Genomic DNA, 112,658 nt, shown 5'->3' with positions numbered 1-112,658 from the left:
CGTGCGCGTGCAGCCAGGACATATTGGGCGCGCCGCGCTCCGGGCGCGGGCCCCAGCTGTGGTCCATGGTCGACACGCAGTCGATCGGGATCTGTTCGCCGCGCAGCACCACCTGGCCTTCGAAGTGCCCGCTCTGGTCGAAGTGGCCGTTGTAGGCCGTGCCCCAGGCGAACTTGCCGGCCGCACTGGCGGCGGCCACCATCGGATCCTGCTCCGGATCGTGGATGTCGAAGGGCGGCATGATCGCGCGGTAGGTCACGTCGATCTTCAGCTGATCGGCATCGTCGAAGCGGATGTGCCAGGCCATGTTGGGCTCCAGCGTCTTCACCCGCAGGCCGTTGGGCAGGCTGTAGTCGAGCAGGTCGCAGTCGGCCGGCATCGGGATCGAGGCCTGCCAGTCCACATAGTCGGCTTCCCACGGCGTCACCGCGAAGCGGCTGCTCACGCAGATCGAGGAATTGACCGTACGCAGCTGGGTGCGGAACAGCGCGTAGACGCCGATGTTGATCCCACGCTGCGCATTGTAGAAACCGAAGTAATTGGTCTCGGCCCACAGCGGCTTGTCGGCGTCGGGGGCGTGGAAGCGGGCGTCTTCGGGCTTGATCATGGGGCAGGCTGGGGTACGGTTGCGGCGTGGGATCAGGCTATGGGTTGCTTGCGCGGCTGCACATGGCTGGTGGGGACAAAAACGCGCGCGTGGCTTGCCGTGGTGGATTGTGCTGTGCAGCGTGGGATTGCCTTCTCGCATCGGGAGACGGCGCGGGATGTCCCTCTCCCACCAAAAGGCGGCGCTGGATTTGCGTTGGCGCATCGGGATGGCGGCATGGGGGCTTTCCTCGCCATCGAGAACTGGCGGCAGATGTCCCTTCTCCCATCGGGAGAAGGTGCCCCGAAGGGGCGGGTGAGGGTCCGGGCGAAGCCCGCCCCTTCTTCGACCGCATGAGGCTTCACCCGCGTCCTCACCCCTCTCCCAACGGGAGAAGGGCGCAAAGCTCACAGCGCCAGGTCGTAATGCGCGGTGGTGCGCTCGCGCACGTCCTGGGCGCTGACGTCCGGCGCAAGCTCGATCAGCGCGAAGCGGCCGCCGCGCTCGCGCGCGAACACGCACAGGTCGGTGACGATCATGTCCACCACGTCCTGGCCGGTCAGCGGCAGCGTGCATTGGGTCAGGAACTTGGGATCGCCGTTGCGCGCGGTGTGCTCCATCACCACCACGATGCGCTTGACCCCGGCGACCAGGTCCATCGCGCCGCCCATGCCCTTGACCATCTTGCCGGGGATCATCCAGTTGGCGATGTCGCCGGTCTCGGAGACTTCCATCGCGCCGAGTACGGCCAGGTCGATATGGCCGCCGCGGATCATGGCGAAGCTGTCGGAGGAGGAGAAATAGCTGCTCGACGGCAGCTGGCTCACGGTCTGCTTGCCGGCGTTGATCAGGTCGGCATCCACCTCCTCCGGATACGGGAACGGGCCGATGCCGAGCATGCCGTTTTCCGACTGCAGGGTGACCTCGATGCCGGCGGGCACGAAGTTGGCCACCAGCGTGGGAATGCCGATGCCCAGGTTGACGTAATCGCCATCGCGCAGCTCGCGCGCGGCGCGCGCGGCCATCTGCTCGCGGGTCCAGGCCATGCTCAGTCCTCCCTGGCGCGGGTGGTGACGAATTCGATCTGCTTCTCGTAAGGCGCACCCACGATCAGGCGTTCGACGTAGAGGCCGGGCAGGTGGATCGCATCCGGGTCCAGCGTGCCGACCGGCACCAGTTCCTCGACCTCGACCACGGTGTGATGGCTGGCCGTGGCCACCGGCGGATTGAAGTTGCGCGCGGTCTTGCGGAACACCAGGTTGCCGGCGGTGTCGGCCTTCCATGCCTTGACCAGCGACAGGTCGGCGCGGATGCCGCGCTCCATCACATAGCGCTTGCCGTCGAACTCGCGGACCTCCTTGCCCTGGGCCACCTGCGTGCCGACGCCGGTGGCGGTGTAGAAGGCGGGAATGCCCGCACCGCCGGCGCGCAGGCGCTCGGCCAGCGTGCCCTGCGGGCAGAACTCCACCTCCAGCTCGCCGGACAGGTACTGGCGCTCGAATTCCTTGTTCTCGCCCACGTAGGAGGCGACCATCTTGCGTACCTGGCGCGTGCGCAGCAGCTTGCCCAGGCCCTGGCCGTCGATGCCGGCGTTGTTGGACACGCAGGTCAGGCCCTGCACGCCGGTGTCGCGCAGCGCGTCGATCAGGCGCTCGGGGATGCCGCACAGGCCGAAGCCGCCGGCCGCGACGGTCATGCCGTCGAACACCAAGCCCTGCAGCGCCGCCGCGGCGCTGTCGTAGACCTTGCCCATCAACCCTCTCCTGCCTGCGCGAGGAGGCGCCGAGCCTGCTTGAGATGCGGCGCATCGACCATGCGCCCGTCGACCTGCAATGCGCCGGCGCCGGGCGCGGCGGCGAACGCGGCGACGATGCGGCGCGCGTGCGCCACGGCCTGCGCATCGGGGGTGAAGGCGCGATTGATGATCGGCACCTGCGCCGGATGCAAGGCCAGCATGCCGGTGAAGCCGTCGCGCGCCGCGCGCGCGGCGTAGGCGGCCAGGCCGGCCTCGTCCTGCAGCGCCGGATACACCGTGTCGATGGCCGGCACGCCGGCGGCATGCGCGGCGAACAGCGCCAGCGCGCGCACGGTCTGGTAGGGCGGCGTGTACTGGCCGTCGGCCTCGCGGCTGGTGGCCGCGCCGATGGCCGCCGGCAGATCCTCGGCGCCCCAGGTCAGCCCGAACAGGCGTTCGGCGACCTGCGCATAGCTGCCCAGCTGGAAGATGGCGGCCGGTGTCTCGGTGGCGATGGGCAGGATCGGCACGGGCGCATCGCCCAGATGCGCGGCCAGCGCGCGCACCGTGGCCGCGCCCTCGGCCTTGGGTAGCACCAGCGCATCGGCGCCGTGCGCGGCGGCCAGATCGCGCGCCAGGGCGTCGCCGTCGATGGGATTGATCCGCACCAGCACCGTGCCGCCCTGCGCGGTCGCGCGCGCCTGCAGGAACGCGGCCACCGCCGCGCGCGCGGCGTCCTTGTTCTCTGGCGCGACGGCGTCTTCCAGGTCCAGGATGATCGCGTCGGCGCCGCTGGCCTGCGCCTTGGCGAAGCGCTCCGGGCGGTCGCCGGGCACGAACAGCAGCGAGCGCAGCCTCATGCCGGCGCCTGGCCCGAGCGCGTCAGCAGCGCGGTGCGCAGGCATTCGCACACCACCTCGTCGCGCTGGTTGAGCATGCGGTGGCGGAAGGTCACCAGCCCCGCCTCGGGCCGCGAGCGGCTGGGCCGCAGGTCCACCACTTCGGTCTGCGCGCGCAGCGTGTCGCCGATGAACACCGGCTTGGGCATCACCACCTTGTCGTAGCCCAGGTTGGCCACCAGCGTGCCCAGCGTGGTGTCGCCCACCGACAGCCCGATCATCAGCGCGAAGGTGAAGGTGCCATTGACCAGAATCTGTCCGAACTCGCTGGCGCGCGCCGCCTCGGCGTCCAGGTGCAGCGGCTGCGGGTTGTGGGTCATGGTGGAGAACAGCAGGTTGTCGGTCTCGGTGACCGTCCTGCGCATCACGTGGTCGATGCGATCGCCGATCGCCCACTGCTCAAAGTGCCGTCCGCCGCTCACGCCGCCTGCTCCTGTTCGATCACCAGCAACACCTTGCCCTCGCTCACCTGCGCGCCGACCTGCACGCTCAATTCGCGCACCGTGCCGGCGAAGGGCGCCTGCAGGGTCTGCTCCATCTTCATCGCCTCCAGCACCACCAGCGCCTGTCCGCGCGTCACCTGCTCGCCCTGCGCCACCTGTACCGCGACGATGCGTCCGGGCATCGGCGCCAGCAGCGCGCCGTCGCCGGTCTCGCCCGCCGCGCCAGCCTCGCCCAGCGTCGGCACCGCCACCGGCCAGGCCTGGCCGGCGTTGAACAGCAGCTGCGTGCCCTCCACCGTCACCAGCGCCGGCGCGGGACCGGCGTGCCACTGCGCCAGGTGGATCGCCTCGCCTACGCGCACCGCGGCGCGATGCTCGAGCGGCGCGTTGGCGCGGAAGCCGCGCAGCGCCGTCCACGGGCTGCCGTCCGGCGCCGGCAGCAGCGCACTGGCGGCCTGGTCCAGCAGCGCCGGCGGCGGCACGGCCGGCGGCAGCAGCGCGTCCAGATGCCGCGCGATGAAGCCGGTATCGACCTGCCCCGCCACGAACTGCGGATGCGCCGCCGTGCGCGCCAGGAACGCCGCATTGGTGCGCACCGGCCACACCTGCACCTGGGCGCAGGCCTGCGCCAGGCGGCGTGCGGCCTGCGCGCGCGTGGGCGCATGGGCGATGAGCTTGGCGATCATCGGGTCGTAGAACGGGCTGACCTCGCCGCCCTCCTCCACGCCGCTGTCCACACGGATGTCCTCGGGCAGACGCAGGCGCTCGAGCGGACCGATCGACGGCAGGAAGCCGTTGGACGGGTTCTCCGCGTACAGCCGCGCCTCCATCGCCCAGCCATCGATCGCCAGCTGGTCCTGCGCCAGCGGCAGCGCCTCGCCCGAGGCCACGCGCAGCTGCCACTCCACCAGGTCCTGCCCGGTGATCGACTCGGTCACCGGATGCTCCACCTGCAGCCGGGTATTCATTTCCATGAACCAGATCGCGTCGGCGCGCAGGCCCTGCGAGCCATCGGCGATGAACTCGATGGTGCCGGCGCCCACGTAATCCACCGCGCGCGCGGCCTTCACCGCCGCCGCGCACAGCGCCTGGCGCGTGGCCGCGTCCATGCCGGGCGCGGGCGCTTCCTCGATCACCTTCTGGTGGCGGCGCTGCAGCGAGCAGTCGCGTTCGAACAGATGCACCACGTTGCCGTGCGTGTCGCCGAACACCTGCACCTCGATGTGGCGCGGGTTGCTGACGTACTTCTCCAGCAGCACGCGGTCGTCGCCGAAGGCCGCGGCGGCCTCGCGCCGGCAGCTGTCCAGCGCGGCGGCGAAGTCGGCCGCGGCATCGACCTTGCGCATGCCCTTGCCGCCGCCGCCGGACACGGCCTTGATCAGCACCGGATAGCCGATGGCATCGGCCTCGCGCTGCAGGCGCGGCGTCGACTGGTCCTCGCCCAGATAGCCCGGCGTGACCGGCACGCCGGCCGCCTGCATGCGCGCCTTGGCCGCGTCCTTGCGCCCCATCGCGCGGATCGACGCCGGCGGCGCGCCCACCCAGACCAGCCCGGCGGCGATCACCGCGTCGGCGAATTCGGCGTTCTCCGACAGGAAGCCGTAGCCGGGATGGATCGCGGCCGCGCCGGTCTGGCGCGCCGCGGCGAGCAGCTTGTCGGCGGACAGATAGCTCTCGCGCGCCGGCGCCGGGCCGATGCACACGGCCTGGTCGGCCTCGCGCACGAATGGCAGGCCGGCATCGGCCTCGGAGTACACGGCGATGGTGCGCACGCCCAGGCGCTGGGCGGTGCGGAGAATGCGGCGGGCGATCTCGCCGCGGTTGGCGATCAGCAGGCTCTCGATCATGGGACTCTCCTGGCGATCACATGCGGAACACGCCGAAGCGTGCGGCCTGCGGAATGGGTGCGTTCAAGGTGGCCGAGAACGCCAGCCCCAGCACGTCGCGGGTCTGCGCCGGGTCGATGATGCCGTCGTCCCACAGGCGCGCGGTGGCGAAGTAAGGATTGCCCTCGCGCTCGTAGACCTCGCGGATGGGCGTCTTGAAGGCCTCCAGCTGCTCGGGCGTCCAGCTGGCCGCGTCGCGGTGCACGGTGGCCAGCACCGAGGCGGCCTGCTCGCCGCCCATCACCGAGATGCGCGCGTTGGGCCAGGTGAACAAAAAGCGCGGGCTGTAGGCGCGCCCGCACATGCCGTAGTTGCCCGCGCCGAAGCTGCCGCCAATCAGCACGGTGATCTTGGGCACGCTGGCGGTGGCCACCGCGGTGACCAGCTTGGCGCCGTGCTTGGCGATGCCCTCGGCCTCGTACTTGCCGCCGACCATGAAGCCGGAGATGTTCTGCAGGAACAGCAGCGGCACCCGGCGCTGGCAGGCCAGTTCGATGAAGTGCGCGCCCTTCTGCGCGCTTTCGGAGAACAGCACGCCGTTGTTGGCCAGGATCGCCACCGGGATGCCCCAGATGCGCGCGAAGCCGCACACCAGCGTGGTGCCGTACAGCGGCTTGAACTCGTGCAGCTCCGAACCATCGACCAGGCGCGCGATCACCTCGTGCACGTCGTAGGGCGCGCGCACGTCCTGCGGAATGATCGAGTACAGGTCCTCGGCCGGCAGGCGCGGCGGCCGCGGCGGCTGCAGGTCGATGTCCACCGTCTTGGGATGGTTGAGCGTGGCCACGATCTGGCGCACCAGCAGCAGCGCGTGTTCGTCGTCCTCGGCCACGTGGTCGACCACGCCCGAGCGCCGGCCATGGGTGTCGGCCCCGCCCAGCTCCTCGGCCGAGATCTCCTCGCCGGTGGCCGCCTTCACCAGCGGCGGGCCGGCCAGGAAGATCGTGCCCTGGCCGCGCACGATGATGGTCTCATCGCTCATCGCCGGCACGTAAGCACCGCCGGCGGTGCAGCTGCCCATCACGCAGGCGATCTGGGCGATGCCCTTGGACGACATCTGCGCCTGGTTGTAGAAGATGCGGCCGAAGTGCTCGCGGTCGGGGAACACCTCGGACTGGTGCGGCAGGTTGGCGCCGCCCGAATCGACCAGGTAGATGCACGGCAGGTGGTTCTCCAGCGCGATCTCCTGCGCGCGCAGGTGCTTCTTGACCGTCATCGGGAAGTAGGCGCCGCCCTTCACCGTCGAATCGTTGGCCAGGATCATCACCTCGCGCCCGCTGACCCGGCCGATGCCGCCGATCACCCCGGCGCCGGGCGCGCTGTCCTCGTACATGCCGTTGGCCGCCAGCGCGCCGATCTCCAGGAAGGGCGAGCCCGGGTCGAGCAGGCGGTTGACCCGTTCGCGCGGCAGCAGCTTGCCGCGGGCCAGATGGCGCTCGCGCGCCTGCGCCGAGCCGCCCAGGGCGGCGCTGGCCACGCGCTCCCGCAGCTGCTGGGCCAGGGCGCGGTTGTGCTGGGCATTGGCTTGGCTGGAGGCGGCGTCCAGGTCGATCAGGCTGGTGAGGACAGTCACATCGGGTCTCGTGTTGCAAAACGTGCGGGCACACGCAGGGTGGCAGCGGCGCGAGGCAAGACGCATCGCGCACTGCACAACGAACGCATCGATGCCCGGCCTGGCGGCGCCGGGCGTGGCCGCCCTCAGGCGGCCTTGCGCCCTGCGTCGCTGGCCTGCGCGCGATTGATGGCCAGGGTCTGCACCGCAGTGTATTCGGCCAGGCCTTCCAGCGCGTTCTCGATGCCGATGCCGGACTGCTTGCGCCCGCCGAAGGCCACGTGCGGGGAGAAGGTGTGGATCTCGTTGATCCACACCGTGCCGGCGTCGATGCGCTCGGCCACCTGGCGCGCGGCCTCCACGTCGCGCGACCAGACCGAGGCGGCCAGGCCGTATTCGGTGTCGTTGGCGCGCGCGACCACCTCGTCCACGTCCTTGAACTTCAGCAGCGGCAACACCGGGCCGAAGGCCTCCTCGCGCACCACGCGGCTGTCGTCGGGCGGGTTGTCGATCAGGGTGATCGGCACCAGGTAGCCCGGCTGGTCGGGGATGTCGCCGCCGAGCAGGAAGCGCAGCTTGTTGGCCTTGGCGTCGGCCAGCAGGTTCTTGAGCTTTTCGAACTGCATGCGGTTCTGGATCGGGCCCAGCTGGGTCTGCGGCAACGCGCCGTCGCCGACCTGCACCGTCTTGGCGTAGGCCACCAGCGCCTTGGCCAGGTCGTCGTAGATGTCCTCGTGCACGTACAGGCGCTTGGCCGCCACGCAGAACTGCGCGCTGTTCTGGAAGCTCGCCCAGAACAGCTTCTCGGCCACCTCCTCCACGTCCACGTCCGGCAGCACGATGGCCGGGTCGTTGCCGCCCAGTTCCAGGGTGATGCGCTTGAGGTTGCCCGAGGCCGATTCCATGATCTTGCGCCCGGTCGCGGTCGAACCGGTGAAGCTGACCTTGGCGATGTCCGGGTGCGCGGTGATCCACGCACCCAGCGCGTTGCCGCCGGAGACGATGTTGAGCACGCCGTCGGGCAACACGCCGCGCAGCAGCTCGCCCAGCTTGAGCGTGGTCAGCGGGGTGTACGGCGAGGGCTTGAGCACCATGGTGTTGCCGGCCACCAGCGCCGGGGCGATCTTCCAGATCGCCAGCAGCACCGGGAAGTTCCACGGGGTGATGCCGCCGACCACGCCCAGCGGCACGCGGCGCGTCTCCACCCGGCGCGTGCCGGTGTCCTCGACCACGTGCAGCGGCAGCTCCTGCTTGGCGATCTCGTGGCACCAGATCGCCGCGCCGCCGATCTCCCATTCGGCGCCCTGGCGCGCCTTGCCCTGCTCCAGGGTGAGCAGCTTCATGAAGTCCTCGGCGTGGCGCTCGATCGCATCGCCGATGCGCGCGACATAGCGCTGGCGCTCGGCCAGCGGCAGCGCGCTCCACGCGGGGAAGGCGCGCTTGGCCACGGCCACCGCGGCATCGAGCTGGTCGCGGCTGGCGTCGGGCACGCGCGCGATCACCTGCTCGTTGGCCGGGTTGATCACCTCCAGCGTCGCGGCCGAGGTCGCGGCCTGGCCGTCGATGGTCAGGGTGTAGTCCTTGAAGAAGTCGATGGGCATGTCAGGTCACCTCATGCGGGTAGTGGTGCGGAACGGGAAGGAGCGCGTCAGGCGATGTCGGCCAGCGCACGGCGCATCAGCTTGCCGGTGCTGGTCTTGGGCAGGTCGTGGACGAAGCGCACCGAGCGCGGCACCTTGTAGGCGGCCAGGTGGCGGCGGCAGTGGCTCAGCAGCGTGGCCTCGTCCAGGGCCGCGCCCTGACGGCGCACGACGAAGGCCACGGCGATCTCGCCCTTCTCCTCGTCGGGAAAGCCGGCCACGGCGGTCATCACCACGTCCGGGTGCATGGCCACCACCTGCTCCAGCTCGGCCGGGTACACGTTGTAGCCGGCGGTGATGATCATGTCCTTCTTGCGGTCGACCACGAACAGATAGCCGTCCGCGTCGGCGTAGGCGATGTCGCCGGTGGCCAGCCAGCCCTGCGCGTCCAGCGCCTGCGCGGTGGCGGCCGGGTTGTTGTAGTAGCCGGTGGTGACCAGCGGGCCGCGCACCAGCAGCTCGCCGGGCGTGCCGGGCGCGGCATCGCGGCCGGGTTCGTCCAGGTCGGCGATGCGCGCCTGCATGCCGGGAAACGGCAGCCCGATCGAGCCGGGCCGCGGCGCCCAGTACGGCGAATGGCTGGTAGCCGGCCCGGCCAGCTCGGTCATGCCCCACAGCTCCAGCAGCGGGCAGCCGAACCTGCGCACCACCGCCTCGAGCTTGGCCACCGGCATGGTCTGCCCGCCCACCGTGCAGCGGGTCAGGCTGGACAGATCGGCGCGGCCGATGTCCGCGTGCGCCAGCAGCTGGTAGTACATGGTCGGCACGCCTTCGAACAGCGTCACCCGCTCGCTGGCGATCAGCGCCAGCGCCGTGCCGGGGTCGAACTTCGGCGTGGCCACCAGCCGCGTGCCGGCCAGGAACATCGCGTTCATCACGATGTTGCCGTACACGTGCGGGAAGGGCAGGCAGGACAGCACCACATCGTGCTCGTGGCGCACATGCACGGTGGCCGTGCCGGACAGGCTGGCGAACAGGCAGCGATGGGTCAGCATCGCGCCCTTGGGCTTGCCGGTGGTGCCGGAGGTGTAGCCGATGGTGAACAGGTCCTCGGGGTCGCGTTCCACCGGCAACCGGTAGACGCCATCCAGGACCTCGTCAAAGGAATGCGCGCCCTCGGCCCGGCCCAGCGCGATGCGGAGCACCGCCGCGTCCAGGCTCACCGCCGCGTTGCGCTCGGCCGGCAGGATCACCGCCACCGCCTGCGCATCGCTGGCCATGTAGGACACCTCCTGCGCGCTGAGCAGGATGTTGGCGGGCACCACCACCGCGCCGAGCCGCGCGATGGCGTGGTAGGCGGCGATCCACTGCCAGCCATTGGGCAGATACAGCACCACCCGATCGCCGGCACCGACGCCCAGCGCCGCCAGCCCCCCGGCGAAGCGCCCGGCCAGGTCATCGAGCTGGCCGTAGGTGTACTGGCCCTCGCCGGGCAGGGTCAGCGCCACGCGCTGGCCGAAACGTTCGGCCGCCGCGCGCACCAGATGGGTCATGGTCGGCCGCAGCATGGCCTTCAGGCTCCCGCGCCCTCGGGGATCAGCACCGCCTTGAGCACCTCACCGGATTCGGAGGCGTGTGCGGCCGCGTCGATCTGCGACAGCGGGTACTTGCGGATCAGCCGGTCGAACGGGAAGCGGCCCTGCTTCCAAAGATCCACCAGCTGCGGGATGAACACGTCCGGCACGCTGTCGCCCTCGATGATGCCGCGCACCGTGCGGCCGAACAGCAGGCCGTTGATGTCCAGCGACACCTCGGTGCCCAGCGGCGCCACGCCGATGATCCCGCACACGCCGGTCAGGCGCAGGCTGTCCACCGCCTGGCGCAGCACCTTGGGCAGGCCGGTGCATTCGAGCGAGTACTGCACGCCCTCGCCGGTGATGGCCTGGATCGCGGCGACCGCGTCCTCGCGGCCGTTGATCGCATGCGTGGCGCCCAGTTCCCTGGCCAGGGCCAGGCGACCTTCGTTGAGGTCCACCGCGATGATCGTGGTGCAGCCCACCACCTTGGCCGCCATCACCGCGGCCAGGCCGACCGAGCCGGCACCGAAGATCGCGATCGAGGTGCCCGCGCCGGGCTTGAGCGCATTGATCACCGCGCCGGCGCCGGTCTGGATGCCGCAGCCCAGCGGACCCATGATCTCCACCGGCACATCGTCGGGGATCTTCACCACGTTGCGTTCGGTCGCCAGGGCGTACTCGCCGAAGGAGGACTGGGCGAAGAAGTAGGCGCTCACGCGCTGGCCGTGCGCATCGCAGCACGGGCTGGAGCCATCCGGACGGCCGCCGCTGAAGTTGCGCCCGTACAGGTCCGGGCAGTAGCCGTACAGGCCCTTCTGGCAGTTCGCGCAGACCCCGCAGCTGGCGTAGCTGAGCACCACGTGGTCGCCCGGCTTGACCTTGGTCACCCCCGCGCCGACCTGTTCGACCACGCCCGCACCCTCGTGCCCGAGCACGGCCGGCAGCGGCGTAGGGAAGTACTGGTCGCGCACCACCAGATCGGTGTGGCACATGCCCACGCCCAGGATCCGCACCAGCACCTCGGTCTCGCGCGGCGCCTCCAGCTGGATCTGCTCGATGGCGAAGCTGCCGCCCTGCTCCCGCACCACTGCCGCCTTCATCGTGACCATCGATCAAGCTCCGTCGAGATGGCCGGGCAGCGCCCGACCGTGGCAGGCACGCTACAAAGAAGGCCCGCCGCCCGACACGGCCGGCGGGGACAAAGAACCGCGGCCGGCCTATCCACCGTGCTGGCGCGGCGCAACAAAGATCCGCGCTCGGTCGTCTGCGCGTCGCACGCGCCTTCTACAATCCCCCGATGCTCGACGCCCTCGCCACGCTGTGGCACGACATCGCGGACATCCCGCACCTGAAGACCTACCTCACCACCGCCTGGGTGGTGTACCTGCTGGTGCTGGCCGGCTGGATCATCCTGCAGAAGCGCGAGCCAGCGGCCACGCTCAGCTGGCTGCTGTCGCTGGCCGCCCTGCCCTACATCGGCTTCCTGATCTACTTCGCGCTGGGCCCGCAGAAGATCAAGCGCCAGCGCCTGCGCCGCCACCGCTCGCGCGACGGCATGGACGCGCACGAGGCGATCTGCCCGCCCGACCAGCTGTGCACCGAGCTGGCCCTGCTCGGCCAGGCGGTGACCGGCCTGCCGCCCTCCTCGGCCACGCGCGCGGACCTGCTGGTCGATGGCGCGGCCACCTACGAGGCGCTGCTGGCGGCCATCGCCGCCGCCACCAACCACGTGCACCTGGAGTACTACATCTTCGAGCGCGACCGCACCGGCACGCGCGTGCGCGATGCGCTGATCGAACGCGCCCGCGCCGGCGTGCGCGTGCGCCTGCTGCTCGACGCGGTCGGCGCCGGCAAGGCCAACCGGCGCTTCCTCAAGCCGCTGCTGGACGCCGGCGGCGAGCAGTGCTGGTTCCATCCGACCCAGTTCAAGCCCTTCAGCCGGCCCTGGGTCAACCTGCGCACGCACCGCAAGATCGTGGTGATCGACGGCACCGTCGGCTTCGCCGGCGGCATCAACATCACCGACGAGGAGAACGACGCCCTGCGCGCCGACGCCTACCGCGACCTGCACCTGCGCGTGGAGGGCGAAGTCGTGCGCGGCCTGCAGCAGGTGTTCGTCGAGGACTGGATCTACGCCAGCGGCCAGGGCCGCGCCGACTTCGCCGGCACCGTGCTGTGGGCGCCGAAGGAGGACGCGCCACCGGGCGAGATTCCCGTGCAGGTGCTGACCTCCGGGCCGGACTCGGACTGGGAGGCCATCCACCGCCTGCAGGTCGGCGCGATCCACGACGCCGACGAGCGCGTCTGGCTGGTGACGCCCTACTTCGTGCCCGGCGAGGCGGCGATGATGGCGCTGACCTCGGCCGCGCTGGCCGGCCTGGACGTGCGCCTGCTGGTGCCCAAGCTCAGCGACTCGCGCTTCGTCACCTATGCGGCGCGCTCCTACTTCGACGAGCTGCTGGCCGCCGGGGTCAAGGTCTACGAATACGGCCCGCGCATGCTGCATACCAAGGCCCTGCTGTGCGACGAGCGCCTGGCCGTGCTGGGCAGCGCCAACTTCGACCATCGCAGCTTCCGGCTGAACTTCGAGGTCGGCCTGCTGTTCCGCGACGAGGGCTTCGGCCGCCGCCTGGCCACGCTGCTGGAAGGCGAGTTCGCCAGCGCTACGCCCGTGCACAACGCCCGCAACCGCTCGCTGTGGCGCAACCGCCTGCCCGAGGCCCTGGCCCGCCTGGCCTCGCCCCTGCTCTAACGCGGCCGCAGCGCCCGCCGCGCGCACGGGACGGTAGAATCCAGGCCGTCCTCCCGGCCTGCGCGGTATCCCATGTACTGGCTCTTTCTGCTGCTTTCGCTGGGCGCGATGGGCGTGGCCCTGCGCACCACGTCGATGGCGCTGATGGTGGTGATGCTGCTGGCCGCGCTCGGCCTGCTGGTGGCCTGGGCACTGGGCTGGTACGCCGCCCGCGCCGGCAACGGCAGCGCCGATGGCCGCGGCATGATCGACCCGGTCGAACTGCACCGCCTGCGCGAGCAGGCCAAGGCGCGCAAGGCCGCCGAACACGCCCCCACCGCGGACCCGCGCAATGGCCCCTGAGCCGCGCACCGCCCTGAGCGTCAACGTCAACAAGATCGCCGTGCTGCGCAACTCGCGCGGCGGCGAGGAGCCCGACGTGCTGCGCGCCGCGCGCACCTGCCTGTCGGCCGGCGCCCAGGGCATCACCGTGCATCCGCGCCCCGACCGGCGCCACATCACCGCCGAGGACGTCATCGCCCTGGCCGCGCTGAGCGCGCAGTTCCAGGTCGAGTTCAACGTCGAGGGCAATCCCTTCGCACCCCCCAGGCCCGGCTATCCCGGCCTGGTCGCGCTGTGCGAACAGGTTCGTCCGGCCCAGGTCACCGTGGTGCCCGACGCCGACGGCCAGCTCACCTCCGACCACGGCTTCGATTTCGCCCGGGACGGCGCGCGCCTGGCGCCGCTGGTGGCCCAGTTCAAGGCACTGGGCTGCCGGGTCAGCCTGTTCGTCGACGCCGGCTGCCGCGAACTGGCGCAGGCCGCCACAATGGGCGCCGACCGCATCGAGCTCTACACCGGCCCCTACGCCGAGGCCTGCGCCGCAGGCACGCCGCAACCGGCGCTCGACGCCTTCGCCGCCACCGCCCGCGCCGCCCAGGTACTGGGCCTGGGCGTCAACGCCGGCCACGACCTGAGCCAGGACAACCTGGGCCTGTTCCTGGACACCGTGCCCCACGTGCAGGAAGTCTCCATCGGCCACGCCCTGATCTCCGAAGCCCTCTACGACGGCCTGGACACCACCGTGCGCCGCTACCTCGCCATCACCGGCGCCGCGGCGCAGTCCTGACACCGCCAAGCACGCACGCGCCAATGGATCGAGGCTTCGTCGCACCGAATTCCCCTGACGTAACGCGCGCGGCAGCGGGCCTGCGGGCGGTGGCCGCGACGAGCGAGGCAGGAAGCCGAGCGCCCGAATCAGGGCAGGATGCCCTGATTGAGGGATAAGCGGACGCCGCCCGCCGGCCCGCTGCCCCCACCGAAGCCAGCACGCACCCGCGCCGTGATCATCGATCGCGAGAAGCGCCCGAGGTAGCACCGACCAGACACGCCGATCGTCGCGGCACAGCCGCCGCGCGATGTCGAACAGACGAAAGAGAAATCCACTGAGCTCAGCAGCACGACAGCCTGCTGCACCAGCCGCCGCCTCCCACAAGGCGACGACTGGTGCAGCCCTTCCCCAACCCAAGGGGCGCGTCACGTGGATCGCAACTCCAGTAAACCCTGAGGCATGCGCCACGACAAATTCCGAGCACGCATGAGCTCATGGCAAACCGCGCGACTCAGTCGAGCCTGACCATCCGCTTGCCGAGGCTCTTCCCGTCCAGCAGATCCGCCAGCGCCAGACTCATGCGATCGGGCGCAAGATCCGCGCTTTCGATCCGCTGCCGCGGGTTTCGCTGCACGCTTATTCCATCACCTCGATAGGCCGGCACCCTTCAGAACGCCGGCAGCACCGCGCCCTTGTACTTGGACTCGATGAAGGCGCGCACCTCCGGCCCGGTCAGCGCCTTGGCGAGCTTCTGCACGCGCGGATCGTCCTTGGCGGCGGGCAGGCCGACCAGGAAATTGACGTAGGGCGAATCGCGGCTTTCGATGGCCAGCGCATCGCGCGTGGGGTCCAGGCCCGCGTCCAGCGCGTAGTTGGTGTTGATCAGCGCCAGGTCCACCTGGTCCAGCACGCGCGGCAGCATCGCCGAGTCCAGCTCGCGGAACTTGAGCTGCTTGGGGTTGGCCACGATGTCGCGCAGCGTGGACAGTGGATTGCCCGGATCCTTGAGTTTGATCACGCCGAACTTGTCCAGCAGGATCAGCGCCCGGCTGTTGTTGCTGGGGTCGTTGGGGATCACGACATCGGCGCCGTTGGGAAGCGCGTCGAGCGACTTGAAGCGCCGCGAATAGGCGCCGAACGGCTCGATATGCACGCCGACGATGGTCTGCAGATCGGTGCCGCGATCCTTGTTGTAGGCCGCCAGATACGACTCGGTCTGGAAGTAGTTCACGTCGATGTGCCCCTGCACGACCTGGTCGTTGGGCTGGACGTAGTCGTTGAAGACCTTGATGTCCAACGCCACGCCTTCCTTGGCCAGGATTGGCTTGACGACCTCCAGGATCTCCGCGTGCGGCACCGCCGTGGCGGCGACGGTGAGCGGCGCGCTGTGCGCAGCGTCGGTGGAAGGCGTGCCGTTGCCGCAGCCGGCCAGCGCCAGGGTGGTCAGCACGCCAAGGAGTCGCAGGAGATTCATGGAGATTCCAGGGTTGAGGGAGAAGATCTCAGCGATGGTTGAAGCGCGCGGCCAGGCGCTCACCGGCGACCTGGACCAGCTGCACCATCGCCACCAGCAGCACGACGGTGACCACGGCCACGTCGGTGTGCGAGCGCAGATAGCCCTCGCGATAAGCCAGGTCGCCCAGACCGCCCGAGCCGATCGCACCGCCCATCGCGGTGAAGCCGATCAGCGCGATCGCGGTGACGGTGGCGCCGGCGATCAGGCCCGGCAGCGCCTCGGGCAGCAGCACGCGCAGGATCAGCTGGCGCGTGGTCGCGCCCATGGCCTGGCTGGCCTCCAGCACGCCGCGGTCCACTTCGCTCAAGGCCGATTCCACCAGGCGCGCGTAGAACGGCGCGGCGCCCACCACCAGCGGCAGGATGGCGCCCTTGACGCCCAGCGACGTACCGGCCACCCACAGCGTGATGGGGATCAGGCAGATCATCAGCAGGATGAAGGGCACCGAGCGCAGCACGTTGACCACGAAGGCGACGATGGCGTTGAGCACGGGCCGGGCGCCTGGCTGCTGGCGCCCGGTCAGGAACAGCACCAGCCCCAGCGGGATGCCCACAGCCAGCGTCAGCGGGAACGCGAGCCCGAGCATCACCAGCGTGTCCTTCAGCGCAATGGCGATCTCGCCGCACTTCTGCGCATCCAGATGCGAGAACCAGCCGGCCGGCAGCAGTCCGATCACGGTGTCACCGCCTGGGCGTGGACGCCCTGCTCGGCCAGCCGCTGCACGACCGCGTCGCTCAGCTGCGCGTCCACCGACAGCGTGACCTGGCCATACGGCAGGTGCTTGAGCGTATCGACGCGGCCGGAGGTGATGAAGTACTCGGCGCCCAGCGCGCGCAGGGTCGCGCCCAGCACCGGGGAATGGACCTGCTCGCCCACCAGGGTCACCCGCAGCAACTGCTGCCCCTCGCCAGCGCGGATGCGCTCGACCCCGGCCGCATCGTCGTTCAGGAAGGTCCGCGTCGTCGGATGCTGTGGATGCAGGAACACCTCGCTGACCGCACCCTCCTCCACCACGCGGCCGCCATCCAGCACGACCACGCGGTCGCAGATGCGGCGCACCACTTCCATCTCGTGGGTGATCAGCACGATGGTGAGCCCGAGCTCGCGATTGAGGTCGGACAGCAGGTCCAGCACCGAGGCGGTGGTCTGCGGATCCAGCGCACTGGTCGCCTCGTCGCACAGCAGGATCGAAGGGCCCGTCGCCAGCGCACGCGCGATGCCGACCCGCTGCTTCTGCCCGCCGGACAGCTGCGCCGGATACGCCGTGGCCTGCTGCTCCAGCCCGACCCGCGCCAGCAGCTCGCGCACCCGCGCCTCGACCTGGGCCTGCGGCAGGCCCGCCAGGCGCAGCGGAAACGCGACATTGCCCGCGGCGGTCTGCGCGCTGAGCAGGTTGAAGTGCTGGAAGATCATCCCGATCCGGCGCCGCAGCGCGATCAGCGCGGCCTTGGCCTTCGGGTCCACGGCCTGCCCTTCGACCCGCACCGCGCCCGAGGTCGGCGTTTCCAGACCGTTGATCAGGCGCAGCAGCGACGACTTGCCGGCGCCCGAGTGGCCGATCACGCCCAGCACCCTCGCCACGGTGGACTTCCAGATCGATGCCGCGCAGGGCGTGGATCTCGCGGCCGCCGCTGCGGTAGGACTTGCTGACGTGCTGGAAGGAAATCACGGGCTGCGCAGGCGTAAGGGCCGGAAAGTAGAAGGGCGAAATTTCATTCTGGCAAATGGTCCGTGGTGATGTGCTGATATCCCGGCCACGCTCGACGCCGATGCATCGCATCGCGTCTGTTGGCGAGAAGAGATCCGAGGGGGCAACTTCTTGCGCGCGCCGCACAAACGACGACGCCGCCCCTTGCGGAGCGGCGTCGAAGCGAACTGGCTAACGAAGCCGATCGATTACTGCTGCATGAAACCGATCTTCATCATCTGCGCGTTCTTGGCGGCGGCGAGCACCTGGGCCATCGTCTCGTACTGGGAGTCCGGGTTGGCGTCGATGCGCAGCTGCGGCTGGTTGGTCGGATCCTTCTGGACCTCGTTCTCCATCATGCTCTGCAACGCGCTCACGGCCACCGGATTGTTGTTCCAGTAGATCGTGTTGGACGCGTCGATCCGCAGGTCGATCGGCGGCGGCGGCTCTGTCGTCGGCGGCGGGGTCTGCGACCGCTGCGGCAGGGCGACGTCGATCGGGTAGGTCATGATCGGCGCGGTCACGATGAAGATGATCAACAGCACCAGCATGACGTCGATCAACGGCGTCACGTTGATCTCGGCCATGGCGCCCTTGCCACTTCCACTACTAAAGGCCATGGATCAGCCCCCCTTCTTCGGCTTCGTGGAAACGAACCCGACATCCAACATGCCCTGACCCTGCGCGATGCGGGTGATCTCGTTGATCGTGGACATCTTGGTGGTCTTGTCGCCACGCAGGTTGATCGACGGCTGCGGCGTCTGCTGGGCCGCCGAGGAGAAGCGCGACTCGAGCACGTCCTTGGTGACCGGCTCGTCGTTCCAGTAGATCGAGCCGTCCTCGGTGACCGCGATGTTCACTGGCGGCGCACGCTTGGCCAGTTCGTCCGGGTTCGGCAGGAAGGTGGTCTCGGGCAACTGCACCTTGACCTTCTGCTGCATCAGCGGCGTGGTGATGATGAAGATGATCAGCAGCACCAGCATGACGTCCACCAGGGGCGTCACGTTGATGTCTACCATGGGGCCGCCACTGCCGCCCCCGCTACTGAATGCCATGTGGCCTCCGGATACCTGTCGGTAAGTTCGTGTCTAGGCCGGATCAGCGCACGCGGGCGCCGGTGGCGAAGAAGTCGTGCAGGTCGTGCGCGAACGTGTCGAACTTGGCGATGGTGGTCGCGTTGAGCTTGCTGAAGAAGTTGTAGGCGAACACGGCCGGGATCGCGACGAACAGACCGATGGCGGTCATGATCAGCGCCTCACCCACCGGGCCGGCCACCGCGTCGATGCCGGCGTTGCCGGTGGCGCCGATGCGGATCAGGGCGCCGTAGATGCCCCACACCGTACCCAGCAGACCCACGAACGGGGCGGTCGCGCCGACGGTCGCCAGCCAGATCATGCCGCTCTGGATCTTGGTGCTCTCGCGGGTGACGGCCTGGCGCAGGGCGCGGTCGACGAATTCCGAACGGCTCAGCGTCTCACCGGCACCGGTGGACTCGGCGCGCTGGTGGTGCGCGGCGGCCTGGGCGGCGTCCAGGGCGATCTTGGAGAACGGCTCGTTACGCGGCTGCTCTTCCATCACGCGGATCGCGTCCTGCGCGTTGGGGGTTTCCCAGAACGCGGTGGTCACGCGGTCGGCCTGCGAACGCAGGCGCACGGCCTTGATGATGTTGACGATGGTCCAGTACCAGGAACCGGCCGACATGAAGACCAGCGTCAGCAGCACCACCCACGACACCACGAAGGCGCCCGGGTTGGAGGTCATTTCGTGGATCAGGTGGGAGAAGCCCATCTGGTTCAGGGCAGCAGCGGCGTTGTTGCCCCCCGAAGCGGCGGCGATCAGAGTTTCCTGCAGCATGACGCTTACCTTTGTTGAAAATTGAATGGAGAGGTGGTGGTGACGCTAAATGGGTGAAACGGGTCCGGCTCAGCCGCCCATGCTGAAGTCGACCGGGACGCGGACGCGACCGGCCACCTTCTGGCCATTGGACTGGCCGGCGTTGAAGCGCCACTTGCGTGCTGCTTCCATCGCGGCGCGGTCGAGATCGCGGTTGCGACTGGACTTCTCGACCGAGACGTTGGTGACGTTGCCACTGGCATCGACATCAATGATCAGCACCACGGTGCCCTCGATGCCCGAACGTGCGGCCGACGGCGGGTAGCGCGGCGGATTCATGTTCTTGGACGAGATGTCCACGCTGGCGCCGATGTCAGGCGACGGGGCCGGCGGAGCGGGCGGGGCAGGCGGGGTGTAGGTATCCACCGGACGCGGATCGGGCACTTCCACGGGCGGGGCTTCCGGCGGCGGCGGGACCGGCGTCGGCTTGGGCGGGGACAGCTCCTTGACCGGCGGCGGCGGCGTGTCCTGCTTCGGCGGCGGCGGCGGCGGGAGGGGGCGGCGGCGGCGGCGGATCGACGATCTGCACCAGCATCTTCTGCTCCTCCTCCTTCTGGGCCGGCGGTGCGACGGCGGGAATCAGCAGCAGCAGGAAGACCGCGACATGCAGGGCGATGACGAAGGCATAGCCGATGATGCGCGACCAGTTCAGACCGGAGTCTTCTTCCTGATCCTTGTAACGGTTGATGACAAGTTGTTCAGCCATGCGCCAGTGGACTCGATGGAAACGGGGTGTGCGCCGCGACGCACACCGATGTCGGTTCGTAGGATTCCACCGCGAGAAAACGCAGGGGAATCGTGAGCTTAACCCAATCCTTCACCGCTTTCATAGCAGTTATCCACTGCTTTGTAAGCGCTTCCAAGCGATCACTTGGAGCCGATGATCGCCTTCGCGTCCTGCGGTTTTTTGACCCCCTTGTCCAGCGCCGACTGAGCGGCCTTCTTGGCCTCGGCGGGACGATTCTCCTGCATCAGGACACGCGCGAGATTGAGATAAGTCTCGCCGGTGGTGTCCAGAGGTGCCGCCTTCTGCCAGGCGTCGATAGCCTGAGCGATCTGGGGCGGTTCCGAATAGTAGTACGACTGGGCCAGGATCTGATACACCTCGAGGTTCGGCTTGAGGATGCCCTTGGCCAGGCCGTCGTTGATGACCTCGATGGTGTCCTTCTCGTGCTTGTCCATGTTGGAGAAGGTCGCGTACAGCTGGCGGTATTCCTTGTCCGTGGTCAGCTGGCCGGAGGCGCGCAGCTTGTTGAGGATCTCGGCGGCCTTTTCCGGCTGGTCGTTCTGCGAGTAGACCACCGCCAGGTTCATCTGCGCGGTCTTGTCGTTGGGCGCCTTGGCGGCCATGTCCTGGGCGAGCTTGAGCGCCTCGCCGGACTGGTTGCTGGCCTCGTAGCTGGCCATCAGCACCTGGCTCCACTGCGGCTTGGGATCCGACGAGGTGGCGATGGCCTGCTTGAGCGGCTCGATCGCCTCGGCGTAGCGCTCGGCCTGGTACAGGGCCTGGCCCTTGAGCGCCAGGTCCTCGGGCTTCTTGGACTTGGTCTCGGCCAGGTACTTGTCCAGCGTGGCCAGGCCGTCGGCGTACTGCTCGTCCTGCAGCTGCAGCTGGGCCAGCATGAACATGGCCTGGTAGTGGCCGTTGTTGTCCAGCGCGTTGAGGTCGATGGCCTGCTTGAGATAGGCCTTGGCGGCGGCCTCGTCATCGGTGCTGTAGGCGGCCTGCGAGGCGATCTGCGCGGCCAGGGCCTTGTCGTAGTCGTTGGAATCGGGGCTGGCGATCAGCGCATCGGCGTCGGCACGCGCCTTGGCCCAGTCCTGATCGTTGTAGGCCTTGATCATCTTCTCGGCCATCGGGCCGCCCTTGCGCGAATTCTTGCCTTCCGGCGCGACGCGGGTCGCATCCGGATAGAGCACCTGCTGCTTGGCGTCGTCGCCCTTGTTGCGGCCGGCGCGCTCACGCGTCTGCTGGGCCGAGGCTTGGACGGACACCGTGCCGGCCAGCAGGCCGATGACGGCCAGGGACAGCAGGGCACGCTTGGGGGTGCGCAACAACATGGATCACCTCGTGTGGATCGGTCTTGCGTGAGTGCGGGGGGCTGAACAGCAGGCCAACAAGTGACCGGGTCGGCGAAACTAGCAGAATCGCCAGCGCAATGTGTGCGGATTTCGTTGTGCCGGGCCTACAAATGGCCGGTTTCGCTGTTCAACCGCAGCGGGGCTTGCGGCCGGCGGCGCGCGCGGCCTCGTAATCGGGCACCAGCGTGTCGGCGCGCGTGGACAGTTCGCGGATGCGCGACTGCGGATCGGGATGGGTGGAGAGCCACTGCGGCGGGCGGGCGCCGCCGGCGGAGAGCATGTTCTGCCACAGGTTCACCGCCTGGCGCGGGTCGAAGCCGGCCTGCGCCATCAGCCGCTGGCCGACCACGTCGGCCTCGCTTTCCTGGCGGCGCGAGTTAGGCAGCAGGAAGCCGGCGTTGGCCGCCATGCCGCCGCCTTCGGTCACCAGCTGGCCGTAGTCGCCGGCCAGCGCGCCGAGGATGGCCAGCGCCTGCGAGGTGCGGACCTGATTGGTGATGCGCTCGTCGAAGTGATGTTCCACGACGTGGCCGATCTCGTGGCCGATCACCGCCGCCAGCTGGTCCTGGTTCTTGGCCACGGTGAAGATGCCGGTGTTGACGCCGACCTTGCCGCCGGGCAGGGCGAAGGCGTTGGGCTCCTTGTCCTCGAACACCGCCGTTTCCCAGGCGATGCCGCGCTCGCTGGCCGGAAGCTGGGCGACCAGGGCGTTGACCACGCAGCGCACGTAGGCGATCTGCTTGGGGTCTTTGCTCAGCGGCTGCTTCTGCTTGGCCTCGGCGAAGGCCTGGGCGCCAAGCTGGTCCAACTCGGCTTGGGAGACGGCGCCGACATTCTGCCGGCGGCCGGTCGAGGAGGTCGTGGTGGCGCAGGCCGCCAGCAGCGCGGCCATCAGGCCGGCACAGAGCGGGGCGAGCAGGGCGCGGGGACGGCGGGTCATGGGGCGGGAGTCTTGCCGGCGTCGGGTGACGCCCTTGTCAAGCGCGGCACACTCAGGCATCGATCCCGAACAGCAGCAGCATGCCGATGGCGAAGGCGTTGTTGAGCGCATGCGCGAGCACCGCGGCCCACAGCGAGCCGGTGCGCCGGTAAACCCAGGCGAACGCGATGCCCATGCCGGTGTAGACCAGCCACAGCGGCGCGGCGGCGATCAGCGGCTTGCCGCCCAGGATCGGCGGCTCATGCATCAGGGCGAACAGCACGCCGCTGAGCACCATACCCAGGCGCGGCCAGCCGTCGCGCCACAGGCGCCGGAACAGCACCCGCCGGAACAGCACTTCCTCGTACAGCGGCGCCAGCACCACCGCGAACAGCACCAGCAGCAGCGGATGGCGGCCCACGGTGCCGCGCACCAGCTCCAGATTGCTCGGCTGCAGGGTCTCCTGGAAGGCGGCGGCGAGCTGGGCCCCGACGATGCTGCAGGTGATCGTGGCCGCGGCGGTGAACAGCACCAGCAGCCAGGTCGGGACCCGGCGCAGGGCGGCGGCGGCGGCCTGGCGCTCGCCCTTGCGCGCCGGCGCGCGCCAAGCCATCGCCAGCAGCGCCGTGCCGCCGACGGACAGCACGCTCATGGCCATCACCGCCAGCGGGCCGGGCCGGCCGATGGCCTGCATCATCGCCGCCGCATCGGCCGGCGCCGTGCCGTGGATGGCCAGCATCAGCCCGCGCCAGAAGCCCCAGGCGACCGCGCCGACCAGCGAGAGCAGGGCGAACAGCACGCCCATGATCAGCACTTCCAGCCCGAACCGGCGCAGCGCGGACGCCAGGGGCAGGGGAGCCGGGACCGCCGCCGCGGGCAGCGGCGGTGGGGCGCCGGGCAGGGCGGGCGCCTCCGTGCGCGCGTTCGTCACGGCGTCAGATGTCGAGATTGGTGACCTTGAGGGCGTTGGCGTCGATGAATTCGCGCCGCGGCTCGACCACATCGCCCATCAGGGTGCTGAAGATCTCGTCGGCGGCGACCGCGTCCTCGATCCGCACCTGCAGCATGCGGCGCGTGTCCGGGTTCACCGTGGTATCCCACAGCTGCTCGGGGTTCATTTCGCCCAGGCCCTTGAAGCGCTGGATCTGGCGGCCCTTCTTGGCTTCCTCCAGCAGCCAGGCCTGGGCCTGGGCGAAGCTGGAGACTTCCTGGCTGCGGGTGCCGCGCTGGATCTGCGCGCCCTCGCGCACCAGGCCGTACAGCTGGGCTGCGACATCGCGCACCGCGCGCAGTTCACCGGTCTCGAACGAGGACAGCGGCAGCACCTGGGTCAGCTCTTCGCCCATGTGGCGGCGATGCGAGAGCAGGGCCGCAGGACGCTGGTCGTTGGCCGGCTGCAGTTCCAGAGTGTAACGAGGACTACCGATGCTACTGCTGTTGAGGGCCGCTTCCAGCTTGCCCAGTTCGCTGCGCAGGGCATCGTCGGCCAGGCCGACCAGCGCATCGACCGGCGCGGCGTCGATCAGCGCCTCAAGCAGCGTGGTGTCGAAGCGATGGGCGTTGCGGCCGATCGCCTCGCGCGCGTTGGCATAGAGGATCAGCAGCCGCTCCAGCACTTCGCCGGAGATCGGCGGCTCGCCGGTGGCCGGAATCAACGAGGCGCCCTCGACCGCGCTGTTGGCGAGGTACGCGTTGAGCGCCGCGTCGTCCTTCAGGTACAGCTCCTGCTTGCCCTGCTTGAGCTTGTACAGCGGCGGCAGGCCGATATAGACGTGGCCGCGCTCGATCAGCTCGGGCATCTGCCGGTAGAAGAAGGTCAGCAGCAGGGTGCGGATGTGCGCGCCGTCCACGTCCGCGTCGGTCATGATGATGATGCGGTGGTAGCGCAGCTTGTCCGGGTTGTACTCGTCCTTGCCGATGCCGGTGCCCAGCGCGGTGATCAGCGTGCCGACCTGATCGGAGGAGAGCATGCGGTCGAAGCGCGCGCGTTCGACGTTGAGGATCTTGCCGCGCAGCGGCAGCACCGCCTGGTTCTTGCGGTTGCGGCCCTGCTTGGCCGAGCCGCCGGCCGAGTCGCCCTCGACGATGAACAGCTCGGACAGCGCCGGATCCTTCTCCTGGCAGTCGGCCAGCTTGCCGGGCAGGCCGGCGATGTCCAGCGCGCCCTTGCGGCGGGTCAGGTCGCGCGCCTTGCGCGCGGCCTCGCGGGCGCGGGCGGCATCGACGATCTTGCCGGCGATGGCCTTGGCCTCGTTCGGGTTCTCCTGCAGGAACTCCTCCAGGCGCGCGCCGAAGGCGTTCTCGACAGCCGGGCGCACGTCCGAGCTGACCAGCTTTTCCTTGGTCTGGCTGGAGAAGCTGGGGTCGGGCACCTTCACCGACAGCACCGCGATCATGCCTTCGCGCATGTCGTCGCCGGTCAGATTGATCTTGGCCTGCTTGGCGATGCCGTTCTGCTCGATGTAGGTATTGAGCACGCGGGTCAGCGCGCCCGCGGAAGCCGGCCAGGTGGGTGCCGCCGTCCTTCTGCGGGATGTTGTTGGTGAAGCAGTACATCGTCTCCTGGTAGGAGTCGGTCCACTGCAGCGCCACCTCCACGGTGATGCCGTTGTGCTCGCCGGTCACCGAGATCACGTTGGGGTGCAGCGGGGTCTTCAGCTGGGCCAGGTGCTCGACGAAGCTACGGATGCCGCCCTCGTAGTGGAAATCGTCGCGGCGGCCTTCGCCGCGCTCGTCGGCGAGGACGATCTTGACGCCGGAATTGAGGAAGGACAGCTCGCGCAGGCGCCGGGCCAGGATGTCGTAGTGGAATTCCACGTTGTTGTGGAAGGCCACGACCGAGGGCCAGAAGCGCACGGTGGTGCCGCGCTTGGTGGTCTCGCCCAGCTGCTGCAGCGGGGCCACCGCCGCGCCGTTGCTGAATTCCTGCTGGTAGTGGGCACCGTTCTGGAACACGTCCAGCAGCAGCTTTTCCGACAGCGCGTTGACCACACTGACACCCACGCCGTGCAGGCCGCCGGAGACCTTGTAGCTGTTGTCGTCGAACTTGCCGCCGGCGTGCAGCACGGTCATCACCACCTCCGCGGCGGAGACCTCGCGGCCCAGCTTGGCGCTCATCTGCGCGTGCTTGCCGACCGGGATGCCACGCCCGTTATCGGACACCGACACCGAGCCGTCGGCGTGGATGGTCACCGCGACATGGTCGGCGTGGCCGGCCAGGGCCTCGTCGATGGAGTTGTCGACGACCTCGAAGACCATGTGGTGCAGGCCGGTGCCGTCGTGCACGTCGCCGATGTACATGCCGGGGCGCTTGCGCACGGCCTCCAGGCCTTCCAGGGCCGTAATGCTGTTGGCGTCGTAGTTGCCGTTCTGGCCGGGAGTGGTCGGCGGGTTCTGCTCGGTCATTCGCGTGTCGATTGCCTGCACGGCCGGTCCGCCACGCAGCATGCGCAGGCGCGACCGGCACTGGGAAAGGACGCGAATTATAGCATTGGCCGGGGTTGGCCCCCTGATGGCTCCTGTCCTAGCGAGGCGCGACCGCGCCGTGTTCCACGTGGAACCAGGCCCCGGGCGTGCGTTCTCCGAGCCCGGCCGGCGGCTCGGTCCCGGTCAGGAAGATCTGGGCGCCGCTGCCGAGCAGCCGGTCCAGCACGCGCTGCTGGTGGCGGCGGTCCAGCTCCGAGGCGAGGTCGTCCAGCGCGATCACCGGCCATTCCCCGCGCTGGACGGCGTAGTCCTGCGCCTGGGCCAGCAGGCAGGACAGGGCGGTGAGCTTGGCCTGGCCGCGCGACAGGGTCTCGCGCTGGGGCAGGGCGGCGTAGTCGACGCGCCAGTCGGCGCGATGCGGCCCCACGCCGGTATGGCCGAACTGCCGGTCGCGATCGCGCGTCACCAGCAGCGCGTCGGCCAACGACAGCTCCTGGCGCTTCCAGCCGGGCGCAAAAGCCAGCTGTGCACGCCCCAGCATGGGCACCAGCGCGTCCGCGGCCTCCGAGAGCTGCGTCTGCAGACGGTCGAGGTAGGCCAGGCGGTGCGCGGTCACCGCTTCCCCGGCATCGGCCAGCTCCGCATCCCAGGCGTCCAGCTGGGCCAGGCTGCCGCCGGACTTCAGCAGGGCGTTGCGCTGCTTGAGGGCGCGGTTGTAGCGCCGCCAGGTCGGCAGAAAGTCCTGTTCCACGTGGAACAAGCCCCAATCCAGGAAGCGCCGTCGTGGCTCGCCGCTGCCGGTCACCAGGGCATGGCTGCCCGGTTCGAAGCTCACCACGGCCAGCGCGGCGCACAGATCGCCGAGCTGGGCCACGTTGTTGCCGTCCAGGCGCCCCTGCCACTCCTGACCGCTGTGGCGCAGGCCGGCCTTGCGCAGCCGCTCGTTGCCGGCCTCAGTCCATTCGACGAAGACTTCGACCGCGTCACTGCCGGTCCGGATCAGCCCGTCGCGCACGCGGCCCCGGAAGCTGCGCCCCCAAGCCATGAGGTGCAGGGCTTCGAGCAGGCTGGTCTTGCCGGCGCCGTTGTCGCCGGTGATGAGGTTCAGGCCTTGGGCAGGCGCCAGCTCAACCCGTTCGAACCGGCGCAGCCCGCCCACGACCAGCCGCGTCACGTCCAAGGTCGAACGCTCCCAAACGGCGACGCCCGGAAAACTCCGGGCGTCGCATCGTGTTTCACGTGGAACAGCACTGCGTCAGAGGCGCAGCGGCATGACGACGTGGCGCGAACGCTGGCTGCCGGCCTCGCGCACCAGCGCCGAGGAGTTCGCATCGCGCAGCTGGATCACGATGTGCTCGTCGCGCAGGGCCGAGAGGGCATCGAGCAGGTAGTTGACGTTGAAGCCGATCGCCAGCGATTCGACCTTGGTGTCGGCCTCGATCTCTTCCTGCGCCTCTTCCTGCTCGGGATTGTGCGCGCTGACCTTGAGCTGGCCGGGCGAGAGTTCCACGCGGACGCCGCGGTACTTCTCGTTGGACAGGATCGCGGCGCGCTGCAGGGCGGCGCGCAGGACCTCGCGGTCCAGCTTGACCTCGATATCGGCGCCGATCGGGATCACCGCCTCGTAGTCGGGGAAGCGGCCGTCGATCAGCTTGGAAGTGAAGGTGACATCGTCGCGCTTGACGCGGATGTGGCTGCGGCCGACTTCCAGCTCCAGCACGCGGTCGCCGCCTTCCAGCAGGCGTTGCAGCTCGGTCACACCCTTCCGCGGGACGATGATCTGACGCTTGGTCAGGCTACCGCCGGTTTCCAGGCCCGATTCGCACAGCGCCAGGCGGTGGCCGTCGGTGGCCACGCAGCGCAGCGAGGTATCGCGCAGGTCGAACAGCAGGCCATTGAGGTAATAGCGCACATCCTGCTGGGCCATGGCGAAGGCGGTGCGCTCGATCAGCTCCTTCAGCGCCGCTTCCGGCACGGTGACGCGCTCGGTGGCCTCGACCTCGTCGACCGACGGGAAATCGTTGGCCGGCAGCGTGGCCAGGGTGAAGCGGCTGCGCCCTGCGGCGACGCTGACCTTGTCGCCGGTCTGGCTGACGGTTATGCGGCTGCCATCGGGCAGGGCGCGCACGATTTCGAACAGCTTGCGCGCCGGGATCGTGGTTTCGCCATCCTGGGCGTCCTCGACCGCGCTGCGCGCAATCATTTCGACCTCCAGGTCGGTGCCGGTCAGCGAGAGCTGGCCGTTGTTCACCTGCACCAGGAAATTGGCCAGCACGGGCAGGGTCTGACGACGCTCCACCACATTGACCACTTGCGCCAGGGGTTTGAGGAAAGCTTCTCGCTGCAGGCTGAAACGCATCGTGGGTGTCCCGGTGCTCTAGGTTTTTAGAAGTGTATAAATCTTAAAAGCTGATGGTGATGGTTGCCGCGGATTTCCGGGAAAACCGATCTAACCTATTGATCAGCCTCGTTTTTATTCGATTGAAACCCGGTGGATGGCGTGTCGGTTTGCTGCGGGAAAAACTGTGGACAACTTTCATCGTCAAATCGATCCACGCCTTATCCACAGCTTCGACCCCCTACCGCCCACCGGATATTCCATGAATGCGGCGACCCGCACAGCATAGCCACCGCGGGGCCCGCCCGCTCACTCGCTGAGCTTGCGGATCAACTTGTCCCAGTCTTCCTTGAGCTTGCCGTCGGACTCCATCAGCGTGCGGATCTGCCGGCAGGCGTGCAGCACGGTGGTGTGGTCGCGTCCGGCGAAGGCATCGCCGATCTCGGGCAGGCTGTGTTCGGTCAGCTCCTTGGTCAGGGCCATGGCCACCTGGCGCGGGCGCGCCAGCGAGCGGGTGCGGCGCTTGGACAGCAGATCCTTGATCTGCAGGCCGTAGTAGTCGGCCACGGTCTTCTGGATGTTGGGGATGCCGATGGCCTGCTGCTGGGCGCGCAGCAGGTCACGCAGGGTTTCCTGTGCGAACTCCGGCGTGATCGCCCGGCCCAGGAAGTTGGCGCGCGCGGCCAGCGTGTTGAGCGCCCCTTCCAGGTCGCGCACGTTGGAGCGCATCTTCTTGGCCAGCAGGAAGGCCACATCGTCGGGGATGTGGGTGCCGCGCTCGGCCGCCTTGGACAGCACGATGGCCGCGCGGGTCTCGAAGTCGGGCGGGTCGATGGCCACCGACAGGCCCCAGGCCAGGCGCGACTTCAGCCGTGGCTCCAGGCCCTCCACCTCGCGCGGGTAGCGGTCGCAGGTCAGGATGATCTGCTGGCGACCGTCGAACAGCGCGTTGAAGGTGTGGAAGAACTCTTCCTGGGTGCGGTCCTTGCCGGCGAAGAACTGGATATCGTCGATCAGCAGCGCGTCGACCTGCTGGAAGCGGCGCTTGAACTGATCCATGGTCCGCTCGATCAGCGCCTTGGTCATGGCGCTGAAGAACTGCTCCGAGCGCAGGTACAGCACGCGCGCGGCCGGGTTCTGCCGGCGCATCTCGTTGCCGGCCGCGAACATCAGATGCGTCTTGCCAAGCCCGGTGCCGCCGTACAGCAGCAGCGGGTTGTGGGCGCGATCGCCAGGCTTCTGCGCGGCCTGCCAGGCAGCGGCGCGGCCGAGCTGGTTGCTGCGCCCTTCGACGAAGTTGTCGAAGGTGTAGTGGGTATCGAGGTTGCCGGCGAAGGGCTCGACCGGCGCGGTGGCCGCGGTGGTCAGCGAGGCGCTCGCGCCGTTGCCCGAGGCGGCGGCCGGCTCGGCCGCCTTGGCCCGCGAGCCCACCGCCAGCGAGACCTGGTCGAAGCCGGCGTAATGGTCGATCAGCTCACGGATGCGCGGCAGGTAGCGCTCGCGCACCTGGTCGACGATGAAGGCGTTGGGCGCATAGAGCACGACCGCGTCGGGACGCTGTTCGGCCTGCAGCGGCTTGAGCCAGGTGTGGACATCTTCGGCCGGCAGTTCGGCTTCCAGGCGTTCTAGGCAGCGGGGCCAGGCATCCATCTTTAAGAGATCGGTCATCCAGCGCCGGGCCAGCTCGCGCAGCCCGACGGCACGTGGAAAAGAGGGTCGGGCAGGGTACCACGTCGTCCGCTTTGCCCACCGTCCGACCACCGCTCATCCACAGTTCCATCCACAGGCCGGGCACACGCAAGCTTGACGTGCGCTTTGGCCGCCCCGTAGAATTTCCGGTTCTTTCCACCCCTTATCGCCTGAGAGTGCCCCATGGCCACCAAGCGCACCTACCAGCCCAGCAACCTCAAGCGCAAGCGCGACCACGGCTTCCGTGCCCGCATGAAGACCGCTGACGGTCGCAAGATCCTCGCCCGTCGCCGCGCGAAGGGCCGCAAGACGCTCTGCGCCTGATGTCTCGCGCCGCGCCTGGCGCGCGGCCGGTCATCACAGCATGCGTTTGCACACCAAGCCCGCGCCGCGCAACGGCGCGGGCTTTGTCGTGCCATGAGTCCTGACGTTTCGTCCAAGACCTTTCCCCGCCGGGCGCGCGTGCGCACCTCGGCCGAGTACACCCGGGTCTTCGGCCTCGCCCGCCGCCACGCCACGCCGCTGATCGCCCTGCACCTGGCGGCCGGTGGCGAACAGGCGCGCCTGGGCCTGGCGGTCTCGCGCAAGGTCGACAAGCGCGCGGTCGGACGCAACCGCATCAAGCGCGTGCTGCGCGACCACTTCCGTGCGCTGCGCCTGGCGCTGCCGGCCGGCGACTACGTGCTGGTGGCACGCCCGGCGGCCGCGCAGGCCTCGGCCGCGCAGCTGCGCGCGGCCTTCGATCAGCTGCTGCAGCGCGCCGGCGCGTTGCCCGCCCCGGATGCGGGCGGCACAATGCGCCCCGCGCCAGCGCGCCCCTCCTCTTCCCTTTCCACGCCGGACGCTGCAACCGGCTGAGACTGCCTGCTTCCATGAACCAGACCCGTGTTTTCCTGATCTTCGCCTGGCTGATGGTGGCGACCCTGTTGTGGATGGAGTGGGGCAAGTGGAAGACCGCCCAGGACCATCCGGCCACCCCGGTGGCGGCCGCCACGACGACGCCCGCGGCCGATGCCGGCGGCAGCGGCGTGCCCAGCACCGAGGGGCTGGCGACCACGCCGTCGCCCGGCACCGCCGCGTCCACGACCGCACCGGCCAATTCCGCCGCCGCCGCGCCGGCCGCGGCTTCGACCCAGGTCACCGTCACCACCGACACGCTCAAGCTGGTCATCGACGGCAGCAAGGTGCTGCGCGCGCAGCTGCTGCAGTACCCGCAGAGCCGCGATCCCGGCGCGCCGCCGGTGGAACTGTTCAACCAGAACCCCGCCCAGCTCTACACCGCCGGCCTGGCCTGGACCAGCCAGGGCAGCGCCGCGCCGGGCCCGGGCGCGGTGTTCCGCCCCGAGCAGCCGCAGCGTGACTACGTGTTGGCCAGCGGCCAGGACAGCTTGCGCATTCCCTTCGTCTGGGAAGGCAACGGCGTGCGCATCGTGCGCACCTTCACCATCACCCGCGGCTCTTACTTGATCGGCGTCTCCGACCAGGTCACCAACACCGGCAGCGCGCCGTGGACGGCGGTGATCTATCGCCAGCTCGAGCGCACGCCGCCGCCGCCGGTCAAGGGCGGCATCACCAACCCGCACGCCTTCAGCCTGGTCGGCGCCGCCTGGCGCACCGCCAGCGGGGCCTACGAGCGCCGCAAGTTCGGCGACGACTACCTGGAAGACGGCAAGCTCAACCAGGACATGAAGGGCGGCTGGATCGCGATGCTGGAGCATCACTTCCTCAGCGCCTGGGTGCCCGATCCGCAGCAGCCGGCGCTGGTGTCGCTGGATGAGCGCACCGTCGGCGGCGTGCGCCGCTACCTGGTCAGCGAGACCGGCCCCAGCCTGACCGTGGCGCCGGGCCAGACCGGCACCACCGATGCGCGGCTGTGGGTCGGCCCGAAGCTGGTCAAGGCGATCAAGGCCTCCGGCATCCCCGGCCTAGACAGCGCGGTGGACTACAGCCGCTTCGCGCCGCTGGCGGTGATCGGCTCGGGCCTGTTCTGGATCCTGAGCCATCTGCACGATCTGCTCGGCAACTGGGGCTGGTCGATCATCGGCCTGGTGGTGGTGGTCAAGCTGGTGCTGTTCCCGCTGTCCTCGGCCCAGTACAAGTCGATGGCCAAGATGCGCAAGTTCCAGCCGCGCATGCAGCAGCTCAAGGAGCGCTACGGCGAGGATCGGGCCAAGCTGCAGCAGGCCATGATGGAGCTGTACAAGAAGGAGAAGATCAACCCGATGGGCGGCTGTCTGCCGATCCTGGTGCAGATGCCGATCTTCCTGTGCCTGTACTGGGTGCTCAACGAGTCGGTCGAGCTGCGCCAGGCTCCGTGGATCCTGTGGATCCACGACCTCACCGCGCGCGATCCCTACTTCATCCTGCCGGTGCTCAACGTGCTGGTGATGTGGCTGACGCAGAAGCTCTCGCCGACCACGGGCATGGACCCGACCCAGGCCAAGATGATGCAGTTCATGCCGCTGATCTTCGGCGCGACCATGGCCTTCTTCCCCTCTGGCCTGGTGCTGTACTGGGTGACCAACGGCAGCCTGGGCCTGCTGCAGCAGTGGTGGATGGGCCGCGTCCACGGCCAGCCCTCGCTGGGCAAGCCGGAAAGCGACAAGCCGGACAAGACGGTCCGCAAGTAAGTCGCTCGACGCTTCACCACAAAAGCCCGCCGTCTTCGGCGGGCTTTTGTTTTGTCTCTCTCACGGTGATGGATCGCGGCGTGCGGGCGTTGCGGCTTCGGATGGGCAGGGGCGACTCGCGTCAAGTCACAACGCTTCGGTTTGCGCGGTCGTTCAAGCCTCTCCCTCCCAACCAACGCGATCAGCAACGGGAAGGCATCGACTTGAGGCCCCCTCCCTTGCGCGCAGCGCAGGGGAGGGATGGGGAGGGGTCGGGGCTTTACCGGGCAACCCACCGAAGCAAGAGCAACAGCACCCCACCCCGGCCCTCCCCTTCGCCTTCGGCGAAAGGGAGGGGGCAGAGCGCTTGCTCGACGCCTTCGGGTCGGAAGGAGCCCTGGTCTATCCGCCGCGAAAGCCTCGACCCTGGCGGATGTGTGGAGAGCGGGCCAGGAATTGCGGACCGAGCCGAGGAGCCGCGCCCGGCCGGGTCGAGGCTGCTCGGCGAAGTCCGCTCTACACCACCGCGCTCATGTCATCAACACGCGTGCCCTCCGCACTCCGGCGATGCCTTTTTTGTTTTTGCGCGGCGGCACGGGCACGATGCCGGGCGCCGCACTGTCCTCATCGAATCCGCACGCCATGCACGCATCGCTCCCGCACATCGACACCATCGCCGCCGTGGCCACTGCGGCGGGCGCGGGCGGGGTGGGCATCGTGCGCCTGTCGGGCCCGCGTGCGAGGCAGATCGCCCAGGCGATGGGCGCGGGCGAGTTGGCGCCGCGGCAGGCGCGCTACGCGCGCTTCGTCGATGGCGCGGGCGAGGTGATCGACGATGGCATCGCGCTGGCCTTCGTCGCGCCGGCCAGCTTCACGGGCGAGGACGTGGTCGAACTGCAGGCGCACGGCAGTCCGGTGGTGCTGCGTGCGCTGGTGGCGCGCGCCTGCGCGCTGGGTGCGCGCCAGGCGCGGCCGGGCGAGTTCTCCGAACGCGCCTTCCTCAACGGCAAGCTCGACCTGGCCCAGGCCGAGGCGGTGGCCGATCTGATCGCCGCCGGCGACGCGCGCGCGGCGCGTGCGGCGCGGCGTTCGCTCGATGGCGCGTTCTCGCGCCGCGTCGAAGCGCTGGCCGAGCAGCTGCTGCGGCTGCGGGTCCACGTGGAGGCGGCGATCGACTTCGCCGACGAGCCGCTGGAGACCCTGGGCGGCGCGGCCGTGCATACCGGCGTGCAGGCGCTGCTGGCCGATCTCGAACAGCTGCTGGACGAAGCCCAGCGCGGTCGCCGGCTGCGCGATGGCCTGCACGTGGTGATCGTCGGGCCGCCCAACGCCGGCAAGAGCTCGCTGCTCAACGCCCTGGCCGGGCGCGAACGCGCCATCGTCACCGACACCGCCGGCACCACGCGCGACACGCTGCACGAAGTGATCCGCATCGACGGCGTCGAACTGACCCTGGTCGACACCGCCGGTCTGCGTGAGGGCGGCGATGCGATCGAACGCGAGGGCATGCGCCGCGCCGGCGACGAACTGCGCCGCGCCGATGTGGCGCTGGTGATGCTCGACGCGCGCGATCCGCAGGCCGGCCGCGCCGCGGTGGCCGATGTGCTGGATCCGGCCACGCCCAAACTGTGGCTGCACAACAAGCTCGACCTGTTGCCCGACGCGCCGCGCCTGGAGCAGGACGCGCTGGCGCTGTCCACGCGCACCGGCGCTGGTCTCGACGCGTTGGTCGCGCGTCTGCAGGCCCTGGCGCTTGGCCAGGCCGGCGCCGCAGTGGAAGGCGAATTCTCGGCGCGTGCCCGCCACGTGCAGGCGCTGGAAGACGCGCGCGAGCACGCGACGCTGGCAAAACGCGAGCTCGATCACGAATCCTTGGCGCTGGCCGCCGAAGAACTGCGCCTGGCCCACGACGCGCTGGGCGAGATCACCGGCAGGATCTCGCCCGACGCCTTGCTGGGCCGGATCTTTTCCACGTTCTGCATCGGCAAGTGACCCGCCCGGGCAGTTGACAACCGCGGCGCTTGACGCGAGTTTCGCCACTTGGTCTGCGCCATGCGGACCCTTCAGGGGAACCATCGATGTCCAAGCTCACACCGACCGCCCTGCGGCCCGTGGCCGCCGTTGCGCTGCTGGGACTGCTCGCCGCCTGCTCGCAGCAGCCTGCTTCCACGCCGGCCGCCAGCACGCCGCCGCCGGCCGACCCGCAGAGCGCCGCGCAGGCCATCGCCGCCGATGCCGCGCCCAAGGGCGCGGTGGCGGCCAGCGTGCAGGCCATGAGCACCGACGATCTGCGCGCCGCCGCCACGCGTGCGATCGGCCAGAACCGTCTGTACGCACCGGCTGGCGACAATGCGGTGGAGTACTACCTGGCCCTGCGCGACAAGCAGCCCGACGATCCGGCGGTGACCAGTGCGCTGACCGACTTCATGCCCTACACGGTGATCGCCGCCGAGCAGAGCATCGGCCGCAAGGACTTCGACGAGGCCCGGCGCCTGCAGGCGCTGATCCGCAAGGCCGATCCGAACGCGCCGTCCCTGCCACGCCTGGCGGCGGCCACCGAGGCCGGCGAGAAGCTGCTGGCCCAGCAGAGCAGCGACGAGGTGGCCAAGGCCAAGGCCGCCGCCGAGGCCAAGACCAGGGAGGCCCAGCGCCTGGCCGAACAGGCCGCCCAGCAGAAGCAGGCAGCGCAGGCGCCGGCCGCCCAGCCGCGCGCCGCGCGCGAGGACAACACCCGCGATGCGCCGGCCGCACCGGCGTCCGCGCCGGCGCCGCGCCCGCAGGCCGCCGCCGAACGTCCGGCCCCGGTTGCGGCAGCGCCCGCCGAGCCATCGGGATCGCCCTCGTCCGCGTCGGCCGCCTCCAGCGGCGAGCGGCGCCTGCTCAGTGCGCCGCCGCCGCGCTATCCGATGGATGCGCTGCGCGCCGGCACCAGCGGCCAGGTGGTGGTGGAGATCACCATCGGCGGCGATGGCGATGTCAGCAACGTGCGCGTGGTCCAGGCCACGCCGCCGCGCGTGTTCGATCGCGCCGCGCTGACCGCGGTCAAGCGCTGGAAGTTCGAGCCCACCGGTGCCACCAGCACCACGCGCCGCACGATCGCCTTCAACCCGGGCTGAGCGCGCCCGGCAACGCAAGAAGAAGGGCCGGCATTGCCGGCCCTTGTTCGTTGCGGGCGATGCAGGCTCAGCCGGAGATCGCCAGCTGCTCGCCGCGGTAGCGGCGCACCGCCAGGAACCACATCAGCCCGGCCAGGGCGAAGCTGGCGCCCAGATAGATGCCCCACTGCGCCGGCGAGACGACCTCGCCACGCACGACCTTCAGGATCAGCTGGTTCTGCGCCAGGAACGGCACGGCGAACTGCCACAGCTGGGTCTTGACCGGGTTCACCATCAGCACGATCGAGGGCAGCATCGGCAGCAGCATCAGCCAGCTCATGTGGCTCTGCGCTTCCTTCATGCTCTTGGCCGTGGCCGACAGGTAGGTCAGCAGCGTGGTGCCGATGAACACCATCGGCATCAGGATCAGCAGCAGCAGCGCGATGGTGGAAAAACTCACCGCCATCTGCCGGCCGACCGTGGGCGAGATCACCGCGGTGAGCTTGAACATCAGCAAGGTCAGCGCCAGCGACAGCAGTGCCACCGCGCAGGCCGCGGCGACCTTGCCGCTGACCACCGCGCCGCGCGGGGCGGGCGTGGCCAGCAGCGGCTCCAGCGACTGGCGTTCGCGCTCGCCGGCGGTGCCGTCCATGATCAGGTAGGCACCGCCGATGAAGGCGCTGAGGATCAGCAGATACGGCAGCAGCACGCCCACCAGCCGGCCGCGCTTGGCTTCCTCGGAGGCCATGTCGGTGTCGCTGATCTGCAGCGGCGCGGCGGCCGCAGGGCTGACGCCGCGCGCGAGCAGGCGCAGCGCGCCGACCTGGCTGTTGTAGGCGCGCAGCAAGGCCTGCACGCGCTTGACCGGCACCTCGGCGTTCTGCCGGGTCGAATCGCTCAGGACCTCCACCGGCGCCGGTTGGCTCTTGCGCCACTTCTCACCGTAGTCATCGCCGATGCGCAGGATCACGTCGGCCTTCTGCTCGGCGATGGCCGCGGCAACATCGGCCGGGGGATCGACGATGGTGACGTTCTGGCCTTCCAGCCAGGCGATCAGGTTGGGCGCGTGCTGCTTGCCGATCACCGGCAGCTCCAGCGGCTTGTCGGTCAGGTCGCGGATGCGGTTCTCGGTCAGGGTGAACAGCCCGATCAGCAGCACCGGCACCAGCACCGGACTCAGCAGCAGCGAGAGCGCCACGGTGCGGCGATCGCGGAAGAAGTCGAGCAACTCCTTGCGCATCACCACCCACAGGGTCTTGAGACTGTTCATGCCAGCAGGCCCTCCTCCGAACCGATCGCTTCGACGAAGGCGTCCTCCAGGTTGTCCCGGCCGTACAGCGCGCGCAGTTCATCGGGCGTGCCGGCGGCCACCACCGTGCCCTTGGCGATGATCACGATGCGATCGCACAGCGCGGCCACCTCCTGCATGATGTGGCTGGAGAACACCACGCAGCGACCTTCGCCGCGCAGCTGCTTGAGGAATTCGCGCAGGCCGCGGGTGGTCATCACGTCCAGGCCGTTGGTCGGTTCGTCCAGCACCACGTTGCGCGGGTCGTGCACCAGCGCGCGGGCGATGGCGGTCTTGGTGCGCTGGCCCTGGCTGAAGCCCTCGGTGCGCCGGTCCAGGAAGTCGGTCATGTTCAGCGCGTGCGCCAGGCGCTCGGTGCGCGCGGCGATGGTGGCCTTGTCCAGCCCGTGCAGCGCGCCGAAGTAGGCGATGTTCTCGCGTGCGGTCAGGCGCTTGTACACGCCGCGCGCGTCGGGCAGCACGCCCAGCGCGCGCCGCGCCGCCTGCGGATCGGCCGCCACGTCCACCCCGTCGATCAACACCTGCCCCTGGTCGGGCTGCATCAGCGTGTAGAGCATGCGCAGGGTGGTGGTCTTGCCGGCGCCGTTGGGACCGAGCAGGCCGGTGATCTGGCCGTCGGCGGCGGTGAAGTCCACCCCGCTCACGGCCTTGACCACGGTCTTCTTCGATTGGAACGTCTTGTGGAGATTCTGCAGGGCGATCATGGGTCCCATCCGTAGAAGCCGGTGAAGGGCGGGGTGTCGGTGAGGCGGTCCAGGCATGTGGCGTCGAGCGACTTGGCGTCGGCCTTGTCCAGGAACTGGCCCAGCAGCTGCGGCGTGCAGCCCACGGCGATGACGTTGTGGCCCTGGCCCTTGAGCACCAGGTGGCGCGCGTTGGGCAGCGACTTGGCGACTTCCGCGCCGTAGCGCGGCGGGGTCACCGGATCGAACTGGCCGCTCAGCAGCAGCGCCGGCACATCGGTGGACAGCGGCTTGCGGAAGTTCGCCGCGCGCGTGCCCTTGGGCCACACCGCGCACTGCGCCTTGAGCCCCTCGACGATGGCGTTGCCCAGCAGCGAGCCGTCCTGCCTGGGATCGGGCGCCAGCTCGCTGCCGTCCTCGGCGCAGATCACCGACAGCTGCATGCCCATGGCCATCGAATCGGAGAGCGAGCCGCCGATCAGGCTGGCCGTGGCGGCCAGCGTGTCGTAGCGGCCCTGCGCGGCTTCGGCGAACTGCAGGGGCAGGGTGGCGGTCATCAGCGGCATGTAGGCCGACATGCGCACCAGCCCGGCCACATCGCCGGCGTGCAGGGTTTCCTGGCGCGCCGCGCCGGTGACCGGGTCGCGGAAGTTCACCGTCGGTGATTGCGTGCGCAGGGTCTGCATCAGCGCGTTGAGGCGCTGGCGCGGGTTGCCCAGCTTGTCGGCGCAGGCCTTGTCGTTGGCGCAGCGGGCGAACTGCAGGTCCAGCGCGCTTTCCAGGTTCTGCGCGAACTCGTTGCCCAGCACCAGCGAATTGGGCGCCACGCCGTCGAGCACGATGGCGCGCGTGTGCTGCGGATAGGTGGCCGCGTACTGCTGGGCCACGCGCGTGCCGTAGGACACGCCGACCAAATCGATCTTGGCCGCGCCGATGGCCTGGCGCACCGCATCCAGGTCGGCGATCGCATCGCCGGTGGTGTAGAAGCGCGGGTCGGCCTTCTTCTCCAGCTGCGCCAGGCAGCTGCGCGCATAGGCGCCGGCGGCATCGGGCGTGTCGATGTCCTGCGCCTTGTCCGGCTGCGGGCATTGCAGCGGATTGGAGCCGCCGGTGCCGCGCTGGTCGACCAGGATCACGTGGCGCTTGGCGTTGACCTTGGCGAAGGCGGTCTGCAGCTGCGGATAGGTATCCAGCGCCGACTGGCCCGGGCCGCCGGCCAGCATGAACACCGGATCGGGCTCGGCCGAGGTGTCGTTCTGCGCCGGCACCCAGCCGATGCGCAGGGCGATCTTGCGTCCGCCCGGCGCGGCGCGGTTCTCCGGCACCTGCAGCGTGGCGCACTGGGCCTCCACCGAGGCGGGCATCAGCGGCGCGCTGAGCGTGCAGGGCTTGAACTCCAGCGTGCCCAGCGTGCGCGCCTGCGCCGCCGGGACACTGGCCGCCAGCAGCAGGGCTGGCCACCACCATCGTTGTTGCATGGGACTCTCCTTGGAAGGCATCCGTGGTCCGGATGTGGATGCTGACATGACGCGCGGCGTCGGCTGATGTGACCGGGTGCGGCGCCGCTTACGGTTCGAACAGGAAGATCGCCTCGATCGGCTCGCCGAACAGCCGGGCGATCTGGAAGGCCAGCGGCAGGCTGGGGTCGTACTTGCCGGTCTCGATCGAGTTGATGGTCTGGCGCGACACGCCAAGGCGCTCGCCCAGCACCGCCTGCGACCAGCCGCGCGCCTCGCGCAGTTCGCGCACGCGGCTGTTCACAGGTACTTGCGCAGCTGCCAGGTGTAGACCACCAGCTGCACCACCATCAGCCATACGCCCACCCAGAGCAGGGCGTTGCCGGCGTCGATCCGCACCAGCCCCAGGCGCAGCAGCAGCCAGACGGCGAAATAGCCCTGCGAGACCAGCAGCGCCGCCAGCGCCCAGCTTTCCACCTCCAGCTTGCGCATCAGCTCGTCCAGCTGGCGCAGGCGCAGCACGGTGGCCGCCACGAACAGCCCCATCGCCAGCAGCGGCAGCGCGCCCAGGACCAGCACCTGCAGCGGCGAGGCGGTCTGCGGCACGCCCCAGCGTGCCAGCAGCACCAGCAGCACGTACAGCGCCAGGGCGATGCCGCTGAACCAGCGCACGCGCCGGTCGGCGCAGGCGCCCTGTTCGCGGGCCTCCAGCAGCAGGAAATAGGTGCGGCGGGCACCAGGGATCAGCAACACCAGCAGCAGCACGGCCAGCGCGGTGCCCATGCCCGCCGCCATGCCCAGCAGCGTCTGCCGCCCCTCGGCGCTGAGCGTGGGCAGCAGGCCCGGCACCAGCGCCAGCACCGCCACCGCGGCGGCCAGGGCCGCGATCAGCGGCAGGCGCCAGCGCAGCGAGCGCGGCGGGGGTGTGGTCTGGTCATTCATCGGCGTGCCCGGCCTGTGGCGGGAGTCGGCGCGCCTGGCGCGGTCGTGCAACGGAAGCGGTGTCCATGCGAAGCGCGATGTCAAGGAAGGTTGACACCATCCTGCGCGCGGCAGCGGCGCCGTGTCAAGCACGCTTTACATCGCGGCCGGGCGCTATTTCGAGCTGACGTACTTCTCGCGACGGATCTGCGGGATCGGCAGGCCGTGGGCCTTCAGCGCCTCGAAGCAGGCGTCGACCATGTCCGGGTTGCCGCACAGGTAGGCGATGTCGCGGGCCGGGTCGGGCGCGATGCCCGGCAGGGCCTGCTGCACATAGCCGTGGTGCGCGCCGTCCTGCTGCTCGCGCGAGAGGCAGGGCAGGTAGGAGAAGCCCGGGTGCGCGGCGGCGAAGGCGGCGAACTCGTCGTGGTAGAGCAGCTCGCCCAGGGTGCGCGCGCCCTGCAGCAGCACCACCTCGACGCCGCGCCCGGCCATGGCCGCGGCCAGCGCCGGCAGCATGGCCCGGTACGGCGTGACGCCGGTGCCGGTGGCGATCAGCACATAGCGCGCGTTGGCATCGCCCGGCTGCAGGGTGAAACGGCCGAACGGCCCGCTGGCCTGCACCACCTGGCCTGGCGTCAGCGCCTCGAACAGCGCCGTGGCCGCTCCGCCCGGCACATAGCTCACCGCCATCTCCACCGTGCCGTCGGCCGCCGCGCCGGGCGTGCGCACGTTGGCCAGCGAATAGCTGCGCCGCGCCGCGCTGCCGTCGGCCATGGTGAAGTGCACCTGGATGAACTGCCCGGGGATGAAATCCAGCGCGGCCTGGTCGGCGCGGCGGAACACGTAATGGCCCACGCTCGGGGCCAGCATGCGGCGGGCGATGAATTCCAGCGGAAACTGCGCGATGGCCAAGGCGTTGGAACGGTGTGATGCCCGGGCTGCCGGGGCGGGGCACCTATAATAGGGCTCTGTCTGTCATGCGGGCTCAACGCCCGCGCCAAGGCCTTCCATGACCTCGCTCTCCCCTGTCGCCGGTCCCGTGCCGGCGCTGTCCATCGTCGATCTGAAAAAGCGCTACGACAACGGCGTCGAAGCGCTCAAGGGCGTGTCGCTGAGCGTGGAGCCCGGCGATTTCTTCGCCCTGCTCGGGCCCAACGGCGCCGGCAAGTCCACGCTGATCGGCATCATCTCCTCGCTGGTCAACAAGACCTCCGGGCAGGTGCAGGTGTTCGGCACCGACCTGGTCGCGCACCGCGACGCGGCCATGCGCCTGATCGGCCTGGTGCCGCAGGAGATCAACTTCAACCTGTTCGAGAAGCCCTTCGACATCCTGGTCAACTACGCCGGCTTCTACGGCATCCCGCGCGATGAGGCCGTTCCGCGCGCCGAGGAGGAGCTCAAGCGCGCGCAGCTGTGGGACAAGGCCTTCCTGATGAGCCGCACGCTCTCCGGCGGCATGAAGCGGCGGCTGATGATCGCCCGCGCCATGATGACCCGCCCGCGCCTGCTGATCCTGGACGAACCCACCGCCGGGGTGGACATCGAGATCCGCCGCGGCATGTGGAAGACGCTGCGCGAGATCAACGCCGCCGGCACCACGATCATCCTCACCACCCATTACCTGGAGGAAGCCGAGAGCCTGTGCCGCAACCTGGCGATCATCAACCACGGCCGCATCGTCCAGCAGGGCCCGATGCGCGCGCTGCTGGCGCAGCTGGACGTGGAGGGCTTCCTGCTGGACATCGACGGCGAGCTGCCCGCGCAGCTGCCGGTGATCGAGGGCGCCACGCTGCTGGCCGCCGACCCGCATACGCTGGACCTGGACATGCCGCGGCAGATGGAACTCAACCGCGTGTTCGACGCGCTCGATGAGGCCGGCATCCGCGTGCGCTCGATGCGCACCAAGTCCAACCGGCTCGAAGAGCTGTTCGTTCGCATGACCGCTGCGCCCGCCGCCGCGCAGGAGACCTCCGCATGAGCAGCACCCCGACCCTGGTGTCGACCACCAGCAACGCCCGCCGCAACCTGACCGCGCTGTGGACCATCACCCGCCGCGAGATCGCCCGCATCCTGCGCATCTGGGGCCAGACCCTGGTGCCGCCGGCGATCACGATGACGCTGTACTTCCTGATCTTCGGCGGCCTGATCGGCTCGAAGATCGGCGACATGGGCGGCTTCTCCTACATGCAGTTCATCGTGCCGGGCCTGGTGATGATGAGCGTGATCCAGAACAGCTACGGCAACATCTCCTCCAGCTTCTTCGGCGCCAAGTTCGGGCGCCATGTCGAGGAGCTGCTGGTCAGCCCGATGCCCAACTGGGTGATCCTGCTGGGCTACGTGGCCGGTGCGGTGCTGCGCGGGCTGATGGTCGGCGCCATCGTGCTGGCGATCGCGATGTTCTTCACCCCGGTGCGCGTGCCGCATCCGCTGGTGACGCTGAGCACGGTACTGCTGGGCGCGACCATCTTCTCGCTGGCCGGCTTCGTCAACGCGGCCTATGCCAAGAAGTTCGACGACATCGCCATCGTGCCGACCTTCATCCTGACCCCGCTGACCTATCTGGGCGGCGTGTTCTATTCGGTCAAGCTGCTGCCGGGCTGGGCCGAGGCGGCCACGCACCTCAACCCGATCTTCTACATGGTCAACGCCTTCCGCTACGGCCTGCTGGGCAGCTCGGACGTGCCGCTGTGGGTGGCCTATGCGCTGATGCTGGGCTTCGTCGTCGCCCTGGCCGCGCTGGGCCTCTACCTGCTCAAGCGCGGCGTGGGGCTGCGCAGCTGAGGATTGGCGATGACACTGCGGATCGGCATTTATGCGTTTGACGACGTCGAAGTCCTGGATCTGGCCGGGCCCTACGAGGTGTTCACCACCGCCGCACGCCTCCAGGCGCGTGGCCACGACGCCACCCCGCGCCTTGAAGTGGTGCTGATCGCCAGCACGTCCGGGCCGGTGCGCAGCCGGCCGGGAATGGCGCTGATCGCGCCGCATGCCTTGCGCGATGCTCCGCCTCTGGATGTGCTGCTGGTGCCCGGAGGTGTGGTCGAGGCCGAGCTGGATCGGTCCGAGGTGCTGGACTGGATCGCCGCGACTTCCGCACACGCGCGCATCGTCGCCTCGGTCTGCACCGGCGCCTTCCTGCTGGCCGCGGCCGGCCTGCTGGAAGGGCGCGAGGCGACCACGCACTGGGAAGACCTGGACGAGCTGCGCGCGCGCTTCCCCCGCGTCCTGGTGCGCGATGACGCACGCTGGATCGATACCGGCCACATTGTCACCTCGGCTGGTATTTCGGCCGGCATCGACATGAGTCTGCACCTGGTGCGCAGACTGTGCGGCGAGGAGCTCGCGCAGGCGACCGCGCGGCAGATGGACTATGCGTGGCAGGACAGCGGTGTTTCCCACCGGGAGTCCGCGCGCGCATCCTGATTCCCGGCGCTGGCGGCATGGGGGACCCGCGTCCTCGACGCACGCCCGGCCGGTGCGGCGGTCCACCGCGGCGCACTACACTTGCCGGCCATCCCCAGGCGAAGGAGTGCGACATGAGGCAGGTGGTCATGACCGTGGCGGTGCTGAGCGGCGCGTTGGCGCTGGTAGCGTGCAAGCCGCAGCCGCAGCCGCCCTCGGCGCAGGACGCCGCCGCGCCCGCGGCGAGCGCACCCGCCGATTCGGCGCCCGCCGCGGCCAAGGACACCGCGCCGGCCGTGGCCAAGGGCTTCGATCCGGCCAGCCTGCCGGTGTCGAGCGTGGCGCTGGGCGACTTCCCCTATCTCAAGCTGCCCGATGGCTACGTGCCGACCAACAAGGCGGAGCTGGCCGAGTTCGACCAGGTGCCGCTGTGGACGGGCGACCGGCTCGAGCCGGTGGAAGGCAGGATCTGGTGGACCAACGTCAGCGCGGTCCAGGACAAGACGTTCTCGCAGCTGGAGCTGACCCGTAACATCGAGGCCGCGGTGGCGGCCATGGGCGGCCGCAAGATCTTCGACGGCCAGATCCCCACCGCGGCCCTCGACCAGCTCAAGACCTGGCGCGGCGATCCGGCCTCACGCTTCGTCGATGGCCTGGGCGACATCTACAACAACCCGGCGCAGGTGTTCGTGGTCCATCGCGCCGACCGCGACATCTGGATCCACCTGTGCAGCTATCAGTTCGGCGCCGGGCTGCTGATCGCCGAGACCAAGCCGCTGCAGATCACCGCCGGCCTGCTGCCGGCCAGCGCGCTGAAGGCGCAAATCGACAAGGCCGGCAAGGTCGCGCTGCACGTCAACTTCGCCACCGACAAGACCGAGATCCTGCCCGACTCGCAGCCGCAGATCGCCCAGGTCGTGCAGCTGCTCAAGGACGATCCGGCGCTGAAGCTGGCCGTCAACGGCTACACCGACAACACCGGCGAGGCGGCGCACAACAAGGCGCTGTCCGAAGGCCGGGCCAAGGCGGTGGTGGCCGCGCTGACCGCGCAGGGCGTGGAGGCCGCGCGCCTGTCAGCCGCCGGCTTCGGCCAGGCCGACCCGGTGGCCGACAACAGCAGCGAAGACGGCAAGGCCAGCAACCGCCGGGTCGAGCTGGTCAAGCAGTGACCGCAACGTCCGCCTGCGCCGCCTTCGGCGCAGGCGCGCGCGATGGCGCAGCACGCGCCTGCGTGCTTACATGCCTGCCGTTGACCGAGTAAGAGGCAAGGCATGCGCATCCTGGTATTGGGGGCCGGCGGCACCGGCGGCTATTTCGGCGGTCGCCTGGCGCAGGCGGGGGTCGATGTGACCTTCCTGGTGCGCCCGGCGCGCGCCGAGCAGCTGGCCCGCGACGGGCTGGTGATCGAGAGCCCGCTGGGCGACGCGCACCTGGCCGTGGCCTGCGTCACCGCCGAAGCGCTGCCGGCACTGGCGGCGCAGCGGCCCTTCGACTTGGTGCTGCTGAGCTGCAAGGCCTACGACCTGGACAGCTCGCTCGACGCCATCGCCCCGGCGGTCGCGCCCGGACACGACCGTGCTGCCGATCCTCAACGGCCTGCTGCACTACGCGGCCCTGGATGCGCGCTTCGGCGCGGACAGGGTGCTGGGCGGGCTCTGCTTCATCAGTGCGATGAAGGGCGATCGGGGCCAGATCGTGCACCTGGGCAAGGCGGCCTCGATCACCTTCGGCGAGCGTGACGGCAGCGGCGACACACCGCGCGTGCAGGCCCTGGCCGCGGTGCTGGCGCAGGCCGGGGTGCAGTACGAGGCGCGCAGCGACATCGCCGTGGCGCAGTGGACCAAGTACAGCTTCCTCACCGCGCTGGCGGGGGCGACCTGCCTGATGCGCGGTAGCGTCGGTGCGATCGTGGCCTGCGAGGGCGGGCGCGACTTCATGACTGGCCTGTACCGCGAGTGCCTGGACGTGGCCGCCGCGGCGGGCGCCAAGGTGCCCGAGACCGCGCAGGCCTCGATGCTGGAGGTGCTCACCCAGCCCGGCTCGTCGCTGACCGCCTCGATGCTGCGCGACCTGCAGGCCGGCCAGCGCGTGGAAGCCGCGCACATCGTCGGCGACATGGCCCATCGCGCCGCCCACTTCGGCCTGCGCGTGCCGCGCCTGGACACGGCCTGGATCCACCTGCAGGTCTACGCCGCGCAGCTCACCTGACTCCTTCGCGCCGCCGCCACGCGCCGCTGCCGATGCTGCGCGGCGTTGCGTCCTAGGGGAGCGGTGTCGATGAAGGGCTTGTCCGGGTTGTTCAAGGCCGGCCACGTGCTGGTGATCTTCATGTTCGTGCTGTGCGGCGTGGCCCTGCTGTGGCTGGCCGCGCAGGAGCTGTGGCACGGCCTGGTCCAGGCGCCGGCCGGGGCGGACATGCGCGCGCGCTTCAACACCGTGCTCGAGTGCGTGGGCCTGCTGACCATCGCGCTGGTGTCGATCGAGCTGGGCCAGACGATCTTCGAGGAAGAGGTGCTGCGCGACGTCAAGGTCAGCGGGCCCACGCGCGTGCGCCGCTACCTGTCGCGCTTCCTGGTGGTGGTGGTGATCGCGCTGTCGATCGAGACGCTGGTGTCGGTGTTCGAGATGGCGCACGAGGCGCCCAGCCAGCTGCCCTATGCGGCGTCCATCGGCGCCACCGCCGCGCTGCTGCTGGTGTCCTGGGGCGTGTTCGTGCGCTTCAACCGCGCCGCCGAGGAGCTGGAGCCCGAGGCGATGGCCGATGCCAAGCGCGAGGACGACAAGGTCGCGTCCTAGAGCGCTTGGCCAGGCAGGCCGAAGAACGCGCGCGCCGTCGCGGTGGTGGCCTGGGCGATGCGGTCCGCGTCCTCGCCGCGGTCGCGCGCCAGTTCCTCGGCGATGTGCGGCAGGAAGGCCGGCTCGTTGCGCCGGTCCTTCGGCAGCGGCCTGAGCGTGCGCGGCAGCAGATAGGGCGCGTCGGTCTCGATCATCAGCCGCTGCGCCGGGATGCTGGGGACCAGCTCGCGCAGGTGCGCGCCGCGGCGCTCGTCGCACAGCCAGCCGGTGATGCCGATATGCCAGTCCTGGTCGAGGTAGTCGAACAGCTCCTCGCGCGTGCCGGTGAAGCAATGCACCACCGCCGCCGGCAGCCGGCCGTCGAACTGCTTCATGATCGCCATGAAGTCCGCATGCGCATCGCGCTGGTGCAGGAACAGCGGCTTGCCGGTATCCACAGCGGTCTGTAGCTGGCGCTCGAACGCGCGCCGCTGCGCCGGGCGCGGCGAGAAGTCGCGGTTGTAGTCCAGCCCGCATTCGCCCACGGCCACCACTTCCGGCTGCGCGAGCAGGGCGCGCATCTCGGCATCGCATTCCTCCGTGTATTCGACCGCGTGGTGCGGATGCACGCCGGCGGTGGCGAACAGCACGCCCGGATGCGCGCGCGCCAGGTCCAGCGCCTTGGGCGAATGCTCGCGGCTGGCGCCGGTGATCACCAGCTGGGCCACACCGGCTGCGCGCGCGCGCTGCAGCACCGCGTCGCGGTCGCGGTCGAAGGACTCGTGGGTGAGGTTGGCACCGATGTCGATGAGCTGCATGGAGCGTGGCGCACGAACGTGGGGGCGGCCATTGTAGGGCGTGGCCGACGCGCGCCTTATCCTGTGCGCGATGTCCGCACCTTCCTTCCCCATCGCTTCGCTGCTGCCGCAGATCACCGCGTCGCTGGCCGACCATCCGCGCCTGGTGCTCGAGGCCCCGCCCGGCGCCGGCAAGACCACCCAGGTGCCGCTGGCCCTGCTCGACGCGCCGTGGCTGGAAGGCCGCAGGATCGTGATGCTCGAACCGCGCCGCGTGGCCGCACGCGCCGCCGCCGGCTTCATGGCCCGGCAGCTGGGCGAGGCGGTGGGCGAGACCGTCGGCTACCGCATCCGTTTCGAGAACAAGGTCGGCCCGCGCACGCGGATCGAGGTCGTGACCGAAGGCATCCTCACCCGCATGCTGCAGGACGACCCGCTGCTGGAAGGCGTCGGCGCGCTGCTGTTCGACGAATTCCACGAACGCCACCTGGCCGGCGACCTCGGTCTGGCCCTGGCGCTGGACGTGCAGGCCGGCCTGCGTGAAGACCTGCGCATCGTGGTGATGTCAGCGACGCTGGATGGCGAGCGCCTGTCGCAGTGGCTGGACGCGCCGCGCCTGACCAGCGCCGGCCGCAGCTTCCCGGTGGCGGTGTCGCATTTCCCCGCGCGCCGCGACGAGGCGCTGGAGTCGCAGGTGCGCCGCGCGATCGAACAGGCGCTGGCCGAGCAGCCCGGCGACCTGCTGGTGTTCCTGCCCGGCCAGCGCGAGATCGGCAAGGTCGAAGCCGCGCTGGGCCACAGCCCGGCGCTGCGCCAGGCGCGCGTGCTGGCCCTGCATGGCGAGCTGCCGGTCGAGCGCCAGTCCGAGGTGCTGCAGCCCGATCCCGACGGTCGCCGCCGCGTGGTGCTGGCCACCAACGTGGCCGAGTCGTCGGTGACCCTGCCCGGCGTGCGCGTGGTGATCGACAGCGGCCTGGCGCGCGAACCGCGCTTCGACCCCAACAGCGGCTTCTCGCGGCTGGATGTGGTGAGCATCGCCCAGGCCTCGGCCGACCAGCGCGCCGGCCGCGCCGGGCGCGTCGCCGAGGGCGTCGCCTGGCGGCTGTGGCCGGCCTCGCAGCGGCTCGAACCGCAGCGCCGCCCCGAGCTGGCCCAGGTCGAGCTGGCCGCGCTGGCGCTGGAGCTGGCCGCCTGGGGCAGCGACGCGCTGCGCTTCCCCGATCCACCGCCGGCCGGCGCGCTGGCCGCCGCGCGCGACCTGCTGCGCAAGCTCGGCGCGCTGGGCCAGGCCGGCACCATCACCGAGACCGGGCGGCGGATGCTGCGCCTAGGCACGCATCCGCGCCTGGCCGCGATGCTGCTGGCCGCGCCGGCCGGACCGCTGCGCGCCGTGGCCTGCGACCTGGCCGCCCTGATCGAGGCGCGCGATCCGCTACGCCAGGCCGGCGATGGCCTGGCCGCGCGCTGGCGCGCCCTGGCGGCGTTCCGCAACGGGCGCGTGCCAGGCGATGCGCACCGCGGCGGCCTGGCGGCCATCGAGGCCGCCGCGCGTCAGTGGCGCCGCCGCGTGCGCGAGGACGCCAGCGCCCCGACCGAGCTGGACGCGCACGTGCTCGGCGATCTGCTCATCCACGCCTTCCCCGACCGCATCGGCTTCCGCCACCCGACCGATCCGCTGCGCTACGCGCTGAGCAACGGCCGCACCGCGCGCCTGTTCGACGACAGCAGCCTGCGCGGCGAGCCGTGGATCGTGGCCAGCGAGCTGCGCTTCGAGGCGCGCGACGGCCTGATCCTGCGCGGCGCGCCGGTGGACGAGGCCGCGCTGCGCCAGGCCTTCGCCGAGCGCTTCTCCACCGGCGACCACGTGCGCTGGGACGCGGATCGGCGCGCGCTGGTGGCTCAGCGCGAGACGCGCTTCGACGCCATCGTGCTGGACGCGCGCCCGGCCGGCCGCGTCGACCCGGCGCAGGCGGCCGGCGCGCTGACCGAGGCGGTGCGCGAGCTCGGCCTGGACGCGCTGCCGTGGACGCCGGGCCTGCGCCAATGGCAGGCGCGCGTGCAGAGCCTGCGCGCCTGGATGCCCGAGCTGGCGCTGCCCGACCGCTCCGATGCGGCGCTGCTGGCCACGCTGGACCACTGGCTCAAGCCCGCCTTCGCCGGCAAGACGCGCCTGGACGCGCTGGACGAGGCCACGCTGGGCGAGGCGCTCAAGTCCGGCCTGGACTGGTCCCTGCGCCAGCGCATCGACGCCCTGGCGCCCACCCGCATCGCCGTGCCCTCCGGCCTGGAGCGGCCCATCGACTACGGCCTGGAGCACGACGGCAGCCCGCGCGCGCCGGTGCTTGCGGTCAAGCTGCAGGAGCTGTTCGGCCTGGGCGATACCCCGCGCATCGCCGACGGGCGCGTGCCGCTGACCCTGCAACTGCTCTCGCCGGGCGGCAAGCCGCTGCAGGTCACCCAGGACCTGCGCAGCTTCTGGGCCAACACCTATGCCGAGGTGCGCAAGGAAATGAAGGGCCGCTATCCCCGCCATCCCTGGCCCGACGACCCCTGGAGCGCCACCGCCACCCACCGCGCCAAGCCGCGCGGCACCTGAGCCCCTTCTTCTTGCGTTCGCGCCCACCTGTAGAGCGGAGCTTGCTCCGCTGGGGCTTTCCCCACGAACCGAACGAAGAGCAGCGGAGCAAGCTCCGCTCTACAGGCAGGCCGCTGCGAGATTTGTGGAGACGGTTGCTCCTACCCAAGAGCCAATCTCAGGTGAATCCCGGCATTCAGCTTGCGGCAGGCCTCGCGGCGCGGCGCACACAAGCCTTCCACACCGTGGCCGGGACACTGGCCGCCTGTCATCACCCAAGGGGGTCCCCCATGAGCAAGTTCTCCGACATCAGCGATCGCGCCCTGGAAACCGCCCTGGATCTGGTCCACCAGGCAGGCGACGGCCTGCGTCATGCCGGCAGCAGCGCGCGCGACCTGTTGCCCTCGCGCAGCTCCAAGGCCGCCAAGCTGTTCAAGAGCAGCGCCGCGCTGGGCGCGGTGCGCACCGGCGGCAAGGTCGCCGGCAACTTCGTCAAGCGCAATCCGGTGGCCGTGGGCGCCGCCGCGGCGGTGGGCGTGGGCCTGATCGGCTATGCCGTCTATCGCAAGTACAAGGAAAAGCAGGGCCAGCCGCTCAACGGCAGCGCCCGGCGTCTGGAGCCTGCGACCACCCGCGGCAATGCCGGCGTGCGTTCGCGCTCGACCCGCTACAGCCGCGTGGCGCCGAAGGCGACCCCGGCCAAGGACTAAAGGTTTCACGCTGAGTCCTCGGCCGTCGCGCCGCAACGGCGGTAGCGGCGGCCGAGCCAGCTTCTCACCGACACCCGGCCCTTCGCCGGGTGTTCGCGTTCTGGGCGTTGGCTGCTTCAGCCCTGCACGACGCGCCATTGCCCCGGCTGCAGGCCATCCAGCGTGATGCCGCCCATCGCCACGCGCACCAGCCGCAAGGTGGGCAGCCCCACCGCCGCGGTCATGCGCCGCACCTGCCGGTTGCGGCCCTCGCGCAGGGTCAGGGCCAGCCACGCATCGGGCACGGTCTTGCGCACCCGCACCGGCGGATCGCGCGGCCACAGCGCCGGCGGCGGATCGAGCAGGGCCGCGCGCGCGGGCAGGGTGGGGCCATCGTTCAACACCACGCCCGTGCTCAGCGCCTGCAGCTGCGCAGGCTGCGGCGTGCCCTCCACCTGCACCCAATAGGTCTTGTCCTGCTTGTGGCGCGGATCGGTCAGCCGATGCGCCAGTGCGCCGTCATCGGTGAGCAGCAGCAGGCCTTCGCTGTCGTAGTCCAGCCGGCCGGCGGCATAGACGTCCTTGGGCAGCCCGAAGCCGGCCAGCGTCGGTCGCGGCGTGGCGCTGCGGTCGGTGAACTGGCACAGCACGTTGAACGGCTTGTTGAAGGCGATCAGCACGGCGAAGCGGCGCGGGGGTGCGGGGGCCGCGCATTATCCCCCGTGCGCAGCCACCCCATCGCGAGGATTGCAGCGCGGGAGCCGTTACCTGCGGAACTCGGTCGGCTTTTCGAGCTGCACGATGGCCTCGTTGAAATCGTCCACGCGCGCGGCCAGCACCGCCTGCGCGTCGTACAGGCCGCGGTTGTAGAAGTAACCGCCGATCTCCTCGGCGAAAAAGTCCAGCAGGAACTCCGCATCGAAGCGGCCGATCTCCTGCCGCAGCTCCTGATCGAAATACAGCTGGATCCGGCGCACGATCGCCGCCTTCTCCTCGGCCTCGAACCGGATCGCGGCCATCGCTCAGGGTTTGATGAAGCGCAGCGTCATGCGATCGCTTTCGCCGATGGCGCGGTACTTGGCATCGTCGGCCGGCGGGTGCTTGTTGGTCGGCGGCAGGGTCCACACGCCACCGGGATAGTCCTTGGTGTCGCGCGGGTTGGCGTTGATCTCGCTCTGCCCCTCCAGCCGGAAGCCGGCCGCGGTGGCCAGCGCGATCACCTGCGCCTGGCCGACATAGCCGCTCTTGTCGTCGTCGGCCACGTCGGCCTTGGCGCGATGCTCGACCACGCCCAGCGTGCCGCCGGGCTTGAGCACGGCATAGAAGCCCTTGAACATCGCCTCGGCGTTGTCGGCCATGCGCCAGTTGTGCACGTTGCGGAAGGTGAGCACCACATCGGCCGAGCCGGCCGGGCCGAACACCGGGGCGGCCGGCGAATAGCGCACCAGCCTGGCCTTGCCGTAATGCGCCGGATCGGCGTCGAACAGCGCCTGCAGGCTGTCGGCGGCCTTCTGCTGGTAGGCGCGCGAGGATTCGGCCACCGCCGCCGGGTCGACCACCGCGGCGATGTACTGGCCTTCGGCCTGCAGGTAGGGCGCCAGGATCTCCGAGTACCAGCCGTTGCCCGGGGTGATCTCGATCACCGTGTCGTGCGGCTGCACGCCGAAGAAGGTCAGCGTCTGGCCCGGATGGCGGTACTTGTCGCGTTCGACATTGTCCGGCTTGCGCCAGCTGCCATCGACGCTGGCCTTCAGCGCGGGCGCCACGACAGACGGCGGGCTCGCCTGCTGTGCGAGGGCCACCGGCGCCAGCGCGGCGCACAGGGTGAGAACGGCAAGCGATCTGCGCATGAGCACATCCCATCAGCGAAGGTGCGCGCGAGCCTAGCATGTCGTGTGGACGTCACCAGGCGTGGACACGGCGTTAAACGCCCGCGGCCTACCGTGGGGCGTCCTTGTTGTTTCCCCACGTTCAGGACAGGAGTGCCACATGACCATTTCGCAACGTCCGCTCGGCAGGAGCGGCCTCACCGTCGCGCCGCTGGCCTTCGGCGGCAACGTGTTCGGCTGGAGCGTCAAGGACGCGGCCGGGACGGCGAAGCTGCTCGATGCCTTCGTCGACGGCGGCTTCAACCTCATCGACACCGCCGACGTGTATCCGGCCTGGGTGCCGGGCAACCGGGGCGGCGAATCGGAGACGCTGATCGGCCAGTGGCTCAGGTCCAGCGGCAAGCGCGACCAGGTGGTGATCGCCACCAAGGTCGGCAAGTGGGACGAGCTGCCCGGCCTGTCGCCGGACAATATCGAGACCGCGGTGGACCAGTCGCTCAAGCGCCTGGGCGTGGACACCATCGACCTCTACCAGGCGCATGCCGACGACCCCTCGATCCCGCTGGAGGCCACGCTGGGCGCCTTCGCGCGGCTGATCGAGAAGGGCAAGGTGCGCGCGATCGGCGCCTCCAACTACAGCGGCGAGCGCCTGGCCGAGGCGCTTGAGGTGGCGCAGGCCCAGGGTCTGCCGCGCTACGAGACGCTGCAGCCGGAGTACAACCTCTACGACCGGGCCGCTTACGAGCAGACGCTGGAGCCGCTGGCCAAGGCGCAGAGCCTGGGCGTGATCAACTACTACGCGCTGGCATCGGGCTTCCTGACCGGCAAGTACCGCGACCCGGCGGATGCGTCCAAGAGCCCGCGTGGCGAAGCCGCGGTCAGGAAGTATCTCAACGAGCGCGGCCGCCGGATCCTGGCGGCGCTGGACGAAGTGGCCGCCCAGCAGCGCGCCAAGCCCGCGCAGATCGCCCTGGCCTGGCTGATGGCGCGCGACTCGATCACCGCGCCGATCGCCAGCGCCAGCAGCGTCGAGCAGCTGCAGGAGATCCTGCGCGCGGCGCAGCTAACCCTGACCCCGGAGCAGATCCAGGCGCTGGACGAGGCCAGCGCGCCCTGACGCGGGCGTAAACCGTTGCGCGACGTGAAGGTTTGCCGGCACGGCGTCCACCCGCGCATGACGAGGCCGGATGGACATTCCGCAGCGCGTCGCCGCCTTAGCATCGCGGCGCGAGGAGGCCGTCGTGAGCGTTGCGCATCGCGGGTTCATCCAGCCCGGACCGTCCCACGAGTCCGAGGATTTCCTGCCGCTGCCGCCGGGCAGCGGCGAACCGCCGTGTCCGGTCCAGGCCGGTGATCCGCCCGAGCGTCGCGAAGACGAAGGCCCGCCGCAGCTGCATTAGCGTGGGCGCCATCGTCGCTTTCGATCGCGTCGCCGCCTTTTTGTAGAGCGGAGCTTGCTCCGCTGCATTTCGGTTGGAGCATTGGGAGAGCCTCAGCGGAGCAAGCTCCGCTCTACAGGGGCCGCCTTGGGCGGCGGTTGCAGTGCGCTTTCCGGGTTCAGGCGCGCTCTCCCGAACCACTGCCGGCCGCCGCCCGTGACCGTGCGCTCACTCGTGGCTCGACAGAAGGCACCGACCGGGTGCAGCCTTGGCTGTTTGGAGCCCCCGAGGGCTTGGCATCCCCGGGGCATGGCCTAGAATGGCTGTAAACGTTTTCATGGCGAGACCGGATGTCGAATTCCGAACGGATTGAAGCCCTCATCGCGCAGATGACGGTCGAAGAGAAAGTGGGCCAGCTGGGAATCTTTGCCGACGCGCTGCGGCCGTTCGCCCCGGACGTGAACCCGGAGGCCAACGCGCTGGACGCCGCGCAGGTGCGCGAAGGCATCCGCGCAGGGCGCATCGGCGCGCTGTTCAACGGCGTCGGCGCGGCGCAGGGGCGCGAGGCCCAGCGCATCGCGCTGGAGGAGTCGCGCCTGGGCATCCCGCTGCTGTTCGGCTCGGACGTGATCCACGGCATGCGCACGGTGTTCCCGATCCCGCTGGGCGAGGCGGCCAGCTTCGAGCCCGACCTGGCCCGGCGCACCGCGCGCGCCACCGCCGTGGAAGCCACCGCCGCCGGCATCCATTGGACCTTCGCCCCGGCCGTGGACATCGCCCGCGACCAGCGCTGGGGCCGCGGCGCCGAGGGCGCCGGCGAGGACGTGGTGCTGGGCTGCGCCTTCGCCGCCGCGCGCGTGCAGGGCTTCCAGGGCCAGGCCGGGCTGCAGGCCGAGGACTGCCTGCTGGCCACGCCCAAGCACTTCGCCGCCTACGGCGCCGTGGCAGGCGGCCTGGAATACGCCAGCGTGGACATCTCCGAGCAGACCCTGCGCGATGTGCACCTGCCGCCGTTCAAGGCCGCCTTCGATGCCGGCGCGATCACGGTGATGAGCGCCTTCAACGACATCAACGGCGTGCCGGCCAGCGCCAACCGCTGGCTGATGACCGACCTGCTGCGCGGCGCCTGGCAGTTCCCCGGCCTGGTGGTGTCCGACTACACCGCCGACATGGAACTGATCGCGCACGGCTATGCCGCCGACGAACGCGACGCCACGCGCCGCGCGTTCACCGCCGGCCTGGACGTGAGCATGCAGAGCGGCTTCTACCAGCGCCACCTGGGCGCGCTGGTGGAGAGCGGCGAGGTGTCGATGGCGCAGCTGGACGAGGGCGTGCGCCGCGTGCTGTGGGTGAAGGAGCAGATCGGCCTGTTCGACAATCCCTACCGCTCGCTCGACGCCGCGCGCGAGGCCGAGACCACGCACCTGGCCGAGCACGAAGCGCTGGCGCGCGACGCGGCGCGGCGTTCCATCGTGCTGCTGAAGAACGACGATGCGGTGCTGCCGCTACGCAAGCAGGGTCAGAAGATCGCGCTGATCGGCCCGTTCGTGCGCGACCGCGACAACATCGAGGGTTGCTGGACGCTGTTCGGCGACAAGTCGCGCTACGTCACCCTCGAGGCGGGCGTGCGCGCCGCGCTGGGCGGGCAGGCGCAGCTGATCGTCGAAGACGGCTGCGCGCTGGAAGCGGCGATCGAGGGCGGCATCGAGGCCGCCGTCGCCGCGGCGCAGGCCAGCGACGTGGTGGTGCTGGCCATCGGCGAGCCGCAGCGCTACAGCGGCGAGGCGCAGTCGCGCACGCAGATCGTCGTGCCGGCCGCGCAGCAGGCCTTGGCCGAAGCGCTGGCGGCGACCGGCAAGCCGCTGGTGGTGCTGCTGCGCAACGGCCGCGCGCTGGCGCTGCAGGGCGCCGTGCGCGACGCGCAGGCCATCGCGGTGACCTGGTTCCTGGGCAGCCAGACCGGGCATGGCGTGGCCGACGTGCTGTTCGGCGACTACAACCCCTCGGCCTGCCTGCCGGTGAGCTTCCCGCAGGACTCGGGCCAGCAGCCGCTGTTCTACAACCACCCGCGCACCGGCCGTCCCGAGCTGCCCGACGTGCACGAGTACAAGTCGCGCTGGCGCGAGTTCACCGCCGACGCGTTGTATCCCTTCGGCCATGGCCTGTCGTACACGTCCTTCGCCTACGGCACGCCGCAGCTGTCCACGGCCCAGCTGGGCTGGGACGAGACGCTGGTGATCACCACCACCGTCACCAACACCGGTGCGGTGGCGGGCGAGACCGTGGTGCAGCTGTACGTGCACGACCGCGTCGCCAGCCGCGTGCGCCCGGTGCGCGAGCTCAAGGGCTTCAACAAGATCGCGCTGCTGGCCGGCGAATCGGCGCAGGTGCAGTTCCAGCTGGACCGCCATCTGCTGGCCTTCACCGGCACCGACCTGGTGTTCGGCGCCGAGCCCGGCCTGTTCGACCTGTGGGTCACCGACTCGTCGGCCAACGGCAGCGCGGTGCAGTTCGAGCTGCTGGCGCCGAAAGGCTGATCGATCCGCCGGGCGCCGTTACGTCGGCACCCGAGATTGCGCATCAAGGGCTGACGCGTATCGTCGGCCCACTGGACGGCTGCCGCGAGGCGGCCGTTCTTTTTTGCGCCTTCCTGCCGCTGCGCTCGCCGCTGCCAGCGCGGCCCGCGCTCAGCGCTCAGCGCGCGTCCTTCTCCGGCAGGCGCCAGTCGAGGATGGCGCGGGCCAGGGCGTGCTGGTCCGGCGGCAGGCGCACGCGCAGTTCGTGGTAAGGCAGGTCGGCCTTGCCGTCGAACCAGGCCAGCCCGTCCACCGACAGGGCGCCGGCCTGGCTGTGGTAGCCCAGGGTGTGCGGGCCCAGCACGGTGGTCTTCAGGTCCGGGCCTGCGCCTTCGTAGACGAAGAAGTCTTCCTTGCGCCCCTGCTCGCGGGCCTGGGCGAAGAAGGCGCTAGCCGCGCCGACCGCGCAGCCCACGCAGGCGCCGGCGTCGTACAGCGAAACCTCGCCCTGGCCGTCCTCGGCAAGGAAGGCGATCGAAGCCGAGCCGTCCACGCCCAGCGCGCCGCGTACCGGCTGCCAGCCGCGTGGCACCAGCAGCCAGCCGCGCGGGGTGGACCAGGCGGTGAGCCGGGCGGCCAGAGCCGGAGCCAGCGTGGCGTCCAGGGTCAGCGGCGGCGCGTCCGCGGTGCTCCAGCCGCCGTCTTCCATCGGATCGACCGCGATGAGCTGCATCGCCGGCAGGCGCACGTCGTTGTTCAGCGCCAGCTCGCCCAGCGCGCGGCTGCGCGGCGCGGCGTCGGCGGGCGCGCGTTCGGGCGGGGCGTCGAGGCGATAGACCTCGGCCTGGGCCAGGCCTGCCAGGAGCAGCAACAGCAGCCCGCTGCAGGGGCGCAGGAAGGACGGGAGCGACATCGGCATCGACTCACAGGGGCGGCGTGCGCGGAGCATAGGCAGCCGTTTTGGCGGGCGTGTGTCGCCCCCGGTGGCTGCTAGCGCAACAGCCAGTCGCGCAGGGCGCGGCTGACCGCGTCGGGCTGCTCCAGCGGGCTCAGGTGACCGCACTGCGCCACCCGCACGAGGGTGGCGTCGGGCAGCAGGGCGGCCATCTGTTCGTGCACCGCCGGCGGGGTGATCGCGTCGTGCTCGCCGACCAGCACCAGCGCCGGCCCGGCGAAGGCGCGCAACACCGCGCTGCCATCGACGCGCGCGAACGCGCTCTGGCGCAGGAAGACCTCGGCGCCCAGGCGCTGGGTCATGCTTCGGATGCGCGCCAGCAGCGCGGCGTCGCCGTGGTGCGAGGGATCGGTATAGGCCCGCATCAGCGCCTCGCCGAAGCCATGGAAGGCGCCGCGCCGGACCGCGGCCTGCTGCGCGCGGCGCTGTTCGGCGCGGGCCGGCGTGTCGGGCAGGTAGGAGGTGTCCAGCAGCGCCAGCCGCGTGACCCGCTGCGGGGCGATGCGCAGGATCTCCTGCGCCACGTAGCCGCCCAGCGAGAAGCCGGCCAGGGCGAACGCCGGCGGCGCGGCCGCCAGCACCTGCTGCGCCACCGCGTGCAGGCTCTCGCCCTGAGTCAGGTCGCCGACCTGGCAGTCGGCCAGATCGGACAGCGGCTCCAGCTGCGCATGCCACAGCTCGGCATCGTTGAGCAGGCCGGGCAACAGCAGCAGCGACTCGCGTGCGCTCATGCCTTGGTCGGACGGCGCATGTCGAACATGGCCTCCGGGCCCACGCGCACATACGCGCCGGGTCCGCCGGCGCGCAGGATCGGCGCGGCCGCGGCGGTGTCGTACACGCCATCGACCAGGAAGCGCCGGTCGATGTGCACGCCGACCACCTCGCCGAGCACCAGCCACTGCGGCAGCGCCTGGCCCTGCGCGTCGTTGAGCTGGATCAGCTGGGTCAGCCGGCACTCGAAGGCGGCCGGCGTGCCGGCCACGAACGGCGCATCGACCACGCGCCCGGGCAGGGCCTCCAGGCCGCTGCGTTCGAACTCGTCGACCTCAGCCGGGAACGGCGCCGAGCTCTGGTTCATCTGCGTGGCCTGCGCGGCGGTGGCCAGGTTCCAGGTGAACACCCCGGTGGCCTGGATGTTGCGCACGCTGTCCTTCCAGCCCGAACTGCTGAAGCCGATGAGCGGCGGCGTGTCGCCGAAGGCGTTGAAGAAGCTGTAGGGCGCCAGGTTGCGCACGCCTTCGGGCGAGACCGAGCCGATCCAGCCGATCGGCCGCGGCGCGACGATGGCCTTGAAGGGGTCGTGCGCCAGGCCGTGGCCGTCGGCGGGGCGATAGAAGTGCAGATCGGGCACGCGCAGGTCCAGGGCGACACCAGGGGCGCACAGCATGCCTGCGCGCGCGTGCCGACGCCGGCAACGCCCGCGCCCGGCGTCCCGCTATTTGAGATACGAGCGCAGGATCTTGTTCACGGCGGCGACCTCGGCGCGGCGCGCGGCGGAGTTCTTCTCCTCGGCCACGTGCGACTGCATATGACCTTCCAGCACCTCCAGCAGCAGGCTCTGCGCCGCGCCGCGGATGGCGGCGATCTGGGTCAGCACGGCCAGGCATTCCGGTTCGCCGGCCAGCGCCTTCTCCAGGGCGGCGACCTGGCCCTTGAGGCGCTTCACGCGCGGGGTCAGGCGCGGGGCGTCGTGGATCACATGCGACATGGGGCCGGGCTCGTGTATACCATGGGGGGGTATCCTACACCCCGGACCCGGCCCATGTCCCTCGACCACGCGCTGCATGCGCATCGCCACGACCACCAGTTCGTCACCGGCAATGCGGCCGGCGAGCGCAACACCCGCCGCGCCGTGGTGCTGACCGCGCTGATGATGGTGGCCGAGATCGCCGGCGGCTGGCTCTTCAACTCGATGGCGCTGCTGGCCGACGGCTGGCACATGAGCTCGCACGCGCTGGCGCTGGGCCTGTCGCTGCTGGCCTACGCGGCGGCGCGGCGTTATGCGCGCGACGCGCGTTTCGCCTTCGGCACCTGGAAGATCGAGATCCTCGGCGGCTACACCAGCGCGGTGCTGCTGCTGTGCGTGGCGCTGCTGATGGCCTGGCAGTCGGTGCAGCGGCTGGTCGATCCGCTGCCGATCCGCTACGACCAGGCCATCGTGCTGGCGGTGCTGGGCCTGGCGGTCAACCTGGTCTGCGCCTGGTGGCTGAAGGACGACCACACCCATCACCACCACGGGCACGACCACGGCCACGCGCATCACCACGACGATCACCACGGGCATGCCCACGGCGACCACGACCATCACGCCGACCTCAACCTGCGCGCCGCCTACCTGCACGTGCTGGCCGACGCGGCCACCTCGGTGCTCGCGATCGCCGCGCTGCTGGCCGGGCGTTTCTTCGGCGCGGCCTGGCTGGACCCGGTGATGGGCATCGCCGGCGCGGTGCTGGTCACGTTATGGGCCGTGGGCCTGCTGCGCGCCACCGGCCGGGTGCTGCTGGATGCGGAGATGGATGCGCCGGTGGTGGAGGAAGTGCGCGAGGTGGTCGCTGCGTTGCCGCAGCCGACGGCGATCAGCGACCTGCATGTGTGGCGCGTCGGCCGCGGCCAGTATGCGGCGATCGTCTCCCTGGTCAGCGCGGCTGGGCTGTCGCCGCAGGCGGTGCGCGCGGCGCTGGCCGTGCATGAGGAGCTGGTGCATGTCACGGTGGAGATCAATGCCGCGCAGGTCGCCTGATCCGCGGGCTTTGCTTTGTGGGAGCCACTACAGTGGCGATGGGCTCTACCAGGAAAGCCCTATCGCCACCATGGTGGCTCCTACCTGTAGAGCGGAGCTTGCTCCGCTGCTCTTCGTTCGGTTCGTAGGGAAGGCCCCAGCGGAGCAAGCTCCGCTCTACAGGCGGGTCGCCGCGAGATTTGAGGAGACAGGTGCTCCCACCAAGCCAACAGCCCTACCAGGTCAACAGCGCCTCAGCCGCGCGGGGCCAGCGCGGAGGCGACGCTGCGGGCGCGCGGATCATCGAACGGGCTGACCACCGCGAAGCTGGCATCGCCGCGCGACCAGTACTGGGCGAGCAGGTCGCCGTCGCGGCGCTGTCCGGGCCGGCGGAACCAGCCGCCCGGGCGCACGTACAGACCCAGGCGCGTGCCCTGCGCGTCGGCGTAGACCAGCATGGCCGCCGCGCCCTGCTCGGTGGACAGGCGCTGGCCGCCGACCAGGTGGAAGCCCTGGGCCGAGAGGTCGGGCACCCGGTCGAGCGCGCCGAAGTGCAGGGCCAGCCAGTCGCGCAGCTGCGCGGGCGAGGCGCTGTCCAGCGAGGCCAGGGTGTCGCTGGTGGCGAACAGCCGGTAGGCGGCCACGGCATCGGCCATCGGCAGGCGCGCGACCGGGTTCTGCGCCTGTTTCGCCTGCCAGCCCAGGCCGACGCCGACGCACAGCGACAGCGCCATCGCCGCGGCCATGCCCAATCGGGTGCGGCGCCGCGCGCGGACCTGGCGGCGCAGGCGGGCCGGGTCCAGCAGCGGATTGGCCGGCCAGTGTTCGGGAAGCGCCTGCTGCACGCGCAGGCGTTCGGCGTCGCGCTTCCAGTCGGCCACCACTGCCGCACGCTCGGGGTGGGCGGCCAGCCAGCGCTCGATCTCGGCGCGCGCGCTCGCGTCGAGCTGGCCGTCGACATAGGCGTGCAGGTCGGCTTCGCTGGGCGCCAGATGGATCATCGCAGCACCTTCAGCGCCGGCCGCGCCGGCTTGGGTTCGGTGTCGCTGGCCGCGCGCAGCGCCTGGCGCGCGCGGGCCAGGCGCGACATGACCGTGCCGATCGGCACGCCCAGCGTGTCGGCGACCTCGCGATAGCTGAAGCCCTCCACGCTGACCAGCAGCAACAGCGCGCGCTGTTCGGCCGGCAGGGTGTCGAAGGCCGCCAGCGTGGCGTGCGAGGCGGCCACGCGTTCGGCCGAGGGCGCGGTCTCGGCGTCGCCGCCGCTGAACAGCTGGGCCAGCCGCCGCCAGCGCTGGCCGCGGCGGTGTTCGTCGATGAACTGCCGGTAGAGGATCGAGAACAGCCAGGCCTGCAGCGCATCGGGCGTGTGCCGGTGGCGGGCGTGGAGCAGTGCGCGTTCCAGCGTGGCCTGGACCAGATCGTCGGCCGCGGCGGGCTCGTGCACCAGCGAGCGCGCGAACCGGCGCAGACGCGGGATCAGCGTGCGCAGCGTGGCGTCGTCGAGATCGGTGGGGGTGGGCATGGCGGCCAGGTGTCGCGGGGATCTGGATAGGACGAACCAGAGCGCAGGGTATTCCCGAATCGGAAGGCTTTGCGTGAGCAGCGGGTCTGGAGGCGCATGGACCATCGAAGCTGCTGCTGACTGCTCCCTCCCTTTCACGCGCAGCGTGAAGGGGAGGGTTGGGGAGGGGTGCTTTTGTTGTTGCTTCTCGCTCCAGACGACAGCAAAAGCAAAGGCCAACCCCTCCCCAGCCCTCCCCTTCACGCTGCGCGCGAAAGGGAGGGGGCAAAAGAACGCTGCGGCGCGATGCGGGAATAAATCCCCCCGCCGCGACGTCCTACCTGCACTCTCCCGCCATCGCCAGGTCCGCCCATGTCCCAGCCCCCTGCTCCCCCGCCCAAGCGCAGCGCCGTGCCCGCGCTGGCCGGGATCGCCGCCATCGTCGCCGTCCTGGCCGTGGCCTTCGCCTGGGTCGGTGGCTGGTTCGGCCGCGGCCTGACGCCGCAGCAGATGACCGACACCATCGAGGCCGGCAAGCCGCATCCAGGCTTCCGCCGTGCCCACACCAAGGGGGTGTGCGTGGCCGGCGCGTTCACGCCAAGCGCGCAGGCGCCGCAGCTGTCCAAGGCGCGGGTGTTCACCCAGCCCAGCACGCCGATCCTGGGGCGGCTATCGATCGGCGGCGGCGATCCGCATGGCGCCGACAGCCAGGCCCGCGTCCGCAGCGTCGCGCTGCTGCTCAAGACCGACGACGGCCAGGAATGGCGCACGGCGATGAACAGCTTTCCGTTCTTCGTGGTCGCCACACCGGAAGGCTTCCAGGCGCAGAACCTCGCCTCGGCGCCCGATCCGGCCACCGGCAAGCCGGACCCGGCCAAGATGGCCGCGTTCCTGGCGCAGTATCCGGAAGCCAAGAAGTTCCTGGCCTGGGCCAAGTCGGCGCCGTGGTCCAACAGCTGGGCCAATACCCAGTTCAACGGCGTCAACAGCTTCTGGTTCACCAATGCGCAAGGCGAGCGCCATGCGGTGCGCTGGTCGTTGCGGCCGCAGGCGCCGTTCGAGGCGCTCAGCGAAGCGCAGCGCGCGCAGTCCGACGCGGACTTCCTCAGCGAGGAGTTCGATACGCGTCTGGCCAAGGGCCCGGTGAAGTGGGATCTGGTCGTCACCGAGGCCGGCGACGGCGATCCGATCGACGATCCCTCACAGCCCTGGCCCGACGACCGCACCCAGGTCGTGGCCGGCACGGTGAGCTTCACCGCCACCTCGCCGCAGGACACCGGCGCCTGCCGCGACATCAATTACGACCCGACGGTGCTGCCCGATGGCATGGCGCCGTCGAAGGATCCGATCCTGGCGGCGCGCTCGGCGGTGTATTCGGTCTCCTTCAACCGCCGCGAGCACGAAATCGGCACGGGCCAGGCGCCCGAAGCCACCGGCGCCGCGAAAGGAGACGCGAAATGAACCGCTATGGGCACTTCGACGCGCTGGCGCGCGCGCTGCACTGGCTGATGGCCGCGATGATCCTGGCGATGCTGTTCATCGGCGCCGGCATGGTGGTCTCCCTGGCCTGGCGGCCGACGCTGCTGGACCTGCACCGGCCGCTGGGCATCGCCATCCTGCTGCTGGTGATCGTGCGGCTGATCAACCGGCTGCGCAGCCCGCCGCCGCCGCTGCCAGCCGACCTGCCGGCGATCCAGAAGCTGGCCGCGCATGCCTCGCACTGGCTGCTCTACGGACTGATGTTCGCCATGCCGCTGATCGGCTGGGGGATGCTGTCGGCCGGCGGCTATCCGATCGTGCTGTTCGGCGGCGTGCATCTGCCGCCGATCGCGCCGCACAGCGCCGATCTGTATGCGCTGCTGCGCCCGGCCCATACGGTGCTGGCCTATGTGCTGTTCGCCACCGTGCTGGGCCACCTGGCCGCCGCGCTGTTCCACGCCTGGGTGCGCCGCGATGGCGTGTTCGCCAGCATGGCGCGCAGCGGGAAGCGGTGAATGCTGGGTCGTGGTGGTGGGCGCTTGGGTGAAGCCTCATCGCCGCCATGGCGGCTCCCACCTGTAGAGCGGAGCTAGCTCCGCTGCTCTTCGTTCGGTTCGTGGGGAACGCCTCAGCGGAGCAAGCTCCGCTCTACAGAAGTGCGGCTGCTGGAGTTGAGGAGACAGTTGCTCCCACCCAGCGAGTCACTGCCGCAGTTCGCGGATCGGTGCGGTGATGCCGGCGTCCCAGCCGGGCGTGATGCGCCAGGGATTGATGTCCAGGCCGCCGCGGCGGGTGTAGCGCGCCTCCACCGACAGGCGCTGCGGGGCGCAGCGCGCGGACACGTCGGCGAAGATGCGCTCCACGCACTGCTCGTGGAAGCCGGCGTGGTCGCGGAAGCTCACCAGGTAGCGCAGCAGGCCGGCGTGGTCGATGCGCGGGCCGTCGTAGCGCAGCACCACCGTGCCCCAGTCCGGCTGGCCGGTGACCGGGCAGTTGGACTTGAGCAGGTGCGAGACAAGCGTCTCGCTGGCCAAGTCGTCCGCATCGGCCGACAGGTGCGCAGGGTTGGGCGGGCCGTAGTCGTCGATGTCCAGCTCCAGCGCATCCAGCAGCGTGCCGGGTTGCTCGCCGAAGGGCGGCAGGCCGGCCTGCACCTTCACCGCGCCGCCGGCGCGCGCGGACAGGTCGGCCGCCACGCGTTCGCAGACCGCATCGAGGGTCTCGAAGCGCTCGGCATTGAGCGAGTTGAGGTAGAGCTTGAGCGACTTGGACTCGATCAGGTTCGGCGCATCGGCCGGCACGGTCAACGTGGCGGTGGCGACCTGCGGCTTGCCGCGCGTGTCCAGCCACGCCAGTTCATAGGCATGCCAGCGGTCGTGGCCGGTGAAGGGCAGGGCGGCCGCGTCCAGGCCGATCTCGGCGCGGGCGGCCGCGCGTGGGATCGGGAACAGCAGGGCCGGGTCGTAGTGCGAGGGATAGGCGACCTCGCGACCGAGCAGGGACTCTTGTGGGGTGTTCATGCGGGCATTTTAAGCCCGACCCCGGAACCCTACTGCGCGGCCGCCGGCGCCTGCCACCGGATCTTGCGGTGCAACGTGCTTTCGCCTGGGCGACGTACTCCCGCATCGACGCGGCGTACTGTCACGGCAGCGGTGGGCATACAGGTCCGCACTCGTGCGGAGCAGTAGAAGTCGTGAGTGGTCGCCTTTCGCAAGACACCGCTCGCCTTCGGCCAAGCGCCCCCGCACGAAGACAGAGGCGCCCGCCCGAGTCCCTCAGCGATGCACGGCCGCCATGCTCTGCTCGGGATAGCGCGTGCCCGCCGCGGCGCCGACGGGGAACACCGCATCGATCGCGGCCAGGTCGGCCGCATCCAGCACCAGATCGATCGCGCCCAGGTTCTCCTCCAGGTTGGCGATGCGGCGGGTGCCGGGGATCGGCACCAGGTCCTCGCCCTGGGCCAGCACCCAGGCCAGCGCCAGCTGGCTGGCGCTGACGCCCTTGGCCTCGGCCAGCGCGCGCACCTTGTCCACCAGCGCCAGGTTCCTGGCGAAGTTCTCGCCCTGGAAGCGCGGGTTGTGGCGACGGAAATCGTCGGCGTCGAAGTCCTCCGGCCGCTTGATCGCGCCGCTCAGGAAGCCGCGTCCCAGCGGCGAGTACGGAACGAAGCCGATGCCCAGTTCGCGCACGGTGGCCAGCACGCCGTTCTCTTCCGGGTCGCGGGTCCACAGCGAGTACTCGGTCTGCAGCGCGGTGATCGGGTGCACGGCGTGCGCGCGGCGCAGGGTCTCCGGCGCGGCCTCGGACAGGCCGAGATAGCGCACCTTGCCTTCCTCCACCAGGCGCGCCATCGCGCCGACGGTGTCCTCGATCGGCACGGTCGGGTCCACGCGGTGCTGATAGTACAGATCCACGTGGTCGGTACCCAGGCGGCGCAGGCTGCCTTCGATGGAGGCGCGCACGTAGTCGGGGCGGCCGTTGATGCCGCGCGCCTGCGGGTTGGCCGGGTCGCGCACGATGCCGAACTTGGTCGCGACGAACACGGCCTCGCGGCGCCCCTGGATCGCCTTGCCCACCAGTTCCTCGTTGGTGTGCGGGCCGTACATGTCGGCGGTGTCCAGCAGGGTCACGCCCAGGTCCAGGGCGCGGTGGATGGTGGCGATCGAGGTCGCGTCGTCGCGCGCGCCGTAGAAATCGCTCATGCCCATGCAGCCCAGGCCGAGGGCGGAGACGGTGGGGCCATTGCGGCCGAGAGTGCGGGTTTTCATTGCGTGCTCCTGTGGAGGGAAATCGGTGCAGCGGCCGCGGGGGCGCGGCGATCTGTCGTCATTGTCTGGTGCGGGCGCGTAGGCGACGGTGCACATGGATGCGCTGCACTGTTTCCTGCACGCCGATGCCCCGCTCTGCGGGACGCGGCCTGGGGACAGGGTCTGCGCAAGGCGATCAAGGGGACCGGTCCACCATCGCCGCCTCGGTCGCGCCGTAGCGCGGGCCGGCCACGTCGGGCACGAACACCGTCTCCAGCCTGGCCAGCGCGTCGGCGTCCAGCCGCACGTCCACCGCGCCGGCGTTGTCCTCCAGGTACTTGCGGCGCTTGGTGCCGGGGATGGGGATGATGTGGAGTTCGTTGCGGCCGTCCGCGGCGCGCGCGGGCTCGCCCTGTGCCAGCACCCAGGCCAGCGCGACCTGGGCGGGGGTGGCGCCGACGTCGGCGGCCACCGCCTTGACCGTGTCGGCCAGGCGCAGGTTGGCGGCCAGCGCTTCGGCTTGGAAGCGCGGGTTCTTGCGGCGGAAGTCGTCCTCGTCCAGCTGGTCCGGCGTGGCGATGGCGCCGGTGAGGAAGCCGCGCCCCAGCGGCGAGAACGGCACCAGGCCGATGCCCAGTTCGCGCACGGCCTCGAGCACGCCGTTGCCTTCCAGCTCGCGCGTCCACAGCGAGTACTCGCTCTGCAGCGCGGTGATCGGATGCACGGCCTGCGCCCGGCGCAGGGTGGGCGCGGAGACTTCCGAGAGCCCCAGATGGCGCACCTTGCCTTCCTCCACCAGGCGCGCCATGGCGCCCACGGTGTCCTCGATCGGCGTGGCCGGGTCGAGCCGGTGCAGGTAGTACAGGTCGATGTGGTCGGTGCCCAGGCGCGCCAGGCTGGCCTCGACCGCCTGGCGCACATAGGCCGGCGAGCCGTCCACCCGCGGGCCCTGCCCGGCGCCGAACTGGCCGCTGCCCGCGACGAAGCCGAACTTGGTCGCCAGGAACACCCGATCGCGCCGGCCCTTGAGCGCGCGGCCGAGCAGGGTCTCGTTGGTGTGCGGGCCGTAGATGTCGGCGGTGTCCCAGAAGTCGATGCCGAGCTCCAGCGCGCGATCGAGCGTGGCCAGCGATTCGGCGTCGTCGCCGGTGCCGTAGGCGTGGCTCATGCCCATGCAGCCCAGGCCGAGGGCGGAGACGGTGGGGCCATTGCGGCCGAGGGTGCGGGTCTTCATGGGGAACTCCTGTCGTCTTGTAGGGGAGGGACTCAGGCCGCGCGCGGCTGGACCCGCGTACCGCCGAACACCAGCTGCTGCGGGATCGGGCTGCGCGCGAAGTCGTGCGGGAAGCCCAGCGCCACCGCGCTGACCTCGTCCAGGCGCTGCACCTGGGACGCGTCCAGGCGCACGTCGAGCGCGCCCAGGTTGTCCTGCAGCTGCTGCGGCGTGCGCGCGCCGATGATCGGGATCGGCGCGTCCGGGCGCTGCAGCAGCCAGGCCAGCGCCACCTGCGCGGCCGAATGCCCGGTCTCGCCGGCCACGGCCTTGACCACCTCGGCGATGGCCAGGGTGCGCTCGTCGAACATCGCATGGGAATAGGCCACCGCGCCGCGGCCGCCCTCGCCGCCGGGCGTGCTGCCGCTGCCCTGGGCGCGGGCGCGCTCCAGGTCGGCGTGGGTGTACTTGCCGGTGAGGATGCCCATGGCCAGGGGCGACCAGGCCAGCACGGACAGGCCCAGGCCGGCGGCCATCGGCACCAGCTCGCGTTCGACCGTGCGCTGGGCCAGCGAGTACTCGATCTGCAGGGCCACCAGCGGCGCCCAGCCGCGCAGCTCGGCCAGGGTCTGCATGCGCGCCACCTGCCAGGCCGGCGTGTCGGAGATGCCGGCGTAGAGCAGCTTGCCGGCGCGCACCAGATCGTCGAAGCCGCGCATCACCTCGTCCACCGGCGTGGTGCCATCCCAGATGTGCAGGTAGAGCAGGTCCAGGTAGTCGGTGCCCAGCCGCTTGAGGCTGGCCTCCACCGACTGCATCAGCGCCTTGCGGTGGTTGCCGCCGCCGTTGGGATCGCCGGGGAAGGGGTTGAGCGTGTACTTGCTGGCGATCACCAGCCGGTCGCGCCGGCCGGCGGCGAAGCGGCCCAGCAGGGTCTCCGAACTGCCGTCGGTGTAGATGTTGGCGGTGTCGAGGAAGTTGCCGCCGACGTCGACATAGGTGTCGAACAGGCGGCGCGCGTCGGCCTCGTCGGCGCCCCAGCCCCAGTCGGCGCCGAAGGTCATGGTGCCCAGGCACAGCGGGCTGACGCGCAGGCCGGAGCGGCCGAGCAGACGGTAGTGGTCCAGGGACATGGCAGGGCCTCGTTGGGGGGAGGGCGACAGTCTGGAACTGGCGGACCTGGGGATAAACCGGGATGATCCGGATCGTCCTTGAAGCAAGGCTTCACAATGGCCGCCTATCCGCTGCCCGCCGTCGTCGCCTTCGCCTGCGTGGCCCGGCACGGCAACTTCACCCGCGCCGCCGCCGAGCTGGGCGTGTCCACCTCGGCGCTGTCGCAGAGCGTGCGCGCGCTGGAGGGCCAGCTGGGCGTGCGCCTGCTGGCCCGCACCACGCGCCGGGTGGGTCTGACCGAGCATGGCGAGCGCTTCCTGCAGCGGGTCGCGCCCGGCCTGCAGCAGATCGACGCCGCCTTCGCCGACCTGGACTTCCTGCGCGACCGGCCCGCCGGGACGCTGCGCATCAACCTGGCGGCGGTGGCGGCCGAACAGCTGGTGTGCCCGTACCTGCCCGAGTTCCTGGCGCGCTACCCGGAGGTGACGGTGGAGCTGTTCGTCGACCGCCGCCTGGCCGACATCGTCGAGGGCCACTTCGACGCCGGCATCCGCCTGGGCGAATGCCTGCAGCGCGACATGGTGGCCCTGCCGCTGGGCCCGCTGCAGCGGCAGACCATCGTGGGCACGCCGGCCTATCTGGACCGGCATGGCGTGCCGGCCACGCCCGATGACCTGGCTGGGCACGCCTGCCTGCGCTGGCGCCGCAGCGACGGCCGGATGCAGCCCTGGGAGTTCACCCGCGACGGCCGCGATTTCGAGATGGAGGTCGATGGCCCGCTGGTGGTCAACGACACCGTGCTCGGCCTGGACGCGCTGCGGCGCGGGCTGGGGCTGGGGCAGGTGTTCGCCTGGCAGGTGCGCGAGGACATCGCCGCCGGCCGCCTGCGCAGCGTGCTGGACGACTGGCAGGCGCCGTTCCCGGGCTGGTACGTCTATTACCCACAGCGCGAGCACCTGGCGCCCAAGCTGCGGGTATTCATCGACTTCCTGCGCGAGCGGCTGGCAGGCGTGCCGTGCCCGTAGCCGCGACGGCCGCGCTCGCGCGCCGCAGACCTTCGCGCAGGGCGCGCCACCGCCCTTAGGGCTGGGAAGAGGGCGCCGTGCGGCCGTACACCGCATCGCGCACCTGGCCGACCAGGGGGCCGGACATGCCTTCGAAGGCGGTGTCGGTCAGCAGGATCACGCTGAACCTGTTGACCGGGTCGACGAACCAGTTGTGCCCGTAGGCGCCGCCCCACTGCAGCGTGCCCTTGCCCTGCGGGCTGTGCGCGGCGGCCGGATCGTCCAGCACCGCCCAGCCGTAGCCGAAGCCCCAGCCGGGGCCCTGCGTCTGCGCCTGGGCGCCGACCTGGTCGCGGCGCGCGTCGGCCAGCGTGGCGGGCTTGAGCAGGCCGCCGCTGCCGGTGCGCACGAACTCCAGCAGGCGCAGATAGTCGTCGGCGGTGCCGATCATGCCGGCGCCGCCGGACGGGAAGGCCTTGGCGTCGAAGGCGCGCCTGGGCGAGAAACGCACCGCCGAGCCCAGGCCTTCGGGCAGGGGCACGTCCATGTTCTCGGTCATCCGCAGCGGCGGGTGGCCGTCGGCATAGGGCACGGCCAGCGGCGTGCCGGGCGCGGCGACGAAGGCGAGGTGGTCCAGCCGCAGCGGCCCGGTCACCAGGGCGTGCACGGCCTCCGGCAATGGCTTTCCGGTGACCTGTTCGATCACCGCGCCGATCACGTCGATGCCCAGCGAATAGCGCCAGCCCTGGCCCGGCGGGAAGTACAGCGGCGCCTGCGCCAGGCGCTTGAGGTTGTCCTCCAGGCCCAGGCCCGCATCGTCCAGGCCGTCGGACACGCCCAGCCGCGCGTAGACGCCATCGGCCGATTCCTCGAAGCGATAGCCCAGCCCGGCGGTGTGGGTGAGCAGCTGGGCCAGGGTGATGGCCGGCGCGGTGCCATCGGCCAGCCGCGGTCGGAACCACGGCAGGTAGCGCGTCACCGGCGCCTGCAGCTCCAGCTTGCCTTGCTCGGCCAGGCGCAGCGCGGCCAGCGTCACCACCGGCTTGGTCATCGACGCCAGCCGGAACGGCGTGTCCGGCGTCATCGGCGCGCCGGCCTCGCGGTCGGCCTGGCCCACCGCGCGTCGATACACCACCTGCCCATCGCGGGCCACCAGCACCACCGCGCCGACGACGCGCTGTTCGGCCACGGCCGTGTCGAGCACGGCGTCCAGGCGCTTGGCCAGCGCGGGATCGGGCGGCGCGGGCGTCGGCGTGGCGAGCATCCCGCCCAGCAGCAGACCGGTCAGTGCAAGCATCGGACACCTCTCGACTCGCAACGGAAGCGGGCCGATCATGCGCGCCGCGTTCGGGCCCGCTCAACGACGCCCGGGCAACGCGGTATTCCATGCGGGGGCACGTGGCCCATGGGGGCCCTGCGCGTTCATTCCGGCTGGTCGTCAGGGACGCAGGTCAGGCCCGCCTGCGCCGGACGCGGCGGCAGCCAGGCCAGCACGGCCGCGATGGCGGTACAGCCGGCCATGACCGCGGTCATCGGCAGCGCCGTGCCGTCGTCCAGGGTGCCGACCAGCGCACTGGCGCAGGTGGCCAGGCCGAACTGCAAGGCGCCGATCAGCGACGATGCGCTGCCCGCGGCGGAGCGATCCGTCTCCATCGCCATGGCCACGCTGTTGGCCGCCACCATGGGCACGCAGCCGATGCAGACGAACAGCGGCGCCACCAGCCAGGGCAGCGCACTGTCGCGCAACAGCAGCAACACCGCCGCGGCCAGCAGCATCACGCAGATCGCCAGGTGCAGCACCGTGCGGGTGGGCAGCCGGCGCAGCAGTATCACGTTGATCCGACCGGCGATCACCATGCCGATGCCATTGGCGGCGAACAGCCAGCCATAGTGCTGCTGGGGCACGTGGTGCAGGACCATGAACACATACGGCGAGCCGGCGATGTAGGCGAACATGGCGGCCATCGCCATGGCGCCGGTCAGCGCCGGCAGCACGAATCCTGGCGTGCGCAGCAGCCGGCCGAAGGTGCGCGCGGTGTCGCCCAGGCGCAGCGGACGCCGGGCGGCGACGGGCAGCGACTCCGGCAGGCCGCGCCACACGGCGACCAGACAGGCGCTGCCGAACAGCGCCAGGAACACGAACACGCTCTTCCACCCGGCCAGCGCCAGCAGCCAGCCGCCGAGCGGCGGCGCCAGGACCGGCCCCAGGCCCTGCACCATCATCAGCGTCGAGAGCATGCGCGCCGCTTCGCCCGGCGTCATCAGGTCCTGGACGATCGCGCGGCCGACGATCATGCCCGCGCAGCCACCGACCGCCTGCAGCGCGCGCAGGCCGATGAACAGCTCCACGCGTGGGCTCAGCATCAGCAGCAGCGAGGCCACGGCGAACAGCCAGATGCCGACCAGCAGCGGCCCGCGGCGGCCCCAGGCGTCGGTCATCGGCCCGTACAGCAGCTGGCCCACGCACAGGCCCAGGAAGAAACTCGACAGGCTCAGCTGCACGTGCGCCACGTCGGTGGCCAGGTCGGCGGCGATCGCGCTGAAGCTGGTCAGGTACATGTCGGTGGCGAAGGGCGCGAACGCGCCCAGCGCGCCCAGGATCAGCGCCAGCCGCAGCGGTGAGCGCGCGCCGTGGGCGCGTGCATCGGTCATCCCGCTCATCGCACGGCCTCCGCCAGGCCGACGTCGGGCTCGGCATCGGCGCCGCCGCCGAGCACCTTGTACAGCGTGACCCGGTTGTTGGCCTCGGTCAGGCGCAGGGTGATCTGGTTCTGCTGGGCGCTGTACAGCGAGCGCTGCGCATCCAGGGCCTCCAGATAGCTGTCCACGCCATTGCGGTAACGCACATCGGCCAGCGTGTAGGCGCGCTGGGTGGCGGCCACCAGCGCGGCCTGCGCATCGAGCTGCTCGTCCAGGTTGGCGCGCGCGGCCAGCGCGTCGGCCACCTCGGAGAAGGCGGTCTGGATGGTGCGCTCGTACTCGGCCACCTCGATCTGCTTGGACAGCTTGGCCACGTCCAGCTCGGCCTTGAGTGCGCCGGCATGGAAGATCGGCAGGCTGATGGAGGGCACGAAGGACCAGGTCCGGTTGCCGCTGTCGAACAGCGTGTCCAGCGCCGTGCTGTCGCGTCCGCTGGAGGCGGTCAGCGAGATGGTCGGGAAGAACGCCGCGCGCGCCGCGCCGATATCGGCGTTGGCCGCCTTCAGCGCGTGCTCGGCCGCCAGCACGTCCGGGCGCTGCAACAGCACGCGCGAGTCCAGATCCCCCGGGATCGGCGCCAGCGCCACCGAGCGCTGCAGCGCATCGGCGCCGGGCAACAGCGCATCGCCGACGGGCGCGCCGACCAGCAGTTCCAGCGCATCGCGATCCTGGGCCAGCTGCGTCGTATAGCTGGCCACGTCGGCGCGCGCCGATTCGACGCTGGTCTGGACCTGGGCCAGGTCCAGTCCGGAGATGGTGCCTTCATCGTGCTCGGCCTGGCTCAGCTTGAGCGTCTGGCGCTGGCTGTCCAGCGTCTGCCTGGCCAGCGCCAGGCGCTGCTGGTCGGCGGCCACCGTCAGCCATGCGGCGGCCACCTCGGCCACCAGGGTCATGCGCGTGCTGCGCTGGGTCTGGCCCGTGGAGAGCCAGGTCTCCAGCGCCTGTTTCTTGAGGCTGCGCACGCGGCCGAACAGGTCCAGCTCCCAGCTGCTGAATCCCACATCGGCGCTGGCGGTCTGGCTGACGCCGCCGCCGCTGCTGCTGGCGCTGGTGCGTGCGCGGGTCTGACTGGCGGTGGCGTCGATCGAGGGAAACAGATCGGCGCGCTGGATGCGGTACTGCGCGCGTTCGGTCTCGATGTTGAGCAGCGCCACGCGCAGGTCGCGGTTGTTGTCCAGCGCCAGCGAGATGACCTGGCGCAGGCGCGCATCCAGGAAGACCTGCTGCCAGTCGAGCCACGCCACCGCCGTGGTGACGCCCGAATCGGCGCCGGCGGCGGGGCCATCGCGGAACAACGTGGCCACCGGGGCCTGGGGACGTTCGTAGCGGGGGGCCATGCTGGCGCAGCCGCACAGCGTGGCCACGCACGCCAGGGTCAGCGCCGCATAGCGCGGGAAGGCGCGGCTCATGGGGTCACCTCGGTGCCGCGTGCGGCGGGCTTGGGGCGCTTCTTGCCGGACAGGCTGCGCACGATCACGTAGAACAACGGGACGAAGAAGATGCCCAGCACGGTGGAGGCCAGCGTGCCGCCCAGCACGCCGGTGCCCAGCGAGTGGCGGCCGCCCGAACCGGCGCCGCTGCTGATCGCCAGCGGCAGCACGCCGAGCATGAAGGCCAGCGAGGTCATCAGGATCGGGCGCAGGCGCTGCCTGGCTGCCTCCAGGGTCGCCTCGATCAGCGGCCTGCCCTGCGCCTCCAGGTCCTTGGCGAACTCGACGATCAGGATGCCGTTCTTGGCCGCCAGGCCGACGGTGGCCAGCAGGCCGACCTGGAAGTAGACGTCGTTGTTGAGCCCGCGCAACGAGGTCAGCAGCAGCGCGCCTACGACGCCGATCGGCACGGCCAGCATCACCGAGAACGGAATCGACCAGCTCTCATAGAGCGCGGCCAGGCACAGGAACACGAACAGCAGCGAGACGGCGTACAGCAGCGGCGCCTGCGAGCCGGACTGCTGTTCCTGGTAGGACAGGCCCGACCACGCATAGCCGAACTGGCCGGGGATCTGCCTGACCAGCGCGGCCATCTGCGCCATCGCCGTGCCCGAGCTGACGCCGCTGGCGGCCTGGCCGCTGATCTCCATCGAGGCCGTCCCGTTGAAGCGCGACAGCGAGGAAGGCGCATAGCTCCAGCCGGTGGTGGAGAACGCCGAGAACGGCACCATCTGGTCGTCGCTGTTGCGCACCGACCAGCGATTGATGTCCTGCGGCAGCATGCGCGCGCTGGCTTCGCCCTGCACGTAGACCTTCTTGATCCGGCCGCCGTTGACGAAGTCGTTGACGTAGGTGCTGCCCATCGCGGTGGACAGCGTGGCGTTGATGTCGCTCTGGCTCAGGTCCAGGGCGCCGGCCTTGGCATCGTCGATCTTGACGTCGAAGGTCGGCGCGTCCTCCAGGTTGCCGTAGCGCACCGCGGTGACCGCGCTGTCCTTGCTGGCCAGTGCGAGCAGCTGGTTCTTGGCCGCCACCAGCGCCTCGTGGCCGGCGCCGCCGGTGTCCTGCAGCTCCAGGGTGAATCCCGCGCTCTGGCCCAGGCCGGGGATACCGGACGGCGCGATCGCGAAGATCTGCGCATCGCGGAACTTGCGCGCCATCGCCATGGTGATGCGGGCGCCGATGGAGGTCGCGTCGGCTTCGCGCTCGCTCCAGTCCTTGAGTTTGACGAAGCCCATGCCCGAGTTCTGGCCGCTGCCCCCCGTACTGAAGCCGGCCACCGACATCACGCTGTCCACTTCCGGCTGCCGCTGGACGTAATCGCTGACCTCGTTGATCACCTTCAGCGTCTGCTGCTGGGTGGCGCCGGAGGGCAGCTTGACCTGCACCATCAGCATGCCCTGGTCTTCCTCGGGCAGGAACGAGGTCGGCAGGCGCCAGAACAGCAGGCCCATCGCCAGCAGGATCGCCGCGTACACGACCACGCCGAGCCTGCGGTGCGAGACCATCTTGCGCACGCCGTGGCCATAGCGCGCGGCGCTGCGTTCGAACAGCCCGTTGAACCCGCCGAAGAAGCGACCCAGCAGGCCCTTGCGGCTGGTGTGCCCGCCTTGCTCGATCGGCGTCAGCAGCGTCGCGCACAGGGCCGGGGTCAGGGTCATGGCCACCAGCACCGACAGGGTCATCGCCGAGGCGATGGTCACCGAGAACTGGCGGTAGATCGCGCCGGTGGACCCGCCGAAGAAGGCCATCGGCAGGAACACCGCCGTCAGCACCAGGGCGATGCCGACCAGGGCGCCGGTGATCTGGCCCATCGACTTGCGGGTGGCCTCATAGGGCGACAGGCCCTCGGCGCTCATCACCCGCTCGACGTTCTCCACCACCACGATGGCATCGTCCACCAGCAGGCCGATCGCCAGCACCATGGCGAACATGGACAAGGTGTTGATCGAGTAGCCCAGCAGCGACAGCACGCCGAAGGTCCCCATCAGCACCACCGGCACCGCGATGGCGGGAATCAGCGTGACGCGCCAGTTCTGCAGGAACAGATACATGATCGCGACCACCAGGACGATGGCCTCGATCAGGGTCTTGACCACCTCCTCGATGGAGATCTTCACGAACGGCGTGGTGCTGTAGGCCACGTGATAGCTCAGTCCGGCCGGGAAGTAGGGCTGCAGCTCGGCCAGCTTGGCCTGCACCGCCTCGGACACGTCCATGGCGTTGGCGCCCGAGGCCAGCTCGATGCCGATACCGGCGGCGGGCTTGCCGTTGAACTTGCTCACCGCCGCGTAGTCCTGGCTGCCCAGTTCGACCCTGGCCACGTCCGAGAGCAGGATCCGCGCGCCGCTGGGATCGGACTTGACCACGATGTTCTCGAACTGACCGACGGTGCGCAGGCGGCTGCGCGCGGTCACCGTGGCCGACAGGGACTGGCCTTCCACCGCCGGCAGCGCCCCCAGCGAACCGGCCGTGACGTCGCTGTTCTGGGCGCTGATCGCGCTGGTGATGTCCGAGGGCATCAGCGAATAGGTGCGCAGCTTCTCCGGATCCAGCCAGATCCGCATCGAGTACTCCGAGCCCATCACCTGCACGTTGCCTACGCCGTTGACCCGGCTCAGCGGGTCCTGCAGCGAGGACACCATGTAGTCGGCGATGTCGGTGCCATCGAGGCTGCCGTTGTCGGAGGTGAAGGCCAGCACCATGAAGATGTTGCCGGACGACTTGGTCACCGTGACGCCCGTGCTCTGCACCGAATCGGGCAGCAGCGACTGGGCCTGCTGCAGCTTGTTCTGGACCTGCACCTGGGCGATGTCGGGGTCGGTGCCCGAAGAGAAGGTCAGGGTGACCTGCGCGCTGCCCGAGGAGGTGCTGCTGGACGCCATGTACATCAGGTTGTCCAGGCCGGTCATGTTCTGCTCGATGACCTGGGTGACCGAGTTCTCGGTGGTTTCGGCCGAGGCGCCGGTATAGGTGGCGCGGATGGAGACCGAAGGCGGGGCGATGTCGGGGTATTGCTCCACGGGCAGGGTGAACACCGCCAGCGTGCCGGCCAGGGTGATGACGATGGCGATGACCCACGCGAAGATGGGCCGGTCGATGAAGAAGCGGGACATGGCGGTTCCTTACTCCGCCTGCTTCGCGTCGCCGGCGCCGGTCGTGGCCGCGGGCTGGGTCTGCGCCGCCTTGACCGGTTCGGACTTGACCGTGTCGCCGGCCGAGACCTTGCTGGCGCCGTCGACGATCAGCTGCTCGCCCGCCTTCAGGCCGCCGGTGACGATCCACTGGTCCTTGCGCGCCTCGCCGGTCTGGATGACGCGTTGCTCGACCTTGCCGTCGCTGCCGACCAGCTTGACCGTGGCCTGGCCCTTGGTATCGCGGGTCACCGCGCTCTGCGGCACCAGGATGCCCTGGCTGTCGATCGCCATCGGCAGCACCGCGCGCACGTACATGCCGGGCAGCAGCAGGCGGTCGGGGTTGGGGATGACCGCACGCAGGGAAACGTTGCCCGTGCCCGTGTCGACCGAGGTGCCGACGAATTCCAGCGTGCCGGTCCTGCCGTAGGTGCTGCCGTCCTCCATCAACACCTTGACCTGGGCCTTGCCGTCGACCGACTTCAGCAGGCCGGCGTCGAGCTGCTTGCGCAGCGCCAGCAGCTGCGCGCTGGTCTGGGTGACATCGACGTAGATCGGGTCCAGCTGCTGGATGGTGGTCAGCGCGCTGTCCTGGTTGGCGGTCACCAGCGCGCCGGGGGTGTAGGCCGAGGCGCTGATGCGACCGCTGATCGGGGCGGTGATGCGCGTGTAGTCCAGGTTGATCCTGGCCGTCTGCAGCGCGGCCTTGGCGGCCACGACGGCGGCCTCGTCCTGGCGCAGCGTGGCCAGGGCATCGTCGCCATCCTGCTTGCTCACCGCGTCCAGCTTGACCAGGTTCTGGTAGCGCTGCGCCTTGGGCTTGGCCGACAGCACCGCGGCCTCGGCCTGGGCCAGCTCGCCGTTGGCGTTGTCGAAGGCGGCCTGGTAACTGGCAGGATCGATCTGGTACAGCACCTGGCCGGCCTGCACCTCCTGTCCTTCGGTGAACAGGCGCTTCTGCAGGATGCCGCCGACCTGCGGGCGCACGTCGGAGGTCATGTAGGCCACGGTGCGGCCCGGCAGGGTCTGGTCCATCGTCAGCGGCTGGGTGGTCACCGTCTGCACGCCGACGCTCGCCTCGCGCGAGGGTGGGGCACCGGGCTTGGAGCAGGCGCCCAGCGCCATCACCAGCGCAACGGGCAACACCAGGCGAAAGAGCACGGGCAAGGACGCGGCGGCAGGCATTCGGACGCACTCGAAAGGTTTCCAGGTGCGGCAAGATGCGCGGCAACTGTGCAGCAAATATGGAGATTGCTTTCGGCGGCTTGATTTGGCCGGCGCGCACGCCGCTAATGTCGCGGTCCGCTCCCCGCGCAGGTCTCGCCTTCCGCCATGAAGTTCGGCATCACCGCCAAGCTGTTCTGCGCCATCCTGGCCGCGTGCGCGCTGGTGCTGGTGATCAATGGCGTGGCCACGCGCATCGTCTTCGAGCGCGGCTTCCTGGGCTATCTCAACGACCAGGGCATCGGCCGCCTGGAACATCTGCTGCCGCGTCTGCAGGGCGAGTACGCGCGCCACGGCGACTGGGAATTCGTGCGTGGCCATCCCGATGTCTGGTTCACCCTGCTGCGGCCCAGCGAGACCGAGGAGATCGACATCGAGTCGCGCGTCCCGCCGGTGTCCGACCAGAGCGGCGCGGTGTTCCGCTTCGCGCTGCTGGATGCGCAGGGCCATCGCATCGCGGGCAATCCCGCCGTGGCGGGCGACGCGATCCGGCGCCCGGTCGTGGTCGACGGGCGCACCGTCGGGTGGATGGCGATGGTGCCGTTCCAGCGCGTGCTGGCCGGTAACGAGCAGCGCTTCATCGAGGAACAGAAGCAGCACTGGTGGACCATCGGCATCGCCTCGGTGCTGATCGCCGCGCTGGTGGCGCTGGGTCTGTCGCGCGCGCTGCTGCGGCGCGTGCGGGGGCTGGCGGCGGCGACGCATCGGCTGTCGGCGGGCGACTACACGGTGCGGATCGATGCCGGGCGCCGCGACGAGATCGGCGGACTGGCGCGCGACTTCAACCAGATGGCCGATGCGCTGGAACACACCGAGCAGACCCGGCGCGCGTTCATGGCCGACATCTCGCACGAACTGCGCACCCCGCTGGCGGTGCTGCGCGCCGAGCTGGAGGCGATCCAGGACGGCATCCGGCCGATGACCTGGACCACCCTGGCGCCGCTGCAGGCCGAAGTCGGCCAGCTCGGCAAGCTGATCGATGACCTGCACGACCTGGCGCTGACCCAGTCCGGCACGCTGGCCTACCACCGCGGCGCGATGGATCTGGCGCCGGTGCTGCAGGCCACGCTGGCGCCGATGCGCGGCCGCTTCGACGCGGCCGGGCTGACGCTGAAGGCGGTGGCCCTGTCCGCGTCGCTGCCCGTGTACGGCGACGAGCGCCGGCTGCAGCAGCTGCTCGCCAACCTGCTGGAGAATGCGTTGCGCTACACCGACGTCGGCGGCACGGTGGCCGTGTCGGCGCAGCGGATCGGCACGCGCGCCCAGGTGGTGGTCGAAGACAGTGCGCCGGGCGTGCCCGAGGACAAGCGCGCGCGGCTGTTCGAGCGCTTCTACCGGGTCGAGGCCTCGCGCAACCGCGCCAGCGGCGGCAGCGGGCTGGGGCTGGCGATCTGTCGCAACATCGCCCAGGCGCACGAGGGCACGCTGCATGCCGAAGCGTCCTCGCTGGGCGGCCTGCGCATCGTGCTCACCCTGCCGCTGCTCGACGCATGACTGCGGCGGCCGACAACGCGCTGGTGCTGGTGGTCGAGGACGAACCGCGCCTGGCCGCGGTGCTGCGCGACTATCTGCATGCCGCCGGCTACCGCAGCGCATGGGTCGCCGATGGCGACGCGGTGCTGGACGCCGTCGCTGCGCACGGCCCGGCGCTGGTGCTGCTGGACCTGATGCTGCCCGGGCGCGACGGCGTGGACGTGTGCCGCGCGCTGCGCGCGGTCAGCCAGGTGCCGGTGATCATGGTCACCGCACGGGTCGAGGAGATCGACCGCCTGCTGGGCCTGGAGGTCGGCGCCGACGACTACATCTGCAAGCCCTTCAGCCCCAAGGAAGTCATCGCCCGGGTCGGCGCGGTGCTGCGCCGCGTGCGCCAGGGCCAGCCCGAACCTCCGATCCCGGGTCTGACCATCGACCAGGCCAACGGCCGCGCGCTGCTGCACGGGCAGGCGCTGGATCTGACCGCGGTCGAGTTCCGTCTGCTGCGCACGCTGCTGGGGGCGCCCGGCCGGGTGTGGTCGCGCGAGCGCCTGCTCGATCATCTCTACGTCGACCACCGCGTGGTCGCCGATCGCACCGTCGACAGCCACGTGCGCAACCTGCGCCGCAAGCTGCACGAGGCCGGGCTGAGCGAAGATCCGATCCGCTCGATCTACGGCATGGGCTACCGGCTGGAAGTCTGACGCTGGCCCTGCACGGCATGGGCATGCGACGCTGCCGCGTCTTCCCAGCGCCGCGCCCATGTCCGCCCCCACCCCGACCAAACCCCTGCAGGGCGACGCCGCCCTGATCCGCGCCGTGGGCGCCTTCGCCCTGACCGCGGCGGTGATCAACATCATCGTCGGCGGCGGCATCTTCCGCATGCCGGCCGCGCTGTCGCTGCAGATGGGGCCGACCGCGCCGCTGGCGCTGCTGGTCGGCGCGCTGGCGGTGATCCCGGTGACGCTGTGCTTCGCCGCCATCGGCAGCCGCGCCAGCGCCACTGGCGGGCCGTACACCTATGTGGGCACCGCGTTCGGCCCGTTCGCCGGCTTCATCACCGGCGCGCTGATGTGGATCGGCAACGTGGCCTCCAGCGCGGGCGTGGCCGCGGCCTTCGCCACCCAGGTCGCCAACCTGGTGCCGGCGCTCGCCGGCCCGGGCGCGCGCATGGGGCTGATCGCGGCGCTGTATGCGGTGCTGTTCGCGCTCAATGCCTTCGGCGTCAAGCTCGGCGCGCGTGCGATCGCGGTGCTGGCCACGGTCAAGCTGACGCCCTTGTTCGCGCTGGTGGCGTGCGGGATCTGGTTCGTGGACTGGAGCCAGGTCAGCTTCCTGCCGGGCGAGGTGCCGTCGTGGAGCGCGCTGGGCATGTCGATGGTGCTGGTGATCTTCGCCTACTCGGGCGTGGAGACCGCGCTGATCCCCTCGGGCGAGGTGCGCGACCCGTCGCGCAACGTGCCGCGCGCCACGCTGGCGGCCATTCTTCTGGTGGTCGTGCTGTACCTGGGCCTGCAGATCGTCAGCCAGGGCCTGCTCGGGCCAGCGCTGGCGCACAGCGGCGTGCCGCTGGCCGACACCGCCGCGGCCCTGTGGGCGCCGGCGCGCGCGCTGCTGCTGATCACCGCCTGCGTGTCGATGGCCGGCTTCGTGCTGGGCAATCTGCTGGCGTCCTCGCGCTCGCTGTTCGCGCTGGGGCGCGACGGCTTCCTGCCGTCGGCCTTCGCCCGGGTCAGCGCGCGCCACCGCGTGCCGCTGCTGGCGCTGGCGGTGCACGCGGCGATCGCGCTGGCGCTGGCCCTGGGCGGCAGCTTCGATGCGCTGGTGCTGGTCTCCGGCGGCGCCAATTGCCTGGTCTATCTGCTGGTCTCCATCGCCGCCTGGCAGGCCCAGCGCCTGGACCTGCGCGAGCGCGGCGAACCCTTCGTGCTGTGGGGCGGCCCGCTGGTGCCGGTGCTGGCCGTCGGATCGATGGCGGCCATCGTCACCACGCTGACGCGCAAGGAATGGCAGGCCATCGGCGTGGCGCTGATGATCCTGGTGCTGATCTATGCCGTGCTGCGCGCGATGGGGCGCAAGGTGCGCGCGCCGGAATGATGGGCCAGGGCCCGTCGACGATTCGGACGGGCCTAGTCCAGCCGCATCACGCCCTTGCGCGCCACCTCGGTGCCCAGCGTGGCCTCGCTGAGCGGTTCGCCGAGCGAACGCAGCAGCGCGCGCTGCTCGCTCAACGGCGTGCGGGCGATGGTGTCCTCGATGCCGGCCAGACGCGCGAACTCCGGCAGCGTCAGCACCCGCCGCAGCCAGGCCGCGGTGCGCGGCCAGCGGGCGGCGTCCACCTCCACGCGGACCATCGCCGCGTTGCGGAAGAACGCGGCGATGGCGATGTCGGCGATCGACAGCGCGCCGAGCAGGAAGCCGTCCTGCGGCATCTGCGCCTCCAGCCAGTCCAGGCTGGCGGGCAGGGCCACGTCGCGGGCGTGGTTGAAGCGCGCCTCGTCCACCGGCTCCTTGAACAGGAAGCGCTTGGGCCCGCGCTGATAGAACAGGTCGGCGACGATCACCTCGCCCAGGCGGGCATCGGCGTACTCCTCCAGCCAGCGCGCCTGCGCGCGCTCGCCGATGTCGACCGGGTACACCGAGGGGCTGGGGTGGCGATCCTCCAGGTACTGGCAGATCACGCTGGAGTCGTTGATCACGCGCGCGCCGTCGATCAGCACCGGGACGCGGCGCAGCGGGCTGATGCGCTGGAAGGCGTCGCCGCCGACGAACGGGGCGATCGGGTCGATGGTGTAGCGCAGGCCCCTTGAGCGCCATCACCACCAGCACCTTGCGCACGTAGGGCGACACATAGCTGCCCACCACGTGATAGATCGGATCGCTCATCGCACCCTCCCGGATCGAAGCAGAAGCGCAAGCGTACCGGCTTGTGGTGGTGGTGGTTGCCACCTGTAGAGCGGAGCTTGCTCCGCTGGGGCCTTCTCTACGAACCGAACGAAGGGCAGCGGAGCAAGCTCCGCTCTACAAGGAGGGCGCGAGGTGAGCGGGAGAGAAGGTTGTCCCAGAAAGCTGGAAGCCTCAGCGCTTGCGCTTCTCCAACAGCAGCTTGATGCCCACCGCGACCAGCGCGATCACGAAGCCCGCCGCCAGCGCGATCAGGATCAGCAGCAGCCACGCGCCCATCAGCGGAACACCACGGTGCGGTGGCCGTTGAGCAGGATGCGGTGCTCGACATGGCGGCGCACCGCGCGCGCCAGCACCAGCGATTCGGTATCGCTGCCCAGGCGCACCAGCTCGCGCGGCGTCATGGCATGGTCCACGCGTGCCACGTCCTGCTCGATGATCGGGCCCTCGTCCAGGTCCGGGGTGACGTAGTGCGCGGTGGCGCCGATGATCTTGACCCCGCGCGCGTGCGCCTGGTGATACGGCTGGGCGCCCTTGAAGCTGGGCAGGAAGCTGTGGTGGATGTTGATCGCGCGTCCGGCCAGCGCCGCGCACAGCGACGGCGAGAGGATCTGCATGTAGCGCGCCAGCACCACCAGGTCGATGCGCTCGCGTTCGACCAGGTCCAGGATCGCGCGCTCCTGTGTCGCGCGCGTGGCCGAATCGACCGGCAGGTAATGGAACGGCACGTCATAGGACGCCGCCAGCGGGGCGAAGTCCTCGTGGTTGGAGGCCACCACGGCGATGTCCACCTTCAGCTGGCGGCTGTGCGCGCGGAACAGCAGGTCGTTGAGGCAGTGGCCGTGCTTGCTCACCAGCACCAGCAGGCGCGCGCGCGCCTGCGCGTCGTGCAGCTGCCAGTCCATGTCGAAGGCCGCGCCCAGTTCGGCCAGCCGCCCGCGCAGCGCCTCGGGCTCCAGCGCCTCGGGCCGGTCGAAGTGCACGCGCAGGAAGAAGCGTCCGCTGTCGGCATCGCCGAACTGCTGCGCATCGAGGATGTTGCAGCCGGCGTCGAACAGCAGGCCGCTCACGCGGTAGACGATGCCGGTGCGGTCCGGGCAGGAGAGGGTGAGGATGTGGTCGCGGGGCATAGGGCGGGCATCTTACGCACAGGCCCACCGCGGCGGCGACGGTTTCAGTCGGTGCCGTCTTCGCCGCGGCCGCGGCGCTGGCGCCGCCGGCGCGCGTTGGCCTCGTCCAGCCGGCGCAGCGAATCGGCCACGGGCGTGGCGGTGGCCTCGTCGGTGGTGATGAAGGCGCGCTTGTGGCCGGGATCGTCCAGCCGGCCCTGCACCAGGAACACGTGCTCGCCCTGTTCGACCAGGCCGATGTGGCGGCTCAGCACCACGTGGTCCACGCGCCTGAAGCCCTGCTCGCGCGCCAGCGGCATCAGCCGGGCGATCATGCGCGCGCTGGCCGCGTCCGGCGTGCGCCCGGCCTCGGCATCGAGCCGGTGCACGCCGCGCGCGATCTGGGTATAGAGGCGGTGTTCGGGGTGCTCGGGATGTTCCGGGCCGATCACCTCGGAGGACTGCGCCTGCACCGGTGCCGAGGCCCTCATCGCGGCCATGGGCCGTGCCGGTGGTGGATGTCCCTGGATGCGTGCATGTGTCCTTCCGTTGAACGCGCCGTCGTGCCGAGCGCCTGCGCACCTTAGTCGCAGCGCGCCGCGCGGCTCAAGCCGCGCCGCGGCGATCCGCGACGCAGGTCCGCCGCGCGCGCCTAGGCCTGCCCGGCACGGCGAGCCGAGACCTTGGCCAGCGCCGACCAGTCCAGTTCGCCATCGCCCTGGGCGATGCCTTCGAGCAGGCCGTCGCGCAGGGTGCTGGCGAGGGGCATGGGCACATGCTTCGCCTCGCCGGGCGGCCAGGGCCAGACGCACGTCCTTCAGGCCCAGGGTCATCTTGAAGCCGGCCGGCGAGTACTGCTGGCGCGCGATCAGCCCGCCATAGCCCTGGTAGGCGGGCGCGGCGAATACGGTGGAGGTGAGCATGGCCAGGAAATCCGCCGGGGCCACGTCGTGCCCGCGCACCAGGGCGCCGGCCTCGGCCATGGTGCCGATGGCGCTGGCCAGGCAGAAGTTGGCCGCCAGCTTGACCGCATTGGCCTGCTCGGGCCGGGCGCCGAAGTGCCAGGTCTTGGCGCCCAGCACGTCCAGCAGCGGCTGCACCCGGGCGATGTCCGCGGGCTCGCCGCCGGCCAGGATGTTGAGCTTGCCGGCCTGCGCCACGTCCACGCGGCCCAGCACCGGCGCGGCCACGTAGGCCACTCCGCGCGCGGCGTGCGCATCGGCCAGTTCGCGTGCGAAGGCGACCGAGACGGTGGCCATGTTCACGTGGATCGCGCCCTCGGGCAGGGCGTCGAGCAGGCCGCTGTCCAGCACGCTCTCGCGCACCGCCTGGTCGTGGGCCAGCATCGAGATCAGCACCGGTGCGGCCGCCTGGCGCGGCGTGTCGCAGGCGTGGGCGCCTTCGCGGGCCAGGGCCTCGCGCGGGGCGGCGCCGCGGTTCCAGACGCGCAGGCTGTGGCCGGCCTTGAGCAGATTGCGCGCCATCGGCACGCCCATCGTGCCCAGGCCCAGGAATCCGATGTCCATCGTGAAGGTCGCTTCGGGGGGAAAGGGGAATACCAGTGTCGACCCGCGCGGGTATGGGAGGCGCGAAGCACGCCCCGGGTGCGGCACCGCCTGACGGGCTCGTGCGCGTTTTCATGCGGTGATCGCGCCCCGGGCTGGTATGGTTGCGCAACCATCCGCGCTTCGCTCGCCATGTCCGCCCCCCCGTTCACCCCAGGCTGTGCCGGCTTCGGCCCGCGCTGCGCCCTCGCTTCGCGGGGGGCCGCGTGAGCGGCGGACGCGTCGGCAAGCGGCCGGTGACCCTCAAGGACGTGGCCGCGCGGGCCGGCGTGGCGGCGATCACGGTCTCGCGTGCGCTGCGCGAGCCGGCCGCGGTCTCGGCCGCCCTGCGCGCGCGCATCGCACAGGCCGTGGCCGAACTGGGCTACGTCGCCAACCACGCCGCCAGCAGCATGGCCGCCGGCCACAGCAGGATCGTGCCGGTGGTGGTGCCCACCTTGGCCCATCCGGTGTACGTGCCGTTCCTGGACGGGGTCAACGCCGTCCTGGACGAACAGGGCTACCAGGTCCTGCTGGGCACCACCGAATACCGCCAGGACCGCGAGGCGCGCCTGGTCGAGGGCCTGCTGGGCTGGGCGCCGGCCGGGCTGCTGCTGGCCGGCGTCGACCATACGCCGGCCCTGCGCGCGCGGCTGCAGGCGCTGGCGCGCACCCGGCCGCTGGTGGAGTTCATGGACCTGGACGGCGAGCCGATCGACCTGATGGTGGGCTTCTCGCATCGGGCGGTGGGCCGGGCGGTGGCCGACTGGTTCGCCGATCGCGGCTTCCGCCACATCGCCATCGTCAGCACCGGCGCCGAGCACGACCTGCGCGCCGCGCGCCGCGCGCAGGCCTTCGCCGAGGCGCTGGCGGCGCGTGGGCTGCGCAACGACTACATCCTCGATGGCCAGGGCCCCTCGTCCATCGCCGGCGGCGGCCTGCTGCTGGCCGAGCTGCTGCGGCGCCATCCGCAGGTCCAGGCGGTGTTCCTGGCCAACGACGACCTGGCCGCCGGCGCCCTGTTCGAGGCCCAGCGCCGGGGCCTGCGCGTGCCGCAGGACCTGGCGCTGATGGGCTTCAACGATGCGCCGATCGCCGCGGCCGTCGTGCCGGCGCTGTCCTCGGTGGCCGTGGACCGGCGCGGCATGGGCCACACCGTGGCCACGCTGCTGCTCGAGCGCCTGGCCGGCGCCACGCCAAAGGCCCGCGTGATCGACACCGGCTTTTCCATCGTGGCGCGCGCCAGCACCGACGCGCCGCCGCGCCCGACCGGAGACCTGACATGACCCCCTTGCGCGCCGCGCTTGCGCTGGCCTGCCTGCTGTCCCCGCTGCTGGCCCGGGCCGGCGAGGCGCACGACCCGGCCGCCCTGCCGGTCGGCCAGCTGGAGGTGGTGGCCCGCTTCGACGGACCCGGCCCCTCGGGCATCGCGGTGACGCCGTCAGGACGGGTGTTCGTCGGCTTCCCGCGCCACGCCGAGAACCATGCCGGCATGACGCTGGGCGAGTTGGTGCAGGGGCGGCTGGTGTCGTTTCCCAATGCGGCCATGAGCCTGCCCTCGCAGGCGCCGGACGCGCAGCGGCTGGTCTCGGTGCACGGCATGACCACCGATGCCAAGGGCAACCTGTGGGTGATCGACGACGGCAAGCGCGCCGGCGTGCCGGGCATCCCGGACGGCGCGGCCAAGGTGGTGGGGTTCGACCCGGCCAGCGGGCGGGTGCTCGCCTCGGTGGTGCTCAAGGCGCCGACGCTGCTGCAGGACAGCCACATGAACGACCTGCGCGTGGATCTGAGCCATGGCGCCAAGGGCACGGCCTATGTCAGCGATTCCTCCTTCGGCACCTCGCCGGCGCTGGTGGTGGTGGATCTGGCCAGCGGGCGCCAGCGCCGCGTGCTGGCCCATCACCCCTCCACGCAGCCCGACCCGGGCTTCGTCGCCAACCTCGACGGCAAGCCCATGCGCTACAGCGCCAGGTCGCCGACCTTTCCGGTGGGCGGCGTGGATGCCGTCGCGCTGAGCCCCGACAACGGCACGCTCTACTTCGCGCCGCTGAGCAGCCGGCGCCTCTACAGCATCTCCACCGACGTGCTGGCCAACTTCGACAACGACGAGGCCACGCTCGCCGCCGCGGTGCGCGACCTGGGCGAGAAGGGCTTCGCCGATGGCATGGACAGCGACGGGCAGGGCCGGCTGTACATCACCGACAGCGAGCACGACGCGATCGTGCGGCGCTGGCCGGACGGGCACTTCGACGTGGTCGGCCGCGATCCGCGCATCGTCTGGCCCGACGGCATCGCGGCCACCGATCGGTATGTGTACGTGACCCTGGGCCAGTGGGACCGCCTGCCCAGCTTCAACGGCGGCAAGGACCTGCGTCAGCCGCCGTACCTGCTGGTGCGGCTGCCGACCGATCCGGCCGGTCCGCTCAGCGCGGCGGGTGCGCCATGAGGGCCTGCGCCGCCGATGTTCCCCTTTAGCCACTGGAGCACACCATGCTGCATCGCCGCCGTTTCCTGACCGCCGCCGCCGCCGGGACCGCCGCCCTGGCGGCCAGCCCGCTGCTGGCCCAGTCGACCGCGCCGGGGCCGGGCAGCGTGCTGCCGACCAAGGGGCGCGGCACCGGCGCCCCGCTGCCGTCCAATGCGCCGCGCAGCGGGCGGTTCCGGCCGAGCTCGCGCCTGGGCCTGGGGGGCGTGGCGATCGGCAACGGCTTCGCCCCGGCCACCGACGCGCAGAGCGAACAGACCCTGGCCGCGGCCTGGGCGGCGGGCGTGCGCTACTTCGACACCTCGCCCTGGTATGGGCTGGGGCTGAGCGAGCGCCGCTTCGGCCACCATCTTCACACCCATCCGGCCGATCAGTACGTGCTCTCCACCAAGGTCGGGCGGCTGCTCACCGCCACCGCCGGGCCGCTGCAGGAGACGATGTGGCAGTCGCCTTCGCCCTTCCGCTACCGCTACGACTACTCGGCCGCCGGTACGCGGCGCTCGGTGGAGGACAGCCTCAACCGGCTGGGCGTGGCGCAGCTGGACGTGGTGTTCATCCACGACCTGTCGCCGGACAACGAGGACGACCTGGGCATGCCCTGGGAGCAGCGCTTCGCCGAGGCCGCCAAGGGCGCCATGCCCGAGCTGACCCGCATGCGCGAGGAAGGCCTGATCAAGGCCTGGGGCTTCGGCGTCAACCGGCCCGAACCGGCGCTGCGCGCGATCGAGCAGGCCGACCCGGACATCTTTCTGCTGGCCTGCCAGTACTCGCTGCTGGATCACGCCAAGACCCTGCACGAGACCTTTCCGAAGATCGCCGCGCACGGCGCCTCGGTGGTGGTCGGTGCGCCGCTGCTGGCCGGCTATCTGGCCGGGCGCGATCGCTATCTCTACGACGGAAAGATGCCGGACTGGGCACCGGCCAAGCGCGCCAGGGTGCAGGCGGTGTGCGATCGCCACGGCGTGGACCTGCGCACGGTGGCGCTGCAGTTCGCCAACGCGCCAGCGGTGGTGTCGGCGGTGATCCCGGGCGCGCGCACACCGGCGCAGGTGCAGGCCAACGTCGCCTCGATGGCGGTCGCGGTGCCGCAGGCGCTGTGGGATGAGCTCAGGCACGAGGGCCTGATCGACGCCGACGCGCCGGTGCCGGCGGCGGCATGATGCGGAAGAAGCGTCTGTTCATCGCCGCGCTGGTGGCGGCGATCCTGTTCCTGTCGGCGTTCGCCATCGCGCTGCTGCCCACGCGGACCCGCGCCATCGCCCCGGTCGCGCAAGGGCAGGCCGCCGCGCTGCTGGAGCAGGGCCGCTACCTGGCCGCGGCCGGCGACTGCACCGCCTGCCATACCGCACCGGGCGGCGCGCCGTTCGCCGGCGGCCTGCCGATCGCCTCGCCGATCGGCACCATCTACAGCACCAACATCACACCGGACCCGGACACCGGCATCGGCCGCTACTCGCTGGACCAGTTCGACCGCGCGCTGCGGCACGGCATCCGCGCCGACGGCGGCACGCTCTATCCGGCCATGCCGTATCCGTCCTATGCGCGCATCGGCGACGACGACGTGCGCGCGCTGTATGTCTATTTCATGCAGGGCGTAAAGCCGGTCGAACGCCACAACCAGCCCACGGGCATCGCCTGGCCGCTCAGCCTGCGCTGGCCGCTGGCGCTGTGGCGGCGCATGTTCGCGCCCTCACCCGACGCGCTGGCGGCCAGGCCGGCGCTGGCCGACGCCCGGCTCGCCCGGGGCGCCTATCTGGTCGAAGGCCTGGGCCACTGCGGCAGCTGCCACACCCCGCGCGCGCTGACCATGCAGGAGGAAGCGCTGGACGCCTCGGGCAAGGCCTACCTGAGCGGCGGCCAGGTGATCGATGGCTGGACCGCCATCAACCTGCGTGGCGATGTGGGCAGCGGGCTGGGCGGCTGGTCCGAGCAGGACATCGTCGATTCGCTGCGCACCGGCCGCAATCCGCACGCGGGCACCGTCGGCAGCCCGATGGGCGATGTCACCGTCCACAGCATGCAGTACCTGCGCGCGGACGATCTGCACGCCATCGCGGCCTACCTCAAGAGCCTGCCGGCGCAGGACCCGGCGCATCCCGGCTTCCGTGCCGACCCGTCTACCGCCGCGGCCCTGGCGCAGGGCCAGGACGCCACGCCCGGCGCGGCGCTGTACCTGGACAACTGCGCCGGCTGCCACCGCAGCGACGGCGCCGGCGATACGCGCACCTTCCCGTCGATCGCCGGCAACCCCACCGTGCTGGCGCCCGCGCCGACCTCGCTGCTGCGCCTGATCCTGGACGGCAGCAGGATGCCGGCCACGCCGGCGGCGCCTTCGGACCTTGGCATGCCCGGCTTCGCCTGGCGGCTGGACGATGCGCAGGTCGCGCAGCTGGCCAGCTTCGTGCGCGCGGGCTGGGGCAATCGCGCCGACCCGGTCAGCGCCGCCCAGGTGCGCAAGGTCCGCGCCCAGCTCGAGCGCGAGCGCGCCGAGCGCGCCAAACCCCACGACCCGACTTCCACGCGCGATTGATGCGCGCCGCTGCCCCTTGGTGAACCGCATGAGCAAGTCTCCCCAGACGCCGCAGGCCGATGCGCCGACCGCGACGACCCGCCGCGCCTTCCTGCGCCTGTCGCTGGCCGTGGCCCCGGCCGCGGTCGCCCTTGGTGCATGCGACGGCCGGCAGGGCGAGGCCGGCCAGCGCGAAGCCGCCAGCACCGCCGATCCCGCGCCTTATCAGCCCACGTATTTCAGCGCGGCCGAGTGGGCCTGCCTGCAGGCCGTCGTGGCCCGCCTGATCCCCGGCGATGCCCAGGACCCGGGCGCGCTGGAGGCCGGCGTGCCCGAATACATCGACCTCCAGATGGGCACGCCCTGGGCGGCGGGGCGGCTGTGGTTCATGCAGGGGCCGTTCCAGCCCGATGCGCCGGCCACGCTGGGGTATCAGCTCCGGCTGGCGCCGCGCGAGCTCTACAGGCTGGGCCTGGCCGATCTGGACCAGGCCTGCCGCGCCGCGCACGGCCAGGCTTTCGCCGAACTCGACGCCGCGCTGCAGGACACCGTGCTGCAGCAGCTGGAGGCCGGCGCGCTGGCGCTGGCGCAGGTGCCGCCCAAGGCGCTGTTCGGCCTGCTGCTGGCCAACGCGCGCGAGGGCTTCTTCAGCGATCCGCGCCACGGCGGCAACCGCGACCTGGTGGGCTGGAAGCTGATCGGCTTCCCCGGCGCGCGCGCGGACTTCATGGACTGGGTCGAGCGCGACGTGGCCTATCCGCTGCCGCCGGTGTCCATCGACGGGGCGCGGGGCTGAGCCATGGCGACCACGATGAAGAAGACCGATGTGGTGGTGGTGGGCTTCGGCTGGGCCGGGTCGATCATGGCGCGCGAGCTGACCGAGGCCGGCCTGCGCGTGGTCGCGCTGGAACGCGGCGCCGCGCGCGACACCCAGCCCGACGGCGCCTACCCGGGCACGCTGGACGAGCTGACCTACAGCGTGCGCAAGAAGCTGTTCCAGGACCTGTCGCGCAGCACCGTCACGATCCGCCATACCGAGGCGGATACCGCGCTGCCGTATCGGCAGCTCGGCGCCTTCCTGCCTGGCGATGGCGTCGGCGGCGCCGGCCTGCACTGGTCCGGCGTGCACTTCCGCGTCGACCCGGTGGAGCTGAAGCTGCGCAGCCATTACGAGCAGCGCTACGGCAAGCGCTTCATCCCCGAGGGCATGACCATCCAGGACTTCGGCGTGAGCTACGAGGAGCTGGAGCCGCACTTCGACTTCGCCGAGAAGGTGTTCGGCACCTCCGGCAGCGCCTGGAGCGTGCAGGGCGAAGTGGTGGGGCGGGACAAGGGCGGCAATCCGCTGGCGCCGGACCGCTCGGCGCCGTTCCCGCTGCCGGTGCAGAAGCGCACCGTCTCGGCGCAGCGCTTCTTCTCGGCTGCCGCCGGGCTGGGCTATCACCCCTACGACATGCCTTCGGCCAACGCCTCCGGCCCTTACACCAACCCCTACGGTTGCCAGATGGGCACGTGCAACTTCTGCGGCTATTGCAGCGGCTATGCCTGCTACAACTATTCCAAGGCCTCGCCCAACGTCAACGTATGGCCGGCGCTGCGCCAGCAGCCGCTGTTCGAGCTGCGCACGCATTGCGAGGTGACCCGGGTGGAGCTGGCGCCCGATCGCAAGACCGCGACCGGGGTGACCTACGTCGATGCGCAGGGGCGCGAGGTGTTCCAGCCCGCCGACCTGGTGATCGTCTCGGCCTTCCAGTTCCACAACGTGCGCCTGCTGTTGCTCTCGGGCATCGGCACGCCCTACGACCCGGCCAGCAACACCGGCGTGGTCGGGCGCAACTTCGCCTACCAGAACATGGCCACGGTCAAGGCGTTCTTCGGCCGGGACGTGCACAGCAACGAGTTCATCGGCGCCGGCGGCAACGGCGTGGCGATCGACGACTTCAACGCCGATCATTTCGACCATGCGGCGGCCGGCTTCGTCGGCGGCTCACCGATGTGGGTCAACCAGGCCGGGGTCAAGCCGATCAGCGGCATCGCGCTGCCGGCGGGCACGCCGGGCTGGGGCCAGGCGTGGAAGCGCGCGGTGGCCGAGCACTACACCCACACCGTGTCGATGGACGCGCACGGCGCGCACATGAGCTATCGCAGCAACTATCTCAGCCTGGATCCGACCTATACCGACGTCCACGGCCTGCCGCTGTTGCGCATGACCTTCGACTGGCAGGAGAACGACACGCGCATGGCGCGCTTCATGGCCGACAAGCTCGACGGCATCGCCAAGGCGATGGGCCCGGCCTCCACCCGCAAGCTGGTGCGCGACTTCGGTGATCACTTCGATACCACCAGCTACCAGACCACGCATCTGAACGGCGGCGCGATCATGGGCACCGACCCGGGCATCAGCGTGCTCAACCGGTATCTGCAAAGCTGGGACGTGCACAACGTCTTCGTCCCCGGTGCGTCGGCCTTCCCGCAGGGCCTGGGCTACAACCCCACCGGGCTGGTAGCGGCGCTGACCTACTGGTCGGCGAAGGCCATTCGCGACCAGTACCTGTGCTCGCCACGCGCGTTGGCGTAACCAACGCGCGTATTGGCATTGCCTCAGCGCGGCTTGAACACGCCGCGCGCCTCGCGCGGTTCGCTGCGCAGATACTGCGAGGCGATCGGCAGGGTCGCGCCCAGCGCCACCGCCGCGTGCCAGGGCCAGCGCGGGTCGTACAGCGCGGCGCGGGCGATGGCCACCGCATCGGCCTTGCCTTCGGCCACGATGCGCTCGGCGTGCGCCGGCTCGGTGATCAGGCCGACCGCGACCACCGGCATGGTCGACAGCGCCGCCTTGATGTCGCGGGCGAACGGCACCTGATAGCCGGGTTCCACCGGGATCTGCTGGCGTGGATCCAAGCCACCGCTGGACACGTGCAGATAGCTGCAGCCGCGCGCTTCCAGCGCCTGCGCCAGGGCGATGCTCTGCGCTACGTCCCAGCCGCCTTCGACCCAATCGCTGGCCGAGATGCGCATGCCGACCGCCATGCTGTCCGGCACCGCGGCGCGCACCGCGTCGAACACCTGCAGCGGCAGGCGCAGGCGGTTCTCCAGCGAGCCGCCATAGGCATCGGTGCGATCGTTGCTCAGCGGCGAGAGGAACTGGTGCAGCAGATAGCCGTGCGCGCCGTGCAGCTCGATCAGGTCGAAGCCCAGCCGGTGCGCGCGCTGCGCGCTGTCGACGAAGGCCTGCACGATCGCCTCGATGCCGGCCTCGTCCAGGCGCTGCGGCGCCGGATCGCCTTCCTCGTACGGACGATCGGTGGAGGAGACGGTCTGCCAGCCGTGCGGCGCATCCGGCGCGATGGCCGCGCCATCGTGCTCCCACGGCTTGTGGGTGGAGCCCTTGCGCCCGGCGTGGGCCAGCTGGATGCCGAGCCGGATCGGCGACCAGCGCCGGATGCCTTCCAACACGGGGCGCAGGGCCTGCTCGGTGGCGTCGTCCCACAGGCCCAGATCGGCCCAGGAAATGCGCCCACGCGCCTCGACCGCGGTGGCTTCCAGAATCAGCAGGCCGGCGCCGGACTGCGCCAGATGACCCAGATGCATGGCGTGCCAGGCATTGGCCTGACCATTGTCATCATCACAGGAGTACTGGCACATCGGCGCAATGACGATGCGGTTGTCCAACGACAGCGGCCCCAGGGACAGGGGCGAAAACAGCGTGCTCACGAAGTGTGGCCTTACAACGGGGGGAGAGCCCACATTGCAACGCGCGGCGTTAGCACCCCGCAAGCGCACCGCTGGATCAGCCTGTCGCGCACACGACGCTCAGGCCGTCACACCGTCCTCGAGAAAGGCCAGCGCCTGCGCGCAGTCGTGCTGCACCTTCAGCGTGAGCAACGCGTCGGCGCGCGTGCGGCCGTGGTTGAGCGCGGCTACCGGCAGGCCGGCCGCATGCGCCCACTGCACGAAGCGCAGGCCCGAATACACCATCAGCGAAGAGCCCACCACCAGCAGCGCATCGCTGCGTTCCAGCGCCTCGCGCGCGGCGGCCACCCGCTCGCGCGGCACGTTCTCGCCGAAGAACACCACGTCCGGCTTCAGCACGCCGCCGCAGTGCGCGCAGGCCGGGATGTCGAACGCGGCAAAGTCCACGCCCTCCAGATCCGCATCGCCATCGGGCGCGATGCCGGCGTGATGCCGGTCCCAGCCTGGATTGCGCGCGACCAGCTCGGCCTGGAAGTCCTGACGCGGCGTGCGTCGCTCGCAGCCCATGCAGCGCACCACATCCAGCCGGCCATGCAGATCGATCACCTGGCGGCTGCCGGCGGCCTGGTGCAGGCGGTCCACGTTCTGGGTGAGCAGCAGCGAGAGCTGCCCGCGCGCCTCCAGCGTCGCCAGCGCACGGTGCACGCCGTTGGGCCGCGCGGCGCCGAAGCGCGGCCAGCCGACCAGGCTGCGCGCCCAGTAGCGCTGGCGCGTGGCCAGCTCGCCCATGAAGGCCTGATAGGTCACCGGCTGCGGCCGCTTCCACGCGCCGTCGCGGTCGCGGTAATCGGGAATGCCCGAATCGGTGCTGCAGCCCGCGCCGGTCAGCACGAACAGACGCGCGTGGCGCGCGATGAACTGCTGCAGGTCCTGTGGCGTGCTCATGCGCGTTCCCGGCACCGGTTGGCGATTGACTTCCCGACACACGCGCGCAGGCGCGCCGTCGTGGCCTTCGCACGTGACCAGGCCCGCCATGCATGGCGGTGCAGGGTGTCGGGCAGGGCACTCATGACGGCGGATGCGCAGGCGAGGACATGCGCCCTATCTTGGGTGTCCCGGAAGACAACGCAAGGACGTCCGGCGCATGGCAGCGTCCCGTCGCGGCCGCGATGCGGCGAATTGCCGCCGCCCGGTCCATCCGGGATACTTCGGCCGACCCGCAGGATGCGGGGCGCACGGCGCCTTGGGCCTTGTGCCATCCGATCACCGTCCCTGCATCGAGTCCGCGCCGTCCACGTGAGTTCGCCCGTGCCATCGTCCCCCGGTCCTGTGCCCGCCCCGCTGCGCCTGGCGCTGCTCGAGGACGACGACGTGCTGCGCGAGCGCGTGCTGCTGCCGGGGCTGGCGCGCCATGGCTTCGACGTGGCGCCGATGCGCACGGTGGCGCAGCTGGAGGCGGCGCTGGCGCAGGCCAGCTTCGACCTGATCGTGCTCGACATCGGCCTGCCCGATGGCGATGGCTTCACCCTCACGCGCCAGCTCCAGGCCGGGCGTCCGGGGCATGGGCATCGTGATCCTCAGCGGGCGCGATACCTCGCCGGACATGGTGCGTGGCCTCAGCCAGGGCGCCGACGCCTACCTGACCAAGCCGGTGGAGATCGAGATGCTGGCCGCGACCTTGTTCAGCGTCGCGCGGCGGCTGTCGCGGCCCGCGGCCGCGGCGGCGCACGAGGTGCCGGCGTGGCAGCTGCAGGACGATGGCTGGTGCCTGTTCTCGCCGCAGGGCAAGGCCGTGGCGCTGACCCAGTCCGAGCGCCGCGTGCTGCTGTGCCTATGGCGCACGCGCGGCAAGCTGGTCTCGCGCGCGTCGCTGCTGGCCACGCTCGGCGGCGAGCTGGGGCTGGAGATCGACCCGCATCGCCTCGATGCGCTGCTGCATCGCCTGCGCCAGAAGGTGCAGGACCGCGCCGGCCTGGCGCTGCCGCTGACCGCCGTGCGCGGCGCCGGCTACCTGTTCAATCCGCAGGCGGACTGAGCGGCGCGGCGACCTGCGGCAGGCGCAGGGTGAAGCGCGTGCCCTGGCCGGGCGCGCTGTCCACCCACAGGCTGCCGCCGCCCTGCTGGGTCAGCTCCTGCGCCACCGCCAGGCCCAGGCCCGTGCCCTGGCCCGCCGGCTTGGTGGTGAAGAACGGCTCGAAGGCCTGCTGCATCACCTCGGCGCTCATGCCGATGCCGGTATCGGACAGGCGCAGCACCACCTGCCGCTCCTCCAGGCTCACCTCGATCGAGAACGTGCCGCCCTCGGGCATCGCATCGCGCGCGTTGGCGGCGAAGTTGAGCATCACCAGGTCGAACTGCGCGCGATCCAGATGCACCACGCAGGGCAGCGCCGGCGTGCGCAGCCGCACCTGCACGGACGCGCCGAACAGCTGCCGCAGCATGGGCTGCAGCTCGCCCAGCGCATCGGCCACGTCGAAGTCGCGCGGCACGGCCAGTTCGCGCCGGCTGAAGCTCAGCAGCTTGCGGCTGATCGCCACCCCGCGCTGCGCGGCCAGCTCCACGCCCTCCAGCGCATCGCCCATCGCCTGCGCGTCGACGACCGGGTCGTAGTCCAGCTCGTGCAGGCGATGGCGCTGGGCGGTGTAGCCGATGATCGCGCCGAGGATGTTGTTGAAATCGTGCGACACGCCGCTGGCCAACTGGCCGACCGACTCGATCTTCTGCAGGTGCAGCAGCCGTGCCTGCACGCGCTCGCGCTCGCGCATCTCCACGCGCAGGCGCTCGGCCGAACGCCGGGCGCTGAACAGGCCTTCGCGCAGCGCCTCCACCGTGCGGTCCAGCACCAGGGTGATCATGAAATAGCTCATCGCCAGCGACGGCAGGTTCTGGAAGGGGTTGCCGGAGGCGTTCGGCGCCTGGCCTTCCGGGCTCTCCATGCCCAGCCAGAACATCAGCGGGATGCACGCATACACCGCCCACAGCGCCCAGCGCCCGATCACCAGGGCCGCCAGCGTCAGCAGCATCATCGGATAGGGATCGAAGGCCTGCAGCTGGTAGCCGAAGGCGATGTTGGCCGCGATGCCCGAACACAGGGTCACGCCGATGAACAGCGCCGTGGCCGGCTTGACCTGGCCGCGCCGGATCAGCCACACGCCGATCCACGCGGCCAGCGTCATCGCCGCGTCGGTGCCGATGTCCACGGCCAGCTGCGTGGCGTCCATCTGGATCCGCGCCGCGGTCAGCAGGTGGTAGGCCTTGTTGAGCGGAATCTCGGTGCCGAGGAACAGCATCAGCACCTGCAGCGCCGGCGCGTTGCGGCGGTCGATCGGATCGGAGGCCGGCACCCTGCGCAGCCAGGCGACCGCCTGACGCCACAGCGGCGGGCGCCAAGGCAGGCGCCAGAACCGACTGCGATCAGATCTCCCCATGGGCCGTGAGTCTAGCGTGAGCCGGCCATGAGATTGCGGGCATTGAGCGCGCGCGGCGGCTGTCGGTAAATCCTTCCACGCGTGCCGTGCGGGGAGCCGGTGCGAATTCCCTTCTCCGGACCTATCGCCATGCCCAGCCTTGCCATGTCGTCCGTGCGCCGTGGGCGCACGTCCTCCCATCGCATCCTGCCTGCCCTGTCTTGCAGTCCGTTGACCGCCGCGTTGCTGCTCGCGCTGGCGCTGCCGGCCGGCGCCATGCCGGCGGCGGACGTGGACCCGCCCGCAGGGGCGACCGCCCAGGCGAGCCAGACCGTCGCGCCGCAGGCCGATGAAGCGGCCGTCGTGGCGGCGGCGGTGGATCCCAACTACTTCGCCGCCAGTGGCGCCGGTGACGGCAGCGACAACGCGGCCGCCGGCGGCACCAGCGCTGTAGGCATCGGCGCCGGCGCCGACGCCGCAGGGAACTTCGGCGTGGCGATCGGGGCCCGGGCCACGGTGAGCGACGCCTACGGCATCGCCATCGGCCACAACGTCACCGCCGGCAACACGGCCATCGCGATGGGCGACGGGGCGCAGGCCACCGGGCAGTCGGCGGTGGCCATCGGCGGCAGCTTCTTCGGCAGCGCCTTTGGCGATTCGGACGGCGCGCGCGCCACCGGCTTCGGCGCGGTCTCCCTGGGCGCCTATGCGGAGGCGATCGGCGACAACGCCACGGCCCTGGGCTGGTCGTCGACGGCGGCCGAGGCGGGGGCGGTGGCTGTGGGCAGTTCGGCCAGCGCGCAGGCGCAGTACGCCACGGCATTCGGCAGTTCGAGCGCCGCGTCCGGGGCGGCGTCCATGGCGCTGGGCTATGCGAGCCGGGCCACCAATGACGCGGCCGTGGCCATCGGCACCTACGGCCTGGCCGAAGGGTTCGCCGGTGTGGCCATCGGCTACGGCACCACCGCAGCGGGCGATGGCGGCACGGCGCTGGGGGAAGGTGCGATGGCGCAGGGCCAGCAGAGCGTGGCCATCGGCGCCAGCAACGCCAGCGTGTCCGCGCAGGCCAACGGGCTGGGCGCGGTGACGGTGGGTGCGGGCTCGTGGGCGCTGTCGGACTACGGCGTGGCGCTGGGCTTCGACAGCCACGCCGATGCGATGTACGCCACCGCCCTGGGCGCGCAGGCGATCTCCACCAGCGCCAGCGCCACCGCGCTCGGCGCGCAGACCTTCGCCGACGGCGATGAGGCCACCGCGGTGGGCTACATCGCCAGCGCGTCCGGCCTGGGCGCCGCGGCGTTCGGTTCGGGCGCCAGCGCACTGGGCGACGGCGCGCTGGCGCTGGGCACCAACAGCGCGGTGACCGGAGCGAACAGCGTCGCGCTGGGCGCCGGCAGCTTCGCCGATCGCGCCAACAGCGTCTCGATCGGCGTAGCCGGCGCGGAGCGCCAGCTCGCCAACGTGGCCGCCGGCACCGAGGACACCGACGCGGTGAACCTCTCGCAGCTGCACGCGCTGGCCGACACGCTGACCCTGGCCGGCGGCGCGACCGTCGACGGCCTGGGCCAGATGGCCGCGGCGCTGGGCGGCGGCGCGGGGTATTCGGCGGCCGGCGGCTTCGTGCTGCCGCGCTACAGCCTGCAGGGCGCCAGCTTCACCAATGTCGGCGACGCGTTGACCGCGCTGGATGGCGCGTTCTCCGGCCTCTCCACGCGCCTGGCCTCGCTGGAGGCCGCACCGGCGGCCGGCAGCGGCGCCGGCGGGGTAGCGGTCGGCGGCGGCAGCGCGAACGGCGCCAGCGTGGCCGACGGCAGCAACGGCGTGGCCATCGGCGCGGGCGCGGCCAGCGGCGGCCAGAACGGCACCGCCGTCGGCGGCGGCGCCTACGCGGCGGGGCCCAACGACACCGCGATCGGCGGCAACGCCAAGGTCAGTGCCGATGGCAGTACCGCGGTCGGCGCCAATACCGTCATCGCGTCCGCCGCCACCAATGCGGTGGCGGTCGGCGAGAGCGCCACGGTCGGCGCGGCGTCCGGCACGGCGATCGGCCAGGGCGCCTCGGCCACCGCCACCGGCGCGGTGGCGCTGGGCCAAGGTTCGCTCGCCGACCAGGCCAACACCGTCTCGGTGGGCAGCGCCGGCCAGGAGCGCCGCGTGACCAACGTTGCGGCCGGCACCGCCGCCACCGATGCGGCCAATGTCGGCCAGGTGCAGGCGGGCGATGCGCAGGCCGTGGCCACCGCGCACGCCTACACCGACACCACCGCGACCAGGACGCTGAGCTCGGCCAATGCCTATACCGATCAGAAGCTGACCGCGCTCGACGACCGCTTCAGCCAGCTCTCCAACGATCTCGGCCACCGGCTGGCCGCGCAGGACAAGCGCATCGACCGGATGGGGGCGATGGGCTCGGCGATGATGAACATGGCCATCAACGCGGCCAATGCCAGGACCGCCAACGGCCGCATCGCCGCCGGCGCCGGCTGGCAGAACGGCCAGGCCGCGCTGTCGGTGGGCTACGCCAAGCAGATCGGCGAGCGCGCCTCCTTCAGCATCGGCGGCGCCTTCAGTGGCGAGGACGCCTCCGCCGGCGTCGGCTTCGGCATCGACCTGTAACGCCCCGTGCTTCCGCCTGGCCTCGCGCCGGGCGGTGCAGCCCTTCGCTTGTCTCCTTTCGCCCCGAATCGGTCGCCGACGCAGCGGCCGCTCCTTGCCCGAGGTCCCACGATGAATCCGACGTCCATTCCCTTCCGCCGCAGCGTGCTGGCGATTTCGCTGGCCGCGGCCGTGTGTCCCGCCCTGGCGCAGGTCTCGCGCTTCGGCACGCTGCAGACCGGCGTCGCCAGCGAGCCCCTGGCGGTCTACGACGGCCTGCTGGTCACCTACCGCAGCGGCAGCAGCGAGCGCATCAGCGCGGCGGCCGCGGCCAACAAGCTGAAATCGGCGATGGCCACCACCGCCGTGCGCAGCCAGTGGAGCGCCCAGTTCCGCCAGGCACCGCCGGCGCTGAACCGCGTGCGCCGCATCGCCACCGGCGCCGATCTGGTGCGCCCGGCCCGCGCGCTCAGCCAGGAACAGCTCAACAGCCTGATGCAGACCCTGCGCGCCGATCCTTCGGTGGCCCATGTCGAACCCAACCTGCTGATGAAGCCGATCCGCGCGACCGCCCAGGCGATCCTGCCGCCGGGCCAGGCGCCGAACGACCCCGGCGCGGTCGTGCAGTGGCACATGCGCGCGGCCGACGGCCACGCCGAGTACACCGAAGCGGACGGCAGCACGGTCAACTTCCCCAACTGGGGCGGCATCAACGCGATCCCGGCCTGGCAGTACGGCGACGGCGAGGGTGTGGTGGTGGCGGTCATCGATACCGGCATCACCGCCCATCCCGACCTGGACACGTCCCTGGCCGACGCCGGCTACGACTTCATCAGCAGCGGCTACATGTCCGGCCGCGCCACCGACGGTCGCGTCCCGGGCGGCTGGGACCTGGGCGACTGGACCAGCGAAGACAAGTACCTGGTCGAGAACGGTGGCTGCGCGCAGAGCTACGAGCAGTCCGACAGCTCCTGGCACGGCACCCACGTCGCCGGCACCGTCGCCGAGCTGACCAACAACGGCGTGGGCATGATCGGCGTGGCGCCCAAGGCCAAGGTGCTGCCGGTGCGCGCGCTGGGCCATTGCGGCGGCACCACCGCCGATATCGCCGATGCGATCACCTGGGCCTCGGGCGGTCATGTCGACGGCGTGCCGGACAACCAGCACCCGGCCGAGGTGATCAACATGAGCCTGGGCGGGTACGGCAGCTGCACCAGCGACGGCGTCACTGCCGCGGCGATCAGCGGCGCGATCGCGCGCGGCACCACGGTGGTCGTGGCGGCCGGCAACGACAACAGCGATGCCAGTGCCTATACCCCGGCCAGCTGCCCCGGCGTGATCAACGTGGCCGCCACCGGCATCACCGGCAAGCGCGCGTATTACTCCAACTACGGCAGCAGCATCACCCTGTCCGCGCCCGGCGGCGGCGGTTACACCAACGACGACCCGAACACCGGCACCAAGCCCCGCGCCGGCTTCGTCTGGTCCACCCTGAACCGCGGCGCGCATGAGCCGGGCGAGCCGGCCTACGCGGGCTACACCGGCACGTCGATGGCCTCGCCGCACACCGCCGGCGTCGTCGCGCTGGTCATCAGTGCCGCCTACAGCGCCGGCAAGCCCATTCCCACGCCCCAGCAGATCCGGGAAATCCTGACGCAGACCTCCAACGTGTTCCCGATCAAACCGACCCTGCGCATCGGCGCGGGCATCCTGGACGCCAGCAAGGCCGTCGCGCGCGCCTCGGGCGCGGCCGGCGGTGGCGATGAAGCCAATGCCGTGATGCTGAGCAAGGGACAGGTGCTCGGCGGCCTGAGCGCGGCGCAGGGCGGCACGCAGCTGTTCCGCATCGACGTGCCCGTCAATGCGCGCAACCTGCAGATCCGCACGCTCGGCGGCAGCGGCCAGGTGAAGATGTATGTGCGCGCGACGCGGGCGCCCAGCGCCGATGGCAGCGATGCCGACGCCAGTTCGGTGCGCGCCGGCACCACGCAGAACATGCAGACCGCCCTGCCGGTGTCCGACAGCTACTTCATCCGCCTGGTCGGCGGCACCGGGGGCTACCGGAACATCAGCCTGACCACGACCTACTCGACGTACTGAAGCGGCGGCGCGCGTCAGGCCGGGCGGCTGACCTCGATCAGGTTGTCGTCCGGGTCGCGGAAGTACAGCGAGGTGATCGGCCCGGTGGCGCCCGTGCGCGCGACCGGGCCTTGCTCGATGACCACGCCCAGCGCCTGCAGCTGCGCCTGGGCCTGCTCGATCGGCGTGTCGATCAGCAGGCACAGGTCGCCCGAGCCCGGCGTGGGCCTGCGCGCCTTGGGTTCGAACTCGTGCCCATGCCGGTGCAGGTTGATCTTCTGCTGACCGAAGGCCAGCGCCTTGCGGCCCTGGCCGAAGGTGATCACCTCCATGCCCAGCACGCGCGCATAGAAGGCGCAGCTGGCCTCGACGTCGGCGACGGTCAGGACCAGGTGGTCCAGGCGTTCGACTTTCATCGCTCATTCTCCTCTGGGCGGATGCGGCCCGAAGCGTCCGTAGGGTCTGCTGTCGTCGGCGCCCTTGCGCAGCACCTGCGCGGCCAGCAGCGCCAGCGCCTGCAGCGCCAGGCAGAAGATCACCAGCGCGCCCCAGCCGCCGTGCTGCCAGAACCAGCCGCTGACCGAGCCGATCACGCTGGAGCCGATGTAGTAGGCCAGCAGATACAGCGAGGCCGCGTGGCTCTTGCTGGCCTTGCCCAGCCGGCCGACCCAGGCGCTGGCGGCCGAGTGGGCGATGAAGAAGCCGATGGTCAGCAGCACGATGCCGAAGATCACCAGCCACAGGACATGCGACAGCGTCATCGCCACCCCGACGATCGCGCAGACCGTGCCGGCCAGCACCACCGGCCCGCGGCCGAAGCGATCCGAGGCCGATCCTGCCACCGAAGACGAGACGATGCCGAACACATAGGCCGAGAAGATCAGGCCGATCTGGCTCTGGCTCAGGCCGAACTCCGGCCCGCCCAGGCGGAAGCCCGCATAGTTGTAGACGCTGACGAAGGTGCCCATCAGCAGGAACGGGATGGCGAACAGCCACGGCAGGTAGCGGTCGCGCAGATGCCCGCCCCAGGCCTGCACGTGGTAACCCAGCCGCACCCCGGTCTTGCGCACGAAGTTGCGCGAGGGCGGCAACAGCAGCACGAAGCCGATCGCCACCAGCAGGTCGACCGCGCTGAGCGTGGCCAGCGCCGTGCGCCAGCCCAGGTGGTCGGTCAGCACGCTCATGCCGATCCGGCCCATCATCCCGCCGAAGGCGTTGCCGGCCACGTACAGGCCGGTGGCCGCGCCCAGCTTGTGGCCCGGCAGCTCCTCGGCCAGGTAGACCATGGCCACCGCCGGCACGCCGCCCAGCGCGATGCCCGAGAGCATGCGCACCACCACCAGCGACTCCCAGTGCGGCAGGAAGGCGGCCACGCCGTTGAGCACCGCGGCCAACGCGATGGAGGCGAACATCAGCCCGCGCCGGCCCAGGTTCTCCGACACCGCGCCGGCGCAGAAGATCGCCACGGCCAGCCCACCGGTGGCCAGCGACAGCGGCAGCGAGCTGGCGGCCGCGCTCACCCCGAAGCTCCTGGCGAACTCGGGCAGCAGCGGCTGCACGCTGTAGAGCAGCGAGAAGGTGGCGAACCCGGCCAGGAACAGCGCCAGGCGGATGCGGCCCAGTGGCACGGGCGTGTCGAGGTCGACGGGCGCTGGACCTGCGTCCAGGGCGGTGGCGGAAGCGCGGGGCATGGCGAACGAGGCTGGCGCGTGGGGGAGGGCAGTATCTGACCGCCCCGACCATGCGTCCAATATATGATGCAGGCAGTCGCCATACGTGCTGCATATGGAGCCCCATGGAGCTGCGACACCTGCGCTATTTCCTGGCCGTGGCCGAGGAAGCCAACTTCACCCGCGCCGCCGCGCGCGTCGGTATCGGCCAGCCGCCGTTGAGCCAGCAGATCCAGGCGCTGGAGAAGGAGCTGGGCACGCCGCTGTTGGTGCGCACCCCGCACGGCGCCCAGCTGACCGACGCCGGGCAGGCCTTCCTGCTGGAGGTGCGGCGCGTGCTGGTCGATGTCGAGCGCGCCGCCGACAGCGCGCGCCGGGCCGCGCGCGGGGAGAGCGGCCGCCTGCGGCTGGGCTTCACCGCCTCGGCCGCGTTCAACCCGGTCGTGCCGCAGCTGATCCGCGACTACCGCCGCGCCTGGCCCGCGGTCGAACTGGCGCTGGAGGAGACCAACACCGCCGGCCTGCTCGATGGCCTGGCCCAGGGCCGGCTGGATGCGGCCTTCATCCGCTACAGCGTGGCCACCCCGCCGGAGCTGGCGCTGATCCGCTTCCCGGACGAGCCGATGAAGATCGCCGTGCCGGCCGCGCATCCGCTGGCGGCCCGGCGCAGCGCGCCGCTGTCGGTGCTGGCCGGCGAGCCCTTCATCCTGTTCCCGCGCAGCTTCGGCACCAGCCTGTACGACGAGATCCTGTCCGCCTGCCGCCAGGCCGGCTTCAGCGTGGCCATCACCCAGGAGGCGCCGCAGATGTCCTCGATCGTCAACCTGGTCGCGGCCGAGCTGGGCGTGTCGGTAGTGCCCGAATCCACCGCCCAGCTGCAGCTGCCCGGCGTGCGCTACCTGGACATCGAAGGCCCAGTGCCGATGGCGCGGCTGGCGCTGGCGGCCATGCCCACGCGGGCCCATACCCCGCCGCCCTTGCGCCATCTGCTGGCGCTGGCGCGCGGCGCCGACCCGATGCAGGCCGGCGCCGCCTGAGCGATCAGTCCAGCCGGCCCAGCGCCGCGGCGTCGAAGTCGCGCAGTTCGTCGGTGGCGCCGCGGTGGATCTTCTCCGCCCAGCGCGCATCGCTCAGCAGCGCACGGCCGACGGCGATCAGGTCGAACTCCTCGCGCTCCATGCGGGCCACCAGCCGGTCCAGGCCGACCGCGCTGGAGCCCTCGCCGCCGAAGGCGCCCATGAAGTCGCCCGACAGGCCGACCGAGCCAACGCTGATCGTCGCCGCGCCGGTGAGCTTCTTCGCCCAGCCGGCGAAGTTGAGCCCCTCGGCCCCGTCGATCTCCGGGAATTCGGCCTCCCAGAAGCGCCGCTGCGAGCAATGCAGCACGTCCACGCCGGCCTCCACCAGCGGCACCAGCCAGGCAGCCATCGCCTCGGGCGTGTCGGCCAGGCGCGCGCTGTAGTCCTGCTGCTTCCACTGGCTCAGGCGCAGGATGATCGGGAAGTCGGGCCCCACGGCCGCGCGCATGGCCTGCACCACCTCGACGGCGAACCGCGAACGCTCGGCCAGCGTGGCGCCGCCGTAGCGATCGTCGCGCGTGTTGGTTGGCGCCCAGAAGAACTGGTCGAGCAGATAGCCGTGCGCGCCGTGGATCTCCAGCGTGTCGAAGCCCAGGGCCTGGGTGTCGGCCGCCGCGCGCGCATAGGCGGCGATGGTGTCGGCGATGTCCTCCTCGGTCATCGCCCGGCCGCGCGGCTTGCCCGGCGCCTCCAGGCCCGACGGGCTCTCGACGCCGTCCTGCTCCCACGCCGTCTGGAAGCTCTGCACCGCGCCGACATGCCACAGCTGCGGGCCCATCCGGCCACCGGCCTGGTGCACCCCGTCGATCACCGCACGCCAGCCGGCCAGCGCCGCCTGCCCGTGGAAGACCGGGATGCCCGGATCGTTGCGCGCGCCCGGCCGGTCCACGACCGTGCCTTCGGACAGGATCAGGCCGACCTCGTGTTCGGCGCGGCGCCGGTAATAAGCCGCCACGTCGGGGCCAGGCACGCCCTCAGGCGAGAACGCGCGCGTCATCGGCGCCATCACGATGCGGTTCTTCAGCGCCAGCGACTTGACTTGGAAAGGGCGGAACAGCACCTGCGCAGCAGCAGAGGACATGGACGACTCCGTGGGGAAGGAAGGCGCAAGAGGGTATATTTCGTATACCAGGTGTCAATCAGGCACCCTCAAGCGACCAGGTATCCCCGAGGAAACCACCATGCACGCACCGCAGCCCCAGGTGCTCTCCGCCGCCGATTGCCCCAGCCGCCTGCTGCTGGACCAGATCGCCGACAAGTGGTCGGTGCTGGTGCTGGCCGCCCTCTGCCGCCAGCCGCTGCGCTTCAACATGCTCAAGCGCACGCTGGAAGGCATCACCCAGAAGGCGCTCACCCAGACCCTGCGCCGGCTGGAGCGCAACGGCATCATCGAACGCCGCGTGGTCACCGCCTCGCCGATCGCGGTGGAGTACCGCATCACCGCGCTGGGCCGCACGCTCAAGGCGCCGTTCGAGGCGCTTTATGCCTGGACCCGCGAGCACCTGCCCGATGTCGAGCGGGCGCGCGAGGCCTTCGACGCCCGCGAGCAGGCGCAAACGCTGCCCGCGGCCGCCAACGACTGATTCAAGCCTGGTTGAAATCCAGCGCGCCGGTCAGATCGCCCGGCGGCGGGCCGCCGGCGGCGACCATCGCGTCCTCGCGCAGCTTCAGGCCCGGCAGCTTCTCCAGGCCGAAGCGGCGCGTGATCAGGCGCGCGATCGAGCCGGTGTCGTAGATCGTGTGGTCCACATGCCCGCGCTTGGCGAAGGGCGAGATCACCAGCGCGGGGATGCGCGTGCCAGGCCCCCAGCGATCGCCCTTGGGCGGCGCCACGTGGTCCCACCAGCCGCCGTTCTCGTCGAAGGTGATCACCACGACCATCTGCTTCCACTGCGGGCTGTTCTGCAGCGCGTGCACGATCGCCGCCAGGTGCCGGTCGCCGGCCTCGATGTCCGAGTAGCCGGCATGCATGTTGAGATTGCCCTGCGGCTTGTAGAACGCCACCGGCGGCAGCTTGCCGGCCTGCGCGTCGGCGATGAACTTGTTGGTCGCCGCGGTCTCGCCCAGGCCGCCATCGCGCAGGTGCTGCTTGCGCGCCGCGCTGCCCGGCGCCAGCGAGGCGAAGTAGTTCAGCGGCTGGTGATGCGCCTGAAAGTTGGGATGGCTGGGGAAGCTGCCGTCGTTGCTGTCGCCCATGCCGTCCAGCGCCGCCTGGAACGCACCGGCGTACCAGGCCCAGTCCACGCCCTTGGCGCTCAGCATGTCGCCGATGTGCTTGTGCGACTGCGGCGGGCAGGTGTTGGCGCTGCTGGCATCGGCCAGCGCGGGGTTGGCCTTGTCCACGTTGAAGCCCGGCGAGTACGGCGGCCCGATCGTGTTGACCGCCCAGTAGTCCGGCGTCAGCGTCGGGCGCGAGGTGAACTTGGCCACGCCGTCCATCGCGCTGGCCGGGCTGTTCTCGGCCGGGATCAGCGCCTTGCCGTCGGGCTTGCCGTCGGCGGTCTTGGCGATGTGCAGCTTGGCCGGACTCTTGTCGGCGTTCGGATAGAACGGCGGTTGCGCGGCGACCAGGTACTGGTGGTTGAGGAACGAGCCGCCGAAGGCGCCCATGAAGAAGTTGTCGCACAGCGTGTACTGCTGGGCCAGCCGCCACAGGCGCAGGTTCACCGCCGTGTCGGCGTAGTGCCCCATCAGCAGCGCGCCGGTGTCGCCCCAGGCGACGAAGCCATCGTTCTTGCCGCCGTTGATCTGCATCTGGTTGCGGTAGAACTCGTGCACCAGGTCGCGCGTGACCACGCCATGCGGCAGCGGCTCGCCGGCCGGCGTGCGCAGCGCGAACGGCGCATTGGGCAGGCCGGTGATGTCCTCCTGCTTGATCTGATAGCTGCGGTGATTGACCACCTGGGCATCGGGCACCATGCCGTCCCAGATCGGCGGCAGGGTCTTGAGCGGCGTGCCGTCGCGGTCCTTCTGCACCGCCTTGGCCGGGTCGAGCGCCTTCAACGGCTGCTGCAGTCCCGGGAAGTCGGCGAACAGGTTGTTGAAGCTGCGGTTCTCCGCATAGAGCACCACGATGGTCTGCACCTGCTCGCGCAGCTGGGCATCGGTGACCGGCGTGGCCGCGCGGCTGCCGGCCTTGGCCGAAGCCGCGGCTCCGACGCCGGCGGCCTTGGCGGCGGCCTCGCCGCCCAGCCCCAGCGCGGCGCCCGCGGCGGCAAGCCCGCCCAGCAACCGGCGGCGCTGCGGATCGGAGGGAGAGGATTCGGGCAAATCGTCGTCGTGCTGGCTCATCGTGGACTCTGTGCGGAAAACGAAGAAGGCGCTCCTCTCGGAGCGCCCCCTAGTGTGCAGAGTCTTGATGACCGTCGTCAGGCACGAAGGTCATGCCGTGGGCGGCCAGTCACACGGGAGATGGGTTCAGATGCTCTTTCCCGCTGGCGGCGTGCTGGGCGTGCTGCTGGCGGGCGGCGTGCCGCTCCCGTACTCCTGTCTGGCCGACGGCGTCTCCCGCAAGGTGTCGTTGTAGTAGCGGGAGTTATCGCTTCCGTTGACCAGCGCGTAGCTCTGCCCGTTGATCTTCCAGCCCCAGGCGCTCGTGGGAACGGACTTGATCTCGATCGGGACGAAGCGCGCATCGTACTGTCCGTCATCCCGCGCGACCGATTCCAGCTTCATGCGGATGACCGCCTGGGAGCTGGAGGCTTCCCCGTTGCGCTGGGCGGGATCGATCACCAGCTGGTCGATGGTCTCGCGAAGCAGGCGGTTGACCGAGGGCTTCAGCCGTTGGGAGGGCACCATGCTGGTGACCTTGCCCTCCTTGTTGACGGTGATCAGCACCGGGATGACGCCTTCTTCGTAGGTGGCAATGGCCAGTTCCGTGGCCAGCGCCGGGGCGGCCGCCGCCATCAGCAGGCCGGCGGCCAGCGTGTATTTGAGAAGTGACATGAGACTGCTCCGGTAGACTTCCATGAAGGGAGAAGACGCGGCGTCAGCACGAGAGACTGGACGTCCAGAGGCTGCTTACTCCTCCCTCCAGGCCGCTGTCAAATGTGCGGATTGCCGCCGCCGGTCAAGCGTGTTTCGAGCCGGCGGAAGTCGCCGGCGGTTGAGCGGGTTGCGACGGAGGCACGGGTGCGGGCGCAGGGCGCTGCGGCTCACGATGAAATTCCGGCGGCGGCGTCCCCAGACGCGGGGTGGGCGGGCCGCGGAAGTCGTCCACCAAAGCATAGCGGTCGCCATCGAGTCGCCAGAACCAGGCGCCATAAGGCACCTGCTTGCCATCGACCGGCACGAACTTCGCGGCGTACCGGCCATCCTCCATCGGCGTGAGGTCCAGCTTCATCCGCAGGACCATCTGGCTGTTGACCGGACGGTCGTCGCGTCGCGCCGGCGCCACGATGGCCTCGTCGAGATTCTTGCGAAGCAGCCGGTTCATCGACGGCCTCAAGGTCTGCGAAGCCTGTACCCGGGTGACCTTGCCCTGGCTGTTGACCGACACCAGCACCGGGACCACCCCCTGTTCGAAGCGGGCCACGGTCAGTTCCGTGGCGGAGCAGCCAAAACTCGCAAGCGCCAGGGCGCCGGCGCAGAACCCTACGAGAGAGCGTTCCATCTTCGAACTCCTGGTCAATCGAGGGAAACGATCGTTGGCCAAAGCGGTCGCCAAGGTGCGGCCATGCCAAGCATTGCGTCTGCGAATCTACGCCTCGCCCGCTGCCTGTCAAATCTCGGCCGGCCCGGGCAGGGCGGCAACCGCCACCGGACTGCGCTCGGCAAACTGCCCGCGCCAGTACGGGTAATACGGATACGGCGGCTCCACCGCGCTGGCGGTGTCCAGGCGGGCGATCTGCTCGGCGGTCAGCGACCAGCCGACCGCGCCCAGGTTGTCGCGCAGCTGGTCTTCGGTGCGCGCCCCGATCAGCACGCTGCTCACGGTCGGACGCTGCAGCAGCCAGTTGATCGCCACCTGCGGCACCGTGCGGCCGGTCTCGGCGGCGATCGCGTCGAGCACATCGACGATGGCGAACAGGCGTTCGTCGCCGATCGCTGGGGCGAACGCGGCCGTATCGTGCAGCCGGCTCTGCGCGGGCAGCGGCTGGCCGCGGCGCAGGCGGCCGGTCAGGCGGCCCCAGCCCAGTGGGCTCCACACCACCGCGCCCAGGCCCTGGTCCAGGCCCAGCGGCATCAGCTCCCACTCGTAATCGCGCCCGGCCAGCGAGTAATAGGTCTGATTGGCGACGAAGCGGCTCCAGCCCCGCGTGTCGGCCACCGCCAGCGACTTCATCAGCTGCCAGCCGGCGTAGTTGGACGCGCCCAGGTAACGGACCTTGCCGGCCCTGACCAGGCCGTCGAGCGTGGACAGGGTCTCCTCCACCGGCGTCATCGCATCGAAGGCATGCAGCTGCAGCAGATCGATGTAGTCGGTGCGCAGGCGTCGAAGCGAGTCGTCGACCGCGCGCAGCAGGCGCAGGCGCGAGGCGCCGGCGTCATTGGGTCCCTCGCCCAGACGCAGCCCGGTCTTGGTCGAGATCAGGGCCCGCTCGCGGCGCCCGGCCAGCGCCGCGCCCAGGATCTCCTCGGACGCACCGTCCGAGTACACGTCGGCGGTGTCGAACAGATTGGCGCCGGCCTCCAGGCACAGATCGACCAGGCGCCTGGCCTGCTCGACGCCGGTATCGCCCCAGGCCGAGAACAGCGGCCCCTTGCCGCCGAAGGTGCCGGCACCGAAGCCCAGCACGGGCACCTTGAGGCCGGAGCGGCCAAGCAGTCGGGTTTCCATCGACATGCGCGTGATCCTGTATCGAGAAGAGGGAGTGTCGTGACCAGGCTCAGCGAGCCTGTTCGCTTTTGAGGCGTTGAGGGCAGGCAGTGCCAGCGGCCGAGCGCGCTTCCAGACGCAGCGCCCAGGCCGCCACGACCAGCGCGGACAGCGGCACCAGCGCGCCGATCCATGGCAGCGCGGTCAGGCCGGCGCCACGCGCCAGCACCACGCCGCCGAGCCAAGCGCCCAGGGCGTTGCCCAGGTTGAACGCGCCGATGTTCAGGCTCGAGGCCAGGCTCTGCGCGCCGCGCGCCTTCTGCAGCACCCACAGCTGCAAGGGCGAGACCGTGGCGAACGCCGCCGCGCCCAGCAGTCCGGTCAACACCACCATCGCCCAGCGGCTGTGCAGCGCCAGGCCGATCAGCCCCATCGCCACGGCCAGCGCCAGCAGCGTCCCTAGCAGCGCCGGACGCAGGCTGCGGTCGGCCAGCCGACCGCCCAGCAGGTTGCCCAGGATCATGCCGACCCCGAACACCAGCAGGATCGGCGACACCGCCGCCTCGGCGAAGCCGGTCACCTGGGTCAGCAAGGGCTGGATGTAGGTGTAGACCGTGAACATCCCGCCGAATCCCAGCACGGTCATCAGCAGGCCCAGCAGCACGGGCGCGCGCAGCACGGCCGCCGCTTCCTCGCGCAGCGAACCCGGCGCCGGCGCATTGCGGTCGTGGGGCACCAGGGTCGCGATCACCAGCGTGGCCACCACGCCGATCGCCGTCACCGCCCAGAACGTCGCCCGCCAGCCGTGGTGCAGCCCCAGCCATGCGCCGGCCGGCACGCCCAGCAGCGTGGCCACCGTCAGGCCGGTGAACATGATCGAGATCGCCGAGGCCTTGCGCGCCTCCGGCACCAGCGAGGTCGCCACCACCGCGCCCACGCCGAAGAACGTGCCGTGCGCCAGCGAGGTGACCACGCGCGCGGCCATCAGCAAGGCGTAGTTCGGGGCGAGCGCACAGGCCAGGTTGCCCACGGTGAACACCACCATCAGCGCCACCAGCACCGCCTTGCGCGGCATGCGCGCGGTCGCGGCGGTCAGCACCGGCGCGCCGACGAACACGCCCAGAGCGTAGCCGGAGATCAGCAGCCCGGCGCTGGCGAGGTCGACGTGCAGATCGGTCGCGACCTGCATCAGCAGGCCCATGATCACGAATTCGGTCGTCCCGATGCCGAAGGCACCGGCGGTGAGCGCATACACCGCCAGTGGCATGCGCGAAGGAGTCGAGGAGGCAGGCATGGGGGCGCCTTGGGGAGGGGAGCTCCACAGCCTGCGCCTGAGACCGCGCAAGAAAAACCGCTGCTATGCTGAATCACTTTCAAGATTTCATTGAGAATGGCCATGGACCGCGTCGGCGACATCGCCTTGTTCCTGCGGGTGCTGGACCTGGGCTCGATCAGCGTCGCCGCCCGCCAGCTGGACCTGTCGGCCGCCGTGGCCAGCCAGCGGCTCAAGCGCCTGGAGCGCGAGCTGGGCGTGCGCCTGCTGCACCGGACCACGCGCCGCCTGCATCCCACGCCCGAGGGCCAGGCCCTGGCCGAGCGCGGCCGCGTGCTGGTCCGCGATCTGGAGGCCCTGGGCGAGGACCTGCGCGAAAGCGCCCAGCAGGTCTCGGGGACCTTGCGCGTCACCCTGTCGGCGTCGTTCGGCATGCTCTACGTCGCGCCGCTGCTGCCGGAATTCCAGCGTCTGCATCCCCGGCTGCGCGTCAGCGCGCATCTGAGCGATCACCTGGTGGACCTGGTGAAGGAAGGCTTCGACCTGGCCATCCGCATCGGCCCGCTGGCCGACTCGGGCCTTTACGCGCGCAGCCTGGCCTCCAATGCGCGTGTCTTGTGTGCCTCACCCGACTACCTGCGCCGGATGGGCACGCCCAGGACGCCGGCCGACCTGGCCACCCACGATGGCGTGCTGCTGATGGGACGCGACGGCCGCCAGGATGTCTGGACCCTCGTCGGCCCGGACCGGCAGAGCGTGCGGGTGCGCATGGCCAGTCGCTTCGAGAGCAATTTCGGCGAAGTCCTGCGCGAGGCCGTGCTCGCCGGGCAGGGCATCGCCGTGCACTCGCTCTGGCATGTCGCCGCCGACCTGCGCGCCGGGCGGCTGCTCGCGGTGCTGCCCGACTGGCGCCCGCCGGTCACATCCATCAGCGCCGTCACCCCGGCGCGGCTGCAGCCGCCGCGGGTGCGGCGGTTCGTCGAATTCCTGACCGCCCGGCTGGGCGACCCGCCGCCGTGGGAGCGGCTGGAAGCGCCGTGAGGCCCTCAGCGCAGGCTTTGCAGTGAGGCCTCCCGCGCCACGGCAAGGCTGTGGCGAGGCGAGATCGGCAGCGCCGCGGTTGGCGAACGCAAGCGCTCAGAACAACACGCCCTGCGGCGATGCCGGCCGCGGCGGCAACGGCCTGACGAAGCGGCTGCAGTCCAGGCTGCGGCGGGGAGTATCGGCATAACCCAAGCGCCTGTGCGCCACCGCGAAGCGCCGCGCCAGCAGGTCGGCATACACCCCTTGGCCCCGCATGCGCTTGCCGAAGGCGCTGTCGTAGTCCTTGCCACCGCGCGCCTGACGCACCGTGCTCATCACGTGCGCGGCGCGGTCGGGATGGTGCGCCTGCAGCCAGTCACGGAACAGCGGCGCCACTTCGTGCGGCAGGCGGAGCAGCACGTAGCCGGCGGTCTCGGCGCCGGCGTCGCGTGCCGCCTCCAGCACCGCTTCCAGCGCCTGGTCGTTGATCCACGGGATCACCGGCGCCACCATCACCCCGACGGGCACTCCGGCCTCGTGCAGGGCGCGCATCGCGCGCAGCCGCGCATGCGGCGCCGATGCGCGTGGCTCCAGCCTCGCCGACAGATGCGGGTCCAGCGAAGTCACCGAGAAGTGCACGCTGACCAGATTGTCGCGCGCCAGCGGCACCAGCAGATCCAGGTCGCGCTCGACCAGCGCGTTCTTGGTGATCAGCGAGAAGGGGTGGCGGGTCTCGGCGAAGACCTCGATCAGCCGCCGGGTCAGCCGCAGCTTGCGCTCGATCGGCTGATAAGCATCGGTGTTGATCCCCAGCGCGATGGGGCTGGGCACGTAGCCGGGCCTGGCCAGTTCGCGCCGCAGCAACTCCGGCGCATTGGTCTTGGCGAACAGCCGCGTCTCAAAATCCAAGCCCGGCGACAGGTTCAGATAGGCGTGGCTGGGGCGGGCGAAGCAGTAGCTGCAGCCGTGCTCGCAGCCGCGGTAGGGGTTGACCGACTGCGTAAAGCCCACGTCCGGCGACTGGTTACGACTGATGATGCTGCGCGCGGTCTCCTCGCTGACCTGCGTGCGCAAGCGCGGCGCGGCGAATTCCTCGCTCTCCTCGGCATGCCAGCCGTCATCCTCGGCCTGGCTGACGGTCCG

102 protein-coding genes and 5 pseudogenes (2 of these 107 running past the window's edge) are annotated in these 112,658 nt (G+C 70.6%); 39 read left to right on the top strand and 68 right to left on the bottom strand.

What is annotated here, in order from left to right:
• The 10 genes from QE438_RS14870 to QE438_RS14825 form a co-directional block, all read right to left on the bottom strand.
• Positions 1 to 607, bottom strand: the 5' portion of a protein-coding gene (locus QE438_RS14870) for a hypothetical protein (RefSeq protein ID WP_286575968.1). The gene continues 392 nt to the left of window position 1, outside the view; the window shows 607 of its 999 coding nt (coding positions 1–607); the start codon lies at positions 605 to 607; the stop codon falls past the left edge of the window.
• A 386-nt stretch (positions 608 to 993) separates the two neighbouring features.
• Positions 994 to 1,632, bottom strand: a complete 639-nt coding sequence (locus tag QE438_RS14865) for a 3-oxoacid CoA-transferase subunit B (protein ID WP_306994592.1) — start codon at positions 1,630 to 1,632, stop codon at positions 994 to 996.
• A gap of 2 nt (positions 1,633 to 1,634) precedes the next feature.
• On the bottom strand, positions 1,635 to 2,339 hold the full coding sequence (locus QE438_RS14860; RefSeq protein ID WP_205954216.1) for a CoA transferase subunit A: 705 nt from the start codon (positions 2,337 to 2,339) through the stop codon (positions 1,635 to 1,637).
• Positions 2,339 to 3,181: a CoA ester lyase gene (locus QE438_RS14855; RefSeq protein WP_306994595.1), complete on the bottom strand. Its 843-nt coding sequence runs from the start codon at positions 3,179 to 3,181 to the stop codon at positions 2,339 to 2,341. Before QE438_RS14855 ends, QE438_RS14860 begins: the two co-directional genes overlap by 1 nt.
• On the bottom strand, positions 3,178 to 3,642 hold the full coding sequence (locus tag QE438_RS14850) for a MaoC family dehydratase (RefSeq protein ID WP_205953602.1): 465 nt from the start codon (positions 3,640 to 3,642) through the stop codon (positions 3,178 to 3,180). The genes QE438_RS14855 and QE438_RS14850 overlap by 4 nt, the downstream gene beginning before the upstream one ends.
• Positions 3,639 to 5,510 (bottom strand): biotin carboxylase N-terminal domain-containing protein, encoded by a 1,872-nt coding sequence (locus QE438_RS14845; RefSeq protein ID WP_306994598.1) that lies wholly within the window; start codon positions 5,508 to 5,510, stop codon positions 3,639 to 3,641. The genes QE438_RS14850 and QE438_RS14845 overlap by 4 nt, the downstream gene beginning before the upstream one ends.
• 16 nt (positions 5,511 to 5,526) lie before the next feature.
• Positions 5,527 to 7,122: a carboxyl transferase domain-containing protein gene (locus tag QE438_RS14840; RefSeq protein ID WP_205954943.1), complete on the bottom strand. Its 1,596-nt coding sequence runs from the start codon at positions 7,120 to 7,122 to the stop codon at positions 5,527 to 5,529.
• A gap of 125 nt (positions 7,123 to 7,247) precedes the next feature.
• Positions 7,248 to 8,702: an aldehyde dehydrogenase family protein gene (locus QE438_RS14835; RefSeq protein ID WP_306994600.1), complete on the bottom strand. Its 1,455-nt coding sequence runs from the start codon at positions 8,700 to 8,702 to the stop codon at positions 7,248 to 7,250.
• A gap of 47 nt (positions 8,703 to 8,749) precedes the next feature.
• A complete protein-coding gene (locus QE438_RS14830; protein ID WP_306994602.1) occupies positions 8,750 to 10,249 on the bottom strand; it encodes an AMP-binding protein in 1,500 nt (499 codons plus the stop codon).
• 5 nt (positions 10,250 to 10,254) lie between these two features.
• Complete coding sequence (locus QE438_RS14825; protein WP_130524133.1) at positions 10,255 to 11,367, bottom strand: NAD(P)-dependent alcohol dehydrogenase; 1,113 nt, start codon at positions 11,365 to 11,367, stop codon at positions 10,255 to 10,257.
• Between the two features lie 188 nt (positions 11,368 to 11,555).
• Between QE438_RS14825 and cls the strand changes: the two genes are divergently transcribed.
• From cls to QE438_RS14810, 3 genes are all read left to right on the top strand, one after another.
• A complete protein-coding gene (cls, locus tag QE438_RS14820; RefSeq protein ID WP_130520383.1) occupies positions 11,556 to 13,010 on the top strand; it encodes a cardiolipin synthase in 1,455 nt (484 codons plus the stop codon).
• 72 nt (positions 13,011 to 13,082) lie between these two features.
• Positions 13,083 to 13,352, top strand: coding sequence for a hypothetical protein (locus tag QE438_RS14815; protein WP_286575959.1), 270 nt, complete (start codon positions 13,083 to 13,085; stop codon positions 13,350 to 13,352).
• Complete coding sequence (locus tag QE438_RS14810) at positions 13,342 to 14,118, top strand: pyridoxine 5'-phosphate synthase (protein ID WP_306994605.1); 777 nt, start codon at positions 13,342 to 13,344, stop codon at positions 14,116 to 14,118. Before QE438_RS14815 ends, QE438_RS14810 begins: the two co-directional genes overlap by 11 nt.
• A 128-nt stretch (positions 14,119 to 14,246) precedes the next feature.
• On the opposite strand, the gene QE438_RS14805 is transcribed toward QE438_RS14810, so the two are convergent.
• The 5 genes and pseudogenes from QE438_RS14805 to QE438_RS14785 form a co-directional block, all read right to left on the bottom strand.
• Positions 14,247 to 14,465, bottom strand: a complete 219-nt coding sequence (locus QE438_RS14805) for a hypothetical protein (protein ID WP_306994607.1) — start codon at positions 14,463 to 14,465, stop codon at positions 14,247 to 14,249.
• Positions 14,466 to 14,611: 146 nt separating this feature from the next.
• Positions 14,612 to 14,734, bottom strand: a complete 123-nt coding sequence (locus QE438_RS14800; protein ID WP_306994609.1) for a hypothetical protein — start codon at positions 14,732 to 14,734, stop codon at positions 14,612 to 14,614.
• A gap of 33 nt (positions 14,735 to 14,767) precedes the next feature.
• Complete coding sequence (locus QE438_RS14795) at positions 14,768 to 15,574, bottom strand: MetQ/NlpA family ABC transporter substrate-binding protein (RefSeq protein WP_306994611.1); 807 nt, start codon at positions 15,572 to 15,574, stop codon at positions 14,768 to 14,770.
• Between the two features lie 28 nt (positions 15,575 to 15,602).
• Positions 15,603 to 16,292: a methionine ABC transporter permease gene (locus QE438_RS14790; protein ID WP_306994613.1), complete on the bottom strand. Its 690-nt coding sequence runs from the start codon at positions 16,290 to 16,292 to the stop codon at positions 15,603 to 15,605.
• A gap of 71 nt (positions 16,293 to 16,363) precedes the next feature.
• Positions 16,364 to 17,234: pseudogene (locus QE438_RS14785) on the bottom strand (ATP-binding cassette domain-containing protein); the annotation flags it as partial.
• Here QE438_RS14785 and QE438_RS14780 point away from each other — a divergent pair.
• Entirely contained in the window at positions 17,199 to 17,354 is a 156-nt protein-coding gene (locus QE438_RS14780; RefSeq protein ID WP_309736401.1) for a hypothetical protein, read from the top strand. The pseudogene QE438_RS14785 and the gene QE438_RS14780 sit on opposite strands and share 36 nt — an antisense overlap.
• 158 nt (positions 17,355 to 17,512) lie before the next feature.
• On the opposite strand, the gene QE438_RS14775 is transcribed toward QE438_RS14780, so the two are convergent.
• From QE438_RS14775 to dnaA, 11 genes and pseudogenes are all read right to left on the bottom strand, one after another.
• The gene (locus QE438_RS14775; RefSeq protein WP_130520376.1) at positions 17,513 to 17,923 is read right to left on the bottom strand and encodes a biopolymer transporter ExbD; all 411 of its coding nucleotides are present in this window, start codon (positions 17,921 to 17,923) and stop codon (positions 17,513 to 17,515) included.
• A 3-nt stretch (positions 17,924 to 17,926) separates the two neighbouring features.
• Entirely contained in the window at positions 17,927 to 18,358 is a 432-nt protein-coding gene (locus tag QE438_RS14770; RefSeq protein WP_130520374.1) for a biopolymer transporter ExbD, read from the bottom strand.
• Positions 18,359 to 18,401: 43 nt separating this feature from the next.
• Positions 18,402 to 19,157: a TonB-system energizer ExbB gene (exbB, locus tag QE438_RS14765; protein ID WP_130524139.1), complete on the bottom strand. Its 756-nt coding sequence runs from the start codon at positions 19,155 to 19,157 to the stop codon at positions 18,402 to 18,404.
• 69 nt (positions 19,158 to 19,226) lie between these two features.
• Positions 19,227 to 19,788: pseudogene (locus QE438_RS14760) on the bottom strand (energy transducer TonB).
• Positions 19,789 to 20,063: 275 nt separating this feature from the next.
• Positions 20,064 to 21,257 carry a tetratricopeptide repeat protein gene (locus tag QE438_RS14755; protein WP_306994617.1) on the bottom strand — a complete coding sequence of 398 codons (1,194 nt, stop codon included), beginning with the start codon at positions 21,255 to 21,257 and terminating at the stop codon, positions 20,064 to 20,066.
• A gap of 148 nt (positions 21,258 to 21,405) precedes the next feature.
• Positions 21,406 to 22,197, bottom strand: coding sequence for a M48 family metallopeptidase (locus QE438_RS14750; RefSeq protein WP_205954243.1), 792 nt, complete (start codon positions 22,195 to 22,197; stop codon positions 21,406 to 21,408).
• Between the two features lie 73 nt (positions 22,198 to 22,270).
• Positions 22,271 to 23,128, bottom strand: coding sequence for a type II CAAX endopeptidase family protein (locus QE438_RS14745; RefSeq protein WP_228257805.1), 858 nt, complete (start codon positions 23,126 to 23,128; stop codon positions 22,271 to 22,273).
• 4 nt (positions 23,129 to 23,132) lie between these two features.
• A pseudogene (gene gyrB, locus QE438_RS14740) lies at positions 23,133 to 25,602 on the bottom strand (DNA topoisomerase (ATP-hydrolyzing) subunit B).
• 118 nt (positions 25,603 to 25,720) lie between these two features.
• Positions 25,721 to 26,803 (bottom strand): DNA replication/repair protein RecF, encoded by a 1,083-nt coding sequence (gene recF / locus QE438_RS14735; protein ID WP_306994622.1) that lies wholly within the window; start codon positions 26,801 to 26,803, stop codon positions 25,721 to 25,723.
• A 75-nt stretch (positions 26,804 to 26,878) separates the two neighbouring features.
• A complete protein-coding gene (gene dnaN, locus QE438_RS14730; protein ID WP_130520359.1) occupies positions 26,879 to 27,982 on the bottom strand; it encodes a DNA polymerase III subunit beta in 1,104 nt (367 codons plus the stop codon).
• 288 nt (positions 27,983 to 28,270) lie between these two features.
• On the bottom strand, positions 28,271 to 29,611 hold the full coding sequence (gene dnaA, locus QE438_RS14725) for a chromosomal replication initiator protein DnaA (RefSeq protein ID WP_130520358.1): 1,341 nt from the start codon (positions 29,609 to 29,611) through the stop codon (positions 28,271 to 28,273).
• A 222-nt stretch (positions 29,612 to 29,833) separates the two neighbouring features.
• Here dnaA and rpmH point away from each other — a divergent pair, with 222 nt between their 5' ends.
• The 5 genes from rpmH (at position 29,834) to QE438_RS14700 (ending at position 35,375) form a co-directional block, all read left to right on the top strand.
• Positions 29,834 to 29,974 carry a 50S ribosomal protein L34 gene (gene rpmH, locus QE438_RS14720; RefSeq protein WP_014162171.1) on the top strand — a complete coding sequence of 47 codons (141 nt, stop codon included), beginning with the start codon at positions 29,834 to 29,836 and terminating at the stop codon, positions 29,972 to 29,974.
• Positions 29,975 to 30,067: 93 nt separating this feature from the next.
• The gene (gene rnpA, locus QE438_RS14715) at positions 30,068 to 30,508 is read left to right on the top strand and encodes a ribonuclease P protein component (protein WP_130520356.1); all 441 of its coding nucleotides are present in this window, start codon (positions 30,068 to 30,070) and stop codon (positions 30,506 to 30,508) included.
• Positions 30,509 to 30,522: 14 nt separating this feature from the next.
• The gene (yidC, locus tag QE438_RS14710; RefSeq protein ID WP_307184103.1) at positions 30,523 to 32,280 is read left to right on the top strand and encodes a membrane protein insertase YidC; all 1,758 of its coding nucleotides are present in this window, start codon (positions 30,523 to 30,525) and stop codon (positions 32,278 to 32,280) included.
• A gap of 621 nt (positions 32,281 to 32,901) precedes the next feature.
• Positions 32,902 to 34,251 carry a tRNA uridine-5-carboxymethylaminomethyl(34) synthesis GTPase MnmE gene (gene mnmE, locus QE438_RS14705; protein ID WP_306994631.1) on the top strand — a complete coding sequence of 450 codons (1,350 nt, stop codon included), beginning with the start codon at positions 32,902 to 32,904 and terminating at the stop codon, positions 34,249 to 34,251.
• Between the two features lie 86 nt (positions 34,252 to 34,337).
• Positions 34,338 to 35,375 carry an energy transducer TonB gene (locus QE438_RS14700; protein WP_306994633.1) on the top strand — a complete coding sequence of 346 codons (1,038 nt, stop codon included), beginning with the start codon at positions 34,338 to 34,340 and terminating at the stop codon, positions 35,373 to 35,375.
• 67 nt (positions 35,376 to 35,442) lie between these two features.
• On the opposite strand, the gene QE438_RS14695 is transcribed toward QE438_RS14700, so the two are convergent.
• The 6 genes from QE438_RS14695 to QE438_RS14670 all read right to left on the bottom strand — a co-directional run bounded on the left by QE438_RS14695 (position 35,443) and on the right by QE438_RS14670 (position 40,597).
• Entirely contained in the window at positions 35,443 to 36,624 is a 1,182-nt protein-coding gene (locus tag QE438_RS14695; protein ID WP_306994635.1) for an ABC transporter permease, read from the bottom strand.
• A complete protein-coding gene (locus QE438_RS14690; protein ID WP_306994637.1) occupies positions 36,621 to 37,367 on the bottom strand; it encodes an ATP-binding cassette domain-containing protein in 747 nt (248 codons plus the stop codon). Before QE438_RS14690 ends, QE438_RS14695 begins: the two co-directional genes overlap by 4 nt.
• Positions 37,364 to 38,824 carry an alpha/beta hydrolase gene (locus tag QE438_RS14685; RefSeq protein WP_306994639.1) on the bottom strand — a complete coding sequence of 487 codons (1,461 nt, stop codon included), beginning with the start codon at positions 38,822 to 38,824 and terminating at the stop codon, positions 37,364 to 37,366. Before QE438_RS14685 ends, QE438_RS14690 begins: the two co-directional genes overlap by 4 nt.
• A gap of 88 nt (positions 38,825 to 38,912) precedes the next feature.
• A complete protein-coding gene (locus QE438_RS14680; RefSeq protein WP_130524148.1) occupies positions 38,913 to 39,107 on the bottom strand; it encodes a helix-turn-helix transcriptional regulator in 195 nt (64 codons plus the stop codon).
• Positions 39,104 to 39,745, bottom strand: a complete 642-nt coding sequence (locus QE438_RS14675; protein WP_130520341.1) for a hypothetical protein — start codon at positions 39,743 to 39,745, stop codon at positions 39,104 to 39,106. The genes QE438_RS14680 and QE438_RS14675 overlap by 4 nt, the downstream gene beginning before the upstream one ends.
• 153 nt (positions 39,746 to 39,898) lie before the next feature.
• Complete coding sequence (locus QE438_RS14670; protein WP_306996268.1) at positions 39,899 to 40,597, bottom strand: FAD-binding oxidoreductase; 699 nt, start codon at positions 40,595 to 40,597, stop codon at positions 39,899 to 39,901.
• 139 nt (positions 40,598 to 40,736) lie between these two features.
• Between QE438_RS14670 and QE438_RS14665 the strand changes: the two genes are divergently transcribed.
• The 6 genes and pseudogenes from QE438_RS14665 (at position 40,737) to QE438_RS14640 (ending at position 45,925) form a co-directional block, all read left to right on the top strand.
• The gene (locus tag QE438_RS14665) at positions 40,737 to 41,705 is read left to right on the top strand and encodes an ABC transporter ATP-binding protein (protein ID WP_130520337.1); all 969 of its coding nucleotides are present in this window, start codon (positions 40,737 to 40,739) and stop codon (positions 41,703 to 41,705) included.
• The gene (locus QE438_RS14660; protein ID WP_306994643.1) at positions 41,702 to 42,508 is read left to right on the top strand and encodes an ABC transporter permease; all 807 of its coding nucleotides are present in this window, start codon (positions 41,702 to 41,704) and stop codon (positions 42,506 to 42,508) included. Before QE438_RS14665 ends, QE438_RS14660 begins: the two co-directional genes overlap by 4 nt.
• 9 nt (positions 42,509 to 42,517) lie before the next feature.
• On the top strand, positions 42,518 to 43,150 hold the full coding sequence (locus QE438_RS14655) for a DJ-1/PfpI family protein (RefSeq protein WP_306994646.1): 633 nt from the start codon (positions 42,518 to 42,520) through the stop codon (positions 43,148 to 43,150).
• 113 nt (positions 43,151 to 43,263) lie between these two features.
• Positions 43,264 to 44,298: an OmpA family protein gene (locus QE438_RS14650; protein ID WP_306994648.1), complete on the top strand. Its 1,035-nt coding sequence runs from the start codon at positions 43,264 to 43,266 to the stop codon at positions 44,296 to 44,298.
• Positions 44,299 to 44,400: 102 nt separating this feature from the next.
• Positions 44,401 to 45,259 (top strand): annotated as a pseudogene (panE, locus tag QE438_RS14645) (2-dehydropantoate 2-reductase); the annotation flags it as partial.
• A 147-nt stretch (positions 45,260 to 45,406) separates the two neighbouring features.
• Positions 45,407 to 45,925 (top strand): hypothetical protein, encoded by a 519-nt coding sequence (locus QE438_RS14640; protein ID WP_306994652.1) that lies wholly within the window; start codon positions 45,407 to 45,409, stop codon positions 45,923 to 45,925.
• Here the strand turns inward: QE438_RS14640 and QE438_RS14635 are convergent.
• Positions 45,922 to 46,722 (bottom strand): TatD family hydrolase, encoded by an 801-nt coding sequence (locus QE438_RS14635; protein ID WP_306994654.1) that lies wholly within the window; start codon positions 46,720 to 46,722, stop codon positions 45,922 to 45,924. The genes QE438_RS14640 and QE438_RS14635 overlap by 4 nt on opposite strands.
• A gap of 70 nt (positions 46,723 to 46,792) precedes the next feature.
• Between QE438_RS14635 and hrpB the strand changes: the two genes are divergently transcribed.
• Both hrpB and QE438_RS14625 read left to right on the top strand, forming a co-directional pair.
• On the top strand, positions 46,793 to 49,297 hold the full coding sequence (hrpB, locus tag QE438_RS14630; RefSeq protein ID WP_307184104.1) for an ATP-dependent helicase HrpB: 2,505 nt from the start codon (positions 46,793 to 46,795) through the stop codon (positions 49,295 to 49,297).
• Between the two features lie 269 nt (positions 49,298 to 49,566).
• Positions 49,567 to 49,986 carry a hypothetical protein gene (locus QE438_RS14625; RefSeq protein ID WP_130520327.1) on the top strand — a complete coding sequence of 140 codons (420 nt, stop codon included), beginning with the start codon at positions 49,567 to 49,569 and terminating at the stop codon, positions 49,984 to 49,986.
• A gap of 116 nt (positions 49,987 to 50,102) precedes the next feature.
• On the opposite strand, the gene QE438_RS14620 is transcribed toward QE438_RS14625, so the two are convergent.
• From QE438_RS14620 to QE438_RS14610, 3 genes are all read right to left on the bottom strand, one after another.
• Entirely contained in the window at positions 50,103 to 50,645 is a 543-nt protein-coding gene (locus tag QE438_RS14620) for a pseudouridine synthase (RefSeq protein WP_306994656.1), read from the bottom strand.
• A gap of 84 nt (positions 50,646 to 50,729) precedes the next feature.
• Positions 50,730 to 50,984, bottom strand: a complete 255-nt coding sequence (locus QE438_RS14615; RefSeq protein WP_306994657.1) for a DUF2164 domain-containing protein — start codon at positions 50,982 to 50,984, stop codon at positions 50,730 to 50,732.
• A gap of 3 nt (positions 50,985 to 50,987) precedes the next feature.
• Entirely contained in the window at positions 50,988 to 51,815 is an 828-nt protein-coding gene (locus QE438_RS14610; RefSeq protein ID WP_306994659.1) for a methyltransferase, read from the bottom strand.
• Between the two features lie 139 nt (positions 51,816 to 51,954).
• Here QE438_RS14610 and QE438_RS14605 point away from each other — a divergent pair, with 139 nt between their 5' ends.
• The 3 genes from QE438_RS14605 to QE438_RS14595 all read left to right on the top strand — a co-directional run bounded on the left by QE438_RS14605 (position 51,955) and on the right by QE438_RS14595 (position 55,710).
• Positions 51,955 to 52,911, top strand: a complete 957-nt coding sequence (locus QE438_RS14605) for an aldo/keto reductase (RefSeq protein ID WP_306994661.1) — start codon at positions 51,955 to 51,957, stop codon at positions 52,909 to 52,911.
• A 124-nt stretch (positions 52,912 to 53,035) separates the two neighbouring features.
• A complete protein-coding gene (locus QE438_RS14600) occupies positions 53,036 to 53,194 on the top strand; it encodes a hypothetical protein (protein WP_306994663.1) in 159 nt (52 codons plus the stop codon).
• A gap of 329 nt (positions 53,195 to 53,523) precedes the next feature.
• Entirely contained in the window at positions 53,524 to 55,710 is a 2,187-nt protein-coding gene (locus QE438_RS14595; RefSeq protein ID WP_307184105.1) for a glycoside hydrolase family 3 N-terminal domain-containing protein, read from the top strand.
• A gap of 157 nt (positions 55,711 to 55,867) precedes the next feature.
• Here the strand turns inward: QE438_RS14595 and QE438_RS14590 are convergent, their stop codons facing one another.
• The 4 genes from QE438_RS14590 to QE438_RS14575 all read right to left on the bottom strand — a co-directional run bounded on the left by QE438_RS14590 (position 55,868) and on the right by QE438_RS14575 (position 58,352).
• Positions 55,868 to 56,602 (bottom strand): DUF4850 domain-containing protein, encoded by a 735-nt coding sequence (locus tag QE438_RS14590; protein WP_306994665.1) that lies wholly within the window; start codon positions 56,600 to 56,602, stop codon positions 55,868 to 55,870.
• 77 nt (positions 56,603 to 56,679) lie between these two features.
• Positions 56,680 to 57,375 (bottom strand): alpha/beta fold hydrolase, encoded by a 696-nt coding sequence (locus tag QE438_RS14585; protein ID WP_306994667.1) that lies wholly within the window; start codon positions 57,373 to 57,375, stop codon positions 56,680 to 56,682.
• Complete coding sequence (locus QE438_RS14580) at positions 57,372 to 58,001, bottom strand: flavin reductase family protein (RefSeq protein WP_306996270.1); 630 nt, start codon at positions 57,999 to 58,001, stop codon at positions 57,372 to 57,374. Before QE438_RS14580 ends, QE438_RS14585 begins: the two co-directional genes overlap by 4 nt.
• Before the next feature lie 78 nt (positions 58,002 to 58,079).
• Complete coding sequence (locus tag QE438_RS14575; RefSeq protein WP_306994668.1) at positions 58,080 to 58,352, bottom strand: metal/formaldehyde-sensitive transcriptional repressor; 273 nt, start codon at positions 58,350 to 58,352, stop codon at positions 58,080 to 58,082.
• A 54-nt stretch (positions 58,353 to 58,406) separates the two neighbouring features.
• Between QE438_RS14575 and dmeF the strand changes: the two genes are divergently transcribed.
• On the top strand, positions 58,407 to 59,384 hold the full coding sequence (dmeF, locus tag QE438_RS14570; RefSeq protein ID WP_306994670.1) for a CDF family Co(II)/Ni(II) efflux transporter DmeF: 978 nt from the start codon (positions 58,407 to 58,409) through the stop codon (positions 59,382 to 59,384).
• A 233-nt stretch (positions 59,385 to 59,617) separates the two neighbouring features.
• On the opposite strand, the gene QE438_RS14565 is transcribed toward dmeF, so the two are convergent.
• Positions 59,618 to 60,364, bottom strand: a complete 747-nt coding sequence (locus QE438_RS14565; protein ID WP_130534167.1) for an anti-sigma factor — start codon at positions 60,362 to 60,364, stop codon at positions 59,618 to 59,620.
• Entirely contained in the window at positions 60,361 to 60,888 is a 528-nt protein-coding gene (locus tag QE438_RS14560; protein WP_306994673.1) for an RNA polymerase sigma factor, read from the bottom strand. The genes QE438_RS14565 and QE438_RS14560 overlap by 4 nt, the downstream gene beginning before the upstream one ends.
• 351 nt (positions 60,889 to 61,239) lie before the next feature.
• Here QE438_RS14560 and QE438_RS14555 point away from each other — a divergent pair, with 351 nt between their 5' ends.
• Complete coding sequence (locus tag QE438_RS14555) at positions 61,240 to 62,328, top strand: catalase family peroxidase (RefSeq protein ID WP_306994675.1); 1,089 nt, start codon at positions 61,240 to 61,242, stop codon at positions 62,326 to 62,328.
• A complete protein-coding gene (locus QE438_RS14550; protein ID WP_130532205.1) occupies positions 62,325 to 62,861 on the top strand; it encodes a cytochrome b in 537 nt (178 codons plus the stop codon). The genes QE438_RS14555 and QE438_RS14550 overlap by 4 nt, the downstream gene beginning before the upstream one ends.
• Positions 62,862 to 63,047: 186 nt before the next feature.
• Here QE438_RS14550 and queF read toward each other — a convergent pair whose 3' ends face one another.
• From queF to QE438_RS14530, 4 genes are all read right to left on the bottom strand, one after another.
• On the bottom strand, positions 63,048 to 63,866 hold the full coding sequence (gene queF / locus QE438_RS14545) for an NADPH-dependent 7-cyano-7-deazaguanine reductase QueF (protein ID WP_306994677.1): 819 nt from the start codon (positions 63,864 to 63,866) through the stop codon (positions 63,048 to 63,050).
• 255 nt (positions 63,867 to 64,121) lie between these two features.
• Positions 64,122 to 65,114 (bottom strand): aldo/keto reductase, encoded by a 993-nt coding sequence (locus QE438_RS14540; protein ID WP_306994679.1) that lies wholly within the window; start codon positions 65,112 to 65,114, stop codon positions 64,122 to 64,124.
• Positions 65,115 to 65,289: 175 nt separating this feature from the next.
• Positions 65,290 to 66,327, bottom strand: a complete 1,038-nt coding sequence (locus QE438_RS14535; RefSeq protein ID WP_306994681.1) for an aldo/keto reductase — start codon at positions 66,325 to 66,327, stop codon at positions 65,290 to 65,292.
• A 32-nt stretch (positions 66,328 to 66,359) separates the two neighbouring features.
• On the bottom strand, positions 66,360 to 67,439 hold the full coding sequence (locus QE438_RS14530) for an aldo/keto reductase (RefSeq protein ID WP_306994683.1): 1,080 nt from the start codon (positions 67,437 to 67,439) through the stop codon (positions 66,360 to 66,362).
• Positions 67,440 to 67,535: 96 nt separating this feature from the next.
• On the opposite strand from QE438_RS14530, the gene QE438_RS14525 reads away from it, so the two are divergent.
• A complete protein-coding gene (locus QE438_RS14525; protein ID WP_306994685.1) occupies positions 67,536 to 68,444 on the top strand; it encodes a LysR family transcriptional regulator in 909 nt (302 codons plus the stop codon).
• A gap of 55 nt (positions 68,445 to 68,499) precedes the next feature.
• On the opposite strand, the gene QE438_RS14520 is transcribed toward QE438_RS14525, so the two are convergent.
• From QE438_RS14520 to QE438_RS14500, 5 genes are all read right to left on the bottom strand, one after another.
• Positions 68,500 to 69,720 carry a serine hydrolase domain-containing protein gene (locus QE438_RS14520; protein WP_306994687.1) on the bottom strand — a complete coding sequence of 407 codons (1,221 nt, stop codon included), beginning with the start codon at positions 69,718 to 69,720 and terminating at the stop codon, positions 68,500 to 68,502.
• 125 nt (positions 69,721 to 69,845) lie between these two features.
• Positions 69,846 to 71,075, bottom strand: coding sequence for a multidrug effflux MFS transporter (locus tag QE438_RS14515; RefSeq protein WP_309734942.1), 1,230 nt, complete (start codon positions 71,073 to 71,075; stop codon positions 69,846 to 69,848).
• Positions 71,076 to 71,080: 5 nt separating this feature from the next.
• A complete protein-coding gene (locus QE438_RS14510) occupies positions 71,081 to 72,532 on the bottom strand; it encodes an efflux transporter outer membrane subunit (protein ID WP_306994691.1) in 1,452 nt (483 codons plus the stop codon).
• The gene (locus tag QE438_RS14505) at positions 72,529 to 75,669 is read right to left on the bottom strand and encodes an efflux RND transporter permease subunit (RefSeq protein WP_306994693.1); all 3,141 of its coding nucleotides are present in this window, start codon (positions 75,667 to 75,669) and stop codon (positions 72,529 to 72,531) included. Before QE438_RS14505 ends, QE438_RS14510 begins: the two co-directional genes overlap by 4 nt.
• A gap of 9 nt (positions 75,670 to 75,678) precedes the next feature.
• Positions 75,679 to 76,812 (bottom strand): efflux RND transporter periplasmic adaptor subunit, encoded by a 1,134-nt coding sequence (locus tag QE438_RS14500; RefSeq protein WP_306996272.1) that lies wholly within the window; start codon positions 76,810 to 76,812, stop codon positions 75,679 to 75,681.
• 207 nt (positions 76,813 to 77,019) lie between these two features.
• Between QE438_RS14500 and baeS the strand changes: the two genes are divergently transcribed.
• From baeS to QE438_RS14485, 3 genes are read left to right on the top strand one after another with little or no spacing between them, the layout of a single operon-like run.
• Positions 77,020 to 78,405 carry a sensor histidine kinase efflux regulator BaeS gene (gene baeS, locus QE438_RS14495; RefSeq protein ID WP_306994695.1) on the top strand — a complete coding sequence of 462 codons (1,386 nt, stop codon included), beginning with the start codon at positions 77,020 to 77,022 and terminating at the stop codon, positions 78,403 to 78,405.
• Positions 78,402 to 79,088 (top strand): response regulator, encoded by a 687-nt coding sequence (locus QE438_RS14490; RefSeq protein ID WP_307184107.1) that lies wholly within the window; start codon positions 78,402 to 78,404, stop codon positions 79,086 to 79,088. Before baeS ends, QE438_RS14490 begins: the two co-directional genes overlap by 4 nt.
• Before the next feature lie 58 nt (positions 79,089 to 79,146).
• A complete protein-coding gene (locus QE438_RS14485; RefSeq protein WP_130532194.1) occupies positions 79,147 to 80,481 on the top strand; it encodes an APC family permease in 1,335 nt (444 codons plus the stop codon).
• Positions 80,482 to 80,513: 32 nt separating this feature from the next.
• On the opposite strand, the gene QE438_RS14480 is transcribed toward QE438_RS14485, so the two are convergent.
• The 4 genes and pseudogenes from QE438_RS14480 to QE438_RS14465 form a co-directional block, all read right to left on the bottom strand.
• The gene (locus QE438_RS14480) at positions 80,514 to 81,164 is read right to left on the bottom strand and encodes a glutathione S-transferase family protein (RefSeq protein WP_309736335.1); all 651 of its coding nucleotides are present in this window, start codon (positions 81,162 to 81,164) and stop codon (positions 80,514 to 80,516) included.
• A gap of 402 nt (positions 81,165 to 81,566) precedes the next feature.
• Positions 81,567 to 82,418 carry a formyltetrahydrofolate deformylase gene (gene purU / locus QE438_RS14475; protein WP_306994700.1) on the bottom strand — a complete coding sequence of 284 codons (852 nt, stop codon included), beginning with the start codon at positions 82,416 to 82,418 and terminating at the stop codon, positions 81,567 to 81,569.
• Between the two features lie 44 nt (positions 82,419 to 82,462).
• Positions 82,463 to 82,888, bottom strand: a complete 426-nt coding sequence (locus QE438_RS14470; RefSeq protein ID WP_130524254.1) for an XVIPCD domain-containing protein — start codon at positions 82,886 to 82,888, stop codon at positions 82,463 to 82,465.
• Between the two features lie 161 nt (positions 82,889 to 83,049).
• Positions 83,050 to 83,923 (bottom strand): annotated as a pseudogene (locus QE438_RS14465) (NAD(P)-dependent oxidoreductase).
• 245 nt (positions 83,924 to 84,168) lie between these two features.
• Between QE438_RS14465 and QE438_RS14460 the strand changes: the two are divergent.
• The 6 genes from QE438_RS14460 to QE438_RS14435 are packed head-to-tail and all read left to right on the top strand — an operon-like array spanning position 84,169 to position 91,516.
• Entirely contained in the window at positions 84,169 to 85,227 is a 1,059-nt protein-coding gene (locus QE438_RS14460; protein ID WP_306994704.1) for a LacI family DNA-binding transcriptional regulator, read from the top strand.
• The gene (locus tag QE438_RS14455; RefSeq protein ID WP_307184108.1) at positions 85,224 to 86,390 is read left to right on the top strand and encodes an L-dopachrome tautomerase-related protein; all 1,167 of its coding nucleotides are present in this window, start codon (positions 85,224 to 85,226) and stop codon (positions 86,388 to 86,390) included. The genes QE438_RS14460 and QE438_RS14455 overlap by 4 nt, the downstream gene beginning before the upstream one ends.
• Before the next feature lie 44 nt (positions 86,391 to 86,434).
• Positions 86,435 to 87,589 carry an aldo/keto reductase gene (locus QE438_RS14450; protein ID WP_306994708.1) on the top strand — a complete coding sequence of 385 codons (1,155 nt, stop codon included), beginning with the start codon at positions 86,435 to 86,437 and terminating at the stop codon, positions 87,587 to 87,589.
• Positions 87,586 to 88,959, top strand: coding sequence for a cytochrome c (locus QE438_RS14445; RefSeq protein ID WP_306994710.1), 1,374 nt, complete (start codon positions 87,586 to 87,588; stop codon positions 88,957 to 88,959). The genes QE438_RS14450 and QE438_RS14445 overlap by 4 nt, the downstream gene beginning before the upstream one ends.
• 28 nt (positions 88,960 to 88,987) lie before the next feature.
• A complete protein-coding gene (locus QE438_RS14440) occupies positions 88,988 to 89,734 on the top strand; it encodes a gluconate 2-dehydrogenase subunit 3 family protein (RefSeq protein WP_306994711.1) in 747 nt (248 codons plus the stop codon).
• A 15-nt stretch (positions 89,735 to 89,749) separates the two neighbouring features.
• Positions 89,750 to 91,516, top strand: a complete 1,767-nt coding sequence (locus QE438_RS14435) for a GMC family oxidoreductase (RefSeq protein ID WP_306994713.1) — start codon at positions 89,750 to 89,752, stop codon at positions 91,514 to 91,516.
• A 23-nt stretch (positions 91,517 to 91,539) separates the two neighbouring features.
• Here QE438_RS14435 and QE438_RS14430 read toward each other — a convergent pair whose 3' ends face one another.
• From QE438_RS14430 to QE438_RS14420, 3 genes are all read right to left on the bottom strand, one after another.
• The gene (locus tag QE438_RS14430; protein WP_306994715.1) at positions 91,540 to 92,652 is read right to left on the bottom strand and encodes an NADH:flavin oxidoreductase/NADH oxidase; all 1,113 of its coding nucleotides are present in this window, start codon (positions 92,650 to 92,652) and stop codon (positions 91,540 to 91,542) included.
• Between the two features lie 99 nt (positions 92,653 to 92,751).
• Positions 92,752 to 93,576: an NAD-dependent protein deacetylase gene (locus QE438_RS14425; RefSeq protein ID WP_306994717.1), complete on the bottom strand. Its 825-nt coding sequence runs from the start codon at positions 93,574 to 93,576 to the stop codon at positions 92,752 to 92,754.
• Positions 93,577 to 93,894: 318 nt separating this feature from the next.
• Positions 93,895 to 94,194 (bottom strand): hypothetical protein, encoded by a 300-nt coding sequence (locus tag QE438_RS14420; RefSeq protein ID WP_309734927.1) that lies wholly within the window; start codon positions 94,192 to 94,194, stop codon positions 93,895 to 93,897.
• Between QE438_RS14420 and QE438_RS14415 the strand changes: the two genes are divergently transcribed.
• A complete protein-coding gene (locus QE438_RS14415) occupies positions 94,193 to 94,666 on the top strand; it encodes a winged helix-turn-helix domain-containing protein (protein ID WP_309734924.1) in 474 nt (157 codons plus the stop codon). The two genes, QE438_RS14420 and QE438_RS14415, sit on opposite strands and share 2 nt — an antisense overlap.
• Here QE438_RS14415 and QE438_RS14410 read toward each other — a convergent pair.
• On the bottom strand, positions 94,647 to 95,975 hold the full coding sequence (locus QE438_RS14410) for an ATP-binding protein (RefSeq protein ID WP_306994721.1): 1,329 nt from the start codon (positions 95,973 to 95,975) through the stop codon (positions 94,647 to 94,649). The two genes, QE438_RS14415 and QE438_RS14410, sit on opposite strands and share 20 nt — an antisense overlap.
• 294 nt (positions 95,976 to 96,269) lie before the next feature.
• Between QE438_RS14410 and QE438_RS14405 the strand changes: the two genes are divergently transcribed.
• A complete protein-coding gene (locus tag QE438_RS14405) occupies positions 96,270 to 98,654 on the top strand; it encodes a hypothetical protein (protein ID WP_306994723.1) in 2,385 nt (794 codons plus the stop codon).
• Positions 98,655 to 98,765: 111 nt separating this feature from the next.
• Positions 98,766 to 100,733 carry a S8 family peptidase gene (locus QE438_RS14400; RefSeq protein WP_309734918.1) on the top strand — a complete coding sequence of 656 codons (1,968 nt, stop codon included), beginning with the start codon at positions 98,766 to 98,768 and terminating at the stop codon, positions 100,731 to 100,733.
• Positions 100,734 to 100,747: 14 nt separating this feature from the next.
• On the opposite strand, the gene QE438_RS14395 is transcribed toward QE438_RS14400, so the two are convergent.
• Positions 100,748 to 101,128: a VOC family protein gene (locus QE438_RS14395; protein WP_306994729.1), complete on the bottom strand. Its 381-nt coding sequence runs from the start codon at positions 101,126 to 101,128 to the stop codon at positions 100,748 to 100,750.
• Positions 101,129 to 101,131: 3 nt separating this feature from the next.
• Positions 101,132 to 102,403, bottom strand: coding sequence for an MFS transporter (locus QE438_RS14390; RefSeq protein ID WP_306994731.1), 1,272 nt, complete (start codon positions 102,401 to 102,403; stop codon positions 101,132 to 101,134).
• A 104-nt stretch (positions 102,404 to 102,507) separates the two neighbouring features.
• Between QE438_RS14390 and QE438_RS14385 the strand changes: the two genes are divergently transcribed.
• Complete coding sequence (locus QE438_RS14385; protein ID WP_306994733.1) at positions 102,508 to 103,419, top strand: LysR family transcriptional regulator; 912 nt, start codon at positions 102,508 to 102,510, stop codon at positions 103,417 to 103,419.
• A gap of 4 nt (positions 103,420 to 103,423) precedes the next feature.
• Here the strand turns inward: QE438_RS14385 and QE438_RS14380 are convergent, their stop codons facing one another.
• Positions 103,424 to 104,542: an NADH:flavin oxidoreductase gene (locus QE438_RS14380; RefSeq protein WP_130532181.1), complete on the bottom strand. Its 1,119-nt coding sequence runs from the start codon at positions 104,540 to 104,542 to the stop codon at positions 103,424 to 103,426.
• A 100-nt stretch (positions 104,543 to 104,642) separates the two neighbouring features.
• Between QE438_RS14380 and QE438_RS14375 the strand changes: the two genes are divergently transcribed.
• Positions 104,643 to 105,044, top strand: coding sequence for a helix-turn-helix domain-containing protein (locus tag QE438_RS14375; RefSeq protein ID WP_306994736.1), 402 nt, complete (start codon positions 104,643 to 104,645; stop codon positions 105,042 to 105,044).
• 1 nt (position 105,045) lies between these two features.
• On the opposite strand, the gene acpA is transcribed toward QE438_RS14375, so the two are convergent.
• From acpA to QE438_RS14350, 5 genes are all read right to left on the bottom strand, one after another.
• Positions 105,046 to 106,752, bottom strand: coding sequence for an acid phosphatase (gene acpA / locus QE438_RS14370; RefSeq protein WP_306994738.1), 1,707 nt, complete (start codon positions 106,750 to 106,752; stop codon positions 105,046 to 105,048).
• A gap of 126 nt (positions 106,753 to 106,878) precedes the next feature.
• Positions 106,879 to 107,406 (bottom strand): hypothetical protein, encoded by a 528-nt coding sequence (locus QE438_RS14365; RefSeq protein ID WP_306994741.1) that lies wholly within the window; start codon positions 107,404 to 107,406, stop codon positions 106,879 to 106,881.
• Positions 107,407 to 107,530: 124 nt separating this feature from the next.
• Complete coding sequence (locus tag QE438_RS14360) at positions 107,531 to 108,073, bottom strand: hypothetical protein (protein ID WP_306994743.1); 543 nt, start codon at positions 108,071 to 108,073, stop codon at positions 107,531 to 107,533.
• Positions 108,074 to 108,181: 108 nt separating this feature from the next.
• The gene (locus QE438_RS14355) at positions 108,182 to 109,240 is read right to left on the bottom strand and encodes an aldo/keto reductase (protein ID WP_306996275.1); all 1,059 of its coding nucleotides are present in this window, start codon (positions 109,238 to 109,240) and stop codon (positions 108,182 to 108,184) included.
• Between the two features lie 49 nt (positions 109,241 to 109,289).
• Positions 109,290 to 110,513, bottom strand: a complete 1,224-nt coding sequence (locus tag QE438_RS14350) for an MFS transporter (protein WP_306994745.1) — start codon at positions 110,511 to 110,513, stop codon at positions 109,290 to 109,292.
• A gap of 102 nt (positions 110,514 to 110,615) precedes the next feature.
• Between QE438_RS14350 and QE438_RS14345 the strand changes: the two genes are divergently transcribed.
• Entirely contained in the window at positions 110,616 to 111,533 is a 918-nt protein-coding gene (locus tag QE438_RS14345; protein WP_306994747.1) for a LysR family transcriptional regulator, read from the top strand.
• Between the two features lie 96 nt (positions 111,534 to 111,629).
• Here QE438_RS14345 and QE438_RS14340 read toward each other — a convergent pair whose 3' ends face one another.
• Positions 111,630 to 112,658 carry the 3' portion of a PA0069 family radical SAM protein gene (locus tag QE438_RS14340; protein WP_306994749.1) on the bottom strand. Its footprint extends 57 nt past the window's final position, so 1,029 of the gene's 1,086 nt are visible here — the last part of the coding sequence; the start codon falls outside the window, past its right edge — the gene reads right to left on this strand; it ends in the stop codon at positions 111,630 to 111,632.

The organism is Pseudoxanthomonas sp. SORGH_AS_0997 (genome assembly GCF_031453535.1).
Taxonomy (GTDB): Bacteria; Pseudomonadota; Gammaproteobacteria; order Xanthomonadales; family Xanthomonadaceae; genus Pseudoxanthomonas_A; species Pseudoxanthomonas_A winnipegensis.
This window is presented reverse-complemented; position numbering and strand designations above follow the sequence as displayed.

Bases quoted from the DNA above. Each gene is read 5' to 3' on its own strand.
- QE438_RS14865 (WP_306994592.1), bottom strand. From the start codon at position 1,632: ATGGCCTGGACCCGCGAGCAGATGGCCGCGCGCGCCGCGCGCGAGCTG.
- QE438_RS14860 (WP_205954216.1), bottom strand. From the start codon at position 2,339: ATGGGCAAGGTCTACGACAGCGCCGCGGCGGCGCTGCAGGGCTTGGTG.
- QE438_RS14855 (WP_306994595.1), bottom strand. From the start codon at position 3,181: ATGAGGCTGCGCTCGCTGCTGTTCGTGCCCGGCGACCGCCCGGAGCGC.
- QE438_RS14845 (WP_306994598.1), bottom strand. From the start codon at position 5,510: ATGATCGAGAGCCTGCTGATCGCCAACCGCGGCGAGATCGCCCGCCGC.
- QE438_RS14835 (WP_306994600.1), bottom strand. From the start codon at position 8,702: ATGCCCATCGACTTCTTCAAGGACTACACCCTGACCATCGACGGCCAG.
- QE438_RS14830 (WP_306994602.1), bottom strand. From the start codon at position 10,249: ATGCTGCGGCCGACCATGACCCATCTGGTGCGCGCGGCGGCCGAACGT.
- QE438_RS14825 (WP_130524133.1), bottom strand. From the start codon at position 11,367: ATGGTCACGATGAAGGCGGCAGTGGTGCGGGAGCAGGGCGGCAGCTTC.
- cls (WP_130520383.1), top strand. From the start codon at position 11,556: ATGCTCGACGCCCTCGCCACGCTGTGGCACGACATCGCGGACATCCCG.
- QE438_RS14815 (WP_286575959.1), top strand. From the start codon at position 13,083: ATGTACTGGCTCTTTCTGCTGCTTTCGCTGGGCGCGATGGGCGTGGCC.
- QE438_RS14810 (WP_306994605.1), top strand. From the start codon at position 13,342: ATGGCCCCTGAGCCGCGCACCGCCCTGAGCGTCAACGTCAACAAGATC.
- QE438_RS14795 (WP_306994611.1), bottom strand. From the start codon at position 15,574: ATGAATCTCCTGCGACTCCTTGGCGTGCTGACCACCCTGGCGCTGGCC.
- QE438_RS14775 (WP_130520376.1), bottom strand. From the start codon at position 17,923: ATGGCCTTTAGTAGTGGAAGTGGCAAGGGCGCCATGGCCGAGATCAAC.
- QE438_RS14770 (WP_130520374.1), bottom strand. From the start codon at position 18,358: ATGGCATTCAGTAGCGGGGGCGGCAGTGGCGGCCCCATGGTAGACATC.
- exbB (WP_130524139.1), bottom strand. From the start codon at position 19,157: ATGCTGCAGGAAACTCTGATCGCCGCCGCTTCGGGGGGCAACAACGCC.
- QE438_RS14755 (WP_306994617.1), bottom strand. From the start codon at position 21,257: ATGTTGTTGCGCACCCCCAAGCGTGCCCTGCTGTCCCTGGCCGTCATC.
- dnaN (WP_130520359.1), bottom strand. From the start codon at position 27,982: ATGCGTTTCAGCCTGCAGCGAGAAGCTTTCCTCAAACCCCTGGCGCAA.
- dnaA (WP_130520358.1), bottom strand. From the start codon at position 29,611: ATGGATGCCTGGCCCCGCTGCCTAGAACGCCTGGAAGCCGAACTGCCG.
- rpmH (WP_014162171.1), top strand. From the start codon at position 29,834: ATGGCCACCAAGCGCACCTACCAGCCCAGCAACCTCAAGCGCAAGCGC.
- rnpA (WP_130520356.1), top strand. From the start codon at position 30,068: ATGAGTCCTGACGTTTCGTCCAAGACCTTTCCCCGCCGGGCGCGCGTG.
- yidC (WP_307184103.1), top strand. From the start codon at position 30,523: ATGAACCAGACCCGTGTTTTCCTGATCTTCGCCTGGCTGATGGTGGCG.
- mnmE (WP_306994631.1), top strand. From the start codon at position 32,902: ATGCACGCATCGCTCCCGCACATCGACACCATCGCCGCCGTGGCCACT.
- QE438_RS14700 (WP_306994633.1), top strand. From the start codon at position 34,338: ATGTCCAAGCTCACACCGACCGCCCTGCGGCCCGTGGCCGCCGTTGCG.
- QE438_RS14695 (WP_306994635.1), bottom strand. From the start codon at position 36,624: ATGAACAGTCTCAAGACCCTGTGGGTGGTGATGCGCAAGGAGTTGCTC.
- QE438_RS14690 (WP_306994637.1), bottom strand. From the start codon at position 37,367: ATGATCGCCCTGCAGAATCTCCACAAGACGTTCCAATCGAAGAAGACC.
- QE438_RS14685 (WP_306994639.1), bottom strand. From the start codon at position 38,824: ATGCAACAACGATGGTGGTGGCCAGCCCTGCTGCTGGCGGCCAGTGTC.
- QE438_RS14675 (WP_130520341.1), bottom strand. From the start codon at position 39,745: ATGAATGACCAGACCACACCCCCGCCGCGCTCGCTGCGCTGGCGCCTG.
- QE438_RS14670 (WP_306996268.1), bottom strand. From the start codon at position 40,597: ATGCTGGCCCCGAGCGTGGGCCATTACGTGTTCCGCCGCGCCGACCAG.
- QE438_RS14665 (WP_130520337.1), top strand. From the start codon at position 40,737: ATGACCTCGCTCTCCCCTGTCGCCGGTCCCGTGCCGGCGCTGTCCATC.
- QE438_RS14660 (WP_306994643.1), top strand. From the start codon at position 41,702: ATGAGCAGCACCCCGACCCTGGTGTCGACCACCAGCAACGCCCGCCGC.
- QE438_RS14655 (WP_306994646.1), top strand. From the start codon at position 42,518: ATGACACTGCGGATCGGCATTTATGCGTTTGACGACGTCGAAGTCCTG.
- QE438_RS14650 (WP_306994648.1), top strand. From the start codon at position 43,264: ATGAGGCAGGTGGTCATGACCGTGGCGGTGCTGAGCGGCGCGTTGGCG.
- QE438_RS14640 (WP_306994652.1), top strand. From the start codon at position 45,407: ATGAAGGGCTTGTCCGGGTTGTTCAAGGCCGGCCACGTGCTGGTGATC.
- QE438_RS14635 (WP_306994654.1), bottom strand. From the start codon at position 46,722: ATGCAGCTCATCGACATCGGTGCCAACCTCACCCACGAGTCCTTCGAC.
- hrpB (WP_307184104.1), top strand. From the start codon at position 46,793: ATGTCCGCACCTTCCTTCCCCATCGCTTCGCTGCTGCCGCAGATCACC.
- QE438_RS14625 (WP_130520327.1), top strand. From the start codon at position 49,567: ATGAGCAAGTTCTCCGACATCAGCGATCGCGCCCTGGAAACCGCCCTG.
- QE438_RS14615 (WP_306994657.1), bottom strand. From the start codon at position 50,984: ATGGCCGCGATCCGGTTCGAGGCCGAGGAGAAGGCGGCGATCGTGCGC.
- QE438_RS14610 (WP_306994659.1), bottom strand. From the start codon at position 51,815: ATGCGCAGATCGCTTGCCGTTCTCACCCTGTGCGCCGCGCTGGCGCCG.
- QE438_RS14605 (WP_306994661.1), top strand. From the start codon at position 51,955: ATGACCATTTCGCAACGTCCGCTCGGCAGGAGCGGCCTCACCGTCGCG.
- QE438_RS14595 (WP_307184105.1), top strand. From the start codon at position 53,524: ATGTCGAATTCCGAACGGATTGAAGCCCTCATCGCGCAGATGACGGTC.
- QE438_RS14590 (WP_306994665.1), bottom strand. From the start codon at position 56,602: ATGTCGCTCCCGTCCTTCCTGCGCCCCTGCAGCGGGCTGCTGTTGCTG.
- QE438_RS14585 (WP_306994667.1), bottom strand. From the start codon at position 57,375: ATGAGCGCACGCGAGTCGCTGCTGCTGTTGCCCGGCCTGCTCAACGAT.
- QE438_RS14575 (WP_306994668.1), bottom strand. From the start codon at position 58,352: ATGTCGCATGTGATCCACGACGCCCCGCGCCTGACCCCGCGCGTGAAG.
- dmeF (WP_306994670.1), top strand. From the start codon at position 58,407: ATGTCCCTCGACCACGCGCTGCATGCGCATCGCCACGACCACCAGTTC.
- QE438_RS14565 (WP_130534167.1), bottom strand. From the start codon at position 60,364: ATGATCCATCTGGCGCCCAGCGAAGCCGACCTGCACGCCTATGTCGAC.
- QE438_RS14560 (WP_306994673.1), bottom strand. From the start codon at position 60,888: ATGCCCACCCCCACCGATCTCGACGACGCCACGCTGCGCACGCTGATC.
- QE438_RS14555 (WP_306994675.1), top strand. From the start codon at position 61,240: ATGTCCCAGCCCCCTGCTCCCCCGCCCAAGCGCAGCGCCGTGCCCGCG.
- QE438_RS14550 (WP_130532205.1), top strand. From the start codon at position 62,325: ATGAACCGCTATGGGCACTTCGACGCGCTGGCGCGCGCGCTGCACTGG.
- queF (WP_306994677.1), bottom strand. From the start codon at position 63,866: ATGAACACCCCACAAGAGTCCCTGCTCGGTCGCGAGGTCGCCTATCCC.
- QE438_RS14540 (WP_306994679.1), bottom strand. From the start codon at position 65,114: ATGAAAACCCGCACTCTCGGCCGCAATGGCCCCACCGTCTCCGCCCTC.
- QE438_RS14535 (WP_306994681.1), bottom strand. From the start codon at position 66,327: ATGAAGACCCGCACCCTCGGCCGCAATGGCCCCACCGTCTCCGCCCTC.
- QE438_RS14530 (WP_306994683.1), bottom strand. From the start codon at position 67,439: ATGTCCCTGGACCACTACCGTCTGCTCGGCCGCTCCGGCCTGCGCGTC.
- QE438_RS14525 (WP_306994685.1), top strand. From the start codon at position 67,536: ATGGCCGCCTATCCGCTGCCCGCCGTCGTCGCCTTCGCCTGCGTGGCC.
- QE438_RS14520 (WP_306994687.1), bottom strand. From the start codon at position 69,720: ATGCTTGCACTGACCGGTCTGCTGCTGGGCGGGATGCTCGCCACGCCG.
- QE438_RS14515 (WP_309734942.1), bottom strand. From the start codon at position 71,075: ATGACCGATGCACGCGCCCACGGCGCGCGCTCACCGCTGCGGCTGGCG.
- QE438_RS14510 (WP_306994691.1), bottom strand. From the start codon at position 72,532: ATGAGCCGCGCCTTCCCGCGCTATGCGGCGCTGACCCTGGCGTGCGTG.
- QE438_RS14505 (WP_306994693.1), bottom strand. From the start codon at position 75,669: ATGTCCCGCTTCTTCATCGACCGGCCCATCTTCGCGTGGGTCATCGCC.
- QE438_RS14500 (WP_306996272.1), bottom strand. From the start codon at position 76,812: ATGGCGCTGGGCGCCTGCTCCAAGCCCGGTGCCCCACCCTCGCGCGAG.
- baeS (WP_306994695.1), top strand. From the start codon at position 77,020: ATGAAGTTCGGCATCACCGCCAAGCTGTTCTGCGCCATCCTGGCCGCG.
- QE438_RS14490 (WP_307184107.1), top strand. From the start codon at position 78,402: ATGACTGCGGCGGCCGACAACGCGCTGGTGCTGGTGGTCGAGGACGAA.
- QE438_RS14485 (WP_130532194.1), top strand. From the start codon at position 79,147: ATGTCCGCCCCCACCCCGACCAAACCCCTGCAGGGCGACGCCGCCCTG.
- purU (WP_306994700.1), bottom strand. From the start codon at position 82,418: ATGCCCCGCGACCACATCCTCACCCTCTCCTGCCCGGACCGCACCGGC.
- QE438_RS14470 (WP_130524254.1), bottom strand. From the start codon at position 82,888: ATGAGGGCCTCGGCACCGGTGCAGGCGCAGTCCTCCGAGGTGATCGGC.
- QE438_RS14455 (WP_307184108.1), top strand. From the start codon at position 85,224: ATGACCCCCTTGCGCGCCGCGCTTGCGCTGGCCTGCCTGCTGTCCCCG.
- QE438_RS14450 (WP_306994708.1), top strand. From the start codon at position 86,435: ATGCTGCATCGCCGCCGTTTCCTGACCGCCGCCGCCGCCGGGACCGCC.
- QE438_RS14445 (WP_306994710.1), top strand. From the start codon at position 87,586: ATGATGCGGAAGAAGCGTCTGTTCATCGCCGCGCTGGTGGCGGCGATC.
- QE438_RS14440 (WP_306994711.1), top strand. From the start codon at position 88,988: ATGAGCAAGTCTCCCCAGACGCCGCAGGCCGATGCGCCGACCGCGACG.
- QE438_RS14435 (WP_306994713.1), top strand. From the start codon at position 89,750: ATGAAGAAGACCGATGTGGTGGTGGTGGGCTTCGGCTGGGCCGGGTCG.
- QE438_RS14425 (WP_306994717.1), bottom strand. From the start codon at position 93,576: ATGAGCACGCCACAGGACCTGCAGCAGTTCATCGCGCGCCACGCGCGT.
- QE438_RS14415 (WP_309734924.1), top strand. From the start codon at position 94,193: ATGGGCATCGTGATCCTCAGCGGGCGCGATACCTCGCCGGACATGGTG.
- QE438_RS14420 (WP_309734927.1), bottom strand. From the start codon at position 94,194: ATGCCCCGGACGCCCGGCCTGGAGCTGGCGCGTGAGGGTGAAGCCATC.
- QE438_RS14400 (WP_309734918.1), top strand. From the start codon at position 98,766: ATGAATCCGACGTCCATTCCCTTCCGCCGCAGCGTGCTGGCGATTTCG.
- QE438_RS14395 (WP_306994729.1), bottom strand. From the start codon at position 101,128: ATGAAAGTCGAACGCCTGGACCACCTGGTCCTGACCGTCGCCGACGTC.
- QE438_RS14390 (WP_306994731.1), bottom strand. From the start codon at position 102,403: ATGCCCCGCGCTTCCGCCACCGCCCTGGACGCAGGTCCAGCGCCCGTC.
- QE438_RS14385 (WP_306994733.1), top strand. From the start codon at position 102,508: ATGGAGCTGCGACACCTGCGCTATTTCCTGGCCGTGGCCGAGGAAGCC.
- QE438_RS14380 (WP_130532181.1), bottom strand. From the start codon at position 104,542: ATGTCCTCTGCTGCTGCGCAGGTGCTGTTCCGCCCTTTCCAAGTCAAG.
- QE438_RS14375 (WP_306994736.1), top strand. From the start codon at position 104,643: ATGCACGCACCGCAGCCCCAGGTGCTCTCCGCCGCCGATTGCCCCAGC.
- acpA (WP_306994738.1), bottom strand. From the start codon at position 106,752: ATGAGCCAGCACGACGACGATTTGCCCGAATCCTCTCCCTCCGATCCG.
- QE438_RS14365 (WP_306994741.1), bottom strand. From the start codon at position 107,406: ATGTCACTTCTCAAATACACGCTGGCCGCCGGCCTGCTGATGGCGGCG.
- QE438_RS14360 (WP_306994743.1), bottom strand. From the start codon at position 108,073: ATGGAACGCTCTCTCGTAGGGTTCTGCGCCGGCGCCCTGGCGCTTGCG.
- QE438_RS14355 (WP_306996275.1), bottom strand. From the start codon at position 109,240: ATGGAAACCCGACTGCTTGGCCGCTCCGGCCTCAAGGTGCCCGTGCTG.
- QE438_RS14350 (WP_306994745.1), bottom strand. From the start codon at position 110,513: ATGCCTGCCTCCTCGACTCCTTCGCGCATGCCACTGGCGGTGTATGCG.
- QE438_RS14345 (WP_306994747.1), top strand. From the start codon at position 110,616: ATGGACCGCGTCGGCGACATCGCCTTGTTCCTGCGGGTGCTGGACCTG.